88 protein-coding genes (2 of these 88 cut by a window edge) are annotated in these 115,343 nt (G+C 72.2%); 46 read left to right on the plus strand and 42 right to left on the minus strand.

The annotated features are described in order from the left end of the window. The 5 genes from CP973_RS25195 to CP973_RS25220 all read right to left on the minus strand — a co-directional run. Positions 1-818 carry the 5' portion of a hypothetical protein gene (locus CP973_RS25195; protein ID WP_244409997.1) on the minus strand. 295 nt of this gene lie to the left of the window's left edge, so the window shows 818 of its 1,113 coding nt (coding positions 1-818); it begins with the start codon at positions 816-818; its stop codon lies beyond the left edge, outside the window. Between the two features lie 162 nt (positions 819-980). Continuing rightward, positions 981-1,520 (minus strand): RICIN domain-containing protein, encoded by a 540-nt coding sequence (locus tag CP973_RS25200; protein WP_150245521.1) that lies wholly within the window; start codon positions 1,518-1,520, stop codon positions 981-983. A gap of 64 nt (positions 1,521-1,584) precedes the next feature. Further along, positions 1,585-2,133, minus strand: a complete 549-nt coding sequence (locus CP973_RS25205) for an RICIN domain-containing protein (RefSeq protein ID WP_150245524.1) — start codon at positions 2,131-2,133, stop codon at positions 1,585-1,587. Between the two features lie 65 nt (positions 2,134-2,198). Continuing rightward, positions 2,199-3,764, minus strand: coding sequence for an AbfB domain-containing protein (locus CP973_RS25210; protein WP_167538509.1), 1,566 nt, complete (start codon positions 3,762-3,764; stop codon positions 2,199-2,201). An 839-nt stretch (positions 3,765-4,603) separates the two neighbouring features. Beyond that, on the minus strand, positions 4,604-5,884 hold the full coding sequence (locus CP973_RS25220) for a cytochrome P450 (protein ID WP_167538510.1): 1,281 nt from the start codon (positions 5,882-5,884) through the stop codon (positions 4,604-4,606). 822 nt (positions 5,885-6,706) lie between these two features. Between CP973_RS25220 and CP973_RS25230 the strand changes: the two genes are divergently transcribed. The 5 genes from CP973_RS25230 to CP973_RS25250 all read left to right on the plus strand — a co-directional run bounded on the left by CP973_RS25230 (position 6,707) and on the right by CP973_RS25250 (position 12,071). Then, positions 6,707-7,465, plus strand: coding sequence for a bestrophin-like domain (locus CP973_RS25230; RefSeq protein WP_150245534.1), 759 nt, complete (start codon positions 6,707-6,709; stop codon positions 7,463-7,465). A 60-nt stretch (positions 7,466-7,525) separates the two neighbouring features. Next, on the plus strand, positions 7,526-8,602 hold the full coding sequence (locus CP973_RS25235) for a phosphotransferase family protein (RefSeq protein ID WP_150245537.1): 1,077 nt from the start codon (positions 7,526-7,528) through the stop codon (positions 8,600-8,602). Between the two features lie 176 nt (positions 8,603-8,778). Continuing rightward, entirely contained in the window at positions 8,779-9,705 is a 927-nt protein-coding gene (locus CP973_RS25240) for a phosphatidylinositol-specific phospholipase C (RefSeq protein ID WP_150250229.1), read from the plus strand. Between the two features lie 2 nt (positions 9,706-9,707). Next, positions 9,708-10,889, plus strand: coding sequence for an alpha/beta hydrolase (locus CP973_RS25245; RefSeq protein WP_208853296.1), 1,182 nt, complete (start codon positions 9,708-9,710; stop codon positions 10,887-10,889). A gap of 153 nt (positions 10,890-11,042) precedes the next feature. Then, positions 11,043-12,071: a trypsin-like serine peptidase gene (locus tag CP973_RS25250; protein WP_244409998.1), complete on the plus strand. Its 1,029-nt coding sequence runs from the start codon at positions 11,043-11,045 to the stop codon at positions 12,069-12,071. A 58-nt stretch (positions 12,072-12,129) separates the two neighbouring features. Here CP973_RS25250 and CP973_RS25255 read toward each other — a convergent pair whose 3' ends face one another. Continuing rightward, positions 12,130-13,116, minus strand: coding sequence for a phosphatidylinositol-specific phospholipase C domain-containing protein (locus tag CP973_RS25255; RefSeq protein WP_150245543.1), 987 nt, complete (start codon positions 13,114-13,116; stop codon positions 12,130-12,132). Positions 13,117-13,348: 232 nt separating this feature from the next. Here CP973_RS25255 and CP973_RS25260 point away from each other — a divergent pair, with 232 nt between their 5' ends. Continuing rightward, positions 13,349-13,996: an endonuclease gene (locus CP973_RS25260; RefSeq protein ID WP_150245546.1), complete on the plus strand. Its 648-nt coding sequence runs from the start codon at positions 13,349-13,351 to the stop codon at positions 13,994-13,996. A gap of 65 nt (positions 13,997-14,061) precedes the next feature. On the opposite strand, the gene CP973_RS25265 is transcribed toward CP973_RS25260, so the two are convergent. The 3 genes from CP973_RS25265 to CP973_RS25275 form a co-directional block, all read right to left on the minus strand. Beyond that, positions 14,062-15,933 carry a transketolase gene (locus CP973_RS25265; RefSeq protein WP_150245549.1) on the minus strand — a complete coding sequence of 624 codons (1,872 nt, stop codon included), beginning with the start codon at positions 15,931-15,933 and terminating at the stop codon, positions 14,062-14,064. A gap of 14 nt (positions 15,934-15,947) precedes the next feature. Then, positions 15,948-17,330 carry an NAD(P)/FAD-dependent oxidoreductase gene (locus tag CP973_RS25270; protein WP_150245552.1) on the minus strand — a complete coding sequence of 461 codons (1,383 nt, stop codon included), beginning with the start codon at positions 17,328-17,330 and terminating at the stop codon, positions 15,948-15,950. 129 nt (positions 17,331-17,459) lie between these two features. After that, the gene (locus tag CP973_RS25275) at positions 17,460-18,446 is read right to left on the minus strand and encodes an NADPH:quinone reductase (protein WP_150245554.1); all 987 of its coding nucleotides are present in this window, start codon (positions 18,444-18,446) and stop codon (positions 17,460-17,462) included. Between the two features lie 99 nt (positions 18,447-18,545). On the opposite strand from CP973_RS25275, the gene CP973_RS25280 reads away from it, so the two are divergent. From CP973_RS25280 to glgX, 5 genes are read left to right on the plus strand one after another with little or no spacing between them, the layout of a single operon-like run. Next, entirely contained in the window at positions 18,546-19,616 is a 1,071-nt protein-coding gene (locus CP973_RS25280) for a gluconate 2-dehydrogenase subunit 3 family protein (protein WP_150245558.1), read from the plus strand. A 12-nt stretch (positions 19,617-19,628) separates the two neighbouring features. Further along, positions 19,629-21,437 (plus strand): GMC oxidoreductase, encoded by a 1,809-nt coding sequence (locus CP973_RS25285; RefSeq protein ID WP_150245561.1) that lies wholly within the window; start codon positions 19,629-19,631, stop codon positions 21,435-21,437. Between the two features lies 1 nt (position 21,438). Then, positions 21,439-22,569, plus strand: coding sequence for a cupin domain-containing protein (locus CP973_RS25290; protein WP_150245564.1), 1,131 nt, complete (start codon positions 21,439-21,441; stop codon positions 22,567-22,569). Positions 22,570-22,581: 12 nt separating this feature from the next. Then, complete coding sequence (locus CP973_RS25295) at positions 22,582-23,835, plus strand: cupin domain-containing protein (RefSeq protein ID WP_150245567.1); 1,254 nt, start codon at positions 22,582-22,584, stop codon at positions 23,833-23,835. Further along, complete coding sequence (gene glgX, locus CP973_RS25300) at positions 23,835-25,856, plus strand: glycogen debranching protein GlgX (RefSeq protein ID WP_150245570.1); 2,022 nt, start codon at positions 23,835-23,837, stop codon at positions 25,854-25,856. Before CP973_RS25295 ends, glgX begins: the two co-directional genes overlap by 1 nt. An 88-nt stretch (positions 25,857-25,944) precedes the next feature. Here the strand turns inward: glgX and sigJ are convergent, their stop codons facing one another. Further along, positions 25,945-26,862 (minus strand): RNA polymerase sigma factor SigJ, encoded by a 918-nt coding sequence (sigJ, locus tag CP973_RS25305; RefSeq protein ID WP_150245573.1) that lies wholly within the window; start codon positions 26,860-26,862, stop codon positions 25,945-25,947. Between the two features lie 98 nt (positions 26,863-26,960). On the opposite strand from sigJ, the gene CP973_RS25310 reads away from it, so the two are divergent. Together CP973_RS25310 and CP973_RS25315 are read left to right on the plus strand one after the other, a co-directional pair. Then, on the plus strand, positions 26,961-27,335 hold the full coding sequence (locus tag CP973_RS25310) for a hypothetical protein (protein ID WP_150245576.1): 375 nt from the start codon (positions 26,961-26,963) through the stop codon (positions 27,333-27,335). An 88-nt stretch (positions 27,336-27,423) separates the two neighbouring features. Beyond that, a complete protein-coding gene (locus CP973_RS25315) occupies positions 27,424-27,936 on the plus strand; it encodes a DUF2165 domain-containing protein (protein WP_150245579.1) in 513 nt (170 codons plus the stop codon). A gap of 137 nt (positions 27,937-28,073) precedes the next feature. On the opposite strand, the gene CP973_RS25320 is transcribed toward CP973_RS25315, so the two are convergent. Further along, the gene (locus CP973_RS25320) at positions 28,074-28,304 is read right to left on the minus strand and encodes a DUF7683 domain-containing protein (RefSeq protein WP_125531395.1); all 231 of its coding nucleotides are present in this window, start codon (positions 28,302-28,304) and stop codon (positions 28,074-28,076) included. After that, the gene (locus CP973_RS25325) at positions 28,301-31,843 is read right to left on the minus strand and encodes a colicin E3/pyocin S6 family cytotoxin (RefSeq protein WP_244410000.1); all 3,543 of its coding nucleotides are present in this window, start codon (positions 31,841-31,843) and stop codon (positions 28,301-28,303) included. Before CP973_RS25325 ends, CP973_RS25320 begins: the two co-directional genes overlap by 4 nt. Positions 31,844-32,546: 703 nt before the next feature. On the opposite strand from CP973_RS25325, the gene CP973_RS25330 reads away from it, so the two are divergent. Further along, positions 32,547-33,077: a hypothetical protein gene (locus CP973_RS25330; RefSeq protein WP_150245582.1), complete on the plus strand. Its 531-nt coding sequence runs from the start codon at positions 32,547-32,549 to the stop codon at positions 33,075-33,077. A 148-nt stretch (positions 33,078-33,225) separates the two neighbouring features. Continuing rightward, positions 33,226-34,800, plus strand: a complete 1,575-nt coding sequence (locus CP973_RS25335) for a trypsin-like serine protease (protein WP_150245585.1) — start codon at positions 33,226-33,228, stop codon at positions 34,798-34,800. 112 nt (positions 34,801-34,912) lie between these two features. On the opposite strand, the gene CP973_RS25340 is transcribed toward CP973_RS25335, so the two are convergent. Beyond that, positions 34,913-36,088 carry an FAD-dependent monooxygenase gene (locus CP973_RS25340; RefSeq protein WP_150245588.1) on the minus strand — a complete coding sequence of 392 codons (1,176 nt, stop codon included), beginning with the start codon at positions 36,086-36,088 and terminating at the stop codon, positions 34,913-34,915. Between the two features lie 210 nt (positions 36,089-36,298). Next, the gene (locus tag CP973_RS25345; RefSeq protein ID WP_150245590.1) at positions 36,299-39,502 is read right to left on the minus strand and encodes a cytochrome P450; all 3,204 of its coding nucleotides are present in this window, start codon (positions 39,500-39,502) and stop codon (positions 36,299-36,301) included. 105 nt (positions 39,503-39,607) lie between these two features. Here CP973_RS25345 and CP973_RS25350 point away from each other — a divergent pair, with 105 nt between their 5' ends. Beyond that, a complete protein-coding gene (locus CP973_RS25350; protein ID WP_150245593.1) occupies positions 39,608-40,261 on the plus strand; it encodes a PAS domain-containing protein in 654 nt (217 codons plus the stop codon). A gap of 57 nt (positions 40,262-40,318) precedes the next feature. Here CP973_RS25350 and CP973_RS40180 read toward each other — a convergent pair whose 3' ends face one another. The 5 genes from CP973_RS40180 to CP973_RS25370 form a co-directional block, all read right to left on the minus strand. Continuing rightward, the gene (locus tag CP973_RS40180) at positions 40,319-40,492 is read right to left on the minus strand and encodes a hypothetical protein (protein WP_167538511.1); all 174 of its coding nucleotides are present in this window, start codon (positions 40,490-40,492) and stop codon (positions 40,319-40,321) included. Positions 40,493-40,578: 86 nt separating this feature from the next. Continuing rightward, positions 40,579-40,773 (minus strand): SH3 domain-containing protein, encoded by a 195-nt coding sequence (locus CP973_RS25355; protein WP_150245596.1) that lies wholly within the window; start codon positions 40,771-40,773, stop codon positions 40,579-40,581. A 71-nt stretch (positions 40,774-40,844) separates the two neighbouring features. Then, complete coding sequence (locus tag CP973_RS25360; RefSeq protein WP_150245599.1) at positions 40,845-42,215, minus strand: maltokinase N-terminal cap-like domain-containing protein; 1,371 nt, start codon at positions 42,213-42,215, stop codon at positions 40,845-40,847. Then, on the minus strand, positions 42,212-43,921 hold the full coding sequence (gene treS, locus CP973_RS25365) for a maltose alpha-D-glucosyltransferase (RefSeq protein ID WP_208853401.1): 1,710 nt from the start codon (positions 43,919-43,921) through the stop codon (positions 42,212-42,214). Before treS ends, CP973_RS25360 begins: the two co-directional genes overlap by 4 nt. Before the next feature lie 16 nt (positions 43,922-43,937). Then, a complete protein-coding gene (locus CP973_RS25370; protein ID WP_150245605.1) occupies positions 43,938-45,914 on the minus strand; it encodes a maltotransferase domain-containing protein in 1,977 nt (658 codons plus the stop codon). A gap of 353 nt (positions 45,915-46,267) precedes the next feature. Here CP973_RS25370 and CP973_RS25375 point away from each other — a divergent pair, with 353 nt between their 5' ends. Genes CP973_RS25375 through CP973_RS25405 form a run of 7 tightly spaced genes read left to right on the plus strand, consistent with a single transcriptional unit; the run spans position 46,268 to position 54,157 of the window. After that, the gene (locus CP973_RS25375) at positions 46,268-47,095 is read left to right on the plus strand and encodes a type 1 glutamine amidotransferase domain-containing protein (RefSeq protein WP_150245608.1); all 828 of its coding nucleotides are present in this window, start codon (positions 46,268-46,270) and stop codon (positions 47,093-47,095) included. Positions 47,096-47,118: 23 nt separating this feature from the next. Continuing rightward, positions 47,119-48,738: a thiamine pyrophosphate-binding protein gene (locus tag CP973_RS25380; protein WP_150245611.1), complete on the plus strand. Its 1,620-nt coding sequence runs from the start codon at positions 47,119-47,121 to the stop codon at positions 48,736-48,738. Positions 48,739-48,768: 30 nt separating this feature from the next. Further along, the gene (locus CP973_RS25385; RefSeq protein WP_150245614.1) at positions 48,769-49,224 is read left to right on the plus strand and encodes a hypothetical protein; all 456 of its coding nucleotides are present in this window, start codon (positions 48,769-48,771) and stop codon (positions 49,222-49,224) included. A 55-nt stretch (positions 49,225-49,279) separates the two neighbouring features. After that, positions 49,280-49,888: a DJ-1/PfpI family protein gene (locus CP973_RS25390; protein WP_150245617.1), complete on the plus strand. Its 609-nt coding sequence runs from the start codon at positions 49,280-49,282 to the stop codon at positions 49,886-49,888. Continuing rightward, positions 49,885-51,753 (plus strand): AGE family epimerase/isomerase, encoded by a 1,869-nt coding sequence (locus CP973_RS25395; protein ID WP_244410001.1) that lies wholly within the window; start codon positions 49,885-49,887, stop codon positions 51,751-51,753. The genes CP973_RS25390 and CP973_RS25395 overlap by 4 nt, the downstream gene beginning before the upstream one ends. Further along, positions 51,750-53,813, plus strand: coding sequence for a glycogen debranching protein (locus CP973_RS25400; protein ID WP_150245620.1), 2,064 nt, complete (start codon positions 51,750-51,752; stop codon positions 53,811-53,813). The genes CP973_RS25395 and CP973_RS25400 overlap by 4 nt, the downstream gene beginning before the upstream one ends. Continuing rightward, complete coding sequence (locus tag CP973_RS25405; RefSeq protein WP_150245623.1) at positions 53,813-54,157, plus strand: STAS domain-containing protein; 345 nt, start codon at positions 53,813-53,815, stop codon at positions 54,155-54,157. The genes CP973_RS25400 and CP973_RS25405 overlap by 1 nt, the downstream gene beginning before the upstream one ends. Positions 54,158-54,211: 54 nt before the next feature. Here the strand turns inward: CP973_RS25405 and CP973_RS25410 are convergent, their stop codons facing one another. Beyond that, entirely contained in the window at positions 54,212-55,030 is an 819-nt protein-coding gene (locus CP973_RS25410; RefSeq protein ID WP_150245626.1) for an LLM class F420-dependent oxidoreductase, read from the minus strand. Positions 55,031-55,250: 220 nt separating this feature from the next. Here CP973_RS25410 and CP973_RS25415 point away from each other — a divergent pair, with 220 nt between their 5' ends. Then, complete coding sequence (locus CP973_RS25415; protein WP_167538512.1) at positions 55,251-56,198, plus strand: LysR family transcriptional regulator; 948 nt, start codon at positions 55,251-55,253, stop codon at positions 56,196-56,198. Between the two features lie 90 nt (positions 56,199-56,288). Here the strand turns inward: CP973_RS25415 and CP973_RS25420 are convergent, their stop codons facing one another. Next, positions 56,289-57,635 carry an FAD-dependent oxidoreductase gene (locus tag CP973_RS25420; RefSeq protein ID WP_244410002.1) on the minus strand — a complete coding sequence of 449 codons (1,347 nt, stop codon included), beginning with the start codon at positions 57,633-57,635 and terminating at the stop codon, positions 56,289-56,291. 404 nt (positions 57,636-58,039) lie between these two features. Between CP973_RS25420 and CP973_RS25425 the strand changes: the two genes are divergently transcribed. The 7 genes from CP973_RS25425 (at position 58,040) to CP973_RS25455 (ending at position 67,326) form a co-directional block, all read left to right on the plus strand. Further along, the gene (locus tag CP973_RS25425; protein WP_244410004.1) at positions 58,040-59,089 is read left to right on the plus strand and encodes an ankyrin repeat domain-containing protein; all 1,050 of its coding nucleotides are present in this window, start codon (positions 58,040-58,042) and stop codon (positions 59,087-59,089) included. 59 nt (positions 59,090-59,148) lie between these two features. Beyond that, positions 59,149-59,478: a 2Fe-2S iron-sulfur cluster-binding protein gene (locus tag CP973_RS25430; protein WP_150245638.1), complete on the plus strand. Its 330-nt coding sequence runs from the start codon at positions 59,149-59,151 to the stop codon at positions 59,476-59,478. A gap of 1 nt (position 59,479) precedes the next feature. Further along, complete coding sequence (locus tag CP973_RS25435; protein WP_208853297.1) at positions 59,480-60,706, plus strand: NAD(P)/FAD-dependent oxidoreductase; 1,227 nt, start codon at positions 59,480-59,482, stop codon at positions 60,704-60,706. A gap of 216 nt (positions 60,707-60,922) precedes the next feature. Next, a complete protein-coding gene (locus tag CP973_RS25440; RefSeq protein ID WP_150245641.1) occupies positions 60,923-62,380 on the plus strand; it encodes an MFS transporter in 1,458 nt (485 codons plus the stop codon). A 1,310-nt stretch (positions 62,381-63,690) separates the two neighbouring features. Further along, complete coding sequence (locus tag CP973_RS25445) at positions 63,691-64,839, plus strand: IS701 family transposase (protein WP_280119059.1); 1,149 nt, start codon at positions 63,691-63,693, stop codon at positions 64,837-64,839. A gap of 212 nt (positions 64,840-65,051) precedes the next feature. Continuing rightward, positions 65,052-65,747, plus strand: a complete 696-nt coding sequence (locus CP973_RS25450; protein WP_150245647.1) for an EthD domain-containing protein — start codon at positions 65,052-65,054, stop codon at positions 65,745-65,747. Between the two features lie 355 nt (positions 65,748-66,102). Further along, the gene (locus CP973_RS25455; protein ID WP_150245650.1) at positions 66,103-67,326 is read left to right on the plus strand and encodes an MFS transporter; all 1,224 of its coding nucleotides are present in this window, start codon (positions 66,103-66,105) and stop codon (positions 67,324-67,326) included. 111 nt (positions 67,327-67,437) lie between these two features. On the opposite strand, the gene CP973_RS25460 is transcribed toward CP973_RS25455, so the two are convergent. From CP973_RS25460 to CP973_RS25480, 5 genes are all read right to left on the minus strand, one after another. Then, positions 67,438-68,199, minus strand: a complete 762-nt coding sequence (locus CP973_RS25460; protein ID WP_150245653.1) for an SDR family NAD(P)-dependent oxidoreductase — start codon at positions 68,197-68,199, stop codon at positions 67,438-67,440. Between the two features lie 57 nt (positions 68,200-68,256). Then, a complete protein-coding gene (locus tag CP973_RS25465) occupies positions 68,257-69,804 on the minus strand; it encodes a GMC family oxidoreductase (protein WP_150245656.1) in 1,548 nt (515 codons plus the stop codon). Positions 69,805-69,919: 115 nt separating this feature from the next. Beyond that, positions 69,920-71,809, minus strand: coding sequence for an alpha/beta fold hydrolase (locus CP973_RS25470; protein WP_150245659.1), 1,890 nt, complete (start codon positions 71,807-71,809; stop codon positions 69,920-69,922). A 657-nt stretch (positions 71,810-72,466) separates the two neighbouring features. Next, positions 72,467-73,246, minus strand: a complete 780-nt coding sequence (locus CP973_RS25475) for a hypothetical protein (RefSeq protein ID WP_208853298.1) — start codon at positions 73,244-73,246, stop codon at positions 72,467-72,469. Positions 73,247-74,706: 1,460 nt separating this feature from the next. After that, positions 74,707-76,326, minus strand: coding sequence for an MFS transporter (locus CP973_RS25480; RefSeq protein WP_150245662.1), 1,620 nt, complete (start codon positions 76,324-76,326; stop codon positions 74,707-74,709). A gap of 851 nt (positions 76,327-77,177) precedes the next feature. Between CP973_RS25480 and CP973_RS25485 the strand changes: the two genes are divergently transcribed. After that, a complete protein-coding gene (locus CP973_RS25485; RefSeq protein WP_150245665.1) occupies positions 77,178-77,648 on the plus strand; it encodes a MarR family winged helix-turn-helix transcriptional regulator in 471 nt (156 codons plus the stop codon). A gap of 33 nt (positions 77,649-77,681) precedes the next feature. On the opposite strand, the gene CP973_RS25490 is transcribed toward CP973_RS25485, so the two are convergent. Together CP973_RS25490 and CP973_RS25495 are read right to left on the minus strand one after the other, a co-directional pair. Further along, positions 77,682-78,821, minus strand: a complete 1,140-nt coding sequence (locus CP973_RS25490) for an acyltransferase family protein (protein WP_244410005.1) — start codon at positions 78,819-78,821, stop codon at positions 77,682-77,684. Positions 78,822-79,455: 634 nt separating this feature from the next. Continuing rightward, positions 79,456-80,577: an IS701 family transposase gene (locus tag CP973_RS25495; RefSeq protein ID WP_150245671.1), complete on the minus strand. Its 1,122-nt coding sequence runs from the start codon at positions 80,575-80,577 to the stop codon at positions 79,456-79,458. 492 nt (positions 80,578-81,069) lie between these two features. Between CP973_RS25495 and CP973_RS25500 the strand changes: the two genes are divergently transcribed. From CP973_RS25500 to CP973_RS25535, 8 genes are all read left to right on the plus strand, one after another. Beyond that, positions 81,070-83,928 (plus strand): peroxidase family protein, encoded by a 2,859-nt coding sequence (locus CP973_RS25500; RefSeq protein ID WP_150245675.1) that lies wholly within the window; start codon positions 81,070-81,072, stop codon positions 83,926-83,928. An 86-nt stretch (positions 83,929-84,014) separates the two neighbouring features. After that, on the plus strand, positions 84,015-84,476 hold the full coding sequence (locus CP973_RS25505) for a universal stress protein (protein ID WP_150245678.1): 462 nt from the start codon (positions 84,015-84,017) through the stop codon (positions 84,474-84,476). Positions 84,477-84,759: 283 nt separating this feature from the next. Then, on the plus strand, positions 84,760-85,959 hold the full coding sequence (locus tag CP973_RS25510) for a hypothetical protein (RefSeq protein ID WP_150245681.1): 1,200 nt from the start codon (positions 84,760-84,762) through the stop codon (positions 85,957-85,959). A gap of 75 nt (positions 85,960-86,034) precedes the next feature. Beyond that, a complete protein-coding gene (locus tag CP973_RS25515) occupies positions 86,035-87,546 on the plus strand; it encodes a glycoside hydrolase family 3 protein (RefSeq protein WP_150245684.1) in 1,512 nt (503 codons plus the stop codon). Continuing rightward, the gene (locus CP973_RS25520) at positions 87,543-88,265 is read left to right on the plus strand and encodes a DUF1796 family putative cysteine peptidase (protein ID WP_244410007.1); all 723 of its coding nucleotides are present in this window, start codon (positions 87,543-87,545) and stop codon (positions 88,263-88,265) included. The genes CP973_RS25515 and CP973_RS25520 overlap by 4 nt, the downstream gene beginning before the upstream one ends. 9 nt (positions 88,266-88,274) lie before the next feature. Continuing rightward, positions 88,275-89,033 carry a PIG-L deacetylase family protein gene (locus CP973_RS25525; protein ID WP_150245686.1) on the plus strand — a complete coding sequence of 253 codons (759 nt, stop codon included), beginning with the start codon at positions 88,275-88,277 and terminating at the stop codon, positions 89,031-89,033. Continuing rightward, entirely contained in the window at positions 89,030-89,809 is a 780-nt protein-coding gene (locus CP973_RS25530) for an ABC transporter ATP-binding protein (RefSeq protein WP_150245689.1), read from the plus strand. The genes CP973_RS25525 and CP973_RS25530 overlap by 4 nt, the downstream gene beginning before the upstream one ends. After that, positions 89,806-90,675: an ABC transporter permease gene (locus CP973_RS25535; protein ID WP_150245692.1), complete on the plus strand. Its 870-nt coding sequence runs from the start codon at positions 89,806-89,808 to the stop codon at positions 90,673-90,675. Before CP973_RS25530 ends, CP973_RS25535 begins: the two co-directional genes overlap by 4 nt. 68 nt (positions 90,676-90,743) lie before the next feature. Here CP973_RS25535 and CP973_RS25540 read toward each other — a convergent pair whose 3' ends face one another. After that, positions 90,744-90,965 (minus strand): dodecin, encoded by a 222-nt coding sequence (locus CP973_RS25540; protein ID WP_150245695.1) that lies wholly within the window; start codon positions 90,963-90,965, stop codon positions 90,744-90,746. A gap of 169 nt (positions 90,966-91,134) precedes the next feature. Between CP973_RS25540 and CP973_RS25545 the strand changes: the two genes are divergently transcribed. Further along, the gene (locus CP973_RS25545; protein WP_150245698.1) at positions 91,135-92,580 is read left to right on the plus strand and encodes an amino acid permease; all 1,446 of its coding nucleotides are present in this window, start codon (positions 91,135-91,137) and stop codon (positions 92,578-92,580) included. Positions 92,581-92,737: 157 nt separating this feature from the next. Here the strand turns inward: CP973_RS25545 and CP973_RS25550 are convergent, their stop codons facing one another. The 10 genes from CP973_RS25550 to CP973_RS25595 form a co-directional block, all read right to left on the minus strand. Next, positions 92,738-93,406 carry a transglycosylase SLT domain-containing protein gene (locus CP973_RS25550; RefSeq protein ID WP_150245701.1) on the minus strand — a complete coding sequence of 223 codons (669 nt, stop codon included), beginning with the start codon at positions 93,404-93,406 and terminating at the stop codon, positions 92,738-92,740. Positions 93,407-94,024: 618 nt separating this feature from the next. Beyond that, positions 94,025-94,237 (minus strand): EF-hand domain-containing protein, encoded by a 213-nt coding sequence (locus CP973_RS25555; RefSeq protein ID WP_150245704.1) that lies wholly within the window; start codon positions 94,235-94,237, stop codon positions 94,025-94,027. A gap of 101 nt (positions 94,238-94,338) precedes the next feature. After that, the gene (gene uvrA / locus CP973_RS25560) at positions 94,339-96,762 is read right to left on the minus strand and encodes an excinuclease ABC subunit UvrA (RefSeq protein ID WP_150245707.1); all 2,424 of its coding nucleotides are present in this window, start codon (positions 96,760-96,762) and stop codon (positions 94,339-94,341) included. Between the two features lie 89 nt (positions 96,763-96,851). Next, positions 96,852-98,129 (minus strand): NAD(P)/FAD-dependent oxidoreductase, encoded by a 1,278-nt coding sequence (locus CP973_RS25565; RefSeq protein WP_150245710.1) that lies wholly within the window; start codon positions 98,127-98,129, stop codon positions 96,852-96,854. After that, on the minus strand, positions 98,126-98,320 hold the full coding sequence (locus CP973_RS25570; RefSeq protein WP_150245713.1) for a ferredoxin: 195 nt from the start codon (positions 98,318-98,320) through the stop codon (positions 98,126-98,128). Before CP973_RS25570 ends, CP973_RS25565 begins: the two co-directional genes overlap by 4 nt. Before the next feature lie 49 nt (positions 98,321-98,369). Then, a complete protein-coding gene (locus CP973_RS25575) occupies positions 98,370-99,599 on the minus strand; it encodes a cytochrome P450 (protein WP_150245716.1) in 1,230 nt (409 codons plus the stop codon). A 137-nt stretch (positions 99,600-99,736) separates the two neighbouring features. Then, positions 99,737-103,423, minus strand: coding sequence for an nSTAND1 domain-containing NTPase (locus tag CP973_RS25580; protein WP_150245719.1), 3,687 nt, complete (start codon positions 103,421-103,423; stop codon positions 99,737-99,739). Positions 103,424-103,548: 125 nt separating this feature from the next. After that, positions 103,549-104,661 carry a tryptophan--tRNA ligase gene (trpS, locus tag CP973_RS25585; protein ID WP_150245722.1) on the minus strand — a complete coding sequence of 371 codons (1,113 nt, stop codon included), beginning with the start codon at positions 104,659-104,661 and terminating at the stop codon, positions 103,549-103,551. Positions 104,662-104,965: 304 nt separating this feature from the next. Next, entirely contained in the window at positions 104,966-105,592 is a 627-nt protein-coding gene (locus CP973_RS25590) for a TetR/AcrR family transcriptional regulator (RefSeq protein ID WP_150245725.1), read from the minus strand. Between the two features lie 173 nt (positions 105,593-105,765). Further along, on the minus strand, positions 105,766-106,926 hold the full coding sequence (locus CP973_RS25595) for a CapA family protein (RefSeq protein WP_150245727.1): 1,161 nt from the start codon (positions 106,924-106,926) through the stop codon (positions 105,766-105,768). A gap of 200 nt (positions 106,927-107,126) precedes the next feature. Between CP973_RS25595 and CP973_RS25600 the strand changes: the two genes are divergently transcribed. Beyond that, positions 107,127-108,077 (plus strand): aminoglycoside phosphotransferase family protein, encoded by a 951-nt coding sequence (locus CP973_RS25600; protein ID WP_244410010.1) that lies wholly within the window; start codon positions 107,127-107,129, stop codon positions 108,075-108,077. A gap of 42 nt (positions 108,078-108,119) precedes the next feature. Here CP973_RS25600 and CP973_RS25605 read toward each other — a convergent pair whose 3' ends face one another. Both CP973_RS25605 and CP973_RS25610 read right to left on the minus strand, forming a co-directional pair. Then, a complete protein-coding gene (locus tag CP973_RS25605) occupies positions 108,120-110,234 on the minus strand; it encodes a restriction endonuclease (protein ID WP_150245730.1) in 2,115 nt (704 codons plus the stop codon). Between the two features lie 242 nt (positions 110,235-110,476). Further along, positions 110,477-110,905 (minus strand): MarR family winged helix-turn-helix transcriptional regulator, encoded by a 429-nt coding sequence (locus CP973_RS25610; RefSeq protein ID WP_150245733.1) that lies wholly within the window; start codon positions 110,903-110,905, stop codon positions 110,477-110,479. 143 nt (positions 110,906-111,048) lie between these two features. Between CP973_RS25610 and CP973_RS25615 the strand changes: the two genes are divergently transcribed. From CP973_RS25615 to CP973_RS25630, 4 genes are all read left to right on the plus strand, one after another. Continuing rightward, a complete protein-coding gene (locus tag CP973_RS25615) occupies positions 111,049-112,368 on the plus strand; it encodes an aldehyde dehydrogenase family protein (RefSeq protein ID WP_150245736.1) in 1,320 nt (439 codons plus the stop codon). A gap of 111 nt (positions 112,369-112,479) precedes the next feature. Next, the gene (locus CP973_RS25620) at positions 112,480-113,319 is read left to right on the plus strand and encodes a triose-phosphate isomerase family protein (RefSeq protein WP_244410011.1); all 840 of its coding nucleotides are present in this window, start codon (positions 112,480-112,482) and stop codon (positions 113,317-113,319) included. Between the two features lie 10 nt (positions 113,320-113,329). Further along, entirely contained in the window at positions 113,330-113,806 is a 477-nt protein-coding gene (locus CP973_RS25625) for an RpiB/LacA/LacB family sugar-phosphate isomerase (RefSeq protein WP_150245742.1), read from the plus strand. A 44-nt stretch (positions 113,807-113,850) separates the two neighbouring features. After that, positions 113,851-114,864, plus strand: coding sequence for a zinc-dependent alcohol dehydrogenase family protein (locus CP973_RS25630; RefSeq protein WP_150245745.1), 1,014 nt, complete (start codon positions 113,851-113,853; stop codon positions 114,862-114,864). A 91-nt stretch (positions 114,865-114,955) separates the two neighbouring features. On the opposite strand, the gene CP973_RS25635 is transcribed toward CP973_RS25630, so the two are convergent. Further along, positions 114,956-115,343, minus strand: partial view of an SDR family oxidoreductase gene (locus CP973_RS25635; protein ID WP_150245750.1) — the 3' end only. It continues 542 nt past the right edge of the window; 388 of the gene's 930 nt are visible here — the last part of the coding sequence; its start codon lies off the right edge, out of view; it ends in the stop codon at positions 114,956-114,958.

Consider the following 115,343-nt stretch of genomic DNA (forward strand, 5'->3'; position numbering starts at 1 on the left):
GCCGCGTCGGCGGCACCCTTGACCGCCTCCTCGGCCGCCGCGGCCTCCTGGATCAGACGGGTCAGGGTGTGGTGCCGGACCGTTTCCGCGTCCGCGATCCGCGACCGGCGGCTCTCCAGGTCCAGCGTGGCACCGGAAACCCAGCCGTAGCCGAAGAACTCCGCGATGTCCTCGTCCGTGGCGCCGGGCCGCAAGGCCCACTGCGCCGCCGTCCGTACCTGCTCGCCCGGGTCGTCCTGGGCGAGACGGCGCACGACCTCGCGCTCGGCCTCGGCGACTTCCTGCTTGTGCTGGGTATCGGCCTCGCGCTGGGCACGGTCGCGCTTCTGGGCCTCGGCGTATCCCGTGCGGACGAATGCCGCCTGGTCGGCGGGGGTGCCCTTCAGCGCCCGCTCCGCAGTGGACCGCACCTCGGGCGAGTAACTCTTGGTGTGGGTACGGATGACCCGCTCGATGAACGCCTTGTTGCGGGCCCTGGTGGTCCGCGCCCGGCCACGGGCGTAGTCGTAACCGCCGTCGGGGGCGAACCACTTCGCGATCGCCTCCGGGTCCTCGCTCCGCAGTGCGTTCCAGGCTGATACGCGGACCTCCGCGAGCGGATGCGACGTCGCGAGGCGACGCACTTCCCTGCGGGCGTTCTCAGCCGCCTCGGCGGTCATGAGCGCGGTCGCGTCGGAGGCCTGGGCGAAGGTTCCGCTCCGGGCTGCCGGAACGCCCCCCGGAGCGTCGGCCCACGCCGGTGCCGTTCCCGCGACGGCGCTCGCCCCGGCCAGCACGCTGCACGTCAACGCCTGGGCGATCCACCACTGACGTTTCACTCAAGTCCCCTCGGAGAAGAAGTTCGGCAGGCAGCACTGCACGGCTGCAGCCGGTTACGTGAAAAGTGCGGACGTGAGGACGGTGCCGCCCCGCCAGATCGGCGCGGCACCATCTCTTCACGGCCTGCGTCCGCCGTGCCCCGAAGGGCACGGCTCAGCCGGTCACTTGACCGGCTGGATGCGCCACTGCTGGGCGATGCCCTGGTTGCACTTCCACTGCCAGATCGCGGCACCTTCGGTGTCCTGGGCGTGGCCGATGTCCAGGCACTGGTCGCCGGTGTGGGTGGGGCGGATCTCGTAGAGCTTGTTGACCGGGTCCAGGAGACCGAACTGCCAGTGCTGCTGCTTGCCGCCGTTGCAGGGCCACTGCCAGACCTCGGCACCGGACTGGGGCTGCGACCGGCGCACCTCCAGGCAGCGTCCGCTGACCACGTTACGCAGTTCGAAGGTGGAGTTCGCGGCGGGTACGACGCGCCACTTCTGGGCGTCGTTGCCGTTGCAGGTGAGCTGCTGCACCTTCATCTTGTCCTCCGCCGTGTAGGGGGAGGCGTCCAGGCACTTGCCGGTGTGGGCGAACTGGAACCGGACGGTCTCCGCGACCGGGGCCGGAGTGGCGCCTGCCGCGTGGGCGGTGGTCGTGCCGCCGGCCAGCGCGGCGACCATGCCGACCGTGGCGAGCGCGGCTCGGGTGATCCGTGCCATCGTGTGGATCTCTTTCTTCACAGTGTTGTCGTCACTCAGGTGAATGCGGTCGGCAGGCGACGCGTCAGGCGTTCACCGGCAGGATGCGCCAGCGCTGGTTGTCGCCGCCGTGGCAGTTCCACTGCTCGACGTTGGCACCGTCGGCCGCCTCGCTGTGCTTGACCTCCAGGCAGAGGTTCGGCGCGTGCTCGGGGCGCAGCTCGAACTGTTCCTCGGCGACCTCGACCAGGCGGAACCGCCAACGCTGATGGTCGCCCTGGCCGCACCACCACTGCCAGACGTTGTCGCCCGCCTTGGTTCCGGCGCCGCGCACTTCGAGGCACTTGCCGCTGTGCTTGGCCCGTACCTCGAAGGTTCCGTCACCGGCGGGTGCGAGCTCGAAGACCTGGTTGTCGAGACCGTCGACGCAGGTCGACTGCTCGGCGTTGGCTCCGTTGCGGAAGCTGCCGCCGGCGATGGTGAGGCACTTGCCGCTGTGCGCGACCTGGAGCTTCACCACGGCCGGGGTGGAGGCGGCGGACGTGGCCGGGGCGGCGTGGGCGGTGGTCGCACCACCGACGAGTGCGGTGAGACCGGCGGCCGCGGCCAGCGCGGCTCGGATGGGCCGGGACATCGTGAGTTCCGTTCTTCTGTTCAAGCTGATGGCGTCGGTGACGCCGGGTGGTTCCGGTGAGTCGGTCAGCCCGCGAGCGGCGTGGAGATCTTCCAGGTGGCTTCCTGCTCGAAGTCCTTGGCCGTGTCGTAGCCGTGCTTGCCGTTCTTGACGGCCGCGTAGAGGTCTCCCTTGTACAGCCGCAGCATGTGGCCCTTGTTGGACACGGACTCGAAGGACGTGCCGGAGCCGGCGAGGGCCTTGCGCGCACACCAGCTGGCGTCCTTGGCGAACTGCGGGGTGCGGTCGTTCGGAGCGATCCGCGCCCGGAGGTCCTTCAGCGACAGGTAGAAGCCGGGCTTGCGCACGGACTCGAAGGAGTAGCAGCCGGGCCCGCCGGCCAGCGCGTCCTTGACGACCCAGGTGGCGTCCTCGCGGTCGGCTTCCTTGCTCTTGGCGTTCACCGGAGTCACAAAGGTTTCGCCGCCGTCGACGCTGGACTGACGGATGTACCAGCCGCTCAGCTTGGGTGCCTGGAGAGACTGCCGCAGGGCACGGTGCTGACCTTCGAGAAGGAAACGGGAGACGGCCTCGGGCCCGCCCTTCAGCGCCTTCTCCGCCGCGGCGACGAGGTTGGGGCGCACGCCGGTCTTCGCGGCCTGGGCCTGGATCGCAAGGGCGTCCTCGCGCTGCTTGTCGGCGATCTTCTTGGCGTAGATCTCGGCGTCACGCTTGTAGGCCTGGGCGGCACCGGAGTGGATGAACATCTTCCAGTTTGCCGCGTCGGAGCTGTTCAACGCCTTCTGGGCCGCAACGAAAAGCTCGGAGCGCTGCGCCTCGACCGGCGTCAGGCGGATCAGCTCGCGAATGAAGTCGTCGTCACCGAGGCTCAGCATCGCCTCGGAGGGCACGACGCGGAACAGGGAAGCGGCGCTGTTGCGGGCGTTCAGCTCCTTGCGGCGCTCGGCCTCCTCCCGGTTCTTCTGCTCCAGCTCCTTGCGCTCGTTCTCCATGTCGCGGTCGTGGGCCTCACGGGCACCGTTGGAGATGAACTCGCGCCAGACGGCCGTGTCCTTCTCGCCCAGGGCGTCGGAGGCGGCCTTCTTGACCTCCGGTCCGGCGGCGTCATGCTTCATGATCGCGCGGATGAAGTTGTCGTCGCTGAGCGCCAGCAGGTCCGGGCTGTTCGGAATGCCGACCGCGATCAGGGCCTGGGACTTGAGCGTCCGCGCCATGCGGTCGGCGGCCGCCTGCTCCTCCTCCCGCTTCCGGTCGACCTCGCGCGCCTCGCCGACGCCGGTGGTGATGAAGCGGACGTGGTCATCGGCGGAGGTGCTGGCGATGGCCTCCTCGGCGGCCTGGCGCACCGCGCTCAGCTTGTCACCGGCGTCCTTGGCGTGCTCCCACAGCACGATGATGAAGTCGCGGTCGCTCATCCCGAGCTGTTCCGAGGTCACCTCGAAACCGAGCTTGTACGCCGCGTCGACCCGGTCCTTCTCGCTGGTGCGGATGACGTCCGCCGCACTCACCGCGCTTGCGGGAGCGGCGAAGGCGCCGGCCGGAGCGGCGATGCCGGTGACGGCAGCCAGGGCCGTGGCGGTGACGATTCCGTGCGTGACGAGACGCCGGGCGCGGGCGGAACCGGTACGCACAGGGCTAATGTCGTTCTTATGCATTTTTGTTATCAGGAACCCCTCTAGCCCCCCGTACGGGCGACCTGGACGTGTACACGACGAACGCCAGGGAAGTCTTAATGTTCTCTTAAAAAGAGTCAAATCAGACTTTCCAAAGTTGTCCGCTTTCACCGCCTACAAACAGCCTGGTGCGTTTTCAGCCCGACCACTTGCGGAACGCGAGGCCCCTCGCGCTCCGGAGGTGTCCGTCAACGACGGAGCCAACGACCAGCCACCAGCGACATGGTCGAGTTCGAAGGAGACCGCTGCCCGGACCGCAGGCGCCGCAGACCATGGACGGCGCGTACCTGGACGGCTACATCGCCGGCCATGGAATGGCGCTTCGAGCCCGGCAAGGACTTCGACACCCCCGGCCCGGGAACGACCTGGGCACGCCAGCGCATCCCCTGGTGTCCGGCGAACCGGACACTCCGCTGACCCGCGCACTCACCCTGGCCGACAGCACCTGGGCGGCGGCGATTCGCCGAGCCCGGGCCAGCATCACCGTGTCGCCGCCCGAGGTCAGTTCGCCTTCGACCAGCTCCGTACGTCCACCGGAGCGGGGGGGTGCGCACCTGGACGTGCAGGGCGTGTCGCGTCTCGGGGCTTCACGGCCCCGCGGTGGCGGTGCTGCTCTCGTGGCGGCCGTCGCCGAGGCGCCTGTAGAAGGCACGGCCTCCCGCTTCCGGCTGCTCAGCCGGCAAAAGATCAGTCATGGGGGCTGCCTACTGCACGCCTGCCGTTCCGGGCAATGGACGTTCGGGAGTCACGAACGCGCGCTGCTTGCGCGGGCGGTGAAATGAGAGCGGCAGGTGGCTTCAACTCGTCCTGACCGGCAGACTCCGCAGCCCGTTCTGGAAGTTGGAGACCAGCCGGACCGGTTCCCCCGCCAGTTCCAGGCCGGGCAGCTGTGCCACCACATGCCGCAGCACCGCCCGCATCTGTACGCGCGCCAGGTGGCTGCCCAGGCAGAAGTGCGGGCCGAAGCCGAAGCTGAGGTGGTCGTTGGGGGTGCGGGTGATGTCGAAGTGGTCGGGGGCGGGGAAGACCGTCTCGTCGCGGTTGGCGGAGGCGTGGTAGACGACGACCTTGTCGCCGCGGCGGATGCGCTGTCCGCCGAGTTCGGTGTCGCGGGTGGCGGTACGGCGGAAGTCGATGACCGGCGGCCAGTAGCGCAGCATTTCCTCGACCGCGCTGTCGGTCAGTGCCGGATTCCGGCGAAGGAGCGCGAACTGGTCCGGGTGCTGGAGGAGGGTGAGCAGGCCGCCCGGAATGCCGTTGCGCAGCGTTTCGTTCCCGGCCACGGCGAAGAGGAAGAACATGTTCTCGAACTCGGCACTGGTCAGGCCGCCTTCCCGTAGGTGGGCCATCACCGTTCCGGGGCGCGGGTTCTCGGCCAGCGCGTGGGCGTACGCGAACATGTCGGCCAGCGCGCGGCGCGAGCGCGGGTTGACCGGGCGTCCGTCCGGGCGGAGCGCCGGTGCGGGCCGGTGGCGCAGGGCGGCCCGGCCCATCGGGCTGAGACCGGCCGGGTCGGCGGTGCTGGAGTCGGCGTACGCGTCGTCCTGGTAGCCGATGACGCGGTTCGACCAGTCGAAGAGCAGTTGCCGGTCCTCCTCCGGGACGCCCATGACGTGGGCCAGCGTCCACACCGGGAGGTCGCCGGCCACGGTCACGAAGTCCGCTTCCCCCGCCCGCGCCACCGCCTCCACCAGCGCCCGCGCCCGCGCGTCGATGACCTCGGCCAACTCCCGTACCGCGCGGGGCGTGAAGGCCGCGGCGACGACGCGGCGGATGCGCGCGTGGTCCGGCGGGTCCTGGTTGAGCATCATGGCCCGGACGAAGGCGAGGTCCTCCTCCGTGTCCGGGTCGCGGATCTGGGTCGCGCCCAGGTACGAGGAGTAGATCCCGGGCGTACGCAGGACGTGTTTGACGTCGGCGTGCCGCAGCACCGCCCAGTAGCCGGTCCCGGCGGGCCAGCCGTCGACGGCCGGCTCCTCGATCCAGCACACCGGCCGGGTCGCGCGCAGTTCGCGGAAGAGCTCGTACGGAATCCCGGTGGCGTACGTCCGTGGTGTGAACACGTCGGCTGCTCTCACGCAGGCGACCGTACGGTATTACATCCGTTCGGGGGAATCGGGCCCGCTGGACGGCTGACGGCGGTCCGCTCTGCGCAGCATGACGGCGTGAAGGGATCGCAACGTTTCCGCAGCGTCCAACCTGCGCTTTTACTACCCCTGTTGGCTGCTTTCGTGATGATGTCGGCGCCCGCGGGAGCCCACGCACGATCGCCTGCCGCTCCGGCCCGGCCCGCCGACGCCTGCGCGAGCGCCGGGGTGGACGGGCCGGGTCGCCCGCCGACCGGCCGGCCGATGCCGCCGGGCTGGGGTGGGAATTGCGGCTGGCATTGCGGTTGGGACTGGGACTGGGACGCGAACTGGGGTTGGCATTGGAACTGCCCCACGCCGACCCCTACTCCTACTCCGACCCCGACACCGTCCCCGACCAGGCCGCCCAAGCCCACCCCCACGCCGACCCCCACCCCCACGCTCACCACCCCACCCACCCCGCGGCCCACGCCCACCCCCACCCCGTCGCGCCCGCGTCCCCGGCCGACCGCCCCCGCCGCTCCCGGGCCGACGCACACACCGCCCCGGCCCGCGCCCAGTGCATCCACGGCGCCCCCGCCGCCACCGGCCGCCCGGCCCACATCGCCGCGCCCCACACCGTCCACGACGCCCTCGGTCGCGCTGCCCCGCAAGTACGTCCCGTCCGCCCGCAAGCAGCAGCACGGCCATTCGGTCGTGACGACCATGCTGCTGCTCACCGCGCCCGCCGTGCTGGCGGCCGCCGCGCTGCGCCCCCGTTCGTCCAGGTCGTCCGGTTCCGCCGGGCACCGTTCCTCGTAGGAGGCCACCCCCATGTCGGAATGGCTGGTACTGACCATCGCGATGGCCGCGGTCTGCGCCGTCGTGCTGACCATCACGGTCCTCAGGCAGCGCCGCATCGGCGAGGACGACGACCCGTCCGAGACGCCCGACGTCATCGAGTACATGGTGATGATGGTGGGGGTGGTGTACGCGATCGTCCTGGGCCTGGCCATCGCCGGGGTGTGGGAGGCCCGGGGCGCGGCCGAGGACTCCGTACGGGCCGAGGCGCAGGCCCTGCACGAGGTCAGCGAGCGGGTACGGGCCTACCCGGCGGACGCGCGGGAGCGCATCCGCGCGGACGTGGACGCCTATGTCTCGTACGTCGTCCACAAGGAGTGGCCGGCCATGTCCGAGCAGGGCCAGGTCACCGACCGGGGCGGCGAGCTGCTGGACAAGGTGCGCGCCTCGGTGACCGACTACCGGCCGCGCGACGACTACGAGAGCCAGTCCTACCAGCCGCTGCTCGACCAGGTCGCGGCGGCCGACAGCGCCCGCAACACGCGGGCGGACAGCGTCGATCCGACGCTGCCGCCGGTGGTCTGGTTCGGGCTGATCACCGGTGCCGCGATCACCATCGGGCTGATCTTCACGCTTCAGATCCGCCGGTCGGGCCGCGAGTTGCTGATGGCCGCCCTCTTCAGCGCGCTGATCGCCTTCCTGCTGTTCCTGGTGTGGGACTTCGACGCGCCGTTCAGCCGCGGCATTTCGGCCTCCGCCGATCCGTTCACGGACCTCTTCCCGCGGTTGTGACGGACGCTGCGGCACGGCAAAAAGCGGCGGCGTCCCGGAAGCCCGTGCGATCATGCGCCCATGTCGTCGGAGCTGCCGGACCGCTCGGGCAGGTCGCCGGACCTGCCCTTCACGGATGCTCTGCGGGACCGCCTCGGCCCGGCCCGCAACGCGGTGCGGCTGAGCAGCAGTCCGCGCTCCCGTGTGTGGCGGGTCGAGCTGCGGGGCGCGCCCGCGGTGGTCAAGCAGGCGGTCGACGGCGCGGACGCGGACGAGCGGTACGCCCGTGAGGTGGCCGCGCTGCGGCTGGCCTCGCGGGTGACGCCACCCGTCGTACCGCGTCTGCTCGGCACGGACCCGCTCGCGCGCGTCCTGGTGCTGGAGCGGGTGGACCACCGGCGGCCCGCGCCGGACTGGGTGGTCGGGTACGCGGCGGCGCTGGCGCGGCTGCACGCGGCCACCGTGTCCGCACCGGCCGGCGGAACACCGCCGCTGCCCGCCTGGCCAGGGCCGGTCCCCACGGACATCGACTCCTTCCTCTCCCTCGCCGACCGCCTCGCGGCCCCGGTCCCGGACGGGACGGCCGCCGAGCTGGCGGCCCTGCTGCACCGGCTCGGCTCCGCTCCCGGACACGCCCTGCTGCACGGCGACCCGTGCCCCGGAAACGACCTCCACGCGCCGGACGGCATCCGCTTCATCGACTTCGAGCAGTCCTGTCTGGGCAACGGCCTCACCGAACTCGCGTACCTGCGCGTCGGCTTCCCGACCTGTTGGTGCGTCACGGCCACGCCCGAACCGCTGCTGCGCGAGGCGGAAGCGGCGTACGGAAGGGAGTGGGAGGCGGCGACCGGCAGCGCGCCGCCCGGCGACCTGGTCGACGCGTGCGCGGGCTGGCTCGTGCGGGGTGACGCGCTGGTGCAGCGCGCCCACCGCGGGGCCACCGACCACCTGGCCCGGCTGCCCGACGAGGACTGGGGGTGGGGCACGGTCACGGCGCGGCAGCGGCTCGCGTACCGGCTCGGCGTCGTCGCCCGGCTCACCGCGGACCGCGATGATCTGCGCGGCCTGAGCCGTCTCGCCGACGCGATGCGCGCCCGGATGCTCGGCCGTTGGCCCGGCCTCACGCCACCGCCCCACGAGCGCCCGCCGGACGACTGAACCATGTAAATCCCGCGCACGGCACGGGCGTTGGCACCGCACAACCCTTCGCCACCCTGTTCACCGTGCCCGACCTGTGCTTCGATGCTGCGATCATCTGTTCGCGCGAGCGCGGCAGAGCAGCGGAGCGCCAGAGCAGCGGAGCGGCGAAGCAGCGGAGAGAACGGGGTGGGCGCATGGACCGGCGGGGGTTTCTGAAGGGCGCGGCAGCGGTGTCGGCCGCGGGGGCGCTGGTGGGAGCCGGGAACGGGCAGGCCGCCGCGACAGCCGCCCCGCCCACCGGACGTACCGCCGCGCGCCCCCGGCCCGCCGCCACTTCCGTCTCCGTACAGGACTGGATGGAGGCCCTCCCGGACAGCACGCCGATGCGGCGGCTCTCCATCCCGGGCACCCATGATTCCGGGGCACGCCACGGCGGCCCCTGGGTCGCCTGCCAGAACACCACCATCGCCCAGCAGCTGGACAGCGGTATCCGCTTCCTGGACGTACGCTGCCGGGCCGTCGACTCGGTCTTCGCCATCCACCACGGCGCGTTCTACCAGAACCTGATGTTCGGCGATGTGCTGGTGGCGTGCCGGGCGTTCCTCCAGGCGCATCCTTCGGAGACCGTGCTGATGCGGGTCAAGCAGGAGTACTCCGAGGAGAGCGCGGCGGAGTTCCGGCGGATCTTCGACATCTATCTGGACGGCAAGGGCTGGCGCCCGCTGTTCCGGCTCGACGGCACGCTGCCCTCGCTCGGGCAGGCCCGCGGCAAGGTCGTGCTGCTCGCCGACTCGGACGGACTGCCCGGCGTGCGCTACGCCGACCCGCGCGTCTTCGACGTCCAGGACGACTACATGGCCGAACCGCTGCGCAAGTACCCGCTGGTGGAGGCGCAGTTCCGCAAGGCCGTCAGGGAGCCCGGCAAGCTGTTCGTGAACTACGTGAGCACCGCCGCCCTGCTGCCGCCGCGCTCCAACGCGGACCGGCTCAACCCGAAGGTGAAGGGTTTCCTGGACGGTGGCGAGGCGCGCGGCTGGACGGGGCTGGGCATCGTCCCGATGGACTTCCCCGACGAACACGGCCTGGCCGAGACGCTGATCCGGCACAACACGGGAGCGTGATCATGCAGCTGCGGCATTTCCCACGCATTCGCCGGCCGCGCCGCGCGGGCTGGACGGACCTGGTCCTCGCCCTGCTGCTGCCGCTGCTCACCGTCCCGGCGACGGGCGTGCCCGCGCACGCGGCAGGCGGTCCGGCCCACGATGCGACTCACGAACCCGCCCACGCAACGGCCCACGCGTCCGCCCACGCGTCGGCCCGCAATCCCGCCCGCGTCGTCGCGGAAGTGCCGGTCGGTGACCGCATGCTCGATCTCGGGATCTCCTCCCCCGAGACCGGCGCGCCGGTCAAGTGGGTGCGGCTGCTGCTCCCGAAGGGCTGGTCGAAGAACGCTTCCCGCACGTGGCCGGTGCTGTGGCTGCTGCACGGCGGTGGCGGCAATCACCGGGACTGGACCGACAACACCCACGTCGAGCAGTTGGCCGCCGGCCGCGACGTGCTCGTGGTCATGCCGGAGACCAGCGGGTGCAGCAGTTACAGCGACTGGTACAACTACGGCGCCTGGGGCTCCCCGGCGTGGGAGACGTACCTGCTGGACGAGGTGCGGCCGCTGCTGGAGCGCGACTACCGCGCGGGCACGACGCGCGCCGTCGCGGGACTGTCGATGGGCGGGCTGGGCGCGCTGAAGTTCACCGCGGCACGCCCCGGGATGTTCCGGGCGGCTGCCTCGTACAGCGGCGCCGTCAGCCCCCTGTACCGGTCCACCGACGGCGGCCTGTCCGGCCCGGACGGCGTCAAGCTGGGCGCGCTGACCTGCCTCGCCGACTGGAAGCGCGTCTGGGGCGAGCCCGGCTACCCGTTCGACACCGACGACCCGACCGACCTGCGGCAGCAGTGGCTGTGGAAGCGCAACAGCCCGGTGGAGCAGGCGGCGTCGCTGCGCGGGACCCCGCTGTACCTGTCGTACGGCGACGGGACCACCGACGGCGGCCCCGGCTGGTCCTGGGGCAACGGCGACACCCCGCCGGCCCCGTCGCCCGCGCGCTGCACCGACCCGCCCGTACACGGCACGCAGGACCCCGTCGAACGTGCCGTGTACGGCATGAACCAGCAGTTGCGCGCCAAGCTGGCGCGGCTGGGCATCCCGGCGACCGTGTGCGCCTCGAAGGGCGGGCACAGCTGGCCCTACTGGGAACGCGAGCTGGTCGCGTCGTGGCCGATGCTGATGCGCGCGCTGGGTGCCTGAGCCACACGGGCGTGGAAGAGCGGTCCCAGGACAAGGGTCGGCCGGCCCCCGGCCCAAGGCCCACGACCGCAGGCCCACGCCCCGGCCAACAGCCCCGGCCCCGGCTCCCGGCCCCCGAAAGAAGCCCCCGTCCCGGAACCGTATGATCTGCTGGTGAGCACGACCGAGCGTGACGGCGCCGCAGAACCACCGGATCCGGCCCCGGCCCCGGCCGCACCGCGCACCCGCCGCCGCGCCGCCGCCCTCGGCCTCTGTGCCGTGCTCGGTCTGACCTGCGCCGGCGCGGTTCTGGCCGTACGGGCCTTCGCGCACGGCGGGTATCTGGCGACCGGCGACCCGGCCACGGGCTCGTATGCCGAGGGGGCCGCCGACGGGGACGCGGCGGCCGACGCGCTGCTCTCCGGCCCGTACACCGAGCGCCCCGCACCGCCGCGCGCCACCGTCCGTACGACAGCGGGCCAGGACACGGCCGTACGCGGGGAGTCGGCCGAACCGTCGGTCTCCCGGCCCCTTGAGGCCGCCCCGACGGGGGTGTCCGCCCCGGTCGGCCCGCTCTTCTCGCCCGGCCACGACGGCGACGCCGACCACCACTGCACCGCCAGCGTGGTGCACTCCGCGACCCGCGACCTGGTCGTCACGGCGGCACACTGCGTCTACGACGGCGGCTTCCGGACGAATCTGGTCTTCGCGCCGGGCTACCACGACGGGGTCGTGCCGTACGGCGTGTGGGTGCCGTCCCGTATCGTCGTCGACCCGCGCTGGGCCGACGGGCGCGACGAGGACCACGATGTGGCGTTCCTGCGGGTGCGCCGCGCGCGCGGCGGCGGCCCCACCGGGCAGCGCGTCGAGGATCTGACCGGCGCCGAGCGGATCCGCTTCTCGCCGCCCGGCGGCCTGCCGACGCGGACCGTCGGCTATCCCGACGACCGCGAGACCCCCGTCGGCTGCCGCAACACCACCACCGCCCTGCCCGGCCAGCTGCGCTTCGACTGCGCCGGTTTCCCCAACGGCACCAGCGGCGGCCCGATGCTCACCGCCGTCGACCCGGACACCGGCCTGGGCACGGTGACCGGGGTGATCGGCGGCCTGGACGAGGGCGGCGACGACGAGACCTCCTACAGCAGCTGGTTCGGTCCGGACATCGCCGCCCTGTACCGCCGGGCCACGGCGGACGGCGCCTGAGGCGCACGGCTCACGCGCCGCGCGGCACCACCGTCTTGAGGACCTTCGGCAGCGGGTATCAGTCGGCGGTGACGATGCTGCCGTGGGCGGCGGCCAGCTGGTCGACGCGGGCCAGCGCCTCGGCCTCGGTGGGCCTGGTGCCGTCGATGACCGGGGGCACGTTGTGCGCGTCGGTCATGATCAGCAGGTAGTGGCGGTCGTCGTACCAGCCGGTGTCGATGCCGTTCTTCAGGTACGTGGCGGCGTCGCCGTCGAAGACCACGAACCAGGGGCGCAGCGCGGTCTCGGTGTAGCGGGTGCGCGGGTCGCCCGCCGCCGCGCCGTGCACCGCGGGGAAGGCGGTGGCCTGGTTCAGCTTGCCCTGGGCGGCGAGGTTCTTCAGGTGGGTGGCGTACTCGCGGTCGGTCCACAGCTTGTCGAGCGGATTGCTCTCCTCGACCGTGCCGGGTATCAGCTCGAAGAGGAACTTGCCGTTCAGCGCGGAGCGGGTGGGCCAGCCGTTCGCCCGTACGGCCTCGTCGAGGTCGTGGTGGCCGGTGGCCAGGTCGCCGGGCCCGTACACCGCGTCGCCCAGCCGGGAGCGGACCAGCGTGTCGAAGGCCGCCGGGCCCCGGCCGCCCTTGTCGTTGAAGCCGTCCTTCATCTCGACCTTGACCGTGATCGGGCGGTGGCCGGGGTGGGCGTCGTGCCACGCCTTCATGTCGGCGAGGCAGCCGCCGAGGTCCTGGTCGCGCTTCTTCGTGCGCAGCTCGCCCGCGGTGGCGGCGTTCACGCAGTTGCTGTTGTTGCCGAGCGGGTTGCTGTGCGAGACCCGCCAGGACTTGCCGAGCGCGTTGGTCCACACGTCCAGTTCGAGGAGGCTCGCTCCGGAGTCCAACGCGTCGGCGAAGTACGGGTACTTGGCCTTCTCGTAGGCGTTGTGGACGCCGACGGACGTGGTGGCGCCGTACGATCCGGCGGGCTGCGCCGCGCCGGCCGGGCCCGCCAGCGCCACGACCATCGCCGCCGCGACCGCCGCCGTTCCCGCGCACCGTGTTCTGCTCATGTGCCCCCGCTTTCGTTCCCTGGTCCCCCGGCCGCCCCTGGTGGCTCCGGAATCACCGGCCCCTCCGGTCGAGGCAGCAGCGTACGGGAGTTGACGGATGGTCCGCCCACCGGGTGGGTACGCGGGCCGGGATTCGCCGCGCCGGGCCAGCAAACCGGGATGTGGAGGACATGTACGGCATCGTGGACACCGTGGATACACCGCTCGACGACATGACACCCGGGGGCCGGCCATGAGCAGCAGCGACCGCGCCCGGGTCAGGGCCCTCCTGGACACCTACGGCCGGACCTACGCCGACGAGGCCGGCATCCGGATCAAGGACACGCCGCAGCCGCTGTACCAGCTGCTGGTGCTCGCGTGCCTGCTCAGCGCCCGCATCCAGGCCGGCATCGCGGTGGCGGCGAGCCGCGCGCTGTCCCGGGCCGGGATGCGGACCGCGCGGCGCATGAAGGACGCGACCTGGCAGCAGCGGGTGGACGCCCTCGGCGAGGGCGGCTACCGCCGCTACGACGAACGCACCGCGACCCAACTGGGCGACGGCGCCGAGCTGTTGCTCGACAAGTACGGCGGCGACCTGCGCCGGATGCGCGAGGCGGCGGACGGCGACACCGGCCGGCTGCGCTCGCTGCTGCGCGAGGTCCCCGGGCTCGGGCCCGCCGGTACGGACATCTTCCTGCGGGAGGCCCAGGCCGTCTGGACGGACCTCGCGCCGTACCTGGACGCCAAGGCCATGCAGGGCGCGGAACGGGTCGGCCTGCCGTCCTCCCCCGACGCGCTGCTCAAGGCCGCCGGGAAGACCGACCCCGCCGTGCTGGCGGCGGCCCTGGTGCGCGCGGCGCTCGACAAGAAGGGCGCGGAGGAGATCCGCGAGGCCGGGTGAACGGCCGGTGGCCCCGGGCCCGTCGCGGGGTCCGGGGCCACCGGCGCATACGTGTGCCCGCGTGCTTACGGCGTTTCCGTGAGCATCCCCCGGGCCGTCGCCGCGATCGCCTGCGCGTCGATCCCGGCCGCCCGCAGCTGCTCCTCCGGCGACGCGGAGCCGGGCATGGTGCGTACCGCGAGCCGGGCCAGGCGCGGCACGGGCCGGCCGTCGGTGAAGGCGTCCAGTACCGCGTCGCCGAGGCCGCCCTCGGGGTGGTGGTCCTCGACGGTGATGATCCGCCCGGTGACCTCGGCGGCCTCCCGCAGCGTGGGCAGGTCCACCGGCTTGAGGGAGTACAGGTCGATGACGCGGGCGGACACGCCCTCGCCGGCCAGGGTGTCGGCGGCGGCCAGCGCCTCGTGGACGGTGATGCCCGCGGCCACGATGGTGACCCGGTCGTCGGGCGTCGCGCGCAGCGTCTTGCTGCCGCCGATCGGGAAGTCCTCCCCCGGGCCGTAGATGACCGGGCTCTCGCCCCGGGACGTGCGCAGGTAGCGGATGCCGCGCGCGCCGGCCATGGCGGCGGTCAGGCGGGCCGCCTGGTTGGCGTCGCACGGGTACAGCACGGTGCTGCCGTGCACCGCGCGGAACGCGGCCAGGTCCTCCAGGCCCATCTGCGACGGCCCGTCCTCGCCGATGGCGACACCCGCGTGCGACCCGACGAGGTTGAGGTCGGCCCGGCTGACGGCGGCCATCCGGACGAAGTCGTAGGCGCGGCTGAGGAAGGCGGCGAAGGTGGTGGCGTACGGCACCCAGCCGCGTACCTGCATGCCGACCGCGGCGGCCACCATCTGCTGCTCGGCGATGTAGCACTCGAAGTACCGGTCGCCGTGCGCGTCGGCGAAGAAGGCGGCGCGGGTGGAGTCGCCGACCTCGCCGTCCAGCGCGACCACGTCGCCGCGGACGGCGCCGAGCGCGGCGAGCGCCTCGCCGAAGGCGTTGCGGGTGGCGACCGCGTCGCCGACCTTGTAGTCGGGCAGCTCGGGCTCGCCGCCGCCGGACCGCAGCCGCGACTCGGCGTCCCGCGGCCCGTGCACCTGGACGCTCAGGTCGCGGACGCCGCCCAGCTCCTCGATCGCCTCCGCCGCGTCCTTCAGCGGCTTGCCGTGCTTGCCCTCCAGGTCGGCCACCTCGCGCACGCCCTGGCCCTTGCGCGTCCTGGCGATGATCGCGGTGGGCCTGTCGGTGGTGGCCACCGCCTCGGCGTACGCGCGGTCCACGGCCGCCACGTCGTGGCCGTCCACCTCGATCGTGTGCCAGTCGAAGGCGCGGATACGGCGCGCGTAGGCGTCCAGGTCCCAGCCGTGCCGGGTGGGCCCGCGCTGGCCGAGCCGGTTCACGTCGATGATCGCGGTGAGGTTGGCCAGCTTCTCGTACCCGGCGTGTTCGAACGCCTCCCACATCGAGCCCTCGGCCATCTCGCTGTCACCGCACAGCACCCACACCCGGTACGGAACGCGGTCCAGGTCGCGGCCGGCCAGCGCGAGGCCGACGCCGATGGGCAGCCCCTGGCCGAGCGAGCCGGTGGCCACGTCCACCCACGGGATGCGCGGGGTGGGGTGCCCTTCCAGCAGGCTGCCGTTCTTGCGGAAGGTCAGCAGTTGCTCGTCGGTGAGCGCCCCGGCCGCCTTCCCCATCGCGTACACCAGGGGCGAGGCGTGGCCCTTGGAGAAGATGAGGTGGTCGTTGCCGGGGTTCTCCGGGTCGGTGAAGTCGTAGCGCAGGTGCTCGCTCAGCAGCACCGCGACCAGGTCGGCCGCGGACATCGAGGAGGTCGGGTGGCCGGAGCCGGCCGCGTCGGCGGCGCGTACGGAGTCGACGCGCAGCTGTTGTCCCAGCTCGCGCAGCCGCTCGTACCGGGCGGTGTCCGCGCCCGGGTCGTTCTGCTTGGTCATCGGCTTCCTTCCGCTCATCGGGGTTCTTCAGGCGTGTCGTGCGCCGTCGTGCGCTCCCCCGCGCGTCCGTCCGCCGGTATCCGGGCCAGTTCGGGCGCCGCCGTGTCCAGCGGCACGGACCAGGAGCGCACCAGGCCGAGCTGGACGCCCTGGCGCGGCAGCGCCGCGTCCAGCAGCCAGTCGGCGGCGACCCGGACGCGGTTGCCGGGCATCGCCATCAGGTGGTAGCCGCGGGTCACCGCGTTGGCGACCGGGCCGGACAGCGGGACGTGCAGCGGGTTGGCGGCGGCCTGCACCCCGCCGAGGTCGACCATGAAGCCCAGGTCGTGGTGCTTGTAGGCGCGGGGCTCGCCCTGCCCGTAGGAGGCGGCGACGTTGTGGGCCGCGACCTTGCCCTGGCGCTGGGCGTGCTGGGCGGTCATCGGCGTCGTCCGGCCCGGTCGGGTCAGATCGGGAACGGCGGCCGCGTCGCCGCAGGCCAGCACCTCGGGATGGCCGGGCACGGCGAGGAACTCGTCCACGCACAGCCGGCCGCGTTCGGTGGGCAGCCCCAGCGACTCCACCAGCGGGTCGGGCCGTACGCCGACGCACCAGATCAGCGAGCGGGTGTCGACCGAGGTGCCGTCGTCCAGCAGCACCCCCTCGGAGGTGGCCTCCTTCACGGAGGTCTTGGTACGGATCTCGACGCCGCGTTTGCTCAGCACCCGGTGCGCGGTGCGCGACAGCCGTTCGTCCAGCTCCGGCAGCACCCGGTCGGCGAGGTCCAGCAGGATCCAGCGGGGCTGCGGCGCGCCGCGCAGCCCGGCGTTGCGGCGCGCCAGCGAACGGGTGAAGGTCACGCCGTGCGCGGCGACCTCGGTGCCGGTGTAGCCCGCGCCGACCACGACGAAGGTCATGCGGGCGGCCCGTTCGGCGGGGTCCTCCGCGGCGCCCGCCAGCTCGATCTGCCGGGTCATGTGGTCGCGCAGGTACAGCGCCTCCGGCATGCCGCGGAAGCCGTGCGCGTGCTCGGCGACGCCCGGGATGGGCAGCAGCTTGTTGACGCTGCCGACGGTCAGGACCAGGCGGTCGTAGCCGAGCGAGCCGGTACGGCCCTCGGGGTCGGTGTACTCGACGCGGCGGCCCTTGAGGTCCACGCCGCCGACCTGGCCGAGGACCAGCCGCACGCCGGGCAGCGTGCCGGTCAGCGACACCGACACCCGGCGCGGCTCCAGGATCCCGGCCGAGACCTCGGGCAGCAGCGGCAGGTAGAGGAAGTAGTCGTTGGGGTTGACCAGCACGATCTCAGCGGCGCCGCGGGCCTTCTTTGCAAGCGTGCGGGCGCACTCGTACCCGGCGAAGCCCGCCCCCACGATCACCACGCGCGGCCGTCGCCCGTTACGGCTCTCCGCCACCATCTGCGTCTCCTCTCACCTCGGGGTCCTGCCCTGATCGGCCCGGGTGCCCGCATTCCGCGCGGGTATGTACGCCGTTCGGCGCAGCCGCGCGATACCGGACGGGTCCGGCCGGAGGACGCCCCCGGCCCCTCAGCCCGGCAGGGCGAGCAGCACCCGGCCCGGCCTGGTCGGGTGCTCGACGGCTTCGTGCGCCTCGGCGACGGCGTCGAGGGGGAGGACGGCCGCTACGGGGTAGCGCAGCGCGGCCGCGGCGGCCGCCGCCGTGATGTCGGGGAGGGCCAGGCGTACCGCTTCCCGGGGGAAGTCGTCGTAGCCCAGCAGCCGCACGGTCGCGTTCTTGAAGGCCAGCGGCCAGAAGGGCAGCGCGGGGGCGGGGTCGCCGGTCGCGTAGGCGGCGATGGTGCCGCCGGGGGCGAGCAGGCGCGCGTCGAGGTCCGCGTCGGTGTCGAAGGCGACCTCGACGATCCGGTCGGCGCCGCGTCCGCCGGTCAGCGCGAGCACGGCGTCCACCACGTCCTTCCCCGTGCTCACCGCCCGGTCCACCCCCAGCTCCCGCAGCTCGCCGAGCCGGTCCGGGCGCGTGACCGTGCCGACCACCAGGGCACCGGCCCGGCGCGCCAGGACGGCCGCCGCGCGGCCGACGCTGCCGAGCGCGCCCGCCACCACCACCGTCCGGCCGGTCACCGGGCCGTCCGCGAACAGCGCCCGGTGCGCGGTGATGCCGGGGATGCCCAGGCAGGCGCCCTGCTCGGTGGGCACGCCGTCGGGCAGGGCGCCGACGCAGCCCTCGGGGACGACCGTGTACTGGGCGGCGGTCCCCTGCGGCCGGTAGCTCTGGGCGTACGAGCACCAGGCGCGGCGGCCCACCCAGGCGGCGGGCACCCCGTCGCCGACCGCGTCCACCACCCCCGCGCCGTCGCTGTGCGGCACGACCAGCGGGAAATCGGGGGTGGCGGCGCCCGGCCGGATCTGCCGTTTCTTCACGTCCCCGGGGTTGATTCCGGAGAACGCCAGCCGGATGCGCAGTTCACCGGGGCCCGGCTCGGGAGTGGGCAGTTCCCCCACCCGGAACACCTTTCGCGCCGGGCCCCTTTTCTCGTACCAAGCGGCGCGCATACGGGGCACGATACGGCGTCCGCCGTCGGCGTGGACAACCCCCGTCGCGCGCAATACGTTCAATGGCACTGCACCGCACGACGTTCCCGGGGGTGCGCGGTGAAGATCGAAGTCATCGAGAAGGACGATCAGTACATACTGAATCACTGCACCAAATACCTCGCCAGGGAGAGCCGGGACGCGCGCCATGATTTCGGGCAGTACGCGCCCGGCGACGACCGTGCGGCGATCTGCGAGGCGTGGCGCTTCCCGGTCGTGGACGCGCACTGGGACGGGGCGTCGGCGGTCTCCTCGTATCCGTACAACGACGTCACCTTCGTCTACGACGGCCGCCGTGCCGCCCCCGCCTCGGTGGCCGTACTGGGCACGTTCGGGCCGCTGCACTCGCCCGTCCCCTTGCGTCCGCTGGTCTTCGCGGGCGAGGCGACCGGCTTCTGGGCCGTCACCGTGCGGGTGCCGAAGGGGCAGGTGCACACGTACAAGTTCGCGGTGGACGGGGCGTATGTGCTCGACCCGGTCAACCCGCAGCGCGCCGTCCTGGACAACGGCGAGCCGTGGTCCCGCTTCTTCACCGACGCCTGCACCGTGCCGCTGTCGCTCAGCCGCACCGAACGCGATCTGCTGGGCCGGCTGGTGCGCCACCTGCTGCCCTTCCGGCTCGACGAGAACCGGCGGCTGATCCGCGGGGTGTACGAGTCGCTGGACCGCGCGGGCCGGGGCGAGGAATTCCCGCTGGCCTATCAGCTGGACGACGAGGTGGGCACGGTCAACTACATCGACAAGCTGATCGCCCGCCAGGAACAGCACAACGCCGATGATTACCACACCTGCCTCAAAATCATCGGGGAAATCCTGCGGTCCCGTTTCGGCGGACTCGATCCGGCGGCCGCGCCCCCGGACATGTACGCGGATCTCTACCGGCAGATGGAAACCGAGAAGGTGGACGGCTGGGACTACTCCCGCTACGGAAGCCCCCGGTACTTCCTGCTGCTTCTGCGCCGGCACGCCATGACCGGTGCGTTCGTCCACCCGAAACACGGCGGGAATTCCGGCGCGGCGGGCTGGATGTATCTGGAGAGCCGGTTCCGGGACGCGCGGGACACCACGCTCTTCGACTGGCGGCGGGCGCTGGAGTCGCCGCTGGGCCACAACACCGACTATCGCGGCTGAGTGGGGGACGGCATGGACGGGGAGAGTGCCACGGTCGTCGTCATCGGCAGTGGCGCGGGCGGCGCACCGCTCACCCACACACTGGTACGGGCCGGCCACCGGGTCGTCGTCCTGGAGAAGGGGCCGCTGCTGCGCACCCAGGCGCAGAGCCCCGGCGGCCTGTCGGACTTCAAGCGGGACGAGTGCTTCGCCACCGGGTCGGAGAAGCGCATCACCGTCCAGGGCGTGGCCAACACCGGCGAGTCGTTCTTCTCCAGCCACGTGGAGCCGGACCTGAACGACGAGCCGCACGTCTACCGCGACAGCGACGGCCGGGACCGGGTCACCATCGAGGGCTACACGGCCCAGGTGGTCGGCGGCGGAACGCAGTTGTACGGCGGGGTGTCGCCCCGCTTCACCCCCGAGGACCTGCGGCTGGCCACGCTCAACGCGTCGCGGGGCGATCTGCGCGACGACCCCGGCGGCGACGTACGCCGGGAGGCCCGCGACTGGCCGCTGGACTACGCCGCGCTGGAGCCGTACTACACCAGGGCCGAGGAACTGGTCGGCATCAACGGAACCTGGGACGGCCAGGCCAAGGTTCCGTCCCAGGACCACTACCAGCCGCCGCTCGACCCGAACCCGATCAGCGCGTACGCCGCCGCCGGGATGGACGCGCTCGGCATGCGCCGCTACCGCACCCCGCTCGCGGTCATCACCCGCGACCACGCGCCCAGCGGCCGTACGGTGCCCGCCGACGCCGACAGCATCAAGACGGCGTTCGTCAACCGCTACGGCGACCCGCTGGGCCTGAAGTCCAACGTCTGGGTGTCGCTGCTGGCGCCGCTGCGCGAGGTGAACGGCAGCGGCGGCCTGGACCTGCGGGCCAACTGCACCGTCACCCACCTGGAGGCGGACGGGCCGCGCGTGACGAAGGTGCACTACCGCGACCCCGGCGGCCGGCCCCGCACGATCAGCGCCGGGACCGTCGTCGTGGCCTGCTCGGCGATCGAGTCCGTACGGCTGCTCCAGCTCTCCGGCCTGCTCGACCCGGCCTTCGACAAGCGCGTCGACGCCAACGGCCTGCTGGGCCGCTACTTCCTGACGCACTGCTTCGGCGGCGCCCAGTGCATCGTGCCGGAGCGCGCCGACAAGTCCAGGACGCTGGACTCGGACTGGGCCACCGACCACTGCGCGCGCCCCGAGTGGTTCCGCGCCCAGGGCCTGTGGGCGGGCGGCGTGATCTACAACAACACCTCCGACGGCGCCCTGCCCCTCTCGCTCGCCCGCACCTGGCACGCGATGGACATGGACAACATGTGGAAGGGCTACCTCTACGACACCGGCATCGTCGGCAACGGCTTCGAGGACTACCTGGAGGACAGCTTCGGGCGGCGCCTGTCCGTGGCGTTCATGGCCAACCAGGTGCCGCAGCGGGAGAACCGCATCGAGCTGCACCCGAGCGTGACCGACAAGTGGGGCCGCCCGGTCGCGTACATCATCAAGACCTGGCACCCGCACGACCGGGCGCTGATGGACACCCTCGCCGAGCAGTGCCGGCAGATCCTGGTGCGCGGCGGTGACGTCCGCGACGTCAGCTCGGGGTCGGTGGGCGGCTCGGTGGTACGGATCGCCAACCATGTACTGGGCGGCGCCCGGTTCGGCACCGAGCCCGCCGACTCAGTCCTCGATCCCGACTGCCGGGCCTGGAACTTCGACAACCTCTACGTCACCGACGGGGCGTTCATGCCGACCTCGGGCAGCGCCAACCCGACGCTGACCATCGAGGCGAACTCCTTCCGCGTCGGCGACGTACTGCTCGACCGGGTCGGGAGGACGTGACATGGACAGCCGCTTCGACGACGTCTTCACCCACCCCGAGAACGAGATCTTCCGCGTCGTCTTCTACCCCGACCGCATCTACCACGCCCGCTACCTCAACGCCACCCGCTCCTCCCGCTACCGCTACTACGTCGCCGAGGTGCGCGGTTCCGCCGACGGCACCGCCATCAAGGGCGATGTCTTCCTCGGCGGCACCAAGCTGTGCCCCATGCTGCGCATCGAGTACTCCGGCATCCGCCTCGTGGAGCAGGCCAGGGAGTTCGGCCGGCGCCTCGGGCCCCGTACGAAGGCCTGGCTGAAGGTCACCGGCGAGGACCCGGCGGACTCCGCCGAGGCGCTCGTCACGCTGCACTGGGATCCGGTGATCGGCGCGTACGCGGCGGAGATCTGGGAGACGCTGGAGCCGCCGGACGGCACCGCGCACGACCACCGGGTGCTGCCGCTGATGGGCCGCGACGCGCCCATCACCCGGGTGCCGCAGCTGTCCCCGCTGCTCGGCTCGGTGACCGAGGTGGCGATGGCGTTCCGCGAGGACGGCGTGCTGTACCCGACGGGCCAGCGGCTGGGCAACCCGCAGTGGGACAACGCCTACCTCCGCTCCCACCAGGAGCCGCGTACGCAGGAGCCCAGCGACCCCCGCAACACCGTCGCCGACAGCAACTACCTCCTCGACTTCCAGCGCGGCTTCTTCATCCCCGACGCGTCGCAGATCCAGCCGGTCAACTACCGCAACGCCATGACCGACGAGGGCAACCCGGACCGCCGGGACGACAACATCGTGCAGATGCGCTGGCTCTTCCAGCGGGAACTCGGCAGCGACCTGGTGTTCTTCCACGAGGTGACGATTCCGCCCGGCGCGGTGGAGGGCACCCACCGGCACATCGGCTCGGAGGAGCTGTACTACGTCGTCTCCGGCACCGGCACCGCGTACATGAGCGACGGCGACGACCCGACGACCGCCGCCTACCCGCTGGTCGAGCGGCCGGTCTTCGGCGTCGGTCCGGTCAAGTGCCGGGAGCTGCCGGTCAAGCCGGGCAGCGTGCTCTACACCAAGAGCGGCGGTGTGCACGGCATCCGCAACCCCGGCACTGAGCCGCTGAAGTTCGTCGCGTTCCTCTACCACACCACCTGAGGCGGCCCCGCGATGCCCACGATCGTGCACACCGACTCGGTCTTCCGCGTCGACCCGGTCAAGCCCCCGGACTACGCGGAGGCCAACCCGCTGCTGAAGCTGCTGGGCCTGGTCGAGCGCACCCGGTTCGCCGCCGAGCGCGAGCAGTACGAACCCGCCTCGCTCCAGCACCTGTTCCCGCTGCGCACCCTCCAGCTGTACGGGCCCACCTCGCCCCACCAGGACCAGCTCGACCCGGAACAGCAGGACGACAAGAACGACTTCCAGAAGCAGAACGTCCGCGACTTCACCCTCGCCGACACCCGGGCGGTGCGCGGCTGGGCCGAGATCGGCGACTGGCGCGGCCCGTTCCTCCAGCTGTCCTACCGGGGCGGCCCGGACTCCGCGCTGTGGCGCGAGGCGGGCCGGCTCGGCGACACCATCGGCTGTGTGCTCTCCGTCCAGGGCAGCCGGCCGGTGCCCGTCCGGGTGCCGTACGACGAGGAAACCGACTTCTACACCGTCGAACTGTGGGGCCGGGTCGGCGACGGCCTGCACGACCTGCTGGGCCCGCGTGGCCGGTCGGCCCTGGACTCCGGCCTGTTGCAGCCCCGCCCGGACCTCGTCACCGGCCTGGGCCAGGACTTCCTCCGCGACCAGATGACCAACCAGGACCTGCGCCTGGTCGCCCCGCGGCACGCCATGCACCCCGTACTCCCCTGCTACATCGACCTGCGCTGGACCGCGAGCCCCGACGGCGCGGGCTCGGCCGACCCGCCCTCCGGGTCGATGCGCCTGGGCTTCGAGATGAAGATCCGCGGCTGGGACCACTACCTGGGCGTCGGCACCAGCCCCAACCCGCACGGCGGCGTCGGCTTCCTCGAATACCGCACGCTCTTCAGCGAGTACGGCCGCTGGGCGGGCACCGACGACCTGCGGCGGAGCCTGGAGCCGTACAACCTGGACGCGTTCGGCCGCAAGGGCCACGCCAGCGGCGACGTGGAACCCTTCCTCGCCGTCACCTACATGGACCTGCACGTCCTGGACCCGGCCTGCGGCATCGGCCTGCACCGGCACCGGGACAACCAGGAGGTCTTCCTGATGCTGGAGGGCGACGGGCTGATGGTGGTCGGCGACTGGGCCGACTCCGGCAGCCGGGTGCGCTCCTTCGAGATACGGCGCCTGCCCGCCGGCCACCTGGCCCTCCTCAAGGGCGGCAATCTGCACGGGCTGATGAACCCGGCGGACCAGCGGGCGTCCCTCTTCATGTTCGGCGGTTACGACTGATGGCCACTCCCCGCGTGAACCCTTCGCCCGGTGATCCCCACCGCCTCGGCGCCCACTGGGACGGCTCCGGCACCGCCTTCGCGGTCCACTCCTCGGCAGGCGCGTACGGCGGCGCGGTCGAACTGTGCCTGCTCGACGAGGGCGGCGAGCGACGGGTCCCGATGGCGGTGGACTGCGACATCTGGCACACGTATGTGCCGGGCGCGCGGCCGGGCCAGGGTTACGGCTACCGCGCGCACGGCCCGTTCGCACCCGGCCGCGGCCTGCGCTTCGACCCGTCCCGGCTGCTGCTCGACCCGTACGCGAAGGTGCTCAAGCCGACGGGTACCCGCACGCTGCTGCCCCTGGTCGCCGACACGGCGTACGACTGGGGCGACGACCGGCCACCGCGCCACCCCTGGTCGCGAACCATCCTGTACGAGACGCACGTCAAGGGCATGACGGCACAGCACCCCGAGGTCCCACCGCCCCTGCGGGGCACCTACGCGGGCCTGGCCCACCCCGCCGTGACCGAGCACCTGACCCGCCTGGGCGTTACCGCGGTCGAACTGATGCCGGTGCACCAATTCCTCTCCGAGCCGTTCCTCCTCGACCGCGACCTGACCAACTACTGGGGCTACGCCACCATCGGCTTCTTCGCGCCGCACGCCGCGTACAGCTCGGCGGGGCACGAGGGCGGCCAGATCACCGACTTCAAGACCATGGTGAAGGCCCTCCACGCCGCCGGCATCGAAGTCGTCCTCGACGTCGTCTACAACCACACCGCCGAGGGCCCGCCGGACGATCCGGCGCTGTGCTTCCGGGGCCTGGCCAACGAGATCTACTACCGGCTCGACCCCGCCGACCCGTCCCGCTACCTCGACACCACCGGCACCCGCAACACCCTCAACGCCGGCCGCCCCGAGGTACTGCGCCTGATCATGGACTCGCTGCGCTACTGGGTCACCGAGATGCACGTGGACGGCTTCCGCTTCGACCTGGCCGCGACGCTGGCCCGCCAGTACGGCTACGTCGACCGCCTCGCCGCCTTCTTCGACCTGCTCTACCAGGACCCGGTCGTGGGCCGCGTCAAACTCATCGCCGAGCCCTGGGACGTGGGCGCGCCCGACAGCTACCAGGTGGGCCGCTTCCCGCCCGGCTGGAACGAGTGGAACGACCGCTACCGCGACACCGTGCGCGACTTCTGGCGGGGCCGCCCCGCCGTCGGCGACCTGGCGAGCCGGATCGCCGGCTCCTCCGACCTGTACGCCCCCGAGCGGCGCGGCCCCGACGCCTCCATCAACTTCGTCACCTGCCACGACGGCATGACCCTGACGGACCTGGTGACATACGCGCGCAAGCACAACGAGGCCAACGGCGAACAGAACCGGGACGGCACGGACGACAACCGCTCCGCCAACTACGGCGTGGAGGGCCCCACATCCGACCCCGCCATCGTCGCCCTCCGCGAACGCCAGCGCCGCAACCTCCTCGCGACGCTCCTCCTCTCCCAGGGCTGCACGATGCTGTACGGCGGCGACGAACTGGCCCGTACGCAGAAGGGCAACAACAACGCCTACTGCCAGGACAACGACACGAGCTGGTACGACTGGTCGTCCCCCACCCCGCTCACCGACTTCGTGAGCCGGGCCGTGGCCCTCCAGCGCGCGCACCCCGTGCTCCAGCGCACCACCTTCCTGACCGGCTCCGGCGACCCTCCCGACATCACCTGGTACGACCGCGACGGCCGCCCGATGAGCGAGGCGCGCTGGCAGGACCCGGCCACCCGCTTCCTGGCCTTCCTCCTCGCCGGGGACCGCGCCGCGGAACCGGACACCGACGTCCTGGCGCTGCTCAACTCGGGCGCGGACGCGGTGGACTTCCCGGTACCCGGGCGGCCCGGGGCCGTATACGAGGTGGTACTGGACACCACCGCACCGGACGGCGCCCCCGCGGCGTCGGCCTCGCTGAAGTCGGGGGACGTGTGCACGGTGCCGGCGCGTACGGTGCTGGTGGCCACGGCGGAGTTGCCGGGCGGCTGACACTCCGCTGCCTGGCGGCTGACGCTCCGCTGCCGGACAGCCGAAGCCCTGCCGCCGGGCCGGTGCCGTACCGCCGAGCGGCGGTCGGCTATCCCTCCCCGGCCCACGGCCGCAGCTTCTCCGGGTTGCGGACCGCCCAGATCCGGGTGACGCGCCCGCCGGAGACATGGAACGAGGCCACCGTCATGACGACACCGGCACGCTGGGCCACCAGGCCCGGCACACCGTTGACCGACCGCTCCCGCAGTTCGAGTCCGGGGGCCTTTTCCGCCATGGCGACCATGTACCGAGCGATGCGCGCGCCTCCCTCGACCGGGCGCAGGGCGGCACCGGCCACACCGCCGCCATCGGCGGCCATCACGGCGGCGGGGTCGAGGAGACCGACGAGGGCCGCGATGTCCCTGGCCTCCCACGCCTCTTTGACGCGCCGGACCACGTCGGCCTGGCCGGTCGCCGCCACCGGGGTACGCGCGGCGCCGACCCGCCGCCGGGCGGAGGCCGCCAGTTGCTTGCAGGCCGCGGGGGTCCGGCCGAGTACGCCGGCGACCTCGGCGAACCGGTACCGGAAGACATCGTGCAGGACGAACGCCACCCTCTCGGCGGGCGTCATCGAGTCCAGCACGACGAGGAAGGCCATGGCCACCGACTCGTCCAGAACGATCTGGTCGGCGGGGTCGGCCGGGCCGGTGGGACCGGCGCCGCCCGCGTGGCCGCGCCCGGCGCGGTCGGGCACCGGCTCGGGCAGCCACGCGCCGACATAGCGCTCGCGGCGGACCCGCGCCGAGCCGAGCAGGTCCAGGCAGATGCGGCTGGTCACCGTCGTCAGCCAGGCGCCGGGGGACGAGATGTCCGCCTGCCTGTCCCCGGGCAGCCCGTACCAGCGCGCATAGGCCTCCTGCACGGCGTCCTCGGCCTCGGTCAGCGAACCGAGCAACCGGTAGGCGACATTGATCAGTTGGCGACGTACAGCGGCTGCCTCTGCTGTGCCGGACCCGGCAGTCCCCACTCTTCCGGCCCCCTCGCCTTACCTTTCGCAGGCCCGCGTCGTCGGGCTGGTGAGACCTTACCGATCCACTGCCCTAGGGCGGAAAAGGGGACCGTGACATGGCCACTGCGGTGAGAACGACGACGAAAGCACAGCGCGGATCCGCGTTCCTGCGGACAGCGATCTGTTTGCAGACCTTGGCCCTCTTCCTCCAGGCGGTCTCCGCCGGACTGCTGCTGACCTCCCCCTACGGAGAGACGCTGCACGGCGTCGGCGCCCGCGTGATGTACGGAACGTCGATGCTGTACGTGCTCGCGGCGGTACTGGCGTGGAAACCGGGCGGTGGCTCGCCCCGGCCCGTCTGGCACGCGACAGGCTTCCTCGCGCTCGCCTCGGTCCAGGTCGTGCTCGGCATCGCGCACGTCCCCTCGGTGCATCTCCCCCTGGGAGTCCTGATGTTCGGCCTGAGTGTGCTGGCGCTGACCCGGCGCTGAGCACCGCCCGGACGGACGGCACACGGCGGTTGACACCCCCCGTAAAGTGCCGAAGACACCACTCCACCGCAGGCCAGGGAGACCGTGAATGCCCGCCGCCAGACCGCTCCAGCCCCTCCCGCTCGCGGCCACCGCGCTCACCGGCACGGTCGCGCTCTACATGGCGCTCGTCGCGTTCGGCAACATCACCGACTTCGGCACCAACCAGGCGTTCGTCCAGCACGTCCTGGCCATGGACACCACCTTCAAGGACCCCGACCTGATGTGGCGGTCCATAGAATCGCCCACCCTCCAGAACATCGCCTACGTCCTGATCATCACCTGGGAGACCGTGACGGCGCTGGTACTGATCGCGGCAACGGCGCTGTGGGCGAGACAGGTGCGCGGGGGCGCCGGATACGCGGGAGCACGCCGCTTGAGCACCGTCGGACTGCTCATGGTGCTGCTGCTCTTCGGCGCCGGGTTCATGGCGATAGGCGGGGAATGGTTCGCGATGTGGCAGTCGAAGAGTTGGAACGGGCTGGACGCGGCGGCACGGAATGTGGTGCTGGCGGGAGTGGCGTTGGTGGTGGTGCAGTTGCGGGAGGCGAACGAGCGGTAGCCCTGAACTCGGGAATCAACAAGACCAGTGCGTCCGGGCCTCGGGCTGACCGCCCTGCCTCTCATCCGAGAAACAATGAAGCGCCGAGGTGGGCTCCGGCTGAACGCCGGAGCCCACCTCGGACGGACCGGACGGAACTAACCTTCTACGGCCTCGATGAAATACTCGTGGCCATCCGGATCGAACGTCTCTCTTGTGAGCTTCCGCAAAGCTTCCAACTGTTTCTCGCTCAAGGGGTACACGTCGGCAAACCTGTCAACCGGGATGTCCACCAGTTCGGCGGCGGCCTGCAGGCCGATGTGCGTAACGTCCGTCTCCCGTTCCGGGAAATCAGAGTCCCTGCGGTACTCAGTGACGAGAATTCTCACTTCTCCACCTTGCGTGTACGGTCCCTCGGCTTAGTCTGCTCCCCCGTATTGGGATCGAATTCTCCCATATGTTTCCCATCCTTGTTGTACTTTTCCACCGTTCCGTGCTGGGAGTCCCATTCGTAGATGGTGCCCTTCGGGTCCTTCCAACGCTTGCGAAGGCCTCCGCCACCCTGGACGGGCGTCTTCGGCTTAGCCCTCTGCGCCTTGGGAAAGGCGGGAAGAGTCTGTGGAGCTTCCTTGGGGCCGGGGTCGGTCTTGCGGGTGACGCCGGCCTTGCTGCGGGCGTCTCGCAACGCCACACCGAGTCCGTCGTTGAAGCGGCCGACGCCGTCACCGATGGCGGCGGCTCCGCCGACCAGCAGCGTCGTGCTCGCGGCAATCGCCGGGGCACCGACCAGACAGCCGACTCCGGACAAGCACACCGCGCCACCGGCGATATCACCCGAGCCGCCCACGCCCATGGCGAAAACACCGAGGAACGTCTCGCCGAGTCCGGCCCAGATGTCACCATTGCCCAGGATCGCCGAGCCGTAGGTCGCGACCGTATCCCCGATGTCACCGGCCTTTTGCACGCCGTCCTTGACGAAGCCCGGTACCCACCCCGGCCAGCCGTCGTCCGGCTCACCGTCGTCGGGCTCGTCCTCCGCGGCCTTTCTCCGCGCCTCCTCCGCCTGTCGCCAGGCGGCTTCTTCCGCCCGCTGCTTCTCGACGGCGGTGGTGTAGGCCTCGGTGGCTGCCTGGTTGGCCGCTACCGCATCCTTGCCCGCAGCCGTCGCCGACGCCCGCGCTTGCTTGGCCGCGCTCCATGCCTCGTCGGCGGAGCCACGCGCCCAGTTGGCCGAGCTTTGCGCACTGGTGGCCGACCTGACGGCCCGGGCGGCTGCCCGGTTGGCGTCGGCCTCGGCGGCCCGAGCCTGCTTGGCCGACTGGGCGGCCTGGGCGGCGGATGCCTCGGCGTCCTTGGCGGACTTGCGCGCCTGCTCGGCGTAGGTGCTGGCCTCGTTGGCCGACTTCTGGGCCGCGTTGGCGGCATCTCGCGCCTCGGCAGCGGCCTTCTTGGCGCGCAGCGACCATTCCTTGGCCAGATGCGCGTTCTGCTGCGCGGTGGCCGCCACCCCTGAAGCATCGGCGATCAGACGCTTGATGTCCGCATCATGAGTGGCTGCCAACTGATCCTTGCGGGCTGCCTTGTACTGCCCGACCTGGACGAAGTCATGCAGCGCCTGGGGCGGCCCCACCAGGGCGATCTTTGCCGCGGCCCGGAGCTCCGGACCGCCCGTGCTGGCCAGTTGCGTGGCGCGGATACGGTCATCGGCCAAACGGGCGTCGAACTGACCGGAGGACAGGAACTTCAGCAGTTCGTCGGCCGTGCCGGCCTTGAGCGCGGCCTTGGCGGCCTCGCGCACGTTCGAACCGCCCACGCTGGACAGTTGTACGGCGCTGGTGCGGTAGACCGCGGCAGCCGCCTCGTGCTGGCCGGTGCTCAGGAAGTCGTCGACCTGCTGGGCGTCGCCCTGAAGCGCCTTCTCTGCGGCCGACCTGAGCGCTTCGGAGAATCCCTCTTCGGCCAGGAACTCGACACGCGCCCGATTGTCCTGGTCGGATGCTTTCTTCCAGCCGCTGCGCACGTACTCGCGCATGGCATCGTCGGAGCCGGCAAGCGCCACCTCCGCGGCGGCCTTGCTCCACGGTCCCCGGACCTTCAGTGCCAGCAGCGCTGCCTTGCGCCCCTGCACTGCCATCTCCTTCGCGTCGGTGCCCGGCTCGGCCGCCTTGTCCGCCAGGCGGGTGGCCTCCGCGTCCAGTTCCTTGGCCTTTTGGACCGCTCGCTCCTGCTGCTCCTTGAGCTCGTCGTCCGCGGTCTTCAGGTCACGGGCCTGCTCCATCGCGGCCGAGGTACGGTTCTTGAGCTCTTCCTCCTCGGCCTGGCGGGCCAGAGCGTGGACCTCTCCGGCCTCCTTGACCGCTGCGGTCGCATCGTCGGCCGCGGCCTGGGCGTCAGTGGCGTGCCGGTCCGACTCGGCCGCGGCCTTTTCCGACTCGCCGGCGTGCTCGGCAGCCTTCTCGGCCTCTTCCGCTGCCTTCTTCGCGTGGCCGGCCGCCCTGTTGGCCGCGTCCCGCGACCGGTACGCCGCCGCCGCGGAGCGGTTGGCCAGCGTCACGGCGGACTGCGCCGCGCTGGAAGCCTCGCGGGCATGCCGCTTGGCCTGGGCTGCCGCGGCCTTCGCCTCAGCAGCGTGGGAGTCGGCGGCATCGGCGAATCCGCTTGCCCGCACTGCCTGACTGGCCGCCGCATCGGCATTCGCGCTGGCGCTCAGAGCGTGCTGCGCGGCCTGGCCCGCCGCAGCCGATGCCTTGCCCGCCTGGTCTGCGGCCTGCGCCGCCTTCTCCGCGCCCTTGGCGGCATCCCGGGCGACCTCCGCCGCCTTTCGGGCGTCGGCGGCCTTGCCCGCGTCCGAGGCCGCTGCCGCGGCCGCGTTACGCGCACCGGAAGCGGCGCTGGCCGCACCGGCAGCTGCTGCCGCCGCCTGCGCAGCGGCGTTGGCGGCAACCCTGGCCGACGCATTGGCGGCACGGGCCGCGCCGATCGCCCGCTGAGCGGCGCGCGCGGCCCCTCGCGCCGCCTCGGCAGCTACCGCGGCAGCACCGGCTGCGTCCTGGGACCCCTGTCTTGCTTTCTCGGCCTCATTCGCGGCATTCGCCGCAGCTTCCTTGGCCAAGTCCGAGGCCTCGACCGCGCGATCGGAGGCCTCCTTGGCGGCATCGGTCTCCTGCTTGGCCTTCTTGCCCGCCTCCTCGGCTTCCTGCGCCAATTCCTCGATGGAGGCACGCTCCTGGTCCCGGGCCCGGGCCACCTGCCGGCCGACCTCGAGGAACTCGTGGACGTCCTGCGGCCCTCCGCGCAAGGCGACCTTGCCGGCTGCTTTGGTCGCCGGTCCGCCGACGCTGATCAGCTGAACGACGCGGGTCCTTTCATCCGCCTCACGCGCCTCGTACTGCGTCGTTTCCAGGAACGCGCGGACGTCCTCGGTCGAACCCTTCAAGGCCTGCTTTCCGGCCTCCCGCACGTTCTGGCCGCCGATACTGACGACCTGCACGGCCCGGGTCCGCTGGTCCGCCTCCAGCGGGTCCTTCCAGCCTTCCTTCAGAAAGGCGTGCAGGTCTTCCCGCGACCCACGCAGCGCCTTCTTGGCTGCTGCTTGCAGATTACGGCCGGCAACAGAGTGAATCTGTACGGCCGCGATGTACTCATCGCGGTACCGGCCGCTGTCCTTGCCGCTCTCCAGGAAGTGCTGTACGTCCTCTTCGGACCCCAGCAGCGCGGTTTCGGCCGAAGCCCTCAGCCCTGGTCCGCCGTCCTTCCACAACTGGACAACCCGGCCGCGAGCGGTGTCGGGTATCGGGTCAACGCCCCCGCCCTTTTCTTCCGCCGCATGAGCCGGGTTCGTCCCGACCATCTGCGCAACGAGTGCCAGTGGCAGCACGCCTGTGCTCACAGCACGCATACCGCGCTGCCACTTCTTTCTGGATTTCACAGCCTTAACCCTTCTTACCTGCCGGGCGTTGCTGAAACGCCGGCCCGGCGAGCATAACTGGCATGGCCAATGAGCTCGTTCGGGTCTTAGGAAGTGCAGCTACGCGCGCGGTGTCCTGGCGTGCAGGGCTTTCCTCTTGCCGGCCCGCTCAAGGCGGCCGATCCGGCAATCAAGCCGTTGACCAGCCGGCGCCTTTCGCCATTCAACCGATGTCGTGAACCGGCAGAAGAAGCACCGATGACACCTCAAGTTATCATCCATTGACGGGCGACCGGCAAAGCGGACTTACGAAAACATGTCCGCCGGCAGCGACTCACGTTATACAGCCGTGCCCAAATCCTGCCCTAACTCGCAGCGGCACCAGCAGCACGATCCCCCTGGTGGGAGGCGCGCGCGCCCTGCATCACCCTGCCGAACACCGCGGAACGACTTTCGTCGGCGGACGGCGGCTTCGCCGCGAAGGCAGCCGGTCCCACCATCGACGGTTACGGCGTTGAGCGCCCGTCGAACCAGCATATCGGTCAGGCAAGTGCGTACTCAGCAGGCCCAGGGTTGTACGCCACACCACCGTCGTGCCCGATTTGTTATACAGTCACCCCGATTGCCTCGATGAAGCGCATGGGTGATACATTCATCACTTCCTGTCGATTACATTCTTTCGCGGCCCGGCTTGTTGCCGCGGATTTCCCGTAAGGACTTTCCTGTGGTATTTCGCCCACGCAAGACAACATTCATCGGCCTCCTTGGCGCCACCACAGCCCTCACAGGCGTCTGCGGCTTTGCTGTAGCCCAGGCCGCCCCGCAGCCGGCGGGCGAATCCGCGCAGCACATCGAAGACACCGCTCTTCCGCCGTTCGCCGTGGAGGACTTCGGCTACCCCGGCGCCGACAAGATTCTCCAGGAAAAGGGCCTCAAGCTCGTCAAGGGAGACGGTCACATAATCCTGGCGGACTGCAAGGACTCCCCCGACCTTGAAGTGATGGCGGACAAGAAGCAGAAGTGGCGCAACTACTGCTTCAAGGTGACCGGAAAGAACGGCTACCTGACTCTTGAGGTACCCGAACTGATCGGAATCTGGGAGAACGAAGGGCACACCGCCAGCGCGAAGGTCACCTCTGAAGGCAAGACCCAGACCGTCGATCTGAAGAAGAACGACCTGACCGAACTCGGCAAGGGCAACCTGGGCACCGGCGCCAAAGCCGCAACCTTGATCGAGCTCCGCGTCAAGGGCTGATCGTTCCTTCTCCCCGCGCTGCCCCCGAACGGCGCACCGCTGATCCTTCCCCAGGCACGAAGTGCGTACAGGCACTGATGCCGCACTGCGAGCGCCCAAGGGGCCTCCGCCCCACTGTAATTACGTTTTTTCTGGAAGTAGCACTCACATGTTGCACAGACGCCCGCGATCAGCGCGGACAAGCGGGCTTCTCACCGCCGTCGTCGTCACCGGCGCACTGACCGCCGCCACCCCCGCCCAAGCCGTCACCGGCGGCGCCGCCGCGGACGAGGCGTACGCCTTCACCGCCAAGCTGGACATCGGCAACGGCACGCGCAGCTGCTCCGCGACGCTGGTCGACGCGCAGTGGCTGGCCACCGCCGCCAGTTGCTTCGCGGACAATCCGGCGCAGGGGCCGAAGGTTTCCGCGGGCGCGCCGAAGCTGAAGACCACCGCCACCATCGGCCGCACAGACCTGACGAAGGCCGGCGGCAGCGTCGCGGACGTCGTCGAGCTGGTTCCGCACGGTGACCGGGACCTGGTCATGGCCAAGCTGGCCAAGCCCGTGACCGGGATCGCCCCCGCCGCTGTCGGCACCACCGCCCCGCGTCAGGGTGAGGAGCTCACGGTCAGCGGTTACGGCCGTACCAAGGACCAGTGGGTTCCCGACCGCCTGCACAGCGCGAAGTTTTCGCTGCAGGCCGTGCAGGACGGCTCGGCGAGCATCGCCGGTGCCTCGGACGGCGCCGCCGTCTGCGCCGGTGACACCGGCGGCCCGGTCCTCCGTGAGCACGAAGGCCGTTACGAGCTCGCCGGGGTCAGCAGCCGTTCGTGGCAGGGCGGTTGCTTCGGCCACGAGGACGAGAAGCGCAACGGCGCGGTCATCGCCCGTACCGACGACGTCGCCGGCTGGATTCAGCGGATCCGCCTGTCGACCCTGGTCCCGGACGTCACCTCGGTCCTGACCACGGCCGACTTCAACGGCGACGGCCGCACCGACGTCGCCGCCGTGACCAAGGACGGCAACCTCCACACCTTCTACGGCCGCACCGACGGCACCTTCGAGTACGGCCGCCCACTGTGGGCGCAGGACGGCGGCTGGAAGGGCATCACCAAGATCATCGGTGGTGACTTCAACGGCGACGGTCACGCCGACATCGCCGCCGTGTGGGGCAACGGCTCCCTGCGCTTCTACGCGGGCGACTCCAAGGGCACGCTGGCCCCGAACAAGCCGATGTGGGTGGACGAGAAGACCAACTGGAACGACATGCTCCAGCTCGTCCGCTTCAGGTCCGGCACCTCCGACCGCGACGGCCTGCTCGCCGTGTGGGGCGGTGGTCCCAAGGGTGCCCTGTACGCCTACGACGCCGGCCCCAGCGGCGCGCTGAACGGCACGAAGCGCAACATGTGGCGGGACGCCAGCTGGCAGCACATGAAGAAGATCGCCACCGGTGACTTCAACGGCGACGGCCGCGACGACATCGTCTCCGTCACCAGCGTCGGCGGTCTGACCCGCTACACCCGCTACGACAGCGCTGCCGGCGGCGGCCTGAGCGAGGGCGTGTCGATGTGGCACGACAACGGCTGGAGCGGCACCCAGATCCTGCTGGCCGGCGACTTCGACGGCGACGGCAACACCGACGTCGGCTCGCTGTGGAGCAACCAGCAGCGCTTCAACTTCTACAAGGGCGACGGCAAGGGGAACATCGCGACCGGCACCCACGCCTGGCCGCGGGTTTCCTGACCTCCGACCGGTGATCACTGGTGGCGTACGGTGGCGAGCCGTACGCCACCAGCGGTACCCATGTGACTTCCGCATCGCTCCACCCGGCCCATTGCCGTGACGGCGAACGCCCTCACCACTCGACGCGATAACCGGTCAGCCATTCATCCGCGCCGTCTCCCCCGCGTCCGACGCTGCGCGGCAGCATCACGTCGCGGACCAGTCGGCGTACCGCCCCGGGCGCCGAGCGGCGGGCCATCCGTGCGCTGTGTGCCACCACGCGCTCCACGCGGGCGCGGCGGAGTTCCTCGTACGCGGCGAAGGCGCGCCGGGGTTCGTGCTGGTCGCGCAGGCACTTGGCCAGGACGATGCCGTCCTCGATGGCCATCGAGGCGCCCTGCGCGGCGTTGGGCGCGGCCGCGTGTGCCGCGTCGCCGATGATCACCATGGTGCCCGAGTACCACCTCGGGGTGACGGCCAGGTCGTAGGCGTGCGAGGCGATGAGGTGCTCGCCGGTGGCGCGGACGACGGCGGCGGCCGGGGTGCGGTCGTCGTCGAGGAGCGCGAGGAGCCGCTGTCGCCACTGGTCGGCGGTGACGGCGGCCAGGTCGCGGCGGGAGCGTTCGGGGCCCGGAACGTTGGCGAACCACCACACCTCGCCGTCCGGCGCCGCCGTGCAGCCGAAGAAGGCCCGCCGGCCGTAGATCATGGTGTAGGTGTCGGGCGCGGACGGCGGTTTGATGTCGCGGGTGTAGCCGCAGACGGTGTTCTGGCCGGTGTAGCGGGGGCGGGGCGCCGCCGGGTCGATCAGTTTGCGGACGACCGAGTGGATGCCGTCCGCGCCTATCAGGAGGTCGCCCTCGGCGCGGCTGCCGTCGGCGAAGGAGGCCACCACCCGGCGGTCGCTGACGGTCTCGGCGGCCACGAGCCGTTTCCCGTGCCGTACGGGAATGCCGCGCCGGCGCGCCTCCTCGTGCAGCACCCGGTAGAGGGTGGCGCGGGTGAGCGTACGCGGACCCAGGGCGGTCTCGTCGGCGGTGCCCGCCAGGGGCCGCTCGCCGAGCCGTTTGCCCGTACCGCTCAGGAACTCCACCCGCTCGGCGGGGAAGGAGTTGGCCAGGACCGGTCCGTGCGCGCCGATGACGCGCAGGGCTTCCAGCCCGTTGGCGAACACGACGAGAAACGCGCCCACATCGTCGGCACCGCTCTCGTACGCCTCGAAGACCTCCGCCTCGATCCCCGCCTGCTGCAGAGCCATCGCGGTCACCGCGCCCGCGATCCCGCCGCCGATGATCAGCGCATTGGTCATGGCGCCCCCAGGTGAATCGCCGTCCGGCGGTACGCGGAACCGCGCCGCCACCGTCCACGATGCCGCCGGGGCGGGGCGGAGAGCCAGACCCCGGGCGGGGGCCGGTGTGGGTGAGGACCGGTATGGGCCGGGGGCCGGTACGGGTGGGGCGCGGCTGCCCGGCAGGATCGCCTGCCGGGCAGCCGCTCGGGGCGCCGAGGCGCTGGCACCTCATCCCGTCACATAGACGTCCTCCACGTACCGCCCATCCGCGGTGAGTTCCTGCAGCCAGGCCTCGGCCTCCTCCTCCGTGGCACCTGTACGGGCCGCGTACAGCTCGCGGAAGGCGGCCCGTACACCGGGGGCCATGCGGTTGCCGTCACCGCAGACGTAGACCCGCGCGCCCGCGTCCAGCAGGGCGCCCACCTCGTCGGCCTCAGCGGCGATGCGGTGCTGGACGTAGCGGCAGCCGTCCACCGGGCGGGCGCTGAACGCGGGGCGCAGGGACACGGCCCCGGCCGCTTCGGCCGCCCGGAGCTCGTCGGCGTGGAGGTAGTCGGCGTCCGGCGCGTCGCAGCCGAAGTAGAGGAGGGCGGGCGCCGGTTCGCCGTCCGGTACGGCGGCCAGGCGGTCGGCGATCGCGCCCCGGAAGGGGGCCAGGCCGGTGCCGGCCGCGACCAGGATCACCGGGGCCGGGTCGGCCGGGTCGAGGCGGAAGGCCTCCCGGCAGGGCTGGACCCGGGCCGGCACCGTGTCGCCGGGCCGCAGTGCGTGCAGATGGCCGGAGCCGGTGCCGCCGGGGAGCAGCGAGACCATCAGGTCGGCGTGCCGGGGGTCGACGGCGGGCGAGGAGGAGAGGGAGTAGTGGCGGACGCGCAGGGCGGGGAACAGGTCGAGGAGGACCGGCCAGGGCAGTGCGCCGCGCAGGGCCTGGTGCTCCTCGATGAGGTCGAGGGTGGTGCGCGGATCGTCGTCGGGGACGGCCTGGAGGGCGCTGCGCTCGGGCGGGCAGGGGTTGTGGTCGGCGAGCACCGCCCGCTGCGCGGCAGTGGGGCGGGCGGTCAGCTCCAGGTGGTGGGTGAGGAGCTGACGTACCGTGAGCGGACGGTCCACGGGGAGCGTGTCCCGGCCACCGCGCCCCGCGCCCGCGCGGATGTCGAGGACCGCTTCCAGCGATACGCCCAGCGCCTGCGCGGCGCGCTCGACGGCCGCCGCGCTGTTGGCGGGGAGTACGGCCAGGTGGTCGGCCGTACGGTACGTGACGCCCTCGGGGAGGGCGAGGCGCAGGAAGCGCTTGACGCGCGGGTGACCGGGGGCGGTGAGGTCGTACGCCTCGGTGACGGTCATCGGCTGGAGGCCGTGGCGGGCGGCGAGTGCGTCCAGGGGGCCGCCGGTGACCTCGCGGACGGTGTAGGACGTGTCCGTGGCGTCGGCCGCCGCGCTCGCGCCGATGGTCGCGGGGTCGCCGTAGCGTACGAGCAGTTCGGTGCGCAGCGCGGCCGTGAACGCCTGGACCGCGCCGTTCAGGTCGCCGGACGCGTCGGCCTCGCCGCGCGGGAGGAGCCGCTCGGCGCCGAGGGCGGCCAGGCGTTCGTCGAGCAGGGTCGGTACGCGCTGGTAGGTGGCGGCCCAGTTGCGGTCGCCGACGCCGAGGACGGCGTAGGGGACGCCCTCGGCCCGGGCTCCGTCGCCGGACAGCCATGCGACGAAGCGCGCCGCGTCGTCGGTCGGCCGGCCGTTGTAGGAGGCGGTGACGATGACGACCGGGCGGTCCGTGGGGAGGGCGCCGGCCGCGGCGTCCAGCGGGGCGACCTCGGTGGTGAAGCCGAGGCCGGTGGCCTCGTCGGCGATGCGCTCGGCGAAGTCGCGGCAGGTGCCGTAGTTGGTGCCGTGGAGGAGCAGGAGGCCGGTGTCCTGGCGGGCGCGGGTGGGCAGGCCGTCGCCGGTGCCGGGCCGGGTGTCGTCCGGTTCCGGCGTCCCGCCGGGCAGTACGGCCAGGGCCGCGCGCAGGCCCGCGCGGTCGGCGGGGGTGCGCCGGGCGAGGGTGAGGGTGAAGCCGTCCGGCTTGAGGGTGAGGGTTTCCTTGACGGTCAGGCGGTAGTCGGAGTGGTCGATGAGGCGGTAGCGGTGCACCAGCATGGCGAGGAGCATGGTCGCCTCGTGCAGCGCGAACTGGCGGCCGATACAGGCCCGTTCTCCTGTGCCGAACGGCTTGTACGCGTGCGGGGAGCGGGCCGCCTCGGCCTCCGGCGCGAACCGCGTGGGGTCGAACAGCTCCGGGTTGTCGCCCCAGACCGGGTCGCGGTGCAGCATCGGCGTGAGGACGGTGACCAGCTGGCCCGCCTTCAGCGGGACGCGGCCGCCGAGCAGGGTGTCCGTACGGGCCTGGCGGGTGAAGGCGGCGGCGGTGGGCCACAGGCGCAGCGCCTCGTTGAGGACCTGGCGGGTGAACGGCAGCCGGCCGATGTCCTCGAAGGACGGGTCCGGGTCGGTCGCGTCGCCCCACAGCTCGTCCGCCTCGCGCTGTGCCATGCGCAGCGCAACCGGGTCCTTGAGCAGGTGGTACAGGGCGAAGGACAGCGCGCCGGAGGTCGTCTCGTGGCCCGCGATGAGGAAGGTGATGACCTGGTTGCGGATGTTGGCGAGGTCGAGCGTGGTGCCGTCGGCGGGGTGGGTGGCGCCGAGCATCAGGCCGAGGAGGTCGTCGCCCGCCGCCGCGTCCGGGGTGCCGCCCTCCCCCGTACGGGAGGCGATGACCTCGTCCACGACCGAGGCGAGGTAGTCCGCGTCGGCCCGGAAGGCGGCGTCCTGCTCGCGGTGGTCGCCGTCCGGCTTCCGGCCGAGGCGCTTCATGCTCCACTCCAGGCAGCGCACCATCGCCTCGACGAAGGGGTGCATGGTCGCGCGGGAGAAGGACTCGAAGTCGAAGCCGAAGCCCGCCAGGCCGATGGTGTCGAGCGTCATGCGGGTCATGTCGTCGGGGACGTCGACGGGTGTGCCGTCGGCCGCGCGCCGGTCCCAGCTGCCGATCACCCGGCGGGCGACCTTCAGCATCGCGGGGTGATACGTGCGCATCGAGCCGAGCGCGAAGGCCGGCATGAGGATGTCGTGTGCCTTGGCCCAGTTCGGTTCGTCGTTGTACGCGGTGAACAGGCCGTCGCCGGCGAACTCGCGGACGTTCTCCAGGGCGATCGAGACGCCCTTCGCGAAACGGTCCTCGTCGGCCAGTTCGGTGACCAGGTCGAGGGAGGAGACGAACAGCGCCTCGTGGCCGTGCAGCCGCCGCCGGTACACCGGGCCGTGCTCGCGGGCCAGGTCCATGGCCTGCTGGAGCGGGGTGCCGGTGAGACCGGTGGCCGACAGGTCGACGACCGGCACCTCCTCGGACGGGCGCACCGCGGCGCCGGCTGCTGCGAACGGGATCGTGTCGGTCATGACTCAAGCGTGACCCGCTCCGGGTACCCTGCGACGCCGGGTAACTGCATGATTGTGCAGTGGTTTTTCGCTGTCCGCTCTTGCGGCCGGACCGGAGAAGGGGCAATGGACGACGCGACGGCGGACGGCTCGGCGGGCCCGTGGCGCAACTACTTCCTGATCCTGCTGGACCGCATCCCCGTGCCGATCGCGGTGTGCACGGCGCACGGCGAGGTGCTGATCGCCAATCCGGCGATGGCCGTCGAGTGGGGCGCGGCCCCGGGGCAGCTACGCGGCCGCAATCTGCTGGACCTCTTCCGGCCCCGCTCCCAGGCGCAGATAGACCGGGTGATCGACGCGGTGCGCCTGGGCCGCAGGTCCCGTTACCCGGTCGAGGTGCGGTGGCGGGCCGGTACGGACGGCGTGGCGCGGGAGGGCGAGCTGACGGTCGATCCGGTCGGCGACCCGTCGGAGTCCCCGCCCGCCCTGCTGGCCCTGCTCCGTGTGCACGACGGCACGCCGCCCGCACCGGCCCCGGCGCGGGACGCGGCCAGCCCCGTGGAGACCCGTATCCTCGCGCTGGCCGCCTCCGGCGCCACCACCGCCGCCATCGGCAGCCACCTCGGCCTCACCGTCGACGGCGTCAACTACCACCTCACCCGTCTGGCCCGCCGCTGGCGCGTCCAGGGCCGTGCCGCGCTGGTGGCGAAGGCGTATGTGCTGGGTGTCCTGGCGGCGGGGGTGTGGCCGCCGGAACCGGCGGACGGCATGTCCGAGTGAGCGGCCCGGCCGTGGACGGCCACGGCCGAGGCGCTACGGGAAGGCGTCGCCCGCCCTTCAGTTCCACCACTGGTCCATGAGGTCGCCCAGCCGTCTGCCGACCCACATGCCGGCGCCCCACAAGAGGCCCAGGCCGAATTTGCCGACTCCTGCCCGGGCGATACGGGAATGTCCGCGCAGCCGGGGCCGTCTCCGGCCGGCGCCGCATGTGCCCGCGAACTGCCGTCCCATGGTTTTTCCTCCGGTTGGCGCGTGGCGTTCGGACCGCAAGGGTGGTGCACCCGGCCCGGCGAGCTGTTCGTCGGCACGGCCGGGCCTCAGGTGCCCGCCGTCGCGGTATGGGCGGCAGGGCGCGTTTGCGGGCCGGTGGAGAGGGCGTTGTCGCACGCCTGGAGGAGCAGGTACATCAGGAGGCAGCCGACCACGAACATGACTTTGTGCCGGTTCGCCTCCCACCAGGTCTTCTGCTCCGGTTCGACTATTTCGTAGATCTTTCGGCGCTTGTCACGCACGGCTGTTCCGCCTTTCCGAGGGTGAGCGTGCGGCCTGGTCATGTCGCCGGCGCGGCCTGCCGCCGGCCGGCTCAGCACGGTGCGGCGGTCAGGCGTTCGATCGCCGCCAGGGGGATGTCCACCAAGGCCGGCCGGTTGCGGGTCTCGTACACCACCTCGTAGACCGCCTTGTCCAGTTCGTAGGCGCGCAGGAGGGGTTGGCAGCGGCCCGGGTCGAGGCCGGTGACGGCGGCGTAGCCCGCCAGGAAGGCTTCGCGGGAGGCCGCCGCCCACGCGTGCACGGCGTCGGCGGGCGGCGCCGACGGGCAGCGGCGGGCGTGCCGGGCCGCGTAATCGAAGGAGCGCAGCATGCCGGCCAGGTCCTTGACGGGGGAGGTGGGGGCGGTGCGCTCCTCCCGGGAGACGGCCGGTTCGCCCTCGAAGTCCAGCACCAGCCATCCGCGCGGACCGCGGAGGACTTGTCCCAGGTGGAGGTCGCCGTGGACACGCTGCACGGGCAGGGGGCCGGGGAGCGCGGCCACCGCCGCGAAGGCCGAGTGGACGGAAGGTGCGTACCGTCGCAGTTGCGGAGCACTGGAGCAGGCCCGGACGTATCGCTTGCTCAGTTGCACGGCCAGGCGCTCCAGGCCCGCCCGGTCCAGGACGGCGACGGGCAGTTGCCCGGCGAGGTCGCGGTGAACGCCGGCCACGGTGGCCCCCAGTTGCGCGGCGGCCCCGGGGAAGCCGCCCGTCCGGCCGCCGGAGGGGGCGTCGCCCAGCAGGATGCTGCGCAAGGCCAGGTCCCAGCCGCTGTCAGCGTCCGGCTCGTAGTGCTGGAGCAGGCCATAGGTCAGTTCGTCGGCGCCCTGCCGTCCGCTCACGCTGCCCAGCAGCCTCGGCACGTCGCGGTTGCCGGCCCGCTGGAGTGCGGCCAGGGCCTCCAGCTCCGGGTTGGGACCGGCGACGATACGGCGGAAGAGCTTCAGCAGATAGCGGTCGTCGATCACGATCGAGGTGTTGCTCTGCTCCACACCCAGCGGACGGGTCCGCTCGGTGCCCGTGGGAGCGACGAGGGAATGCCCGCCCTGTGCCCGGAAGCGGACCCGGGAGGTGTGGTGATTACGGGCGATGAGTTCCACGAGGCGGGAGGCCAGGTCCGGGTCGCCCGTGGCGTCGTAGACCGCGGTGTCCTCCAGCCGGGCGATGAGGTACGGCTCCAGCGCGGCCGGGAGGCGGGCACGCACGCCGAGGGGCACGTGGTAGGTCTCCGCCTGTCCGTCGGCGAAGCACACGTGCACCAGGGCCAGGAACCCGGCGGGACCGGTGCCCCGCGAGCCGGTCAGGGGGACGGCCGAGGCCAGCGTGGTGCCCAGGACGGCACGTCCCTTGCCGGCGAACCAGCGCTGCCAGGGGATCCACGCGCCCAGCGCGGTCTCGATGTGTTGCGGCAGGGTGGTGGTCATGTGTCCTCCGTCCGCGGGCGCAGGGTGAACCAGTAGAAGCCGTAGCCGGGCAGGGTGAGCGGGTACGGCTCGGGGCCGGCGGCCGGGAAGGGCGTCGCGCCGGTCAGTTCGGTGAGCGGGCCGGGCGCGAACTCCCGCAGGTCGAGTTCCGTGTGCCGGGGGGTACGGGCGAAGTTCTGGACGCACAGCACGGTCTCCGCCGCCCCGGGCGCGTCGGCCGGTTCGCGTACGAAGGCCAGCACGGCGGGATCGGTGCTCCCGATCTCGCGGTAGGTGCCCAGGCCGAAGACCGGGTGGTCGCGGCGGACATGGATCAGGGACCGGACCCAGTGCAGCAGGGAGGACGCGTCGGCGAGCTGTGTCTCTGTGTTGCGGGCCTGCGGCCCGTAGATGCCGTCGGCGACGACCGGCAGGTACAGGCACGCGGGAGCGGCACGGGAGAAGCCGCCGTTGCGGCCCGGTGCCCACTGCATGGGGGTGCGTACGGCATCGCGGTCGGCGAGCCAGATGTTGTCGCCCATCCCGATCTCGTCGCCGTAGTAGAGCATCGGGGAGCCGGGCAGCGACAGCAGCAGGGCGGTGAGGAGTTCGAGCTGTCTGCGGTCGTTGCCGAGCAGCGGGGCGAGGCGGCGGCGGATGCCGATGTTGGCCCGCATGCGCGGCTCGGTGGCGTACTGGGCGTAGAGGTAGTCGCGCTCTTCGTCGGTGACCATCTCCAGGGTCAGCTCGTCGTGGTTCCGCAGGAAGATCGCCCATTGGCCGCCCGCGGGGATCGGCGGCGTACGGTCGAGGACCTCGGTGACGGGGGCGCGGTTCTCCTGGCGTACGGCCAGGAACAGGCGGGGCATGAGCGGGAAGTGGAAGGCCATGTGGCTCTCGTCGCCACCGGTGGCGGGGTCGCCGAAGTAGGCCACCGCGTCCTGCGGCCACTGGTTGGCCTCGGCCAGCAGCACCCGCCCGGGGTACTCCTCGTCGACCACCTTCCGTACGCGCTTGAGGAAGTCGTGGGTCTCGGGGAGGTTCTCGCTGGTGGTGCCCTCCCGGGCGAACAGGTAGGGCACGGCGTCCATGCGGAAGCCGTCGACGCCCAGGTCGAGCCAGAAGCGGACGGTGTCGAGCATGATGTCCTGGACCCGGGGGTTGTCGTAGTTCAGGTCCGGCTGGTGGGAGAAGAAGCGGTGCCAGTAATACTGGCCGCGTGTCTCGTCCCACGCCCAGTTGGAGCGTTCGGTGTCGACGAAGATGATCCGCGCGTCGGCGTACTTCCGGTTGTCGTCCTCCCACATGTAGAAGTCCCCGAAGGGGCCGTGCGGGGTCTGCCGGCTGCGCTGGAACCAGGGGTGCCGGTCGGACGTGTGGTTGACGACCAGGTCCGTGATCACGCGCATGCCGCGGGCGTGCGCCGCGTCCAGCACCGCGAGGAAGTCCTCCATGGTGCCGAACTCCCGCCGGATCGCCCGGTAGTCGCTGATGTCGTAGCCGCCGTCCCGCAGCGGGGATTCGTAGAAGGGCGGCAGCCACAGGCAGTCGATCCCCAGCCACTGGAGATAGTCGAGCTTGGCCAGGAGGCCTTTCAGGTCGCCCACTCCGTCGCCGTCGGCGTCGTAGAAGGAGCGGACCAGGACCTCGTAGAAGACGGCGGTCTTGAACCACTCGGGCTGCGCCGGAGCGTTGTCGGGCAGGGGCGCGGGGCGGGGTGCGGTCATCTCCGGGTCCTTGCGGTCACTCATGGCTGTTCCAGGCCAGGACGCGCAGGACGCCGTGGCCGGGGCCGAAGCGGACGTGGTGTTCCTTGCCCAGCCGGACCTGCCGCCCGGTGAGGGCGTCGTGCGCGTGGACGTCCGTTTCGCGCGCCGTCCCCTCGACGTGCGGGGCCAGCGTGATCACGCCTGTCTGGGGCTGGTCCGGTGCGAGGCTGACGGCGCACAGCACCGTGTCCCCGCTGACCGGGTCGTGCTTGGAGTAGGCGATGATCCGGTCGTTGTCGCAGTCGAGGATGCGCAGGTGCCGCAGCTGTTGCAGGGCCGGGTGCTCCCGCCGTACGCGGTTGAGCAGCGCGATCCACGACTCCAGGGACGTGCCCGCGGCGCGGGCCGCGGCCGGGTCGCGGGGCCGTAGCTGGTATTTCTCCGAATCCAGGTATTCCTCGCTGCCGGGGTGCAGCGGGACGTTCTCACACAGTTCGAAGCCCGCGTACACGCCCCAGGCAGGGGCGGCGGTGGCGGCCAGCGCCGCGCGGGCGGCGAAGACCTGGGGACCGGCGTGGTGCAGGTGGACGGGCAGGATGTCGGGGGTGTTGACGAAGAGGTTGGGGCGCAGGAAATGTGCGTCCCCGGCCAGCTCCCGCAGGTAATCGGCGAGTTCTTCCCGGCCGGTGCGCCAGGTGAAATAGGTGTAGGACTGGCTGAACCCCAGGCGGGCCAGCCCCTTGAGCACGGCGGGACGGGTGAACGCCTCGGCGAGGAACAGCACGTCGGGGTCGGTGCCCTTGATGCGCCAGATGAGCCGGTGCCAGAAGTCGGCGGGTTTGGTGTGGGGGTTGTCGACGCGGAAGATGCGCACCCCCTGCTCCATCCAGAACCGGACGACGCGTTCCAGCTCCGCGTAGAGGGTCTCGGGCGCGTCGTCGAAGTTGAGCGGATGGATGTCCTCGTAGCGCTTCGGCGGGTTCTCGGCGTAGGCGACGGAGCCGTCCGGCCGGGTGGTGAACCACTCGGGGTGCTCCGTCACCCAGGGGTGGTCGGGTGCGGCCTGGAACGCCAGGTCGAGGGCGATCTCCAGGCCCTGCGCGCGGGCCTGCCGCACGAAGTCGCGGAAGCCGGCCAGGTCGCCGAGGGCGGGGTGGACCGCGTCGTGACCGCCGTCCCGTGAGCCGATGGCCCAGGGGGAGCCCACGTCGGTGGCGTCCGCGGTGAGGGCGTTGTTGCGGCCCTTGCGGTGCACGGTGCCGATCGGGTGGATGGGCGGCAGGTACAGGACGTCGAAGCCCATCGCCGCGATCCGCGGCAGCTCGGCGGCCGCGGTGGCGAAGGTGCCGTGCACGGGGCGGCCGGTCTCGTCCACGCCGCCGGTACTGCGGGGGAACATCTCGTACCACGCGCCGAAAAGGGCGCGACGGCGGTCCACCCACACGCGGTGTGGCGCGGTGGAGGTCACGTGTTCCCGGAGCGGGCGCTGTCGTGCCGCATGCTGTACGCGCCGGCCGAGGGCGGCCGCGGCGCGCTGCCGCGGTGTCCGCCGGGTGTCCCGCAGGCTGCCCGCCGCCTCCAGGAGGCCGGTGCGGCACCTGTGGTCGTGCGCGTCCCACAGGGCAGCCATCCTCGTCAGCAACCGCGCCCCGGTCTCCAGGTCGTTGGCCAGTTCACCGGCCGTCCGGCCGGACGCCAATTGGGTCCGCACCGCTCGGCACCACGTGGTCCACGGGTCCCGCCACGCCTCGATCCGTACGGTCCACTCCCCTACGGAATGCGCGGTGACGCCGGTCTGCCAGCGGTCGGTCCCCTCGTCCGTCAGCCGCATCGGGACGCGTTTCTCGTCGCCCTCGGGACTGCGCCAAACGGCCACCGCGCCAAGCGCGTCGTGCCCCTCCTTCCAGATGGTCGCGGCAACGGGAAACAGCTCCCCCACCACTGCCTTGGCCGGACCGCTGCTCCGGCCGGCAGCCGGAAATACCTTCTCGATGACGATTCGCCCGGTCATACGGATCCCCTCCGTCGACAATTCTCCGGTCAGCTCCGGGGAGATTCCAATATGCAGGCTCCGGTCAAGGGGGAGCCAGCACTGTTTCTCACTACGTCAGGTCACTTCGTCCGGACGCCTGGAATTCGTCTGCAATCCGGCGGGCGCGGGTTTTTTGGCTTCGCGCACCCGGCGGCACCGGCACCGGCCCGGCCGGGCGCATATCGTCAAGTCGGCGGAGTCCGGCCGCGGACACCGCGACGCATTGCCGCCGGTAATCGGGTCCCGTTCACTCGGAGTTGCTGCCGGTCGATTCGCGCCGTCGGGGCGGACGCCGGCAGCGGTCCACCCGCTGATCCGACCAAGGAGCACTGGTGAGCAAGCGTGTTCTCGTCATCCTTTCCGAGTTCGGCTACTGGGGGGAGGAACTCGTCGGTCCCGTGGAGGCGTTCGACGCCCGCGGTTACCGCACGACCTTCGCCACCCCCACCGGGAAGCGCCCGCAGGCGCTTCCGCCGAGCCTCGACCCGCACTACGTCGACCCGCCCCTGGGCCGCTCGGTGACCACCCGCGACATGGCCCGGCGCGCCCAGGCGCTGGACGCGTCCGACCGGCTGAACCACCCGCTCAGCCTGGCCGACCTCATTCCCGAGCGGCCCTATTTCAGTTCCATCAACCACCTGCGGGACCTGGAGCAGTACCACCGGCACCTGGACACGGCCGTCTCGGACCTGGTGAGCAGCTTCGACGCCCTGGTGATCGTGGGCGGCAGCGGCCCCATCGTAGACCTGGCGAACAACGAACGGCTGCACGAACTGCTGCTGGGATTCGTCTCGGCCGACAAGCCCGTCCTCGCGGAGTGCTACGGCGTGGCCGCGCTGGCTTTCGCCCGCGACTGGGAATCCCGCGCGAGCCTGCTGGCGGGCCGGCACGTCACCGGCCACCCCAAGGAGTACGACTACAAGGACGGCACGGGCTTTGTCGGAGTGGACTTCAACATGGGTCCGCCGCCGTACCCGCTGGAGTACATCCTGCGCGATGCCACCGGGCCGGACGGGGAATTCCACGGGAATGTCGGCAAGGAAACCTCGGTGATCGTCGACTATCCCTTCATCACCGCGCGTTCGACCCCCGACTCGGTCCTTTCCGGCGAACTGCTGGTCCAGGTCCTGGAAAACGGTCTGCGCCGGTACGGCTGGTAACACCGAGGCACTAGGAGTCAGTCATGCGAGCAAGGCCAGGGAAGGCCGCGATGTTCGAGCAGTTCGCGGTCGACGACATCCGCTACATGTTCGGGAATCCCGGCACCGTGGAGCAGGGATTCCTGGACGCCGGGTCGAACGCGGCCACGGACTACATCCTCGCGCTGCACGAAAGCGTCGCGGTCGGAATGGCGGACGGGTACGCCCGCGCCGCCCGGCGGCCGGCCCTGGTCCAGCTCCACAGCGGGGTCGGCCTGGGCAACGGCATCGGGATGCTCTATCAGGCGATGCGCGGACACACGCCGCTGGTCGTCCTCGTCGGGGAGGCCGGGGTGCGGTACGACGCGATGGACGCCCAGATGGCCGCGGATCTGGTGGGGATGGCCGAGCCGGTCACCAAGTACGCGACGCGGGTGATCGACCCCTCGTCGGTCCTTCGCGTGCTGCGGCGCGCCACGAAGATCGCGATGACGCCGCCGTGCGGCCCGGTGGTGGTGGTGCTGCCCGCGGACGTGATGGACCAGGTCACCACGGAGCCCGCCCTGCCGACCCCGCTGCCCGGGACCCGTACCGCACCCGAGCCGGAGCTGACGGCACAGGCCGCCCGGCTGCTGCTCGGCGGCAGCGCGCCGCTGATCCTGATGGGCGACGGGGTGGCGGCCGCGGGCGCGCAGGAGCAGTTGCGCGCGGTGGCCGAGGTGTTGGGGGCCCAGGTGTGGGGGGTGAATTCCTCGGAGGTCAACTTCGACACCACCCACCCGTTGTACGGCGGGCAGTTGGGCCACATGTTCGGCGAGGACAGCCAGCGGGTGGTGGCGGAGGCCGACCGCGTACTGATCGTGGGGACGTACGTCTTCCCGGAGGTGTTCCCCTCCCTGCACAGCCCCTTCCGCGACGACGCCCGCATCGTCCACATCGACCTGGACGCCTACGAGATCGCCAAGAACTTCCCCGTGGACCTGGGGATCGTCGCCGACCCGCGGCCGACCCTGGCGGACCTTCGGGCCGAGCTGGCACGGCAGTCCCCCGACCGGGCGGTCGCCGTGCCGCCCGCTCCCCCCGGCACCGGCCGTCCGGCGGCGCGCGCTTCGCAGGACCCGGTGCTCGACGGCTTCGTACGGCACCTGGCGGAGCGGGCACCCGAGGACCTGGTGGTCTTCGACGAGGCGCTCACCGCCGGCGCGCCCCTGGCCCGGTACCTCCCGCCCCGCACGCCCGGCCGGTTCTTCCAGACCCGGGGCGGCTCGCTCGGCGTGGGCATCCCCGGTGCCCTGGGCGTCAAACTGGCCCGCCCGGAGCTGCCCGTGGTCGGGTTCTCCGGCGACGGCGCGAGTATGTACACCTTCCAGGCGCTGTGGACGGCGGCCCGTCACGGCATCGACGCCAAGCTCGTGGTCTGCAACAACGGCCGCTACCGGCTGCTGGACCACAACATCGAACAGTACTGGCGGCAGGTGGGGCTGCCCTCCCACGCGGCACCGCAGGCCTTCGACCTCTCCCGCCCCGCCATCCGCTTCACGGACCTGGCCGCGGCGCTGGGCGTGGCAGGGCGCCGCGTGGAGCGCACCGACCAGATCGAGGAAGCGGTGGCCGCCATGTGGGCCCACCCCGGCCCCTTCCTCGTCGACCTGGTCATCGACTGACCACGCGCACACCAAGGAGACAGCTGAACCATGGCAACGCTCCCGACGAGCACCCTGTCCGAGGCGTCGGTGCGCCAGGTCATCACCCTGTGGCACACGGCGCCGGCCGATGGCCGCGACAGCGAGCACCTCGTGCCGTATCTGGCCGACCGTGGCCTGGCGGTGCACCTGCCCGGGCACACCCTGCGCACCGCCGCCGACTTCCGTTCCTGGTACGCGGCGCGCCGCGGCCCGCAGCCGGGCGAAAGCCTCGTGATCAAGAACATGTCCGTCCGCCTGCGCTCACCGCTGCACGCGGAGGCGGAGGTCGACGCGGTCTGGGAAGGACGGTCCGGCGGCACGCACGGCACCTCGTGCGCGCGGCGCCGCGAGTTCACCGAATTCTGGTCCCTGGTGCAGCAGGAGGGCGGGCCGCGGGTGCGGCTGCTGACCGTGCACGAGTGGCCGCCCCCGCCCGCGGAAGCCGCTGCCGGCCTGGCCGCGTGAACGGTCCCGGCCCACGGCGCCGCCGCCTCGTACCCACCGACAAGGAGCGACAGAAATGACCGGAACCGCGCCGACGCCCCGGCTGCCCGGCAAACGCATCGGCATTCTCATGGAGAGCGACTTCGTCGAGGACGAAATCACCTACTACCGCAGGCGCTTCGCCGAGGAGGGCGCCGAGGTCACACTGTTCACCCGGTTGTGGGGCAACCCCGCGCTCACCTTCACCGGGCACGAGCAGCGGGCGCCCCTGGAGGTCGACGGCGACCTGGAAAGCCTGGACATCGCCGAACTGGCCCGCCTGGACGCGCTGATCGTGCCCTCCGGGATGGTCGCGGACCGGCTGCGGTACAGCGAGCACGCCAGGGAGGAAGCGCCCGCGGTCTCCGTACTGCGCCGTGCCTTCCGCCTCCCCGGCCTGGTCAAGGCGTTCTCCTGCCACGGGCTGCTGCTGGCCACGCCCGCCCCCGAGCTGCTGGCCGGCCGCACCGTCACCTGCCACAACAACCTCATCGGCGATGTGCGGAACATGGGCGCCGCATACCTGGACCAGGACCTGGTCGTCGACCGCGACCTGGTCACCGGCCGCACCGTCGAGGAGTGCCACCTGCTGGCCCGCGCGGTCATCGGGCTGCTCTCCGCGCCCGGGAAGGCGGCGGTCCGGTGACCAGGGCCCCGGACGTGCGGGACACCGGTGCGGAGGCCGGTTCCCCGGGCACGGACTTCTCCTTCTCGGACACGGTCGCCGGAACCGTGGTGGACCTCGGCAGCGACTGGATCCGCCTGCGGTGCGTCGACGGCCGCCCGCTGACCCTGCGCCTGACCGGTGCCACCTCCGCGCAGCTGCTGCGCAACCTCGGCGCGCCGTACGAGGACGTCTCGGGCCGGCTGCACGAGGTGCTGCGCCCGGGTCGGTTCCTGTTCAGTCACGGCCCGGTCCACGCCGAGCGCGAAGGGGGCTTCTCCTACCAGGCCGGGCACCTGACGGTGGCGGGTGAGGGCGGCCGGGCGTTCGCCTTCGAGACCCCCGGCTGGTGGGTGGAGCAGCTGCGGCAGCTGGCGCGCTTCTACCGGCGTGCCCAGTTCGGCACCGGACCGGCCGACTTCGACCACTACCGTACGGAGATCCGTGCCGGCGGCGGCCGGAGCGGTCACCACGTCCAGGAGACGGACACCATCTCGCGACTGGTCTACGGTATGGCGACCGCCTTCATGATGACCGGCGACGAGGACTTCCTGGAGGTCGCCGAGCGGGGATCGCGGTACCTGCACGACCATCTGCGCTTCCACGACCCGGAATCCGGGGTGCTGTACTGGTACCACGGCGTGGACCGGTCCGGGAGCCGCGAACGCAAGCTGTTCGCCTCCGAGTTCGGCGACGACCACCAGGCCGTCCCCGCCTATGAGCAGATCTACGCCCTGGTCGGGCTGACCCAGACCTACCGGGTCACCGGCGACCCGCGGCTGCTGCACGACATCGAAGGCACCGTGCGGCTCTTCGAGCGGCACTTCGCCGACCGTCTCCTGGGCGGCCACTACTCCCACATCGATCCGGTGAGCCTGAGCCCGCACGACCCCGCGCTGGGGGGCAACCGCTCCCGCAAGAACTGGAACTCCATCGGCGACCACGCCCCCGCCTACCTGATCAACCTGTATCTGGCGACGGGCGAGGAACGCCATGCCCGCATGCTGGAGCACACCTTCGACATGATCACCGCCCATATGCCGGACCCGGACAGCCCGTTCGTCCAGGAGCGCTTCCACGGCGACTGGAGCCCGGACCGCACGTGGGGCTGGCAGCGGGACCGTGCGGTCGTCGGGCACAACCTGAAGATCGCCTGGAACCTGACCCGCATGCACGGTCTGCTGCCCAAGCCCCAGTACCGGGACCTGGCGCACCGGCTGGCCCGGCGGCTGCCCGCCGTCGGGCGCGACCGGCGGCGCGGCGGCTGGTACGACCTGCTGGAACGCCGGCCCGACGCACACGGGCGGCACGCCTTCGTCTGGCACGACCGCAAGGCGTGGTGGCAGCAGGAGCAGGCGGTCCTGGCCTATCTGATCCTGGCGGGGCACACCGGCGACGCCCGGTTCCTGGAGCAGGCGCGCGAGGCGGCCGCGTTCTACAACGCCTTCTTCCTCGACCACGACGAGGGAGGTGTCCACGCCACCGTCACCGCCCAGGGCATCCCGTATCTCGTCGGCAACGAGCGCCTCAAGGGAAGCCACGCCATGAGCATGTACCACACGGCCGAGCTGTGTTACCTCGCGGAGGTGTACACGCGGCTGCTCAACGAGCACGAGCCCCTGGAGCTGTGGTTCCGTCCCCACCAGGGGGCGCGGTACCCGCAGAACGTGCTGCGCGTCGCACCCGACCTGCTGCCCCCCGACCGGGTCCGGCTGGACCGGGTCTCCGTCAACGGCATGCCGTACCACGATTTCGACCCCGAGGCCCTCGCCGTCGCCCTGCCGGCCGGTGAGGAGCGGCTGACCGTGCGGGTGCGCCTCGTTCCGGTACGGGAGGACCGGCGATGAGGGCTGCCGTGCCCGTGCGGGGAGCGCTGCGTGTGGGCCCGGGCGCCGCGACGCCGCTCGGCGCGCACCCGGTTCCCGGCGGCATCCGCTTCGCGGTCTCCGCCCCGCGGGCCGAGGCCGTCCATCTGCTGCTCACGGTGGGGGACGCGGAGTGGGAGATCCCCTTCCCGCGGGCTCACCGCACCGGGGCGGTCTTCACGATGACGGTCCACGGCCTGGAGCCGGGGCCGGTGCGGTACGCCTACCGGGTCTTCGGCGCCGGCGAGGAGGAGGGGAAGACGGTGCCGGTCGACCCGTACGCCCGGCGTCTGGTGGGCGCGGAACACTGGGGCCGGCGTCCGGAGTACCGTTCCGCGCTGCCGTCCGCCGCCTCCGGGGACTTCGCCTGGGGCGAGGACCGGCGGCCCGGCATCGCGCCGCAGGACCTGGTCGTCTACGAGGTTCACGTCCGCGGCTTCACCCGGCACCCCAGCGCGCGCGTGCCCGCACCCGGCACCTACGCGGCACTGCGGGAGAAGATCCCCTACCTGCGGGAGCTGGGGATCAACTGCGTGGAGCTGCTGCCGGTCTTCGAGTTCGACGAGACGGACAACACCTTCCACGCACCGGACACCGGGGCGCCGCTGCGGAACTACTGGGGCTACAACCCCGTGAGCTTCTTCGCGCCCAAGGCCGGTTACGCCGCCGAACCGGCGGAAGCCGCCCGGGAACTGAAGGAACTCGTGCGGGAACTGCACCGGGCCGGCATCGAAATCATCCTGGACGTGGTCTTCAACCACACCGGTGAGGGCGGGCCCGCCGGCCCGGCACTGGGCTTCCGCGGCCTGGACGAGGACGCCTTCTACCTGCGGGCGGCCGACGGGAGCTATCTGAACCTGACGGCGACCGGGAACACCGTCAACGGCGCCCACCCGCGCACCGGTTCGCTGATCCTGGAGAGCCTGCGGTACTGGGCCCACGAGTTCCACGTCGACGGCTTCCGCTTCGACATGGCCCCGATTCTGGCGCGCGGCCGGGAGGGCGCCTTGCAGGACCGCCCGTACCTCCTCGAAGCGATCGCGGAGGACCCGGTGCTCGCCGACTGCAAGCTGATCGCCGAGGCGACCGACGCCACCGGCGCCGACCTGGTCGGCGCCTTCCCCGCCTTCGGCCGCTGGATGGAGTGGAACGGGCGGTTCCGGGACACCGTACGGCGGTTCCTCACCGGCCGCCCGGGCACCGCCGCCGATCTGGCCCTGCGCCTGACGGGCTCCCCCGACCTGTTCCCCGACCGCGGCCCGGCCGCCTCGGTGAACTATGTGACCTGCCACGACGGCTTCACCCTCGCCGACTGGTCCGCCTACGACCGCCCGCACAACGAGGCGAACGGCGAGGGCGGGGCGGACGGCATCGCCGACAACGACAGCTGGAACTGCGGGGCCGAGGGGCCCAGTGCCGATCCGGTCGTACGGCGGCTCCGGCGACGCCAGGCGCGGAACGCCTTCCTGCTGCTGCTCCTGAGCCAAGGGGTGCCGATGTTCCCCGCGGGGGACGAATTCGGCCGGACCCAGCGGGGAAACAACAACGCCTACAGCCAGGACACCGCGTGGAACTGGGTGGACTGGGGGCTGCGCGAGCGCGAGGCGGACCTGTTCACCTTCGTCCGCCGGTGCCTGGCCTTCCGCCGCGCGCACCCGCTGCTGCGGCGCGCCCGGTTCCCGGCGGACGGGACGCCCGCCGGCTGGGTCCACCCCCCGGTCAGCTGGCACGGCCGGCGCCCGTGGGAACCGGACTGGTCCGCCCACTCGCTGCTCCTGTGCGCCTTGCTGTACGAGCGGACCGCGCGGGGCGAGGACGACGCCGTCTTCCTGGCCGCCAACTCCCACGACCACCCGATGACGGTCGAGCCGCCCCCCGCGCCCGCGGGGACGCGCTGGCACGTCTTCGCCGACAGTGCCGCCGACGGCGTGGGCGCGCACCCGCCGGGCGAGGAGGAACCGCTGGAGCCCGCCGGCCCCCTGTCCGTGGCCGAGCACTCCCTCGTGGTGCTCACCGCCCTGCCGACCGGAAGGAACAACTGATGGCATGTGAGGCCTACCTGGGCTTTTCAGACGGCACCGTCCTGCTGACCGTGGTGGGCGCGGTGACCGACGAGAACGTTCCCGTGCTCCGCTCGCTCGTCGACCGGGCGGTGGCCCGTGGCCCCCGGCGGCTGGTCGTCCGCGCGCAGGAACTCACCTCGATCACGCCGGGCGGTGTGCGCTGTCTCGCCCTGGCGCAGCAGCGCCTGTCCGCACGGGCCGATGTGCTCGTGGACGGGGCGCGGCCCGCGATCCGCGAAGCACTGCGCCAGGGCGGACTGGAGCCGACCGTGGCCTACGTCGACCGGCTTCCGCCGTTCTCAGGGGAGGGCGGTGCCGGGTAGGTGCGCCTGCCCGGCACCGCCCCTCCGGGCGGCGGCCGGCGCCGCCGCCCGGGGTCACCGCCGATAGCGTTCGACCACTTCGGCCAGTTCATCGAGACGGCGCAGGGTGTCGCTCTCGGGCATGCTCTCCAGGGCGAGCAGGGCCCGGTCCGCCCCGGCCTCGGCGAAGGCGGGCAAGGTCTCGACGTCGTTGCCGGGGACGGTGATGTTCGCCTTGTCCCGCCCCCGCCGGGCGAGTTCGGCCCGCACCTCGCGGATGTCGTCAGGGGTCACGTCGAGCGGCATCCAGCCGTCGCCGCGGGCGAGGAACCTGGCGCGGGCCGCCGGGCTGTGGCCGCCGATGTAGACCGGCGGGTGCGGCCGCTGCACGGGTTTCGGCCACATGTACACGGGGGCGAAGTCGACGTGCTTGCCGTGGTATTCGGCCTCCTCCTGGGTCCACAGCGCGCGTAACGCGTCGATCTGTTCGTCGAGCAGGGCGCCGCGGGTGGTGGGGTCGGTGCCGTGGTTGGACATCTCCTGCCGGTTCCAGCCCGTACCGACCCCCAGGAGCGCCCGCCCGCCGGAGAGCAGGTCGAGGGTGGCGACCTCCTTGGCGGTGTGGAGGGTGTCCCGCTGGATCAGCAGCGCGATGCCCGTACCCAGCAGCAGGCGCGTCGTCGCGGACGCCATCGCGGTCAGGGCGAGGAACGGGTCCAGGGTGCGGTGGAATTTGCGCTCCAGCGCGGCGCCGTCCAGGGTTCGGCTCCCCACCGGGATGTGGGAGTGCTCGGCGAGGAAGACCGCGTCGAAGCCGCGTTCTTCCAGGGCCCGGCCCAGCGCGTCGGGGCGGATTCCCTCATCGGTCACGAAAGTCGAGATGGCGAACTCCATGCGCCCAGTGAACCACCCGGCCCGGTGGCCGAACGGGGCTTCCCTGGCCGCCGCGGCGCGCGTACCGCCGCTTCAGGTGTGCGAGGAGGTGTGCCGCGGTTGCACGTCAGGACACCGCTGCGGGACGGTGGAGCCGGTACGAGTGTCCTGGAGCGTGACGTGCCGCCGCGCCGGCGGTCCGTGGCGGTTCCGGTGGGGAATCCGTGGGGTGGGAGGAGCGATGGACTTCCGGGAGATCGAATGCTTCCTCAACCTGGCGGAGGAGCTGCACTTCGGCCGGACGGCACAGCGGATGATGGTCTCGCAGGCACGGGTGAGCCAGCTGACCCGTTCTCTCGAACGGCGGGTGGGAGGCCCGCTGTTCGAGCGCACGACGCGGGCCGTACGGCTCACCGCGCTGGGCGCGTCCCTGCGGGAGCGGATCGCCCCCGCCTTCCAGGAGATGCACGACGCGATCGGTGAGGCGCGTGCGCGCGCCCGCCGTGTCGACGGCGGTCTCCGGGTCGGTTTCCTGTGCGCGACGATGGTGGTGCCCGAAGTGGTCCGGCAGTTCCGCGCGCGGTACCCCGACTGCGCGGCCGAACTGCGGGAGGTGCACATCGCCGACCCGCTCGGTCCGCTGCGGCGCGAAGAGGTCGACGTGCTCAGCCACTGGCTTCCGGTGCGGGAGGACGACCTCCAGGTCGGGCCGACGATGTCCACGGAGCCGCGCACGCTCGCGGTGCCGCTCGGGCACCCGCTGGCCGCCCGGGAGTCCATCTCGGTGGAGCAGTTGGCGGGCGAGCAGGTCTTCTCCGCCGCCGGCAACGCGCCGCGCTACTGGTGGGACGCGCAGTCCCCGCCGCGCACCCCGTCGGGCAAGCCGATCCACCGTGGCCACCCGGTGGCCACGGTGCACGAAGTGCTGTCGCTGGTCGCCGCGGGGCAGGGCCTCGCGCCGATGGTCCAGTCCACCGCGGACTTCTACGCCCGCCCGGACGTGGCGTTCGTCCCGATCCACGACCTGCCGCCCGCCGATGTCGCCCTGGTACGGCGGAAGTCGGACCGCAGGCCCGCCGTGGAGGCCTTCCTCGCGATGGCCGCGCAGTACGTACGGGAGCGACGCCGGCAGCCCGCCGCCCCGCGCCCGGAGGCGGCAGCGGTGCGGGACACCGTCGGCTCCGGCTGAGCCCGGCCGCCGGGGCCGGTACGGCACGCGTATCGGCTGCCGTCCGCCCCGGCGGGCCGTTGCCCCGCTACGGCGCTTTCGCGCGAGACCTCAGGCGGACGCCCGCAGTCCCAGTGCGTGTCGCAGCACGCGCAGGACGATGCGCGGCCGCCGCAGGGCGTCGGGGCGCTCCAGCAGGCCCACGACGCGCATATAGGCGCCGGCCACCTCGCCGTCCCTGGTGGCCGCGGCCTGGACGCGCCGCGTGTACGCCTGGAGCAGCCGGGTCCGCAGCGTGCGCGGCCCTTCCACTCCCGGGAAGCGGAGGTCGGAGACGGTCATCAGGCCCCAGGTGCCGTCGGTCACCTCCCGCGCGATGTCCCGGAAGTACGCCGACGGCCGCAGCGGCCCGTGCGCGCGCAGGTGCCGGCGCAGCACCAGCGCGCTCAGCGCGGCGACCGTCATGCCCTGGGCGTAGACCGGGTTGAAGCTGCACACGGCGTCCCCGAGGACCACCAGCCCGTCGGGGAACCGGTCCATGCGCTCGTAGTAGCGCCGCAGGCTGGTCGGGAACCGGTAGCGCACCGGCTCGTCCAACGGCTCGGCGTCCTTGATCACCTGGTGGATGTCCGGCTTCGACAGCGAGCGGATGAAGCGCAGGAACCCCGCGGACTCGGTGGGCGGGTGGTCGCCCAGGATGCCGTAGCCGGTGACGATGATCCGGTCCCCGTCGATACGGCCGAGCGCCGCACCGCGCGGCAGTTCCCGGGAGGCCACGTCGTTGATGGCGATGTCGCCGTCCGGGAGTTCGCCGGGGATCCGGAAGTGCTGGCTGGTGTAGCCGAGCCCGATGTTCAGGCGCTCCTCGGCCACCTGCGGGTAGCCCAGCTCCCGGAGCCAGGCGGGTGTGCGCGAGGCCCGCCCGGTGGCGTCGACGACCACCGCGGCCGTCAGGGTCTCCTCCTCGCCCTGGCCGTCCCCGGGCAGGACCCGCACTCCGGTGACCCGGGTGCGGTCCGGGGTGGTGTCGAGGCCGAGGACGTTGTGCCCTTCCCGGAAGGTGACGTTGGGCAGGTCCGCCACCCTCTCGCGGAGGTGGCGCTCCAGGAACGGCCGGCTCGCGGTCACCGCGGTCAGCCGCGACGCGGGGCGGCTCAGCTGCCTGCCGTTGACGATCCACGAGACGTTCTCCAGTACGTCCCCGATGCCCGCGCCGTCGGCGGCCATCGCGTCGACGAGGCCGGGGAACAGGTCCTCCGCGATGCGCAGGCCACGGGCCTGCAAGGCGTGCGAGTGCTGCCCCTGGGGCACGCCACGCCGCGGCGTGCGGACTCCCGTCACCCGGTCGCGGTCGACCAGCACGACTTCCGCGAACTCGTCCGCGAGCACCCGCGCCGCGAAGAGGCCTCCGATACCCGCGCCGAGCACGACGGCGCGCTGTCCCACATCAGTCTGCACAAGGCTCACCCATTTCGTCGGTCGGTCGTCGTCCCGCTCTTGCTTTCGCGTGTCGCTTTCCGGGACTTGTGGCGGATTCAGTGGAACAGCCGCGCCTTTCAGCGGCCAGGAAATGTGGCGCCGCATTGCCCACTCCGGCAACTCGACCGGGAATGCGCGGCCGGAGCGCCGCTCCGGTTTCCCGTCGCCGCCCGATGGCCGGACCCGGGTATTTCGTCAAGTTCGCCGAGTCGGCGTCCCCCGGGCGGCGATGCTTGCCGCCCGCGGCGCGGCGCCGGTTGACTGAACACCGGAGCGGCCCAGGACATATCGCGCCTTGCGGTATTCCGTATCCCTGGAGGCCGCCGAGCGTTTCGCCCGACGTTTCGCCCGGCGGTTCTCCGATTCCGCGAAAGGAACTCGTCATGCACAGCTCTCTCATCGACGCGGTACGCCGCCGTGACGCGGACCACGTGAGCGCGATCCTGCGCTCGGGCGCCGATCCCAACGTCCGGGAACAGGCGACCGGCCTGCCGGTGCTGGCGATAGCCGCAGGTCAGGGAAGCTCGGCTGTGGTACGTCACCTGCTGGGCGCCGGTGCCGACGTCCACGCCGTGGACAGCCGCGGTGGTACCACCGCCCTCCACAAGGCCGTACAGGGCGGCGACCTGGAAACCGTGCGCCTGCTGGTGGAGGCCGGTTCTTTCATCGACGCGGCGGGTCCCACCACGGGGCACACGCCTTTGATGGACGCCCTCTGGTACAAGTGGCCCGACATCGTGGAATATCTGCTGGAGCAGAACGCGATGGTGAATCTGGAAACCCACTACGGTTTTTCGCTGCGGGAGCGCGTCGAATACGAGCTGGGGGCCAACAGCGAGGGCACGGAACGGCAGAAGCTGCTCGCCATCGCCGACGCGATGCGCCGGCGCATCGAGAAGGACGAGCGGGCAGCGGCGGGGCAGGCGCTGATGCGTGCGGTCACCGAAGGAAATCTCGCCGAGGTGGAGCGACTGCTGAAGCGGAATGCCGATGTCGACGAGGTGTCACCCGTCGTCAATGGATTCAACGACGGGCACACACCGCTGCTCGTCGCGGCGCGGGACGGACATGCCGACATCGCCCGGGCGCTGATCGCCGCGGGCGCCGACGTCAATGCCGTCGAGCCGACCTTCGGCGCGGTGCCGCTGCACAAGGCGGTGTACATGGGCCACGCCGACATCACCGGGCTCCTGGTCCGCGCCCCGGGGACCGACATCGACCATCAGGGCGCGACCAACGGCTACACCCCGCTCCACGACGCCCTGTGGCACGGCCACGAGGAGTGCGCGCGGGTGCTCCTCGACGCCGGCGCCCGCACCGACCTCCTCGGGCACGACAGCAGGACGGCTCGGGACATCGCCGTCGGTGTCTTCGGCCCCGGTCACCGCATCGTGCGGGAGATCGAGGCCGCGGCCGTCCGCGCCCGGGCGTGACGGCGCCGCCGCCCCGACCGGGCGCGCCATCCGACCCTCCCTCCCCCAAGGACCTGATCATGCCGAAGATCATCTATCGCTTTCCCGACGACTCCACGCGCACGGTGCAGGCCGCGCCGGGAACCAGCGTCATGGAGGCCGCCCTCGCCAACGGCGTCGAGGGCATCGTGGCCGAATGCGGAGGCGCCGCCATGTGCGCCACCTGCCACGTCTACGTGGAATCGGCACACCTCGCCGCCGCCCCGGCGATGAGCGAGGACGAGGACGTCATGCTCGACATGGCGTACGCGCCGCGCGCCGCCAACAGCCGGCTGAGCTGCCGGCTGTTCATGTCGCCCGCACTGGACGGCATGGAGGTCAGGCTGCCCGAACGGCAGCGGGAGGACTGACGTGACGGCACCTCACCTGCCGGACTCCGGCGCGACCGTGGCCATCGTCGGCGGCGGCCAGGCGGGAGCCCAGCTCGCCTCCTCGCTGCGCGGCAACGGCTTCACCGGCCGTATCGTCATGGTCGGTGACGACACGGCGCTGCCCTACCAGCGCCCTCCCCTGTCGAAGGGCTACCTCACCGGCCACAGCGGACCGGAGGCGGTCCGGCTGCACGGGCCGGAGTACTACGCGGAGAAGTCCGTACAGGTGCTCACCGGCGACCCGGCGGTGCGTGTCCTGCCCTCCGACCGCAGGGTCCTGCTGCGCAGCGGCACGGAGCTGCGCTATGACCACCTGGTGCTCGCCACGGGCGCACGCAACCGCTCCCTGCCGGTCCCCGGCGCGGACCTTCCCGGGGTGGTGGGCCTGCGCACCCTGGCCGAAGCCGACGTGTTGCGGGAGCGGTTGGCGTCCGCGGGCCGGCTCGTGGTGGTCGGCGGGGGCTTCGTCGGCATGGAGGTGAGCAGTTCGGCGACCGCGCTGGGCGTGCGGGTCTCGGTGATCGAAGCGCACGAGCGGGTGATGGCGCGTGCCGTCACCCCCGTCACCTCCGCGTTCTTCGCGGAGGCTCACCGGGCCCGTGGCGTACGGCTGGAACTGGGTGAGCAGGTCGCCCGTTTCCTCGGCACCGACGCGGTCTCGGGTGTGGAGACCGCCTCGGGCCGGCGCCTGCCGGCCGACCTGGTGCTCGTGGGGATAGGAGTGGAGCCGAACACGGACCTTGCCGAGGACGCCGGGCTCGACGTCCACGACGGCATCGTCGTGGACGCCCTGCTGCGCACGTCCGCGCCGGACATCTCGGCCATCGGCGACTGCGCACGCTTCCCCACCCCCTTCGCCACGGCGCCGGTCCGGCTGGAGTCCGTCCAGAACGCCGTCGACCAGGCGCGCTGCGTGGCCGCACGGCTGACCGGCACGGCCCGCCCCTACCGGCCGGTGCCCTGGTTCTGGAGCCGGCAGGCGGGCGTCCGGCTCCAGATCGCCGGGCTGACGGGAGGTCACGACCGCACGGTGGTCCGGGGGGACCCGGCCCGTGGGGAATTCTCCGTCCTCTGTTTCCGCGGCGACCGTCTTCTGGGCGCGGAATCGGTGGGGCAGCCGGCCACGCACCTGGCCGTGCGCCGTGCGCTGGAGACGGGTGACCGGACCGTGGCCCAGGAGCTCTTGGACGGTTCGTTCACCCCGTAGGGCACCGGGGCCGGCGCGGCGGCCGCCGTCGGGGGCATCGTCGGCGGCCGTACCGGCACCAGCGGCACCGTCGGCGGCCGTGCCGGCACCACTGGCACCACCGGCGGCCGCGCCGACAACGTCGTACGCGCCGGACCCGTTTCATCAATCCCGCTTATCGATTCATTCGCAGTTCGCTGTTGATGGCCCGGACCGGGTTCAGGAGACTTGATCGACATGGTTGACCGCACAGCACCCCCGCAGGGGGAACCCCGTCCCGCCCTGCGCCAGTGGCTACAGCTCATCGTGGTCCTGGCGGGCACGTTCCTCGTCGAACTCGACCTGTTCATCGTGAACGTGGCGCTCCAGCCGATCCGCGCCGACCTGGGTGCCACCGTCACCGAGATGGAACTGGTCGTCTCGGGCTACACCCTCGCCTTCGGCCTGGTGCTGGTGACCGGGGGCAGGCTCGGCGACCTCTTCAGCTACCGTCGGCTCTTCGTCATCGGGGTGACGGCCTTCAGTGCCGCCTCCCTGGCCTGCGCGCTGGCGTGGGCTCCGGGCGCCCTGATCACGTTCCGCGTGCTCCAGGGCGTCGCGGCGGGGCTGATGCTGCCGCAGACCCTGTCGATCATTCAGATCGAGTTCTCCGGCCGCTACCGGGCCATGGCCTTCGGCGTCTTCGGCGCGGTCACCGGGATCGCCACCATCATCGGCCAGACCTTCGGCGGCCTGCTCATCACGCTGGACATCGCCGGCCTGTCCTGGCGGACGGTCTTCCTGATCAACCTTCCGTTCGGGCTGGCCGCGGTGCTCGGCTCGCTGATGCTGCTGCCCAGGGACCGCAAGGACGAGCGGCCGAGCCTGGACCTCATCGGTGTGCTGCTGCTCACCGTGACCCTGCTGTTCGTCATCGCGCCGCTGATCTTCGGCGGTGGCGAGCACGGCCGTCCGGCGCTGCTGGCGCTGATGGTCCTCGCCGTCTTCGGGGGCTGGGCCTTCACGTACTGGGAGAACCGCACCAAACGGCGGAACGGGCTGCCGCTGGCCGATCCCGAACTGGTGCGGCACCGCAAGTTCCGGGCGGGTGCGGGGCTCTCCCTCACCTTCGTCGCGGGGAACACCGGACTGTTCTTCCTCGTCTCGCTCCACTTCCAAGGCCCGCTGGGCTTCTCCCCGCTGAAAGCGGGTCTGGTCTTCACCCCGCTGGCCCTCTTCTTCGGCATCGCCTCCTTGGTGGCCCCGAGGATCCAGCCGAGGGTCGGACACCACGTCCTGACCATCGGGTACGTGGTCAACGTGCTCGGCACCGTGGCGCTCCTGGCGGCGGCGCTGCACTACGGCGAGGACCTGCCGGAAGCGGCCGTCATCGCGTCGTTCGCGGCCATCGGCTTCGGTGAAGGGCTCGGTCTGACCCCGCTCATCAACATCGTGCTGACCGGGGTGCCCAAACGGGACGCCGGTTCCGCCTCCGGGGTGCTGGAAACCGGTATCCAGATCGGATCGGCCCTGGGGCCGGCGCTGCTCGGCACCGTATACGCCGCCGCGCACTCGTTCGTCTGGGGCCTGGGCGTCAACCTCGCGCTGGCCGTGCTGGCGCTCGCCTTCGTCCCGATGCTGTCGCCCTCGCGCGGCGGCGAGGTGCCGGAGCGGAGCGAGGAAGCGCGCACGCCGACGGCCGCTTCGGCGGGATGAGGACCGCCGCGCTCCTTCCGGCAGGCGCGGTGCCCGGCCCGCGAGGAGCCGGGAAAGCTCCCGGACTTGGGGTAATCCCCCGGTCCTGAGTCCGGGAACGGGACTGGCCCACACCTTTTGTGGGCCAGTCCCCCATGTCGTTCGCCCCCGCCCGAACGGTGTGCGTGTGCGCTGAGTGACGTCCTCAGGGCGAGCCGGTATCGCCCGGGACGCGTCACCGGAGTAGCCGTGCCGAAGTGGGCACCGCTCCGGCACACGCGGCATCACGGACGGCGGCGAGGGCCCTGTCAACAGCCCTGGACGTACGGGCCCGAGGTGCTTCACGCCCCGCCATGCGATGTGTGACAAACTCCGGCGTATCACTTCGGTCTCTCAATGCGAGCGGGCAGGGGCGGGTATTGCCGTTGTCCCTCCGCGCTAGCGAAGTGCCCCTATGTACGGGCCGGTTCGGGCCGACGGCCGGAGGGCACGGCAGGGCGGAAGGCACGGTTCACACGCCGGTTCCCCCTCGCTCCGCGAGCCTGTCCGCACACATGTTCTCCCGGAAAATTCCAAGGGAATCCCTTGAACAGGCCGGATGAACGGTCCGGGCACTCCGCCGCCTGTCCGACGCCGGAGAACTCCCTGGCCCGGGGCATGACGGGAGCCCCAGCCCCCTCGGCCGCGCCTCACGCACCCGCGCCCGGGGGCCGGCGGTTCACCGGTCACCGAGGTAGCGCGGCGGCTTCAGCCGCGAAGAACGACCTCGGTATCCGCGGCCGATCGCACCGGCCGTTTCCTTTTGTTCCCCGAAATGAATCAACCGGCGACCACGGCTGCACAGAAGAACGCTCCCGGACGGCGCCGGAAAGAATTAAGAATTCAGGAACGCCTTTCCTTTCCGGTCGTCGAGACGCCGACTTCATGCCACTCTCTTTTACCTCGGTCATCGTCTTCCCGACCCTCCCCCACCGGGACAGACCAGCACAGACCGCACGACCGGAACCTCTCGGCCACCCCGCCCCGCAACAAAAACAATCAATCGTATCCGGCGCCCGCCATACCTAAACTCGGAGCGCCGGGGAGGCTTGCAGATTTTACCCGCCAATTACTCCGCCCTCGGCTCGCCCAAGACCCTCGGCCGGGAATGCAGGACCGCCGAAAAGTGACGCAGAGTAGCAATCTTCGACTTCGTTATGTGCGCGTTGCACGGGTCAAAGAGTGATGCATGATAGGCGAGTTGCCGCATCTCCTCGCCAGCAGGGAAGGAATGAGAGATGAGTGCTGCCCACTCGTCGTACAGCTTTGCTTCGCGTCGCACCGACGACCCCATGGGGAGTTTCATCCGGAGTGTCTTCGAATCCCTTCCACGGGCGGATCAGCGCCGATGGGCAAAGGTGTATTTACAGGGGCTCATCGAGGTCACGGGGAAAAAGAGCATCCGCCGCATCGCAAGCCGGCTGCTGGACGAAGGCACCGAGACCGCCACCCAGTCGCTACAGCAATTCGTCAATCAAAGCCCCTGGGACTGGACTCCGGTGCGGACCCGGCTGGCCGAAGTCGCACAGCACATGATGACTCCTCACTACACCGCCGTACGAGAGGCGGTCATACCGAAGAACGGACGTCACTCGGTGGGGGTCTCCCGCCAGTACATCCCCGCCGAAGAGCGCACCGTCAACTGCCAGGTGGGGATCGGCCTGATCCGGACCGGGGAGTGGGCAGCGGTTCCGATCGACTGGCGGCTGCACCTCCAGGACGAGTGGATCAAGGATGCCCGCCGCCGGGAGCGCGCCCGGATCCCGGACACGGTCCGGGCGAAGAGCAGGGCCCAGCTGGTACTGGACATGGTCGACGACGCCACCGCCCACGGGATCACGCTGGGCCCCGTCGTGGCGGACCTGAAGCAGCTGGACGACATGGCCGCCCTGATCGTCGGCCTGGACGACCGCGGACAGGACTACCTGGTGGAGGTCGGTCCCGATTTCAGCGTCATCCCCGGCATCCACGGCTCGCCCTCCCCCGCCCTCGCCGGAGCACCGGGACAGCGCCCGGCCGCCCGGACGACCACCGTCCGGCAGCACATGCTGCCCAGAGGGCCGCACGCCCCGATACGGACGGCCGACCGCCGCAGGAACTATGTGCTCTCCTCGCTCATCCGCCTGCCCACTTCCTCCTCGGCCGGCGCCATGCCGCACCGGATCCTGGCCGAATGGTCGGCCGCGCATCACCGGGCCCGGCGCATGTGGCTGACCAACCTCGCCCAGCGGGACGTGCGGAAACTCATGGAGTTGGCCGGCGCCTATACGCACGGTGCCAAGGCATTCCGCTACCTGCGGGAAAACTACGGGATGCAGGATTTCGAAGGCCGGTCGTTCGTGGGCTGGCACCATCACATGACCCTGGTCTCGGCAGCTTATGCGTACGACTCCCTGGGAGTGGCCTACCCCGACTCCGCCACCGAAGCCCTCTCCGCATGACCTACTTCGTCGAGTCGCTGAAGTCACCGACGATCCGCTTCCGAACATTGTTCCCCGATTCCCCGGCCGCTTCCATTGACAGAGCAGGCCGCACCGCCGGGCAGCGCCGCGCGCGGAGGAAATAGCCGTCCGCCGTCCCCATGGGAACTCCGGCGCACCGCGGCACGAAGACCTGCCGTACGGAACAGTTCACTTCGGCAACCGGAGACATCATGATCCACCAGCTGATCTTCGCTTATCCCAAGCCGGGCCTCTCCGAGCAGGATTTCCACCGCTACTGGATCGACGTACACGCGACCCGCTACGCCAGCAGGATTCCGCACATCCAGCAGTACAGCGTGGGCACCCGCATTCCGCTGCCGGGAGAATCCGGCGACCCGCGGTGGTGCGGCGTCGCCGAGATCTGGCTGCCGGACGAGGAACGGCAGCTCGCTTCCCTGCAGACCCCGGAATTCCTCGACGGCGCGCGGGCCGACGAGCCCCGGTGGGCGGCCTTTTGGCGCACCCTCGGCCTCGACACCGACCCGCACATCGTGCTTCCCGGCCCGCCCCGTACCGACCGGACGTCGGAAGCCAAGCTCTTCCTCCTGACCAAGCGCCGGGAGGGCATGCCGCTGGCGGAGTTCCGTGAGCGGAGCAGGCGCCGGCACGCGGGCGTCGCCCTCCAGGTCCCGGGCCTGATCCGGTACCGGCAGGGCTTCACCCGCGACCCCCTGTACGCCGTCGGGGAAGCCCCCCTGGACTGCGTGTACCAGTTCAGCTTCGCCGACGTTCCCACCCTCCACGCCGCGCTGCGCTCCCCCGGGTTCCAGCGCGTACAAGAAGATCTGGGCACGTTCACCAACCCGCGCTACGTCCACACCTTCGCCGCGCGGGAAAACTGGATCACCGGCCCCTCCTTCGTCTGACCTCCGTGCGGAGCGGGCCGGTTCCGCTCCGCGCCCCGCCGGCGGATGCGCCGTGCCGGCGCGTCCGCCACGGCCGGGAGTACGCGCCGTGGACGCCCTGCCCGCACCCGCGTACGGGCGTTGCCCCCGGTCGGAGCGCAACTGTCGGGCCGTCTTCTGCTTGACACGCGATATCGGCTGCTGGGGACAATCGATGGTCCGGTCACCGTGTTCGTCCGCACGAGCCCGTCGAAGCCGCCGCGGGACATCGGCACGGACGTGGGCGAACTCCTCCGTACGGCCCGGCGCCTGTGCCCTGTCGAAGGCGGCGGGCCGGCAGTCCTTGACCATCTCCGTCGGGAAGGTTTCCTGCGCCATGCCTTTGGCCCTGCTCGCCCTGGCGATCTCGACCTTCGGGTTCGGCACCACCGAATGTGTCGTGATGGGGCTGATGCCCGACATCGCCGGTGACCTGGGCACGTCGGTACCCACCGCCGGAAACCTGGTCTCCGCGTACGCCATCGGCGTCGTCATCGGCGCGCCGCTGCTCACCGCGCTGGGCGCCCGCGTCCCGCGGAAGAAGATGATGCTCGCCCTCATGGCGCTGCTCATCCTCGGCAATCTGGCCTCCACCCTCGCGCCCGGCTTCGGCACCCTCCTCGTCGGGCGGGTGCTGGCCGGACTGCCGCACGGCACGTTCTTCGGCCTGGGCGCGGTCGTCGCCGCCCGGCTGGTGCCCGAGCACCGCCGCGGCCGTGCCGTCGCCGTGATGTTCCTCGGCCTGACGGTGTCCAACATCCTCGGCGTTCCCGCGGGCACCGCGATCGGCCAGCACCTCGGCTGGCGCACCACCTTCCTCATCGTCACCGCCATCGGTCTGCTGGCCATGGCCGCGATCGCGATGCTCGTCCCCGAACTTCCGGAGGAAGGACGGTCCGGCCTCGGCGACGAGCTGCGCGCCCTGTGGAACCGCCAGGTGCTGCTCGGCCTGCTCACCGCCGTCTGCGGATTCGGCGGCGTGTTCACCGTCTTCAGCTACCTCGCCTCGCTGACCACCCGGGTGACCGGGCTGCCGGAGTCCTCGACGACCTGGGTAATGGCCCTCTTCGGCATCGGCATGACCCTCGGCGCCCTGGCCGCGGGCCCGCTCACCGACCGGGCGCTGCGGCCCACCCTCTACGGAGCACTCGCCGCCCTGGCGGTCGCGCTGCTGGTCTTCACCTTCGCGCTGCATCACACCTGGCCGACGCTGATCATGGTGGTCGTTCTGGGTGCCGTCGGCTTCGGGTCGGTCACGCCGATCCAGATGCTGGTGATGACCCAGGCTCACAACGCTCCGACGCTGGCCTCCGCCTCCAACCAGTCCGCCTTCAACCTGGCCAACGCCGGAGGCGCCTGGCTCGGCGGCGCGGTGGTCTCGGCAGGGTTCGGCTGGCCCTCGACGGCCGTGGCCGGGGCGGTCCTCACGATGCTCGGTCTCTTCGTCGCGCTGCTGGCCGGCTTTCTGGACCGGGGCCGCACCGGCTCCATCTCCCGGACGGCCGCGCGCGCCGAGGAGCCCGCGCGCCGCGCCGCGGCCGCGCCCTCGCGCGCGGAATGACGCCGGCGGCGCCCCGCCGGTCCGGCTCCGGGTACGTCATGGCGGTACCCGGAGCCGGCCGGCGGCCGGGCGGCAACGGCCCGGACGGCCGTGCGCCGACAGTCCGGCCGGTCACTGGGCGAGATAGCCGCCGTCCACCGGCAGCACGACGCCCGTGATGAAGGAGGCCGCGTCGGAGGCGAGGAACGCGATGGCCTCGGCCACTTCCCGCGGCTCGCCCAGCCGCCGCATCGGATGGATCCGTTCGATCTCGGCGAGACGGTCCGCGCCGCCCGGCTCCTCGGCCAGCCGGCGGACCCATTCGGTGCGCGTGGTGCTCGGCGCCACCGCGTTGACCCGGATACCGTGCGCCGCCCACTCGACGGCCAGGTGCATGGTCAGCCCGGACGCCACGAACTTGGCCGGTCCGTAGGTGGCTTGCCCCGCCTGGCCGGCCAGTCCCGAGACGGAGGACAGGCAGACGATCGAACCGCCACCCGCCCGGCTCATCTCCTCGATCGCGTACTTGCAGGTCAAGAACATGCCTCGGCCGTCGATCCGCATGACCTCGTCCCAGTCGTCAGCGGTCGCGTCGAGGACGTTCACCATGGGTATCACCCCGGCGTTGGCGACCAGTACGTCGAGGCGTCCGAACCGTTCGACGGCGGAGCGCATCATGCGGCGCGCGTCGTCCGGGTCGGCCACGTCACCGGCCACGGTCTCGACCTGATGGCCCTCCTTCGCCAGCGCTTCGCCCAGTTCGCGCAGCGCCGCCTCGTCCCGGTCGGTCGCCGTCACCAGAGCGCCGGATTCGGCGAACAAGGCCGCGGTGGCCCGCCCCAGCCCCTTTGCCGCACCGGTCACCACACAGGACTTTCCCTTGAGATCGGCCACTGCTGTCTCCTCCTTCGTCCACAACTTCCGCGTCCGTCTTCGTCGGTGCTCGCCCGCCTAGCCGAGCGGTGCCATATCGCGGATCAGGTCCGCCGCTCGCTCCGCGATGGCGATCGTGGGCGCGGTCGGATTGCAAAAAATGGTCGGCATGACCGAGGTGTCGACGACGCGCAGGCGTTCCGTTCCGCGCACCCGCAGTTCTTCGTCGACCACCGCGCCGATGGCGCAGGTACCGGCCGGGTGGAAGGCCGTTGACGCGTGACGGCGGACGTAGGAGCGGAGGTCCTTCTCGGACTCCGAAGCCGGGGCCTCCACCGGCGTCCGCACATACGGCGCCAGCGCCTTCTGCCGCCCGATGTGGAGCGACAGCCGCAGGCTCGTCACCGCGAGTTCCATGTCCTCCGGTTCCGAGAAGTAGTGGTGCTGGATCCTCGGTTTCATCATGGGGTCGGCCGAGAACAGGCTCACTCGTCCCCTGCTCTGCACGTCGAGGATGTCCGCGCCGAAGGAGACCGCGTGATGGCTGGTGGTGAGCCCGTCCTTGGTGAACATGGTCGGCGCCACGTGGAACTGCAGGTCGGGTGCCGCCACACCGGAACGCGACCGGACGAACCCGCCGGCTTCCGAGATGTTCGACGTCAGCGGCCCCGTGCCTTCCTGGAAGAACTGTTCGGTGGCCCGGGGATCGGCGGCATTGAGCAGACTCACCGGCTCCGGGTGGGTGAACACCAGCAGGGCGTGCGGATGGTCGCTGAGGTTCTGGCCGACCTCGGGCTGGTCGACCACCACGGGAATTCCGTGTTCCCGCAGGTGCTCCGCCGGGCCTATTCCCGACAGCATCAGGAGGTGCGGCGAGTTGTACGCGCCCGCGGAGACGATCACCTCGCGCGCCGCGCGGATCTCGACGACCTCGTCACGGCGCAGGCCCTGGATCCCCGTCGCCCTGTTCCCCTCGAACAGCACCCGGTGAGCCTGGAATCCCGTCTCCACCGTGAGGTTGCGGCGGTCCTTCGCCGGGTGCAGATAGGCCGTCGCGGCGCTACAGCGCCGTCCCTTCTTCTGGGTGAGCTGGTAGAAGCCGAAACCGTCCTGGACCGGGCCGTTGAAGTCGTTGTTGGAGGGGTATCCGGCCGCGACCGCGGCTGTGACGAACGCTTCCGAGATCACATTGCCGGAGCGGGGGTCGCATACCGTCACAGGGCCGTCCGCGCCGTGGTAGTGCGAGGGGCCCCGCTCGTTGTTCTCCGCCCGTTTGAAGTACGGCAGGAGCTTGTCGAACGTCCAGTCCGGCCGCTTCCACGCGTCGTAGTACGCGCGGTGGCCACGGCTGTAGATCATGGCGTTCATGGACGTGGAGCCGCCGACGACCCGCCCCCGCGGCAGATTGATCCGGCGCCCGTCGCAGAACTCCTCCGCCTCCGACTGGTGATTCCAGTCGCAGGAGCCGCCGAACAGCCGCGGGAAGTAGAGGGGCACGTGAATGTTGCAGCCCTCGTCCCCGAGCCCCGCCTCGATCAGACAGACGGTGACATCGCGGTCTTCGCTCAGCCGTGCGGCCAGCACGCAGCCGGCCGCGCCGGCACCAACGATGACGTAGTCGTACACAGTGACTCCTCCTGTAGCCGGCGGGCCGCGGAGCTGCGGCGGTTCCCGCGTGAAGAAACCTGCCCGGGGCGCTCGTCCGCGTCGCAGGGCAGGTGCGCACGGACCGTGTCGGTGATCAGGACGTGTGCTGAAGCATCGCGGTGATCACGTTTTCCCAGTCGGCGCGGGCCAGTTCGTGGCCGGCGTCGTCCAGCGGGAACAGCTTGGCGTGCGGAATCTCCGCGGCCAGTGCTTCGGCGTGCGCCATCCGGTACATCTCGTCCTGGACTCCGTGGATCACCAGAGTCGGTGCCTTGATCCCGCCCAGCCGCGGGCGCCAGGGTTCGCCCCGGTCCATGACGAGGTGATTCCTCGTGGCGGGAAGGACGTCGGGAGCGCGGTCGAAGATCTCGCCGGCGAGTTGCCGCGCGGCGGCCTCGTCGAACGCGCGCGTACTGCTCGCCAGACATCGCCGGGTCGCCACGAGGTGGTCGGTCACCGCCGCCCGGTCGCTCCAGTCGGGCTCCGGGATGTCGTCGAGTGCGATGCTGAGCCGCAGCGTCGGCGACGGCAGATCCGGCTGGTACGGGTCGGTGACGCCAGGGCTCGACGACAGCAGGGTCAGTGAGGTCACGCGGTCGGGATGGTTGATCGCGGCGAGCTGGGCCAGCATGCCGCCCAGCGACATGCCGACGAAGTGCGCGGTGTTGATGTCCAGACGGTCCAGCAGGGCCGTGGTGTCCGCGGCCAGGTCCTGGAGCGTGTACGGCGGCCGCCCGGCGGGGTAGCTGGTCGAACGGCCGGTGTCACGGTGGTCGTAACGCACGACGTACCTTCCGCCGTCGGCCAGCCTCCGGCAGAAGTCCCGGTGCCAGACGAGCATCGAATCCGACGCGCCGGCCATGAGGAGTACCGCCGGGTCCTGAGGTGCGCCGAACGTCTCCACACAGATGTCGACGCCGTCCGCCTGGACGATGTGCTCGCGCATGGGGCTCCTGTTTTCGAGGGGAACGGAGGGGGGAGCGGAAATGCCGAGGGAGTCGATGAGCGCGGAGTACGCCGCGCGCTCCTCTCCGACACCGTGGAACTTGCGGGCGAAGTCCTGTCCGCGTTGCCCCAGACGCTCGGCCCGGGCCGGGTCGGAGACGAGCCGCTGCGCCTGTTCGCGGAACTCGCCCGGAGTGGCGAAGACCAGCCCGGTGTCGTCGTGTTCGACCAGGCATGCGTTGCCCGGGATGTCACGGACGAGGACCGGGCATTTCAGCTCCATGGCTTCGAGGACGGCGTTCGGGCTGCACTCGCTCAGCGATGAGTTGACCAGCGCTGTCGCCTCGCGCATGGACGCGTGCAGGTCCTCGGGAGGCAGGACGCCCGCATAGGTGATGCCCCGGCTGCTCGCGATACGCCGCAGCACGATGCCCTCGAAGTCGGGGTCATAGCTCGTTCCGGTGATGACGAGGTGGACGCGCGGGTTCTCCTCGTGCCAGGAGCTGACCGCCCTGAAGAGGAACAGCGGGTCTTTCACCGGCCGCAAGCCGGACGGCAGCAGGAACATCTCGGCCTCGGGGGCGAGCCCCAGCTTCTCCCGCAGGGAGAAGGCGGAGGGCTTCGTCCAGACCGCTTGCGGGATGTGGTGCACCTTGCCCTGCGTCTGCGGCCAGAGGGACAAACATCGGTACAGGAAGTTCTCGTTGAGAGCGATGAGGCCGGACGCGCGCTCCACCGCCTCCGTCATGACCGTGAGGTACTCCTCTTCCAGGGAGAACTCGTTGAGGTCGGTTCCGGCGAAGATCAGTAAGTACGGAAGGTCGAGTTTCAGGAACGCTTCCCCGCTGAAGAGCGCATGGGTGCCGATGAGCAGATCGGTCTCGTTCTCCTTGGCCACCCGGGCCAGTCGGTGCGTGTCGTCGGGCGCGGGCACGAGGGTGACACGGTGGCCGCCGGCCGACAGATGCGCGGCGATCCGGCGGATCGTCGTGTCGTTTCCTGACGGCCGGGGGCTGTGGAGCAGGGCGAGAATATTCATGGGAACCCTCATCCGGTACATCGAGATTCGGCAGGCTTGTGATGTCGTGGATGGTTATTCCGTGGGAAAGGACGGCCGGCCCCGGTCCGGAAAAGGCAGGGGCGGCGTCAGCCGCATCGATGAATCGATGATGAGAAATCCTGGTGCGGCGGGCATCAATAAGCGTGCCGGCGCGCTACCTCCTCGCGCGGTACGGGCGCTTCCCAACGGACCGACTGCTGCGGTAATTCTGCGACGCGCTGGACTTCAGATTATCTTGCGGCGCAATTGTTCGGCCACGTGGCCGGCGGAAGTTGAACAGTGCGCCGCCGAGCGGATTCCGCCCCGCAGGAGGCAATGTTCGTCTCCCGTCAGGCGTTTGTGTACGGCGCGGCCCGGAATCCTGGAAACACCATTCCCGTCCGCATGCCCCAAGGCGGGCAGACCGGTCATCGGGCGCCGTTCGACCATGCACCGTGGCAGGTTGCACAAAGGCAGAGAACGCGCAGCCCGGCGTGGACCTGCGGGCGTCCGACCGCACTGACCGCACTGGCCTTTCGCGGGGTCCCGGGAATCGGCCCACGGCTCGGCTCGAACAGGCCAGGGTTGCGCGTAGAGTGACACGCCATACGGTGCGGACCGTACGGCGCCAGAAATCACATGGCGGGGGGAGCTTTGCTACTGATCAGCCCTGGAACGGCATTCCAGCGCCTCGGCGAAGCTGGACCACTGCCGAGCGAGGCCATGCGCCATTTCGATCACCAGGGCGGCGCAATGGGCCGGCACCCATTCCACAACGTTGTTGCATTTGTCGGCGCCGTTGACCTGTGCGCCCAGCCATTTGATCAGGTTGCGGCCGATGCCCCGCGAGCGCAGCGACGGGTCCCTGCGCAGCCGTTCGAGAATGACCGCCGGCGGCCTCTCGCTGCTCCGGTCCGCTCGTCCGGCCCCGGCGGACCCGGTCACCGTGGTGTGCTGCCCGCTTTCCTTCCTCAGCTGCTTGTCGGGGACCGGACTGCGCCCCTGGGACAACCGCTGGCGCACATCTCGCACCGTGGCCACGGAGATCCCCGATTCCCGGGCGACCTCACGCAGTGAGGCCTGCGGATTGTCGTTGATCAGCTCGGCCGCACGTCGCCGCCCGCCCGCGGTGCTGAGCGGACGCACTTTCCCGTCGCGGCCGAGCCGGGTGTTCAACCGTTCGGATTCATCAGTCGTACGCCGGCGGATCGCGCCCACGGTGGCGGCGGAGATTCCGGTGGCCCGGGCGACGGCCCGGTCCGACCAGGCCGGAAAGAGGCTCAGGATCCTCTGGGCGGCAGCGCTCCGGTCCGCCGGGGTGAGCGGGAGGCCGTGTGTGATGTTCGCTCGCACGCCCAGCAGGAACGCGTCGCTCTCGTTCCCGTCGAAGAAGTGCACGAGGATCTTCTCGTCGCCCCGTTGGCGGGCGGCCAGCACGCGGTGCTCACCGTCTATCACGTGACCGGTACCGCGGTGAACGAGGATCGGCGGGAGCGGCTCGTCGCAGTCCGCGAGGAAGCTGACGTGCCGCGGGTCCGGCCCGCCCAGCCTCGGGGAGCTCCCGCACACCAGGGAGCGGAGCTCGACGTACTGCGTCGGAAGGCGGCCGGCACCGGCACCGCGCGAGGCCGGCGTCCCGTCCTTCGTACCCTCGGCCGATTCCACAGGGCTCGGTGAATGCAGTTCACCGCTGTAAGGCATTCTCTTCCCCCGACAGTCGATCAGAGATCTGCTGTTGCTGCCTTCGTCGCACCGTTTTCCGGAACCTGTCCTGAAAGTGCCCCCTTCGTTCGCCGCTCCGCGATCCGGAAGAGTTCAGCGTCGGGAGAGCAAGCGCACTCCCCCGTACGGGCAAGCGGCCCGGAGGCAGGCCCGTACGGAACTCCTGGAGGGAAATGACTCCGGCCCACGCACGGGGCGCCGGACTCGACGGGAAATTTCCGGCCGGGCGGCAAGGAACCGCGACGGCCAGGACCGCGACGGCGGCGCTCAGGGCGCCGGGCGGCTCTTCGGCCGGCTGATTCCTTCGCGTACCGCCCGCGCACGCAGAAGGCATCGAGGCGGCATCTTCGCCGGCCCCGGACGGAGCCGTCCGTGAAAGGCGGACGTTCGCCTCAGGGTCTTGCCTGTGAGCGCGCCAGCTCGGCAAGCCCAGGCGTGGTCGTGCCCGGGTGACGGGTGAATTCGTGCGAAGGACGCACGCACTTGGTCACATCACGGAAGAAGGCGACGCATTCGCCGACCGTGTCGGAGCGGGTTGCGCAGATACCTGCCCGCTCGTCCCGCCTCTCGGGGTTCGTCCGGTCTGTGGCATCCGGCCGGGGTGCCACAAGCGGGAACTGCCCTGCACGACGGGGAGGGACAGGTCGCGGACAGCGGCCGTTTCGCCGCTCCTCCTGTCTCGGGCGGGCGCGACAACATATGCCGATGCGCCCCGCACCCACTAATTGCTTACACATACCTGCCCCCTTGCCCAGAGCCGTGTGAGCCCTGGCTCGGCCCCTACGCGCCTGCCGTCCGGTCGGCAGTTACATTCGCGCGCCAACCAACTCCGAAGACTATATTGGTGCGTGGTCAACTACAACCGCCACCATGTAAAATCGCCTCAAAGTCGCCGCCGCGCATGACTTTGTCAAAACTGCCGCCGGCCCGATAAGCCGAGAGGCCGGCGACCGGCGAGCCCGTAACAGGTGACCATTCAATGACAGTGTCGGACGGATGGGCCGGGACGTAAGAAGTGCCGGGCAATGGCCTGGCGGCCGCTTTCGCTCGGCACCCCTCACCTTTTGCCGGAATTGGTGCCGTCCGGGGGGACGGTCCCGATCGGCGCGAACCAGCGGCGCACTCGGCGCACGGCGGTTCGTGCCACGGGATTGCCGGCGGGGGCGTGGAAGAACTCAGCCGACGCCGCTGGATTCCTGCGTCTGTTCCGTCCGGGGACCGGCCGTCGCCGGGACGACGTCGGCACTGCTCCCCGTAGCGGGCTTGCGCCGTTCGCGCAGCAGCAGCGCCACAACCGGTACGGCGACGAGGAACATGGCGAAGAGCACCCACAGCACGGTGTGCAGAGCCCCGGTGTAGGCGGCGCCGGCCATGTCCGTGAAGGCCTGCCGGGCCGTTTCGGGCCGCACGCTCTGGGTGAGCGTGCCCATGTCCCCCTGGTTCAGGAGGTTCGCGGCCCTGGCCGGGTCGTCCGCGTACGGGGTGTCGAACGAACCGAGTGCGCCGTCCAGGCGGCCGCGGGTGAAGCTGACCAGCAACGAGCTGATCACCGCGATGGAAGCGGCCTCGCCCGCCAGGCGCATGGTGTTGAACATGCCCGCCGCCATCCCCGCACGCCCTGCCGGGACGCTGCTGACCGCGGCACCGTCGAGCAGCCCGAAGGAGATGCCGGTGGCGATGCCCAGGAGCAGCAGCGGTCCGAAGATGGCCCCGTGGGACGAGCCGGGCTCGATCACCGTCAGCCAGCCCGCGCCGGCCGCCATCAGCACGATGGTGACGACGAGCTGCACCTTCGCCGGGATCCAGCGGGTCAGGAAGCCGGCGATCGCCGGGAAGACCAGGGTCGCCCCGGTGAGCATGATCAGTGTCAGACCCGCTTGCTGCGCGGTGAGCCCGTCCACCGCCGAGAAGTAGGTCGGGAGCGCGACGAGCAGCGGGGTGAAGCCGAAGACCACCACGACCGCGGTCAGGCACAGCGCCAGGAACTGCGGCTGGGCCAGCAGGCTCAGGTCGAACATCGGGTGCTCCTGGCGGCGTTCGATGACGACGAACGCGAGGAGCAGCGCCACGGCGGCCAGGAACGCCCCGAGTACCAGCGGGCTGCCCCAGCCCGCCTGCGGCCCCTCGACCAGGCCGTAGATGAGCAGCAGCAGGGCACCGGTGAAGGTGAGGGTGCCGCTCTTGTCCACCCGGCCGCCGGCGGGGTTGCGCGACTCGGGGATCAGCGGGGTCAGCGCGACGACCATGAAGGCGATCACCGCGGGGACCAGGAAGACGGCCCGCCAGCTGAAGCCGCCGACGAGCAGGCCCGCGACGGTCGGGCCCAGCGCCAGGCCGATGCCGGTGGTGGTGCCGAACACCCCGAAGGCACGGGCGCGGGAGCGGCCTTCGAAGGTCTGGGCGAGCAGCGCGCTGCCGCTGGGCAGGGCGGCGGCGGCCCCCAGGCCGGAGGCGGTCCGCGCGATGTCCAGCAGGAGGATGTCACCGGCCAGGGCGGAGACCAGTGCGCCCACCGCGTACAGGCCGGTGCCGATGGCGAACATGCGGCGCCGGCCCACCAGGTCGGCCAGCGAGCCCGCGGCCAGGACGAAGCAGCCGAAGGCGAGGTTGTAGCCGTTGATCGCCCACTGCAGGGAGGCCAGGGAGGCGTGCAGTTCCGCGCCCATGCTGGGCAGGGCCACCGAGGCACCGGTCATGGACAACGGCAGGAGCAACGCGGACAGGCAGGCGGCCAGCAGGACGACCGGTGCCCGCCGGCGGGTGGTGGGGGGCGAGGCGCTGAGGGCTGAGGACATGGGATACGCCGCCTCCGGAACGGCGTGGGGCGTGCTCGTGGCACTGCACCGCCGGCGCCGTGTGATCACGGGGGAACGGCGCCGGCGGTGAGTGCGGCTGGGGATGTGCGATCGGTCCGGTCACGGACGGCGGCGGGCGGGCACCCCGGGCGGCCGAGCCGGGCCCGGAGAGGGAGGCACGGCCTTCGGCGTACCACTGCGCGGTCTTCCACTCGGACGGCAACCGGCATACGGAACCAGTGCGTTGGGCGTCGCGCGGCCGGGCGCGGGCACCCGCGGCGCCCCAACGCCCCGTACGCGGGCCGGAGGTGAGCAGGGGCGGCGTGCGCACCCTCTCGCCCGCCGGCCGGGCCGGGAAGCCCCCGCCCGTCCGAACGGTCCGGTCTCGCCCGACGCCATGTGCGGCTCACCCTCTCTCTGATCGCGCGTCAGCAACGGGCTGGTCAGGGCCCGTCCGCCCCGGGAACCGACGGGGCGGAGGGAACCAGTGCACGAGAGACTATCAGGATCCTTATACAGACGGCACCCCTGTCACGCACGGCCATGGCCCGGCCCGCCCCCGGGCCGCCCTCCGGTACGCGTCTCGCGGAGCCCCCGCCACCCCGCCCCCGGCGGCGAGTCGCCTGGTGACAGCACACAGATGGCCGGCGGTAAGCTGATTCAGGAACGAACCCTGATACAAGACCTGATACAGGCACGGCATGCCGGAGGCCGCCACGACCGGCGCTCTCCCCCGGCTCCCGCCCCGGTCCCGGAGGCAGACGTACGGCACCGCGGGCCGGGTCCCGGGCCGGGCACAAGCGGCTCTGCCGCGATATAGAGTCCCACCGGACCTTCACGGAGAGCAGGACATGACACAGACACCAGCGGCGGATGCCCGGCGCGCGAGCCCCGAGGACTCCTTCAACGACCGGACCGGGCATCTCATCAAGCGCGCCGAACAGCACTTGATCAGCGAGAAGAGCCACGTCCTGCGCGCCGTGGACCTGACGGTGCCGCAGTACGTGGCCCTCCTGGTGCTGCACCGCCGGCCCGGCTTGTCAGGAGCCCAGTTGGCGCGGGAGTGCATGGTCACGGCGCAGACGATGACCACGGTCCTGAACAACCTGGAGAGCAAGGGGCTGATCACCCGCACCACTTCGCAGGTGCATCAGAAGGTGCTGGTCTCCAGCCTGACGCGCTCGGGCCGGTCCTTGTTCAAGAAGGCCGACAAACTGATCTGTTCGGTGGAGGGCCGGCTGGACGACGCGTTCAGCGAAGAGGAGCGGCAGCAGCTGCACAGCCTCCTGGAACGTGCCATCGCCGCGCTCCGGAGCGACTGAAGAACCCCTCCGTCGCAGTGCCTCCTCTCTTCGTCAGAAGGGCGGCACACGCGCTCCGCCGGCGTGCACGGCAGGCTCCGCGGGCGCGGACGGAGCGGGGGCGGGGGCACGGCGGGGACGCGCCCAGCGGCGCATGACGGGCCGCTCCACACACACCAGCAGCAGCCACCCGAGCAGCAGCGTCGCCAGGAAGGTGCCGGCGATCTCGGCCACGGCGGCGGCGGCCCCGTACACCCGCCGGTCCATCAGGGCGGTGCGGGAGAAGTACAGCACCACGTAATGGGCGAGGTAGAAGGCGAAGGAGACCTCGCCGAGCCACTGCATGGTGCGGCTGCGCAGCACCGTGGGGGTGCCGCTGGTGTCGGCCATGGCCACGGCGCAGATGAGGACCGAGACGGGCACGATGGTGGCGACGTTCAGGCCGTAGAGGAAGGGCACGGCCAGGGCGAGGGCGTAGCCGGCCAGGACGAGAACGGTGGCCGGCAGGATACGGACCGCGGGGAACCGGCCTTCCCGTACGAGGCGTGCCAGCAGCATGCCGAGGACGAACTCGAACAGCCGCAGCGGCGGGAAGTTGTAGCCGATCCACCACTGCCAGACCGTCACCGGGGTGCCGGGCGCCGGCGGGCTCGCCGGCGCCAGGAAGTCGGTCACCAGCTGTACGGCCACCATGCCCACGACCATGGCCGCGGCCCACCCCCACAGCCGGTTCGCCCGGATCTTCAGCAGGGGCCGGACGATGAAGGGGAAGAGCAGGTAGAACAGCAGCTCGCTGCAGAGTGACCAGGCCGGCTGGTTGGCGCTCAGGTGAACGGCGGGGTCGGGGAACCAGGAATGGACCAGGAACAGACTCGGCAGCCAGGCCGCGGCCGGGGTCATGACGCCCGCGAAGAGGACCATGGCCAGCGCCCAGGTGGCGAGGTGATTGGGGAAGATCTTCAGCAGGCGGCGCCGCCAGAAGGCGGTGACGGTGTCCTGCGGTCTGGCCGACCAGGTCAGCACGAAACCGCTGAGCACGAAGAAGAAGCTCACCCCCATCCAGCCCGCCTTGCTGAAGAGCCAGTGGAACCCCTCCGCGATCCCCTCGTCCGCGAACGGATTCATCGGCATGTACGTCAACGAGGCGTGGAAGAGGAAGACGAGCGCCGCGGCGATGAACCGCAGCCCGGTCAACGAGGGCAGTCTGGCCTGTAACGGGGTCGGTGTGGCGGAAGGCGCGGTCGGTGGTACGAGGGACATGGCTGTGTGGTGCCTCTCTGGGTCGGGGCCGCGCGAGGGCGGTGCGTCCGTCCTCTTGCGCGGGACCGTCGTCCGCCGCCACGGCGCCGGTGGCGGGGTGCGCCTGCCACGGACGCGGGCGGACCGGGGGGGGAGGAGACCGGGGGCGGTGCGGAGGGCGGAGTCCGAGGTCGCCGGCGCGCCCGGCGGTCCGGCGTGAGCGTTCCCTCGTGAGCCCGCTGCCTCCGCGGGTACCGCGTCGGCCGGCCCTCCGGTCGAGAAGAACGAGAAAAACGCGGGGATGGAAAAGGAAATGCCGGGGAAGCCCCATGGGCGAACCGTCGAAGTCGCCGGCGGCCCGGCCGAATATAGAGGTGCCGCGGACGGCCGACAACATGCTCTCGGTCACAACGGATCTGTCAACTTCCGTTGTCCGGCACGGCTACGGTTGCACATGTCGCACACGATTACCCGCACAACCTCGATACCGTCCCTTTCCTCCGGAACCGGTCAGGGACAATTGCGGTACCGCTGGTCCAGAATTCGGGCGGACGGCCGGGAAACGGCGTCACGGCTGCCTGCATTCGGATCATTGCGGAATCCGGCCGGACATACCGCCGAGTTTCACGGCCGCGTAAGCGGCCGACGCCATCGTCATATGGCGGTGCCAGCCGTCGAAGGACCTGCCTTTGAAATCCCGCAGTCCGGTTCCGGCTCCTGTGCGGGTGCTGTCCCGGGCCACCTGGGCGGCGAGCCGGGTGAGCTGGTACAGCTCGCTCACGGGCGTACGTGACAGTGTGGTGGCCCAGTATTCCCCGGGCTCGTACGTTCCCGGGCGCCACTGGGCGTACAGGGCGATCTCCGGCCCGGCGGCCTCTCCGGGCGGCCGCGGGAGCAGGGCCCGTACGGTCAGGGCCCGCACCCCGGGAGCGACCGGAGCCGTGGTGAGCCGCGCGGCCTGCGGAGCTGCCAGGATCTCTGCGACGGGCACCGCCGCGTCCGGGACGGAACGTCCGGAAGGGGCCACCAGCCGCAGGGCGCACTCCCCGGACAAGCTCACCATGACAGGCCGCTGCGGCCCTTCGAGGGCACGGCGCAGGCCGGCCGCCTCATGCGCACGGATGTCCCACAGCACCGGGACGGCGGAGAACCCGCGCGGCGCTTCGAACGTCGCCACGGGCCCGGAAGCGTCCGGCGAGGCCGGTGTTCCGCGGGGCCCGGGGGGTAATCGCCCCTCGGCGGGCACCTGGAGGTGCCAGTCGACGGGTGCGTTCAGGGCGCCCGCGGCATACCAGAGTCCGTGGGCCTGCTGGCCGTTCACCAGCTGACCGGAGGCGGGCAGGAACCTGCGGTGCACGCCGGCCGCGTGCCGTCCCCTCCTGGGGATGAGCAGGGGAAGCACCACCCAGGCCCGTGGGGCCGCGATGTCCGACAGACACCTCGCCAGCGCCGCGCGCACCGGCCACCAGTCCCACGGGGCGTCATGGATGAAATGGTGAAGGCGCTGGGCCGACGCGGGGTCGCCGAGGGAGCGGGCGATATTGGCGATCGACTTGCGCCCCGGGGCGGTGAGCAGGCCCCGCAGGTACTGGACGCCCTTCGCACGGTGATCGGCGCGGGTGAACGAGGCGAAGAGCCGGGGCGCCAGGTCGGCCAGCACCCCTTCCCACGGACACGGCGGGGCGCAGGAGCCATGAGACAACGCGTACATGACGTACCCTCCACGGATTTCCGGCGCCGGCCGGAGGACAGGCCGCCCTCCGCGGGCCGGACACAGGCTCGGCGGAGCCGCACGGCGAGGGCCCTATTCCGGGCGGGCCCATCCGGCGGCGGCAGGCCAGGGGAGCGCGTACGCGCAGCGCCGATCACGTGGAACCGTTCCCGCGGACATCACCGCACCCCCCGTCGTCACTGCGGGCGTCGCCAACAACAGCGAACGCCCATCGCAATCGAATTCACGATAGCTGACGCACTGAAGGCGCGTCACCGCTTTCGCTCCGCTCGCCCGCCAGAAGTTCGGGACGGCACATCGCGTCCCACGCTCCGAGACACGGGGGCTTCCGCGCGCCCCCCGATTCCGGAAACCCCCACGGAAAGGGACGTCCCCGCCGAGATCCCGCACTCCGCCCGAAACACCCCCTGTCCGCCCGCCCGGGAGGCGAGTAGCGTCTTGCGCCCTTCTTCCGTACGGAGGGTGCCCGCCATGGCCGACACCGTGAGCCACACGCAGTACGAGACGTACGAGGGCGGCAGTCCGGAGGCCGAGCGGGTGGTCTTCGACGAGCTGGCGCGGCAGTTGATGGCGGTGCAGCTCAAGAACCGGGGGCGTGGGGCGCGCAGGGTCGAGCGGGCCTTCCACGCGAAGGCGGCGCTGGGGGTGGAGAACGCCCGGCTGCGGTTCGACGAGTCGCTGCCCGCGTCGCTGGCCTCGGGCTGGGTGCAGCCGGGCGCGCAGTACCCGGCGGTGGTCCGGCTGTCGAACGCGAGCGGCACGGCGCAGCCGGACATCGCGCCCGATCTCCGGGGCATCGCCGTACGGGTCGAGGTGTCGGCGGAGGAGACCCACGATCTGCTCGCCACCAACTTCCCGGTGTCGCACGCGCGCGACGCGCGGGAGTTCGTGGCGTTCGCCAAGGCGATGGCGGGGGCCCGCAACCCGGTGCAGAAGGCGTTCGGGCTGCTGGTGAAGCTGCCGCTGGCGGTGGGCTGGGGTACGGCCGCGCGGATGCGCCGCAACGTGCAGGCGGCCACCCGGCACGTGGTCGGGTCGCTGGCGCGGGAGACGTACTGGAGCCGTGGCGCGATCATGTGGGGCGAGGCCGGGCCGGTGCGCTACCAGCTGCGGCCAGCGCCGGGCGGCGCCCCCGCGCCGCGCCCGGACCGGCACGACCCCGACCTGCTGCGGCACGAGCTGGCGGGGCGGCTGGCGCTGGCCGATGTCGAGTTCGAGCTGTGTGTGCAGCGGTTCGTGAACGAGAAGCACACGCCCGTCGAGGACGGCGCGGCGCCCTGGCGGGAGGCGGACGCGCCGGTGGTACCGGTGGGGCGGCTGGCCATTCCGCGGCAGGACGTGACGACCGCCGAGGCCCGTGCCGCGGCCCGCCGGGTGGAGGAGACGGCGTTCAACCCGTGGCACACGACGGACGGGTTCCGCCCGCTGGGGAACCTCAACCGGGCGCGCAAGGCCGCCTACCGGGCGAGCGCCGGGCACCGGCTAGGCACCCGGTTCCGTACGGAGGAGCCGCTGCGCAACACCGTCCTGGGCGTGCCGGTGCGGGCCGCCTTCCGGGCCGTCAACCAGTACGTGCCGTGGCACAAGCTGCCGCTCGACCTGAGCCTGCTGAACCTGGTGGCGCTGCGGCAGGCGCTGCGCCGGTACAACCTCATCGACACGGAGGTCCCCGAGGCGCCGCCGCGGGCCGTGCCGGTGCCGGAGAGGGTGGACGAGGGCGCGCGGACGGCCCGTACGTACGACGGCTCCTCCACCGATCTTTCGGAGCCGGGGATGGGCGCGATCGGGTCCGCCTTCGGCCGCAACATCGCGCCGGTGCACCGGCCCGACCTGTACGACGTGCCGAACCCGGTCACCGTCGCCCGCGAGCTGTTGCACCGTACGGCGTTCCGGCCGGCGTCCTCGCTGAACATCCTGGCCGCGGCGTGGATCCAGTTCCAGGTGCACGACTGGGTCAACCACCGGCGGTACAAGACGGGCGAGCGGTCGGTGGAGATCCCGATGCCGCCCGGCAGCGCCTGGACCAACACGCCGGGCGGCCCGCCCGAGGACGTGATGCGGTTCGCCGACAACATCGGTGTGGAGCGGCCCGGCGAGCCGCCGCTGCTGTTCACCAACACCGCCTCGCCGTGGTGGGACGGCTCGGAGGTGTACGGCGGCGACGAGGCCACCGCGCGGGCGCTGCGCGAGCCGGACGGCCCGAAGCTGCGCCTGGAGGACGGGCACCTGCCGGTCGGCGCCAACGGCATCCCGCTCACCGGCTTCAACGAGAACTGGTGGCTGGGCCTGAGCGTCATGCACACGCTCTTCGCCCGGGAGCACAACGCGCTGTGCGACGCGCTGCACGCCGAGTACCCGAGGATGAGCCAGGACCGCGTCCACCACACCGCCCGGCTGATCGTCTCGGCACTCATCGCGAAGATCCACACCGTCGAGTGGACGCCGGCGATCCTGGCCACCGAGGCCATCGACATCGGGCTGCGGACCAACTGGCAGGGCCCGCCGGACAACTGGCTCAGCAAGCTGGGGCTGTGGCTGGTCGAGGCGCACGCGCTGCGCGGCATCCCGCAGACGCTGCCGGACCACCACAAGGTGCCGTACTCCCTGACCGAGGACTTCGTCACCGTCTACCGGATGCACCCGCTGATCCCCGACGACTACGAACTGCGCGAGCACCGCTTCGGGCAGCGCCTGGAGACCGTCGCCTTCGACGACATCCAGGGCACGGCGGCGGAGGCGGTGGCCCGCAAGACCGGCCTGACCGACACGCTGTACTCCCTCGGCATCGCCCACCCGGGCGCGATCACGCTGCACAACTACCCGAAGGCGCTGACGCACTTCGAGCGGGACGGGGAGATCATCGACCTGTCGGTGGTGGACCTCGTCCGGACCCGGCGGCGCGGCGTGCCGCGCTACAACGACTTCCGCGCCGGGCTGCACAAGGGGCGGGTGCGCCGCTTCGAGGACATCAGCTCCGACCCGGAGACGGTGGCGCGACTCCGGGAGGTCTACCGCGACGTGGACGAGGTCGACACGATGGTGGGGCTGTTCGCGGAGAACCCGCCGGAGGGCTTCGGCTTCAGCGACACCGCCTTCCGGATCTTCATCCTGATGGCGACCCGCCGCATCCAGTCGGACCGGTTCCTGACCGTCGACTTCCGGCCGGAGCTCTACACCCCGCTCGGCATGGACTGGATCGCGCGCGGCGGGATGAACTCCGTCATCCTGCGGCACTGCCCCGAGCTGGCGGCGATGCTGCCGCGCGACGCGAGCGCCTTCGCGCCCTGGCGGCCGGTGCTGCCGGAGCGCGGTGGCGGCGCGGGCTCCTGATCCGGGCGGCGCGCACCCCGGCCGGAGTGGCCGGGGTGCGCGGGCCCGGCGGGAAAGCGGAGGGCGGTGCCCGATAACCTCCTGGTGTGGAGGAGAACACGCCCGCGCAGTTCGAGCGCGGTACGGACGGTCCCAAGGTCATCGTCGTCGGCGTCGACGGGTCGGACTCGTCGTGGCGCGCCGCCGCCTACGCGGCGGGGCTGGCCCGCCGGCAGGGCTCCAAGCTGGCCCTGGTGTACGTACAGCCGGTGCTGCCGGCCGGGGCCGCCATGGGGGCGCCGGTCGTGGACACCACCAACGAGGTCGCCGAGGAGCTGATGGCGGAGATCCGCGCGGCGACGGAGCGGGCGCAGGGGACGTACGACCTGCGCTGGGAGTTCCACACGCTGCGCGGCGACCCGTACTCGGGCATGGTGCAGATGGCCGACGAGCTGACGGCGGACGCCGTGGTGGTGGGCGCCTCGGAGTCCGCCGGGCACCGGATCATGGGGTCGGTGGCGGTACGGCTGGTCAAGGCGGGACGGTGGCCGGTGACGGTCGTCCCGTGACGGGCGACGCGTATCGGCCGGTCCGTGATGGCCGGTCCATGACGGTCTGCCCATGACGCCCGGTCCGTGACGGACGGTCCGTGACGGACGGTCCGCGGCCGGGGCCGCGGAGCATCCGGGCCCCGAGGGCGATTACCGGCCACCGCACCGGCCGAAATGCAAACGTCAACCACATTGGTCTGGACCACAAGGGTGGGGACGGTTAGGGTCCCTTCCGTACGGCGCACCTGGCCGTACGGTTCCCGCTTCGCTCCCCCGCCAGCTCCGCACCTGGGACCGGTCCATGATCGAAATCGTGGTCGTACTCCGGGTCGAGGACGCCGTCCTCGACTTCCTCTCCGTCCTGACCGACCCCGACCCCGGCGGCGGTCCGGCCGCCGTGGTCCTCGCCGACCGCGGCGACATCCTCCCGCTGCCCGTCGGCCTGCCGCCCGCCGAACGCCTCGCGCTGCTCGCGCCGTACGTACGGCCCGCCGAGGACGACGCCGTCTCGCCCGGCCCCGACGCCCTCGCCCATCTCGTGCGCCGGGCCGCCGGCGGCCGCCCGGCCCGCGTGTGGACCCACTCGCCCGCCGACAACCGGCGCAGCCGGGGCCGCGTCGGCCGGGACACCGCCGTCGCCTGCGCCGGCCTGGCGGACGCCGCCGGGCAGTCCGGCGGCACGCCGGTGCCGACCGTGTGGCACGCCGTCGGCTACTCCCCGTACCTCCAGTTCGTCAGCGACCTCGACCGCCCGCTCGGGCGTGCGCAGATCGCCGCCAAACTCGACTTCGTCAACGGCGCGGCCGCCGCGCTGCTCGACACGACATCGCCCCAGTTCATGGTGCGGACGCCCCGCATCCCGGCCACCGAGCGGTTCTTCACCGCCGGCCCCGACGAGCGCGAACGGCTCTTCGCGCTGCTGGCCAGCCTGGACGACGAGGCCGCCGCCGTGGTGGACCCGTGGGAGTTCGCCACCTCGCCGTACGAGGCCCGGCGGCTGGACGCGACCGCCGCGTGGGTACGGCGGCACTGTGCGCCCGGCGGGCCGCCGCTGGTGGAAGTCGGCGCCTGCGAGGGCGCGTTGACGTCCCGGCTCGCGGCGGACGGCTTCTCCGTGTACGCCACCGAGCCCAACCCGCACTTCCGGGCCCGGCTCGCCGCCGCGCAGGACGGCACCGCGGCCGTCCGCGTCGGCTCCGAGGGCCTGGCAGAGCTGGCCAAGGACGGCCCGGCCGGGGCCGCGTACCTGCTGATCGAGATGCTCTACTACGGCCAGGACCCGGCGCTCCTCGACGACCTGCCCGCCGATCTGCTGTTCCTCGCCCTGGAGCCGGAGGCGCTGGAGGCCCGGCTGCGGCCGTGGCTCGCCGCCTCCGCGGTGTGGCGGACGGTCGAGGAGACCCGCCTCGTCACGCCCCGGGTGGAGCCGGTCTGCGGCGGCCGGGCGTACCTGAGCAAGCGCGGCAGCGTCGGGCTCGTGCTGCGCCGCACCGACGGCTGATCCTCACCGGGTCGCATCCGACCGCCGTCCCGTTCCGCACGGCTGCCGCCGTTCCCCCGTACCGGAAGGCCCCCCATGCGCGCCGACACAGCCCTGGTCAACGCCTGCCTGCTCCCCGCCTACGCGGGCCGATCGCCCGCCGGGTGGATCCTGCGCGCTGCGGACGAGGGGCTGGCGGGCGTCGGCCTGTTCGGCACCAACTTCCCGCCGGGCGCCGGGTCGTTGCGCGAGGAGATCACCGCTCCGCTCCGCGCGGCCCGCCCGGACCTGCTGATCGCGCTGGACGAGGAGGGCGGTGACGTGACCCGGCTCGACTACCGCCGGGGCAGCGTCCACCCGGGCAACCACGCCCTCGGCGCCGTGGACGACGTGGCGCTCACCCGGCAGGTGGGCGCGGCGATCGCCCGCGATCTGCGGGCCGAGGGCGTCAACCTCTGCCTGGCGCCCTGCGCGGACGTCAACTCCCGCCCGGACAACCCGATCATCGGCGTCCGCTCCTTCGGCGACCGGCCGGACCTGGTGGCACGGCACACCGCGGCGTGCGTCCAAGGCATCCAGGAGCTGGGCGTGGCCGCCACCGTCAAGCACTTCCCGGGCCACGGCGACACCCGTACCGACTCGCACTCCGAACTGCCCGACATCGACCGGGACGCCGCGTCCCTGGAGGCGGTGGACCTGCCGCCGTTCCGCGCCGGGATCGCGGCCGGCGCCAAGGCGGTGATGACCGGTCACATCCGGCTCTCGCACCTGGACGGCCTGCCCGCGACGCTGAGCCGGCGGATCGTCACCGGCCTGCTGCGCGAACGGCTCGGCTACCGGGGCGTGGTACTGACCGACGCGCTGGAGATGGCGCCGATCGTGCGGCGCTGGGGGTACGGAGGCGCCGCGGTCGCCGCGCTGGCCGCGGGCGCCGACCTCGTGGTGCTCGGCGCGACCGACGGCGAGAAGCTGCTGCCCGAGGTGCACGACGCCGTCCAGGAGGCGCTGGACCGGGGCACGCTGACCCTGGAGCGGGTGGCGGAGGCCGCCTGCCGGGTGGCGTCGCTGCGGGCCTGGGCCGACCCGGCCCGGCGCGCCGGAGCGCCCACCGGCCCGCCGCTGTCCGGCGGTGAGCCCGTCGGCCTGGTCGCGGCCCGCCGGGCCCTGCTCGTCCACGGCGTCCCCCGGGCGGCCGACGGGCGCCGCCTGCACACCGTACGGCTGGCGACCGTGGCCAACATGGCGGTGGGCGAGGCGCCGTGGGGGCTGGACGCCCCGCTCCGCGGCCTCGGGGCGCTCGCCTCGGCCACCGACGTGGCGCCGGGCACCGAGCCGTCCGCGATCGGCCTGCCGCCGGACGACGGCGGCGGCGCGCTCGCGGTGGTGGTCCGGGACGCGGAGCGCGACCCCTGGCAGCGCGCCGTCCTGCGGGCGCTGCGGTCCCGGCGCCCGGACCTGATCACCGTGGACATGGGGCTGGCCCCGGCCCGGCCGCTGCCCGACGACGCCCCGGCGACGCTGTTCACCCGGGGTGCCGGGCTGGCCAACGCCACCGCGGCGGCGGAGTACCTGTCGGGCCGCGCCTGGCGCGGCCCGCTGCGGACATGACCGGCGCCCGCCCCCTGGCCGGGGGCGCGGACCGCGCGGGCGGGTACGGACGAGGAGCGGGCGGCGGGTACGACCACTGCGTGGGCCTCGGCTACCACTGCGAGTCCACCTACCAGATCCGCCGTATCACCGGCGTCACCCGCGCCCACTTCTTCGACTGGCTGGACCTCGACTTCGAGTCGGTGGTGGAGGCCGTCGCGGACGGCTTCCGGAACGTGCTGCGTCCCGGGCTGGTCGAGCCGTTCGACGACGGCCGGTGCGCTCTGGACCGCGGCAGCGACATCCGCTTCTACCACGAGTTCCATCCCGCGGCCGGCGCCGGTACGCCCCTCACCCAGCGGGACATCGATGAACAACTGCCGCGCGTACGGGCGAAGTTCACCGCACTGGCCGGGCGCTGGCGGGAGCTGGCCGGCTCCGGCGCGCGGGTGCTGTACGTCCACCACGACGCCTGGGACGAGCTGACCGCCGCCGATCTGCGCCGGCTCCGCGCCGTGATCGCGGCCGAGCACCCGGGCCACCGCTTCGCCCTGCACTGGCTGCGCCGCACCGCGCCGCCGGACGCCGGCCGGCTCGGCCCCGGCATCACCTGGGGCACCGTCGCCGCCGCACCCGGCCGCTGGCAGGGCGACGACGCCGCGTGGGACGCGGCCCTCACCCCCGTACTCACCACCGCACAGCCCCCGCACCGAGGAACCGCACCAAAGAACCCGCACTAAGGAACCCGCATGACGCCTCCCCCGCCGCGCACCGTCATCCTCTCCCCGCACTTCGACGACGCCGTCCTCTCCCTGGCCGGACTGATACCCCGGCTCCCCGCCCCGGTCACGGTGGTGACCGTCTACGGCGGCGCGCCCGCCGCCCACCACCCCGTCTCGTGGTGGGACAGCACCTGCGGCTTCTCCACCGCCGCCGAGGCGCACCGCGCCCGGCTCGCCGAGGACGCGCGGGCCGCGGACCTGCTCGGCGTGGACCAGGCCGTCCTGGACCACCCCGACGGGCCGTACGGCGAGAGCGACGAACTGACGGGCGTGGACGCCTACTTGGGCGCCCTGCCGACGCCGTTCCCGCTCGTCCTGCTGCCCATCGGCACCAACCAGGCCGACCACCGGCGGGTGCGCGACCGCGCCCTGCGCGCCCTGGACCGGCTGGGCGCTCCGCTGCCGCTGCTGTACGCCGACCTCCCGTACACCGGCCACCTGCCCGAGTGGGGCACCCCGGACACCGACCGCGCCCTCAGCGGCGACCGGACGTACGGGCTCTCCTACCAGGACCTGCTGACCCGCTACGAGCTCGATGTCGCGCACGACCTGGTGCTGGACGACGACGCGTGGGCCCGCAAGCGGGAAGCGGTGCTCTGCTACGGCTCGCAGCTCGCGCCGCTGGCCGCCGACCACGGGAGCCTGCTGGCCCGGCGCGGACCGCTGCGCGCCGAGCGCGTCTGGTCGCCGGTGCGCCGTCCGGAGTCCGCCGGGGCGGTCGCATGACCGCGCCGCCGCCCGTCCTGGAAGCGCACGGCCTGGTCAAGGAGTACCGCCGGGGCCGGGTCGTGGACGGCGTGCGGCTGGTCGTGCGCGAGGGCGAGCGGGTCGGCCTGCTCGGCCCGAACGGCGCGGGCAAGACCACCACGCTGCTGATGTGCCTGGGCGCGGTCGAGGCGGACGCCGGCAGCGTGCACGTGCTGGGCCACCGGCTGCCCGCCGGGCGGTCGTCCGCCATGCGCGGCGTCGGCTTCGCGGCCGGCTATCTGCCGCTTCCCGACCGGCTGCGGGTGCGCGAGTACCTGCGGCTGTACGCGGACCTGTACGGGCTGCGCGCCCCGCGCACGGCGGTGGAGAACGCCCTGGAGCACTTCGGCATCGGCCACCTGGCCACCGCCATCGGCACCGAGCTGTCCAGCGGCCAGCGCACCCTGGTCGGCATCGCCAAGGCGTCCCTGCACACGCCCCGGCTGCTGATCCTGGACGAACCCACCGCGGCCCTGGACCCGGACATCGCCCTGCGGGTGCGCACCGGCCTGCTGGACCTGTGCGCCCGGCACGGCACCGCGCTGCTGGTCACCAGCCACGACATGGTCGAGGTGGAGCGGCTGTGTGAACGGGTGGTCTTCCTGGCGGCCGGGCGGGTGACCGCGGACGGCACACCGGAGGAGGTGGCGCGGCAGTTCGCGCAGCAGGACCTGGAGGGGGTCTTCCTGCACCTGGCGGAGGAACGGGACCGCGAGCGCGCCGGGCGGAACCGGGCGGAGGCCGGTGCCGCATGAGTGCCACGGACGCACCTGAACTGCGGGGTCCCGCCGCGGCCGGCGCGCACCGGGTCCGCGCCGTCGCCCGCCGCCACTGGCTGGTGCTGCGCCGCAGCCCGCACCGGATCTTCGACGTGCTGGTGTGGCCGGTCGTCGACACGCTGCTGTACGGCTCGATCGGCCTGTTCGCCGCGAAGGCGGCGGGTGGCGGTACGGAGACGGGCGGGGGCGCCGCGGAGCTGGGCACCGGTCCCACGCTCGCGGTGTTCCTGCTCAGCGGGACCGTGCTGTGGCACCTGGTCCACCAGACGCAGATCTCCCTGGCCACCGGCTTTCTGGAGGAGACCTGGTCACGCAATGTGATCGGGCTGCTCAGCACTCCGCTGCGCGGCTGGGAGTACCTGGCAGGGGTGGGGCTGTTCGCCCTGGTCCGTACGGCGCTGAGCACCCTCGCCGTGGCCTCGCTGGCCTTCGCCGCGTACGCCTTCGACGTGACGACGCTGGGCCTGGGGCTGATTCCCGTCGCGGCGCTGCTGCTGCTCTGCGGCTGGGCGGTGGCCCTCGCGGTGGTGGGGCTGGTGCTGCGGTACGGAAGCGGCGCCGAGGCCCTGGTCTGGGGCGGGCTGTCGGTGGTGATGCCCCTGTCCGGGGTGTTCTACCCGGTCTCGACTCTCCCGGCGCCGCTGCGCCCGGTCGCCGAGGCCCTGCCGACCACCCATGTCTTCGCCGCTGGGCGCGCGCTGGCCGGGGACGGGCCCACGCCGTGGCACGAACTGGCCGTGGCCACGCTGGGCACGGCGGCGCTGCTGGTCCTGGCCCTGTTCTTCCTGGGCCGGATGCTGGCGTCCTTCCGCCGCCGGGGGCTGGTCACGCGGTACTCGTGAACCGTACGGACCGGTGTCGGCACGGCGCCCGCCCGGCCCCAGGTCCGGGCGGGTGCCGCGGGCCCGGGTCAGTCCTGCCCGGCGTCCTCCAGCCGGAAACCGACCTTCAGCCCGACCTGGAAGTGCTCGATCGCCCCGTCGACGATGTGGCCGCGCACCTCTTTCACCTCAAACCAGTCAAGGCCCCTGAGCGTCTGGGCCGCCCGCTGGACGCCGTTGCGGATCGCGGCGTCCACGCCCTCCGGGGACGTGCCCACGATCTCCGTCACCCGGTACGTGTGATTCGTCATGACCGCTCCTTCAGCCTTCCGGTGTACGAGCCGCCTGTCCGTGCTCACGCCCTGGGTGCCCGGATTTCCCGGTTCCACTCCGCCGCACCGGTGGATCTCCTTCCCCTGCCGCCCCCGAAGGGCCATGATGATCGGCCGTCGGCCGACGACGGAGAGGAAGTGGTGCGGTATGCGCGCGGGGCAGGGAGTGTGGCGGCGTAAACCGATCGAACTCATCCAGGAGACGGAAGGCGGCTCGGGCGAACAGCTCAACCGGGTGCTCGGGCTGTGGCAGCTCACGGCCATCGGCGTCGGCGGCATCATCGGCGCGGGCATCTTCACGCTCGCCGGGACCGTCGCCAACGGCAAGGCGGGCCCGGCCGTCCTGCTGTCGTTCCTGGTGGCGGGCGTGGCCAGCGCCGCGGCGGCCTTCTCGTACGCGGAGTTCGCCGGGCTCATCCCGAAGGCGGGCTCGGCGTACACGTACGGTTACGCGGTGCTCGGCGAGCTGGCGGGCTGGTTCATCGGCTGGGACCTGCTGCTGGAGTACACGGCGATCGTGGCGGTGGTCGCGATCGGCATCTCCGGCTATTTCAGTTTCCTGCTCGGGGAGATGGGGGTGGAGCTGCCCGCCTGGATGCTGGGGGCGCCGGGGACCGGCGAGGGGCACCGGGTGGACCTGTTCGCCGCGGTGCTGTGCCTGCTCATCGCGTATCTGCTGACCCTGGGCATCAAGAACGCGGCGCGCTTCGAGACGATCGTCGTGGGCCTGAAGGTCCTGGTCGTGCTGCTGGTGATCGGGGTGGGCCTCTTCCACATCAGGACGGGGAACTACACGCCGTTCTTCCCCTTCGGCGTCAGCGGTGCCTTCACGGGCGCGGCCACGGTGTTCTTCGCCGTGTTCGGCTACGACGCCATGAGCACGGCCGCGGAGGAGTCGAAGGACGCCCAGCGGCACATGCCGAAGGCGATCCTGTACTCGCTGCTGATCTCGATGGTGCTGTACGTGCTGGCGTGCCTGGTGCTGACCGGCATGCAGAACTACAAGGACATCGACCCGGAGAGCGGCTTCTCCACGGCGTTCAAGTCGGTGGGGCTGAGCAGTCTGGCCGATGTGATCGCGATCGGCGCGATCATCGGCATTCTCACGGTGATGTTCACGTTCATGCTGGGCGTGACCCGGGTGTGGTTCTCGATGAGCCGGGACGGGCTGCTGCCGAAGTGGTTCGCCAAGACCCACCCGCGGCGGCACGTGCCCACCCGGGTGACCTGGATCGTGGGCGTGGCCTCGGCCGCCATCGCGGGGTTCCTGCCGATCGGCGAGGCCGCCGAGCTGACCAACATCGGCATCCTGCTGGCGTTCGTGGTGGTGTGCGTCTCGGTGATCGTGCTGCGCTACAAGCGGCCCGACCTGCCGCGCACGTTCCGCACGCCCGGCATGCCGGTGGTGCCCGCGATCGGCGTGGTCTTCTCGCTCTGGCTGATCACGTTCCTGGAGTGGCAGACCTGGGCGCGCTTCGCGGTGTGGTTCCTGATCGGCCTGGTCGTCTACTTCGCGTACTCCCGCCGGCGCTCCGAGCTGGCGAAGGCGGAGCGGGAGATCGACGACCTGGAGGACCGCGAAGGGCGGCTCTGACCGCCGGCCCGCGCACGGCTTCCCCGCACACGACGGAGCGCCCCGGGACCGTGGTCCTGGGGCGCTCTCGTGTGCGGTCGCGGCCGTGGCCGGCCCGGCCCGGGCGGGTGGTCCCGGGCGGTGCGGCACGGGGGTCGCGCGAGCCTGCTCACCGGGCTCAGTACGCCGAGTTGACGTTGTCCATGGAGCCGTAGCGGTGGGCGGCGTAGTTGGCGGCGGCCGTGATGTTGGCGACCGGGTCGAACAGGTCGTTGGCGGTGCCCTCGACGTGGTAGCGCTCGAAGGTCGGCTGGATCACCTGGAGCAGGCCCTTGGACGGGATGCCGTTCTTGGCGTTGATGTCCCAGTCGTTCACGCTCTTCGGGTTGCCGCTGGACTCGCGCATGATGTTGCGGTGCAGGCCCTCGTAGCTGCCGGGGATGCCCTTCTCCTTCATGATGGCCAGGGATTCCTTGATCCAGCCGTCCAGGTTGTTCGCGTACTTCGGCTTGGCCGGCTCGACCGGCTTGCGGTCGGCGGCCCGGCTGGCGGCCTCCCGGGCCGTGTGGCCCTGGGCGGCCACGGCCGTGACCTTGACCGAGTCGGCGAGGGTCGCGGTCTCCTCGGCGTCGCCGGCCTTGGACTCGGCGGGCTGGGCCTTCGCACCCGCGGGCTGACCGTTCGCGGAGACCTTCTTGACGGCGGCCGGCGCGGCGGCGGCGTGCGCGTCACCGGTCGCGGCGGGGACCGCCAGGGCCGCGGTCGCGCCGGCGGCGGCCAGCACGGCGACGGAGAGCTTGTGGGTCTTGGTCACGCGGACGGAGCGGAGCAGGGTGGGAGTGGGCATGCGGGGATTCCTCTTCCAATCACTGAAATGGGTGGGCGGCAGCCATTGGCAGGAGGTACGAGCAGGAAGCCACTGGCGGCACATGAACCGAGTGGCCTGACCGCGTATCCCCGAGGGATTTACGCGAGCTCCAACCCGGCGCCTCAGCAATGATTAGCGACGCCGAAATTGGAAAGCAATAGCGTTGCGACGGGGCCTCACTACGGCCCGGGTACGTAGAAAGGCCCGTCCGGCACCGTCTCAGTCCATGATGCCGGGCCACGGCCGTGCGGTGCTCTTTTACTAAGCGGGGCCGTACGGGACTGAAGTCCCGTGCTGCGCGTCACTTTCCGGGCCCTGCGCGGCAGTCGCCGAAAACCGCTTGAAATGGCCCCTGGAAGCCTTTTCCAGCCAGTTCACGGAAACCCTTGTGGCCCGCGTCACCCAATAACCCGGGGGCTGCCCGAAAAGGTGGCGCCGGTCACTTGGAAAGGGCCATGAGTGGCGCCGGTCACCCATGGAAAAGGCATTGATCGGGGAAATCTATGAACGCAATAGGCGGCGCAAACGAAAACGCGGCCGGCCTGGTGGCCGGCCGCGTGTGCGGCCCGTGCGGGCGCGGGGGCGTCCCGGGGGTCGTCAGCCCTGGAGGGACTTCCAGAACTCCTCGAAGGAGAGCTTGCCGTCGGCGTTGGCGTCCTTGGCCGCGATGACGGCCTCGGCGACCGGGCCGGTGACGTAGGGGTCGCCCATCTCCGCCATGGCCCGCTTGTACTCGTCCGCGGTGATCAGCCCGTCGCCGTCCGCGTCGAACCGGCTGAACGCGGCCTTCGCCGCCTCGATGTCTGCCACGGGGTGCCCCCTTGATGTCGGTGTCGCTGCATTGACCTGGGTACATTAACCGACGGTCACCGGACCGCCGACCACACCCCGGCCCACCCCGTCGTCGCAGGTCAGCCCGCGAGGCGCCGCGCCAGGTAGGCCGCCGTACGGCTGCCGGGCGAGGCCGCCACCCGGGCCGGGGGGCCGGCGGCCACGATGCGCCCGCCCGCCGTGCCGCCGCCGGGTCCCAGGTCGATGACGTGGTCGGCGCCCGCGACCACGCCCATGTCGTGCTCGACGACCACCACCGTGTTGCCCGCGTCCACCAGCCCGTGCAGCTGCCGCAGCAGCACCTCGGTGTCGGCCGGGTGGAGGCCGGTGGTGGGCTCGTCCAGCAGGTAGAGGGTGTGGCCGCGGTGGGCGCGCTGGAGCTCGGTGGCGAGCTTGATGCGCTGGGCCTCGCCGCCGGACAGCTCGGTGGCGGGCTGGCCCAGCCGCAGGTAGCCCAGGCCCACGTCCTGGAGGGTGCGCAGGCTGCGGGCCGCGGCCGGTACGTCGGCGAGGAAGTCCGCCGCGGTGTCGACCGTCATGCCGAGCACGTCGGCGACGGTGCGGCCGCGGTAGGTGATCTCCAGGGTCTCCGGGTTGTAGCGGGCGCCGTGGCAGGCGGTGCAGGGCGCGTACGTACCGGGCAGGAAGAGCAGCTCGACGGCGACGAAGCCCTCGCCCTGGCAGGTCTCGCAGCGCCCGCTCGCGACGTTGAAGGAGAAGCGGCCCGCCGTGTAACCGCGGGCGCGGGCCTCGTCGGTGGCGGCGAAGACCTTGCGTACGGCGTCGAAGAGGCCGGTGTAGGTGGCGAGGTTGGAGCGCGGGGTGCGGCCGATGGGCTTCTGGTCGACGCGTACGAGGCGGTCGACCGCCTCCAGGCCCTTGGCCCCGGCGAGCTGCGCCCGTGCGGCGCTCTCCTCGTCCTCCTCCGGCCCGGCGCCCAGGTGGTCCGCGACGGCGTCCGCGAGGACCCGGGTGACCAGGGTGGACTTGCCGGATCCGGAGACGCCGGTGACGGCCGTGAAGACGCCGAGCGGGAAGGCGGCGTCCACCGCGCGCAGGTTGTGCAGGGTGACGCCGTGCAGGGACAGCTCCCCGCTGGGCTCGCGGGGCGGGCGCGGGGCCGGCGGCGTGCCGTCGAAGAGGAAGCGCCGGGTCGCGGACTCGGCGACCCGCGCGAGGTCCGCGACGGGCCCGCTGTGCAGAACCCGCCCGCCGTGCTCGCCCGCCCGGGGACCGACGTCCACGATCCAGTCCGCCTGCCGCACGACGTCCATGTCGTGCTCAACGACGAACAGCGTGTTGCCCGCTTCCTTGAGGCGCCCCAGCACGGTGAGCAGCGCCTCGGTGTCCGCCGGGTGGAGGCCCGCCGAGGGCTCGTCCAGGACGTAGACGACACCGAAGAGGCCCGAGCGGAGCTGGGTGGCCAGCCGCAGCCGCTGGAGTTCCCCGGCGGAGAGGGTGGGGGCCGCGCGGTCCATGCTCAGGTAGCCCAGGCCCAGCTCGGTGAGCACGTCGATACGGGCGACCAGGTCCCGGGCCAGGGCGGGCGCCACCCCGTCCCCCGCCGTCTCCGCGGTGGGCCGCAGCAGCTGGGCCAGGCCGCTCAGCGGCAGCCCGGACAGCTCCGCGATGTCGTGTCCGGCGAACGTGACGGCCAGCGCCTCCGGCCGCAGCCGCCGCCCTCCGCAGGCGGGGCAGGCCGCGGAGACCAGGTACCGCTGGACGCGTTTGCGCAGGGTCTCGCTCTTGGAGTCGGCGAAGGTGTGCAGGACGTAGCGCTTGGCGCTCTGGTACTGGCCCTGGTACGGCCGGTGGATGCGGCCGGCTTCCCGTACGGGGTGCACGGTGACGACGGGCTGCTCGTCGGTGAACAGGATCCAGTCCCGGTCGGCGGCCGGGAGGTCCCGCCACGGTTTGTCGATGTCGTGACCGAGCGCGGCCAGCACGTCCCGCAGGTTCTTGCCCTGCCAGGCGCCGGGCCAGGCGGCGATCGCACCGTCCCGGATGGACAGCGAGGGGTCCGGTACGAGCGACTCCTCGGTGACCCGGTGGACGCGGCCGAGCCCGTGGCACTCCGGGCAGGCGCCCGCGGCGGTGTTCGGGGAGAAGGCGTCGGAGTCCAGCCGCTCCGGCGCGTCCTGCGGATACGTTCCGGCGCGCGAGAAGAGCATGCGCAGGGTGTTCGAGAGGGTGGTGACGGTGCCGACGGAGGACCGGGACGTGGGGGCGGAGCGCCGCTGTTCCAGGGCGACGGCGGGCGGCAGCCCGGTGATGTCCTCGACCTTCGGGGCGCCGACCTGGTGGATCAGGCGGCGCGCGTAGGGGGCCACCGACTCGAAGTAGCGGCGCTGGGCCTCGGCGTAGACGGTGCCGAAGGCGAGCGAGGACTTGCCGCTGCCGGACACGCCGGTGAACACCGTGACGGTGTCCCGCGGGATGTCCACGTCGACGTTGCGGAGGTTGTGCTCACGGGCGCCGCGCACCCGGACGTACGAGTCGGTCATGCCTTCCATGATCGGTCACCGTGCGATGGCGGCGCGCGGGCCCGTCCCCACGGTCGGGGTCGGGATCGGGGACGGGCCCGCGGCAGCCGTCACGCGAGGGCGTTGCGCAGTCCCTCGCGAGCCTCTTCCCAGGGGACGGGCGTGGCGATCAGTGCCCGCAGGCCCCTGACCTGGCGGGGCGGCAGGCCGATCGCCAGCACCCCGGTGGCCCGGCCGTCGCGCCCGTAGAGGGCGACGGCCTTCCTGGAATCCGGGTCCACGACCGTGGCCTCGGACCGGTCCGCGCCGCCGAGCACGCCGTACGCCTGGATCTTCAGCCCGTACTGGTCGGACCAGAAGTACGGCACGGGCGTGAAGGGGCGGCGCTCGCGGCCCGCGGCGGGGGCCAGTGCCTCGTCCCCCTCCAGGGACTCCGCCAGTTCGGCGAGGAGGTTGCGGGCGGCGGCCATGCCCTGCTCGGTGGCGTTCATCCGGTGCTCGACGCGCAGGTCGCGGCCGTGCACCGGGTGCTGCCAGCGGGCCACGTCGCCGGCGGCGTAGACGCCGGGCGCGGCGGCGCAGTACGCGTCGCAGCGCAGCCCGTCGGTGGTGTCCAGGGCCGGGTCGCCGTGCAGCCAGCCGACGGCCGGTTCCGAGCCGATGGCGACGAGCACGGTGTCGGCGGGCAGCCGGGTGCCGTCGGCCGTCCGTACGGCGGTCACCCGCCGCGCGGGCCCGTCCCCGTCCGCCTCGAAGCCGTCGACGGCCGCGGTGTGCAGCCGGACGCCGCGCTCGTGGTGCTCGGCCGCCAGCAGCTCGCCGATCTGCGTACCGACCGTACGGGCCATCGGCAGCGCCTCGCGCCCGACGAGCGCGACCTCGTGGCCCAGCTCGCGGGCCACCGCCGCGGCCTCGCAGCCCAGTACGCCGTTGCCGATGACGACCAGGCGGTGTCCGGTGCCGGACAGCCGTTCCTTGAGGGCGAGCGCGTCCTCCAGGGTGCGCAGCGTGTGCACACCGTCGAGCCCGGCCGCCTCCGGGAGGGTGCGGGCCGCGACACCGGTCGCGACGATCACGCCGTCGCAGGCCAGCCGCTCACCGCTGTCCAGGGTGAGGGTGCGGGTCGCGGTGTCCAGGCCGGTCGCCCGGGTGCCCAGCCGCAGGTCGAGACCGAGCGCGTCGAGCTGGTCGGCGGCGCGCAGGTGCAGCTTGTCGGGCTGCCAGGCGCCCTGGAGGAGCTGCTTGGACAGCGGCGGGCGGTCGTACGGCGGGTGGGGTTCGTCGCCGACGAGGGTCAGGGTGCCGGTCCAGCCGAAGCGGCGCAGGGCCTCGGCGGCGGCGAGACCCGCCGCCGAGGCGCCCACGACGGCGATGCGGCGGGGGCTCACTCGTCCACCTTGATGACCGCGGCCGGGCAGATCGCGGCGGCTTCGCGGACGGCGTCGTGCTGGTCGGCGGGCGGCGCGGCGTCCAGGAGGACGACGATGCCGTCCTCGTCGCGCTGGTCGAAGACCTCGGGGGCGACCAGGACGCACTGTCCGGCGGCGCAGCACTTGTCGGCGTCGAGGGTGATGTTCATGGCAGGAGACTCCTGAGGAGGAAGGGGAAGGGGAACGGTCGGCGGGGTGTCACCAGGTGACGGGCAGGGTGTGGCAGCCGTAGATCGCCATGTCGCTGCGGAACGGGATCTCGTCCACCGGGACCGCGGGCCGCATCTCCGGGAAGCGGCGCAGCAGGGTGCCGATGACGACCTGGAGCTCGACGCGGGCCAGGGCCTGGCCGAGGCACTGGTGGATGCCGTAGCCGAAGGCGACGTGGTGCTGGGCGTTGGGGCGGCACACGTCGAGCGCGTCGGGGTCCGCGAAGACCTCCGGGTCGCGGTTGGCGGACGGCACGGCCACCACGACGCCCTCCCCGGCCCGGATGAGCTGCCCGCCGATCTCGATGTCCTCGGTGGCGGCGCGGCGCGGCCCGTTGCGGATGATGCTGTGGAAGCGCAGCAGTTCCTCGACGGCGCCGCGGATCAGGGCGGGTTCGGCGCGCAGCCGGTCCGCGGTCTCCCGGTCGCGCATCAGGGTGAGCGCGCTCAGGCCGATCATGTTGGCGGTGGTCTCGTGGCCCGCGATGAGCAGCAGGGCGGCGAAGGCCACCACGTCGTCGTGGGTGATCTCGCCCGGGACCTGCTGCTCGGTGATCAGGCGGCCGAGGATGTCGTCGCCGGGCGCGGCCTCCTTGGCGCTCACCAACCGGTGCAGGTAGGAGCGGAGTTCCTCCCGCGCGCCCTCGCGCTCCTCGTGGGTGACCGTGCGGGACAGCAGGGTGCCGGTGAGCCGCTGGAACAGCTCGTGGTCGTCGTACGGGACGCCGAGCAGCAGGCTGATGACGAGCGAGGGCACCGGCAGGGCCAGCGCCTCGACGAGGTCCACGTCCTGGCCCGCGCGCTTCTCCATGGCGTCGCACAGCTCGTCGGTCAGGCGCTGGATCTCCGGGCGCATGGCCTCGACGCGCTTGACCATGAACTCCCGGGTGACCATGCGGCGCAGCCGGGTGTGCTCGGGCGGGTCCATGCGGATGAAGCCGCGGTGCTCGGTGGTGGCGCCGCCGGTCATGCCGCTGAGCGGGTAGCCGGGGCGGGTGGTGTCGGAGCTGAACCGGGTGTCGCCGAGGATGGCGCGGATGTCGGCGTAGCGGGTGGCCAGCCAGGCTTCGGTGCCGTCCGGCAGCGAGATCTTGGACAGCGGCGCCTCGGTGCGCAGCCGCGCGAACTCGGCCGGCGGGTCGAACGGGCAGCCCTGCGGCGGCTGCACGGGGAGCGCCGGTGCGGCGGCGGGGGCGGGGGAAGCGGGAGAGGGGGTCATGTCGCTCCTTGGGAGCACGCGGGCAGGGGCGTGCGCCCGGTGTCGGACGTTCACCTAACGCCCGTAAACTTACATGCGTAACGCACGGGTGCGACGGCCGGGGGTGGGCGGGGCGCGCGAGCGCCGGGAGGCCCGGCTCAGCACACCTTCCGGTACGGCACCTCGGGGATGTACGTCTCCCAGTCCGCGCGGGACAGCGAGCCGCCGGCACGGTGGCACACGTCGGCGACGAGCGCGTCCGGCGCGATGCGGTGGGTCGTCAGCGTGACGTGCTGGCCCGCGGCGTACAGCGCCGTGCCGTCCCGGTTGAAGGTGAGGGCCAGGATCTTGTCGCCCGGCGTCGGCAGGGCGGAGCCGAGCGGCTGCTGGGAGGGCACGTCCCACAACTGGAGGCTGCCGTAGGCCCCGGCCACGGCGAGCGTCCTCCCGTCCGGGGAGAAGGCCAGCGCCGAGACGGCCTCGTGCCACTGCTGCTGACGGCCGCCGGTGAAAGCGGGCAACTGGCCGAACCGCCGCCGGATGTCGCCGTCCCACACGGTGACGTTGCCCGTCTCCTCCCCCACCGCGAAGGAGTTCCCGGTCGGGCTGAACGCGTACGCCGTGTCCTGCCGGGTGAGCCGGCGCGGCATCGGTGTCCCCGCGGGCAGCTTGACGATCTCCCCCCTGGTGACGAGCAGCCGTCCGTCGGGACGCAGGGTCATGGGGGAGCCGCCGGAGACGGACAGGGACTTCTCGCGCCGCCGGCTGCCGATGTCCCACACCTGTACCGAACGGACCGAGGACGTGATCAGCCGGGAGCCGTCCGGGCTGAGGACGGCGCCCTCGGTGGGGCTGTTGTCCTGCCCGCCGGCGAAGGCGGCGAGGGTGCGGTGTCCGGGCACGTCCCGCACCGCGACCAGGCCGGGGGACAGGTCCCAGTTCCCGGCGTAGTCGCCGGTCACGCCGTAGGCCACCCGCGTGCCGTCGGCGCTGAAGGACAGCACCTCGTCCGGCTCGATCCGCAACTGGCCCTTGCGCCGGGGGGTCTGGGGCGGCAGCCGCATGTCGGTGGGGCTGTCCACGACCGCGCCGGACCGGGTGTCGCGCGTCTCGAACCGCGCCGTCGGGCCCCGGGTCCACACCAGGCCCAGGTGACGGGCGTCCGGGCTGAACGCCGCGCTCTGCGCTGCCGCCGGAGCCCACCGCGAGGTGGCGGCCGCCGTGAGGTCGAGGCTGCGCACCTGATTCGCGGCCAGGTAGCGCAGGGTGCCGCCGTCGAGGACGATGTCGGCCGGCCCGTCGGCGGACATGGCGCCCCGGAAGACCGGATGGTCCACCTGGCTGGTGCGCCACACCAGCACCTCACCGGGACTCCTGCCGATCAGGAACCTCCCGTCCCTGCTGAACGTGACGGTGCCCAAGGGGGACTGCGCGACCCTCGGCAGCTCCCGCCCCGTCGCCAGTTCCCATCTGCGGAGCCCGTCCCGGGTGACCAGCGCGAAGGTCCGGCTGTCGGGGCTGAAGCGGCCGTTCAGCGGGGTGCACGACTCCCCGGCACGCGCCCGGGACCACGGCGCGGGCAGCGGCTTCTTGTGCGGTACGTCCCACAGCTCGACCGTGCCGCCCGGCGAGCACACGGCCAGCAGCCGGTCGTCGGGGCTGATGGCCGCCACGTTCTCCCATTCACGGCCGCGCCGCGGGAACGCCGGGCGCTCGACGAGGAGATGCTGGTCCCGGGTGTCCCACACCTGGATCGTGCGCGCGGTCTGGATCAGCAGCCGGGCACCGCCGGGGCTGAACTGGACGCCCCACTGGTCCGAGGCGTCCAGGGTCCGGCCGGTCCAGCGCCGCGCGGCGACGTCCCACAGCGCCAGACGGCGGCCGGTGAGCTGGAAGACCACCAGCCGGGCGTCCGGGCTCATCGCGACCGCCGTCATGGCCCGCGTACCGGGCCCCGGGGTCGTCCTGACCTTCCGCCGGGTGCGCACGTCCCAGACGGTGAGGTGGCCGGGCGCCGCGGTGACCACGGTGCGCCCGTCCGCGCTCAGGAACGCCAGGGCGTCGCGGTCGGCCACGTCGAGGCTGTCCGCGAGGGGCTGGGTCCAGGCGCCGGTGAGCGCCGAACGGGTCTCGGCGGTCTCGGCGATCCGCCACGCGGCGACGGACAGCTGCCGCGCCTTGGCCGGCTCGGAGGCGCGCAGGCTCTCCGCGACCGCGGCCACCCGGCGCGCCGCGGCCTGCTCCTGCCGCGCCCGCCCGGCCCGGCTCTGCTGCCAGGCCAGCACGCCGGCCACCAGCGTCAGCGTCACCAGGACGGCCACCGCGCCGACGACGCCCTTGCGCCGCCGGGCCTCCCGGCGCCGGGCGGCGGCACCGGCGGCGAGGAAGTCCCGCTCCGAGGCGGTCAGGTCGGCCGGGTCGGCGAAGGCCTCTTGCGCCGCGGTCAGCTGCGTACCCCGGTACAGCGCGCCCGCGTCCCGGCCCAGCCGCTCCCAGGTACGGGCCGCCTCCGTCAGCCGGCGGTGCAGCCGCAGCCGGTCGCGGTCGGCGTCCACCCAGGACCGCAGGCGCGGCCAGGCGGTGATCAGCGCCTCGTGCGCCAGGTCGACGGTGTCCTCGTCCAGGGTGATCAGGCGGGCCCTGGCCAGGCGTTCGAGGACGACGGTGATGCCCGGCGAGGTCGCCGCGTCCAGTTCGGCGCGGTCCGCGGGCCGCCGGGTGTCGTGCGCGCCCTCGCCGGGCGTGACCAGCCGCAGCAGCGCCCAGCGGGCGAGCCGGGCCTGCTCCGGGGAGAGCTGGGTGTACAGGGTCTCGGCGGTCCGGGCGATGGCGCCCTGCACGCCGCCGACGGCCTCGTACACCTCCAGGGCCAGCGTCCGGCCGCGGCGGTGGCGCCAGGTCTCCAGCAGCGCGTGCGACAGCAGCGGCAGGCCGCCGGGCTGGTCGGCGGTCTCCTCGATGAGCCGGTCGGTCAGCGCGCGCTCGACGATCAGGCCGTGCGCCGCGGCGGGTTTGACGATGGCCTCGCGCAGTTCGGCGGGGCTCATGGGGGTGACCGGCACGGTGGTGTGGCGCAGTGCCTCGGCCAGGGTGCGGTGCTGGAGGCAGTGGCCGTAGAAGTCGGCCCGCAGGCCCAGGACCACGCACAGCCGGCGCGCGGGGTCCTGGGCGTCGAGCAGCAGGTCGAGGAACCGGGCGCGCTCAGCCGGGTCGCGGCAGAGGGTGAACACCTCCTCGAACTGGTCGATGACCAGCCAGGTGTCGCCCGGCCCGGCGGCCGCGGCGAACAGCTGCCGGTGCGTGCCGAACGGCCGGGCCCCGGGGGTGAACGTCCGGATGGCGGCCGGGCACGGGCCGTCGGCGGGAGGGCTCTGGAGACGCGGGATGAGCCCGGCGCGCAGCAGGGAGGACTTGCCGCTGCCGGACGGGCCCAGGACGGCCACCAGCCGGTGCCCGCCCGTCAGGCGCAGCAGCTCCTCGGTGAGCCGCTCGCGCCCGAAGAACTTCTCCCGGTCGCCGGGCTCGTAGCGGGCCAGCCCCTGGTACGGGCGGTCCGTGTCGCCCGGCGCCGCACGGACGAAGGTCTCCTCGGCGAGGCGGTGCCAGCGCGCCGTCCACTCCTCCACGTCGCCGCCGCACGCCTCCACGTACGCGCGGGTCACCGCGAGCGAGGGCAGCTGCTCGCCGGAGGCCGCCCGGGACAGGGTCGCCACCGAGTAGGGCACGCGTCCGGCCATGTCCCGGTAGGTGAGCGGACCGGCCTTGCGCCGCAGCTCCCGCAGGTCGACGGCGAACCGCTCCACGGGCCCCGCGTCCGGGTCCAGCGGCCTCTCCTTGCGCCCCATCCGGCCCTCCCGCCCGCACGCCCGCACCCCCCGGCAGCCGTCACGTTAGGCAGCCCCCGGAGCGCCCGGCAAGGAGCTTGTCCGCCGAACCCGCGGCACCGGCCGGGAGGTCCGGCGCGGCGCCGTCAGCGGCGGCCGTTCATGGCGCGGCGCACCTCGTCGAGGGTGGCGTCGGCGATCGCGTTGGCGCGGGCCTCGCCCTCCCGCAGCACCTGCCGGACGTACCCGAGGTCCCGCTCGTAGGCGGCCCGGCGGGCGCGGATCGGCGCGAGGTGCTCGTTGACCGCCTCGGTGACGCGCTTCTTCAGCGCCCCGGCGCCCGCCGGGCCGATCTCGTCGGCGACCTGCCGGGGGTCGCGGTCCTCGCAGAGGGCCGCCAGCAGGACGAGGGAGGACACCTCGGGGCGGCCGGCCGGGTCGTAGGTGATGTGCCGCTCGGAGTCGGTCTTGGCGCCCTTGACCAGCCGGGCCGTCTCGTCGGCGCCGGCGGCCAGCGCGATGGCGTTGCCGCGGCTCTTGCTCATCTTCGTGCCGTCGGTGCCGAGCAGCAGCGGCGCGGCCGACAGCAGGGCCTCCGGCTCGGGGAAGACGGCGGTGCCCCTGCCGTAGCGGTCGTTGAAGCGGCGGGCGACGGTCCGGGTGACCTCCAGATGGGGCAGCTGGTCCTGGCCGACCGGGACGAGGTTCGCCTTGCAGAAGAGGATGTCGGCGGCCTGGTGGACGGGGTAGGTGAACATCAGGCCGCTGACGGCGGACTGCCGCGAGTGGGCGATCTCGTCCTTGACGGTGGGGTTGCGGTTCAGCTCGGCGACCGAGACCAGGCTGAGGAACGGCAGCAGCAGCTGGTTCAGCGCGGGCACCGCGCTGTGCGTGAAGACGGTGGCCCGGGCCGGATCGACGCCGGCGGCGAGATAGTCCAGGGCCAGGTCCTCGACGTGCCGGGGCAGCTGGTCGGCCACGTCCCGGTCGGTCAGCACCTGGTAGTCGGCGATCAGCACCATCATCTCGACCCCGAGGTCCTGGAGGCGGACCCGGTTGTGCAGGGTGCCGAAGTAGTGGCCGAGGTGCAGCCGGCCGGTCGGGCGGTCCCCGGTCAGCACCCGGAAGCGCCCCGGGTCCGCGCGGATCAGCCGCTCCAGCTCCGCGCTGCGGGCCTGCGCGACGGATGTGCCGAGCGTGTCGGCGGGAGCGGCTTCGGTGGCGAGGGTGCTCGCGGTGGCGTGCGGCGTAGGGCTCATGGTTTCTCCTGGTGGGTGAGTGCCGCCGGCAGGACGGCGGGTGCACCCCGGACCAGGGAACGCGAAAGGGCCGTCCATTCGAACGGCCCGGTCATGCTGAGCAGTGGCCGCTCCTACGGGGAGCGCCACCAGGTCAGACACGACGAACGATGCATGGGGCAACTGTAGCGGGTCGGGCTCCGGGCCGTCGCGGCCGGCCGGATTCCGGCCGGTCCGGGCCCGTACGGGGGCGCGGCTCGTACGACGGACCCCGTGCCGTACGACTGCCGTAAGGCGGGCCCCATGCCGTACGGCGGCTCCCGTCTCAGCCGTCCCGCTCCATCAGCAGGTGCAGGATCTCGTCCACATAGCGGTACAGCCGCCCGGTGTCCTTGGTGCTGGGCATGACCTGCCACAGCATGACCCGGCCGTGCACCGCGGCCCACAGCACGTACGGCGCCTCCTCGCGGGTGCCGCGCACCCGCCACCCGGCGGCCTCGCAGGCGGTGAGGGCGTCGTGCAGGCCCCGCACGAGGCGCCCCGCCGGGTGCCCGGCCAGGCGCTCCGGCTCGACGGGTGTCTGCCGGGTCTCGTACAGGAGGCGGTACTTGGCGGGGTGGTCGACGGCGTAGCGGCAGTACGCGCGCAGCTGGGCGCGGAGCAGGTCCACCGGGTCGTCGGTGCCCGCAGCGGCCGAGGCCTCCGCCATCGCCGCCCGCAGGCGCTCGTAGCTGACCTCCAGCGCGGCCCACACCAGCTCGGTCTTGTCGGCGAAGTGCCGGTAGATGCTGGGCGCGGCGACGCCCGCCTCGCGGGCCACCGCGCGCAGCGACAGCGCGTCCTCGCTGCCGACCTCTTCGAGGAGGCGCTCGGTGGCGCGCAGCAGCTCCTCCCGCAGGCGCTCGCCCTGCCCGCGCGGATTGCGGGGCCGTACGGCCGCACTCTCACCCACCGCCGTTACGCCCCTTCCGCGTCCCGCACCGTCGTCACGTCGTCACCGTGCGCCGGGCGGAGCGGCCGCCCGGCGCGCCCGCCTCCGTCGTGCGCACGTCCGGTGCGGGCCGTACTCAGGGTTTCACATCGCGGAACCGTCCCGGGGCCGGCCGGGGTCCGGGCACCGGCTCCTCAGCCGCCCTCCGTCAGTCCGGCGGCGGCCGCGCCCCGGCTGAGGACCGCCTCGCGGATGCCCGCGCGTACGTCCTCGTGGCCTCCGGTGGCGGCGAGGTTGAGCATGCGCAGCGGCGGCCCGTGGGCGGAGAGCTGGGGGATGAACTCGGCCTTGGTGACCCGCCAGCGCTGCCCCTCCCCCGCGGGCGGCTCGAACCGGAAGCGGGCGATGGTGCCCCAGTTGCCGCGCGGCTTCTCCATGATCCCGGCGATCTGGTCGCCCATGCCGTAGACGACCCAGGTGCCGGCCAGCTTCTCGTACGGCTGCGGGGTGTGCGCGTGGGTGCCGATGACCAGGTCGATGTCCGGTCGGCCGCCGGTGCGCGACGCGGTGAGCGCCTTGGCCACCTTCAGCTGCTGCGCGTCCGGCTCGGTCTGGTACTCGGTGCCCCAGTGCGGGCTGACCACGACGACGTCGGCCCCGGCCCGGCGGGCGGCCCGCGCGTCCGCGATGATCTTGTCGGCGTCGATGACGTCGACCGACCAGGGCTTGCCCTCCGGGAGCGGGACGCCGTTGGTGCCGTACGTGTACGAGAGCTGCGCCACGCGCGCCCCGCCGGGCGCCTTCAGCAGCGCGGGCCGGGCGGCCTCGGCGGCGTCCCGGGCGGAGCCGGCGTGCTTGATCCCGGCCCGGTCCAGCGTGTCGAGGGTGCGCCGGACGCCGTCGGCGCCGTCGTCGAGGGTGTGGTTGGAGGCCGTGGAGCAGGAGTCGTAGCCGGTGGCCTTGAGCGCGTCGGCCACCTGGGGCGGCGCCTTGAAGGCGGGGTAGCCGGTGAAGGGTCCGCCGTCCGGCCCGAAGGGCGTCTCCAGGTGGCAGATCGCCAGGTCGGCGCCCTCGATGACGGGTTTCACGCCGTCCAGGAGGGGCCGGTAGTCGTAGCCGTCGCCTCCGGCGTCCCGGCGCGCCGTGTCCAGTACGGAAGGGTACGAGGCGATCACGTCCCCGGAGGCGGCGAGGGTGAAGCCCGCGGAGGCCCGGTGGCCGGAGTGCTGGGGCGCGGCGGGGCCGGGGCTTCCGGGCGTCCGGGCGGCGGGCCGTCCGGCGCCCTGTTGGGCGGCGCAGCCCACGGCCAGCGATATCAGGAGGAGGACGGCGCCGTACGGTCGGTGCAGGCTCATGCCCTGACGCATAACAGCACAAATGCCGTAATAAACGGATTAACCGACTGGGAGACTCCGCTGGCCCCGCACCGTCCCCCGGCCGGAGGCGCACCGGCTCGCACGCCCGCCCGGAGCCGGGCCCGGCACCCGCCACCGGGCCCCGCCGCCCGCGGACAATCCGTTCGATCCGGGCCCCGTCGCGCCGTTACGCTGCCGGGATGGCCCGACAAGCCCCGCTGAGCGCGGACCTCTTCCCCGCCGACCTCCCCATGTACGCCACCGTCGGACGCACCGCCTCCGGGCGCGCGTGGCTCGACGCCCTGCCCGCCACCGTCCGCGCCCTCCAGGAGGAGTGGGACCTACGGCTCGGCGCGCCGCTGCACGGCGGCAGCTGCTCGTGGGTCGCCCCGGTGGAGCTGCCGGACGGCGGCGCGGCGGTGCTCAAGGTGACCTGGCCGCACCGCGAGGCCGCCGGGGAGGCCGCGGCCCTGCGCGCGTGGGACGGCGACGGCGCCGTACGGCTGCTGCGGCACGACCGGGAGCGGTACGCGCTGCTGATCGAGCGGTGCGCACCGGGCGAGGAACTGGACGACAGCGACCTCCCTCCGGACGAACGGCTGCTCCTGGCCGCCGGCCTGCTGCGCGGCCTGTGGTCCGCGCCCGCGCCGCCCGACGGCGAGCTGGAGCGGGTCGCCGACGTGTGCGGCGAGTGGGCCGACACGGTCGAGGAGCGCATGGCGCGGCTGCGGCCCGGCTACGACCCCGGGCTGGTCCGGCTCGGCGTCCGCCTGCTGCGCGAACTCCCCGCCACCGCCACCCGCGAGGTCGTGGTGCACGGCGACTTCAACCCCGGCAACGTCCTGTCCGCCCGGCGCCGCCCGTGGCTGGCCATCGACCCCAAGCCGATGGTGGGCGACCCCGGATACGACCCGTGGCCGCTCCTGGAACAGATCGACGACCCCTTCGAGCACCCCGAGCCGCGCCCGGTCCTGCGCGACCGCTTCGCCCTGGTGGCCGACGCCCTCGGCGAGGACCCGGCCCGCCTGTCGGCCTGGGCGGCGGCGCGCACCGTGGAGAACGCCCTGTGGTGCGCCGACCACGGCGACGTGCCGGACGGGGCGGAGGAACTGGAGGTGGCGGCGGTGCTGGCGTCGTTGGCGGGGGTGTGAGGGGCGCCGCCCGAACCGCGGGCGCCCCGGCCGACGCCCCTTTCAGGCCACCTCGATCCCGTACTCCCGCACCAGCGCCTCCAGGCCGCCCTCGTACCCCTTGCCGCCGATGACGAAGTCCCAGTCGCCGTTCGCGCGGCGGCGGAACGAGCCGAGGACCAGCGCGGTCTCGCCGGGGCGGCCGTCCGACACCTCCAGCCGGCCCTGTTCCGCGCCGGATTCGTCCACGAGGCGGATCCGCGCGTCGGTGAAGCCGGACAGGTCGGCGTGCGGGTCGGCCTCCGGGTCGACGGCCGCGACGAGGACGAGCCGGTCGGCGGTGGCGGGCAGCGCCTCGAAGACCACCTGCATCGCGGCGCGGTCGGGGGCGAAGCCGGAGAGCATCCGGACGGTGCCGTCCGGGGTGCGCGGGTTGTTGTAGAAGACGAAGTGGTCGTCGCTCAGGACGCGGTTGCCCTGGCAGACCAGCGCGCAGACGTCCAGGGCGACGCCGCCGGACCAGTTCATGCCGAGGATGTTGCCCGCCGCGCCGTCCTCCTCCGGGGCCTCGGGCGTCCGCCCGGCGCCCTCCTCGGCGGGCGCGGGGCGCTGGGCCGGGACCGCGGCGTCCCCGAGGCGTCCGCGCAGTCCGTGGCGGGCCAGCAGGTCGACCAGTTCGGGGCCGCTGACGAGGGTGAGCGGTTTGCCGTTGGCGAAGGCGTGCGCGCCGGGGCCGAAGCGGGACGTGGTGACGAGCACGCCCTTGTTGGCGCCCTCGGACTGCACGGTGCCGAACAGGTCGCGTACGGCGGTCGGCGGCACCGTGTTGCGGTAGCGCTTCACCTGCACGATGATCTTGCCGCCGCGGATCGGATCGGGGTCGAGCGCGTCCACGTCCACGCCGCCGTCCCCGGACCGCTGCGTCGTCAGCGCCTGCATGCCCATCGCCCGGAACAGCTCGGCGACCAGCCCCTCGAAGGCGATCGGGTCCATCGCGAACAGGTCGGGCTCGTCCTCGCCGCCGTGGGTGACCACACCGCCGCCCACCTCGCCCGGCTGCCGCGCCGGGCGGACCGGGGTCCGCTGGTCGGGGCGCGCGGACAACTGCCCGCGCAGCCCGTCGGTGAGGCACTCCACCGCGCTGACCTGCGCGAGGTGCAGGTGCTCGAAGGCGGCGCGGGACGCGGTGACGGTGGCCAGGAAGATCTGCGCGGGGCGGCCGGTGGCCGGGTCCACGTCGTCCACGAAGCCGTTGACCGTGACCGAGTCGAGCGCGCCCGTGGTGTCCGCCGCGAACAGATCGTGCAGCACGAGCAGCACGGACTGGGCGAGCACGTCGCGGTAGGCCGAGCGCCGCTGGGTGACCGGCCGGGCGACGTCCTTGTCCTGGTCGGCCGCGTACATGTACCGCACCGCCTTGGCCTCGGGCACGATGTCGAAGCCGGGCAGCTCCCAGTCCAGTACGAGCTGGCGCGCGGCCGGGTCGTAGGCGGCGCGCACGCGGCGCGGGAAGCCCTGCGGGCGGCCGGTGGCGTACAGCGCGGCGGAGAAGTACTCCACCACCGCGTCGGGATCGCCGTCGCGCAGCCCCCTCAGCAGGTCCTCGACGGCGGTGTTGTGGTTCCGGACCTCCGCCAGCTGCCCGGCGGCCCACTGGTCGTACTGCCGCCGGTAGTCCTCCAGTTGACGCAGCCGCTGCGCTTCGGCGGCCTGCGCGGCGTGCCAGTCGCGCTCGTAGCGCGCGCGGGCCTCCTCCTGCGCGCGGCGGCCGCCGCCGAGACCCCAGCCGCCGGCCTGCGGCTGGTAGGCGGCCGGGTCGGGCATCGGTACGGGTACGGCCAGCCGGCCGGGCGCGAACGGCTCGACGTGCTCGGGGCGGCGCAGCGCGGCGGGTGTGAAGGCGGGGGCCCGGCAGCCGTCGGCGAGCAGGCCGGACAGCTCCGCCATGCGGGCGTCCAGTTCCTCGGTGCGGCGGCGGGCGTCGGCCTCGCGCTGTCGGCGGTACGCGGCCTGCCGTTCGCGCTGCATCCTGGCCATGGCGCGCTCGGTGTCGCGCTGCTGCCGCTCCTGGTCGCGCCGGGCCTGTTCACCGGCCCGCCACTGGGCCTCCTGCCGGCGCTGCTGCTGACGCTGCGCCTCGGCCCAGACGGCCACTAATCCGTTGGAGCGGCGACTCATGTGGATCTACGTCCTCCCCTGGGGCTCCCCGGCCCCGACCCTTGGGGCGCCCGGCCCCGAACCTTCCTTGGGGCAGCACCCCGAACCCGGGGGCGACCAGCCCGAAACAGCCCGCACCGGCCCATCCACCAGCGGGTATTCATCCGACTTTAGCGGGATCCTGACGGGTCGTAACCCTCCGGGGCCGCCCCTGGGCCTGCCGGGGCCGCCCCGGCGCCCACCGCCGGGTTCCCGCCGCGGCCTCAGCGGTCCAGCAGTGCGCCGAGGCGTTCCAGCAGCGGGAGCAGGGCGGCGCGCTCCTCGGGGCCGAGGGCCCTCAGAGCGTCGTGCACGGCGTGCATGTCGGCGCGTACGCGGCGGGCGAGCGCCCGGCCTTCCTCGGTGGCGGTGACCACCTTGCTCCGCCGGTCCCGCGGCGCGGCCTCGCACCGTACGAGTCCGCGCTCCCGCATGCGGGCGATGAGCCGGGTCGCGTTCGAGGCGTCGCAGACCAGGTGCCCGGCGAGCGCGCTCATCGACAGCGGCTCGTCCAGGGCGATGAGCGCGCGGGCCTGCGCGGTGCTCAGGCCGTGCCGCAGCGCGGCGGCGGCGAGGTCGTCGTAGTAGCCGCGGACCGTGCGGGCGACCGGCTCCACGAGGTCGTCGGGGGTGGGCGCGGTGGTCTCGGACACGGGACCAGGGTAGAGCGGATTACTTGACTTCAGCAATCGTTGGTATTTACATGGAACGGGTACTTGACCTTGTCAAGCGATCACCTCCGGCGGGCCCCGCCACCCCGCCCCGCCCGCTCCACCCCGTACGCATCGGAGTCACCATGACCAGCAGCACCCCCGAGCAGCCGGCCGCCGTGGTCGCACGGCTGCGCGCCACCTTCCGCACCGGCCGCAGCAAGCCCCTGGAGTGGCGCACCGGCCAGTTGCGGCAGCTCCGCGCGATGCTCACCGAGCACGGCCCGGACTTCGCCGCCGCGCTGCGCGCGGACCTGGGCAAGGGCGAGGCCGAGGCGTACCGCACCGAGATCGACTTCACGCTGCGGGAGATCGACCACACGCTGGACCACCTGGAGGAGTGGCTGCGCCCCGAGCCCGCGCCGGTGCCGCCACACCTGGACGGCGCGGAAGCCTGGACGGTCTACGACCCGCTGGGCGTCGTCCTGGTCATCGCGCCCTGGAACTACCCCCTGCAACTGCTGCTCGCGCCCATGGTCGGCGCCCTGGCGTCCGGCGACTGCGTGGTCGCCAAGCCCAGCGAGCTGGCGCCCGCGACCTCCGCGGCGGTGGCCCGCCTCCTGCCCCGCTTCCTGGACACGGACGCGGTCGCCGTGGTCGAAGGCGCCGTACCGGAGACGACGGCCCTGCTGGAGCAGCGCTTCGACCACATCTTCTACACGGGCAACGGCACCGTCGGCCGGATCGTGATGACCGCGGCGGCCAAGCACCTGACCCCGGTCACCCTGGAACTGGGCGGCAAGTCGCCCGCCTTCGTGGACCGCGGCACGGACCCGGACGCGGTCGCCGCCCGGCTGGTGGCCGGCAAGTTCCTCAACGCGGGCCAGACCTGCGTGGCGCCGGACTACGTCCTGACCGACCCGGAGACGGCCGCCCGCCTGGAGCCCGCCCTCGCGCGCGCCGTCACCGCGCTCTACGGCGACGACCCGGCCGCCGCGCCGAACTACGGCCGGATCGTCAACGAGCGGCACTTCGACCGGCTGACCGGGCTGCTCGGCTCGGGCCGCACCGTCGTGGGCGGCACGCACGACCGGGACCGCAAGTACATCGCGCCGACCGTGCTCGGCGGGGTGGCGCCCGACGCGCCGGTGATGGGCGAGGAGATCTTCGGCCCGATCCTGCCCATCGTCGAGGTGGCGAACCTGGACGCGGCGATCGGCTTCATCAACGACCGCGACAAGCCGCTGGCGCTGTACGCCTTCACGGAATCCGCGGAGACCCGGCGGCGGCTGACCGGGGAGACCTCCTCGGGCGGCCTCGGCTTCGGCCTGCCGGTGGCCCATCTGACCGTCTCCGACCTGCCGTTCGGCGGCGTCGGCGAGAGCGGGATGGGCCGCTACCACGGCCGGTACTCGATCGAGACGTTCAGCCACCGCAAGGCCGTCCTGTCCAAGCCGCTGGCCTGACGACTCCCCTCACCCCCTCCCACACATCACAGAAATCTCGCGAACCTGAAGAACATAACGTCTTGATCTGAGAACTTCACATGTGCTTTTGTTTCAAGCATCATGAACGACGTGATCCCTGAGCACGCGACGTCGGCGGCGGCCCGGTCCTCCGGGGCCTTCGGGCCCCCGGGAACGGGCCGCCGCCCGGTCGTCGGTGTGTCCCTGAAGCTCTACTTCGGGCTGGCCGCGACCCGGAAGTGGCTCACGGACGTGGCCGCGCTCCAGGGCGCACTCGCGGCACTCCCCCGCCCCGTCGACCTGTTCGTCCTGCCGGCCTTCCCCGCCCTGGCCGACGCCCGGGAACTGCTGTCCGGTACGGACATCGCGTACGGCGCCCAGAACGTGCACTGGGCCGAGACCGGCGCCTGGACCGGCGAGGTCTCCGCGGGCATGCTCGCCGAGGCGGGCGCGCGCTACGCCGAGGTCGGCCACGCCGAGCGGCGCCGGCACTTCGGCGAGACGGACGCGACCGTGGCCGCCAAGGCCGGCGCCGCCACCCGGGCCGGGCTGGTGCCCGTCATCTGCGCGGGCGAGCGGCACGACGCCGGAACCGAACAGGCCGTCGAGGAGACGCTGGTCCAGGTGCGGGCGGCCCTCGGCGGCACCGGGCCCGGCAGCGAGGTGATCGTCGCCTACGAGCCGGTCTGGGCCATCGGCGCCCGCGAACCGGCCCCCGCGCAGCACGTACGGACGGTGGCCACCGCCGTCGGCGGGTGCCTGCGCGACCACGGCGTACCCGGCCGGGTCATCTACGGCGGCACCGCCGGACCCGGCACCTTCGGCCGGCTGGCCGGCAGCGTGGACGGCCTGTTCCTCGGCCGCCTCGCGCACGACACCGCCAGCCTGCGCCGGGTCCTCGAAGAAGTCGCCGCGGCCACCGCCCCCGCCCCGCTTCCCCTCCGCCCCTAGGGAGTTCACCGTGCAGGACACGTACCGCATCGCCCTCGGCGCCGACGACGCCGCGATCGCCATGAAGGACGCGATGGCCGCCTACCTCGCCGCACGCGGCCACCGGGTCACCGACCTGAGCGCCACGGACGGCGAGGACTACCCGGACGTCGCGGAGCGGGTGGCGCGCAGCGTCGCGCGCGGCGAACACGAACGCGCCGTCCTGGTCTGCGGCACCGGCATCGGCATGGCCATCGCCGCCAACAAGGTGCCCGGCATCCGGGCCGCCCAGATCCCGGACAGCTACAGCGCGGAACGCGCCCGTAAGTCCAACGACGCCCAGGTGGCCTGCTTCGGCAGCCGCACCATGGGGGTCGAGGCCGCGCTGGTGTGCCTGGAGCACTGGCTGGTCTCCGACTTCGCCGGGGGCGGCTCCGCGCCCAAGGTGGAGAAGATCAAGCAGGTCGAGGCGCGCAACCTGACGTCCCCGGACGTGCCCGCGGCCTGATTCCCGCCCCGCCCACCCCCTCCCTCCGAAAGGCGGTCACCCCCATGCGCGCGGTTGTCATCGAGGAGCCGAACAAACTGTCCGTCAGCCGGGTCCCCGACCCGGTGCCCGGCCCGGACGACGTGGTGCTCAAGGTCACCGCCGCCGGGCTGTGCGGCACCGATGTACACATGCTGGCGGGCGAGTTCGGGCCGACGCGGTATCCGGTCGTCCCCGGGCACGAGTTCTCCGGCGAGGTGGTGGCGGTGGGCTCCGCGGTGACCGGCTTCGCCGAGGGCGACGCGGTCGCCGCCGACCCGGCCGTCTACTGCGGCACCTGTCACTTCTGCGCCATCGGCCACGGCAACCTCTGTGAGAAGTGGGGCACCATCGGCATCACGATGGACGGCGCCGCCGCCGAGTACGTCCGGGTCCCGGCGGGCAACTGCTACCGCCTCCCGGACACCGTCGCCCTCCGCCACGCCCCGCTGATCGAACCGCTGTCCACCATCCTGCGCGGCTTCGACCTCGTCGGCCCCAAGCTGGGCGATCACTTCCTGATCTACGGCGCGGGCACCATGGGCCTGCTCTACCTCCAGGTCGCGCAGCGCGCCGGCGCCGCCTCCGTCTCGGTCGTGGACATCAACGAGGAGCGGCTGACGGTCGCCCGCGAACTCGGCGCCGACGCGGTCGCCACCAGCGCGGACGCGCTGACCGCCGACCATCCGCTGGGCTGGCAGGTGGTCACCGACTGCACCGGAAACGTACGCGCCATCGAGGACGGCCTGACCCGCCCCATCCGCGGCGGCACGTTCCAGCAGTTCGGCTGCGCGCCCGACCAGGAGACGGCCCGGTTCTCACCGTTCCGGATCTACAACGACGAGATCCGCATCGTCGGCAGCATGGCGATCCTGCACACCTACGGCCGGGCGGTCGAGATGCTGGGCAAGGGCGTCATCGACTGCGAGAAGATGATCACCCACCGCTTCGGGCTCGACCAGTACGCCGAGGCTCTCAAGACGTTCGAACTGGGCACCGGCCGCAAGCTCCAGATCGTCCCGAACGGGGAGGCGGGCTGAGCGGAACGGCTCCCGGGGGGCCGGACCACCGGCCCCCCCCGACGGACACCCCCGCGCTACTCCCCCGGCACCTTCCACACGAGAGGCGACCTCAGCCCGTCAGCCCCACACCCTCCCGGAAGTAGTCTCCCGCCTCCAAGTCCTCCAGAAGCCCCGGGTGGACGGGCTCCCAGTCCAGTTGTTTCCGGGTCAAGGCGCTCGATGTGGGGTTGTCGAGCGGGACGAGGGAGCCGAGGAAGCCGAAGTAGGCGGTTGCCTCGGCGGGGGTGAGCGTGGTGGTGGGCAGGCCGAGGCCGTGGGCGATGGACTCGGCTACGGCGCGGAACGGGAGGCCCTCTTCGGCCGTTCCGTGGAGGGTCGTGCCGGGCGGGGCGGACTCCAGGGCCAGGCGGAACAGGCGGGCGGCGTCGCGCCGGTGGACGGCGGGCCAGCGGTTGGAGCCGTCGCCGACGTACGCCGAGACGCCCTTCTCGCGGGCG

The organism is Streptomyces albofaciens JCM 4342, from assembly GCF_008634025.1.
GTDB lineage: Bacteria > Actinomycetota > Actinomycetes > Streptomycetales > Streptomycetaceae > Streptomyces > Streptomyces albofaciens.

Excerpts from the sequence above, each read along its gene's own strand:
- CP973_RS25200 (WP_150245521.1), bottom strand. The coding sequence starts at position 1,520 with ATGGCACGGATCACCCGAGCCGCGCTCGCCACGGTCGGCATGGTCGCC.
- CP973_RS25205 (WP_150245524.1), bottom strand. The coding sequence starts at position 2,133 with ATGTCCCGGCCCATCCGAGCCGCGCTGGCCGCGGCCGCCGGTCTCACC.
- CP973_RS25230 (WP_150245534.1), top strand. The coding sequence starts at position 6,707 with ATGTCGGAATGGCTGGTACTGACCATCGCGATGGCCGCGGTCTGCGCC.
- CP973_RS25235 (WP_150245537.1), top strand. The coding sequence starts at position 7,526 with ATGTCGTCGGAGCTGCCGGACCGCTCGGGCAGGTCGCCGGACCTGCCC.
- CP973_RS25240 (WP_150250229.1), top strand. The coding sequence starts at position 8,779 with ATGGACCGGCGGGGGTTTCTGAAGGGCGCGGCAGCGGTGTCGGCCGCG.
- CP973_RS25245 (WP_208853296.1), top strand. The coding sequence starts at position 9,708 with ATGCAGCTGCGGCATTTCCCACGCATTCGCCGGCCGCGCCGCGCGGGC.
- CP973_RS25255 (WP_150245543.1), bottom strand. The coding sequence starts at position 13,116 with ATGAGCAGAACACGGTGCGCGGGAACGGCGGCGGTCGCGGCGGCGATG.
- CP973_RS25260 (WP_150245546.1), top strand. The coding sequence starts at position 13,349 with ATGAGCAGCAGCGACCGCGCCCGGGTCAGGGCCCTCCTGGACACCTAC.
- CP973_RS25265 (WP_150245549.1), bottom strand. The coding sequence starts at position 15,933 with ATGACCAAGCAGAACGACCCGGGCGCGGACACCGCCCGGTACGAGCGG.
- CP973_RS25270 (WP_150245552.1), bottom strand. The coding sequence starts at position 17,330 with ATGGTGGCGGAGAGCCGTAACGGGCGACGGCCGCGCGTGGTGATCGTG.
- CP973_RS25275 (WP_150245554.1), bottom strand. The coding sequence starts at position 18,446 with ATGCGCGCCGCTTGGTACGAGAAAAGGGGCCCGGCGCGAAAGGTGTTC.
- CP973_RS25285 (WP_150245561.1), top strand. The coding sequence starts at position 19,629 with ATGGACGGGGAGAGTGCCACGGTCGTCGTCATCGGCAGTGGCGCGGGC.
- CP973_RS25290 (WP_150245564.1), top strand. The coding sequence starts at position 21,439 with ATGGACAGCCGCTTCGACGACGTCTTCACCCACCCCGAGAACGAGATC.
- CP973_RS25295 (WP_150245567.1), top strand. The coding sequence starts at position 22,582 with ATGCCCACGATCGTGCACACCGACTCGGTCTTCCGCGTCGACCCGGTC.
- glgX (WP_150245570.1), top strand. The coding sequence starts at position 23,835 with ATGGCCACTCCCCGCGTGAACCCTTCGCCCGGTGATCCCCACCGCCTC.
- CP973_RS25310 (WP_150245576.1), top strand. The coding sequence starts at position 26,961 with ATGGCCACTGCGGTGAGAACGACGACGAAAGCACAGCGCGGATCCGCG.
- CP973_RS25315 (WP_150245579.1), top strand. The coding sequence starts at position 27,424 with ATGCCCGCCGCCAGACCGCTCCAGCCCCTCCCGCTCGCGGCCACCGCG.
- CP973_RS25335 (WP_150245585.1), top strand. The coding sequence starts at position 33,226 with ATGTTGCACAGACGCCCGCGATCAGCGCGGACAAGCGGGCTTCTCACC.
- CP973_RS25340 (WP_150245588.1), bottom strand. The coding sequence starts at position 36,088 with ATGACCAATGCGCTGATCATCGGCGGCGGGATCGCGGGCGCGGTGACC.
- CP973_RS25345 (WP_150245590.1), bottom strand. The coding sequence starts at position 39,502 with ATGACCGACACGATCCCGTTCGCAGCAGCCGGCGCCGCGGTGCGCCCG.
- CP973_RS25350 (WP_150245593.1), top strand. The coding sequence starts at position 39,608 with ATGGACGACGCGACGGCGGACGGCTCGGCGGGCCCGTGGCGCAACTAC.
- CP973_RS40180 (WP_167538511.1), bottom strand. The coding sequence starts at position 40,492 with ATGGGACGGCAGTTCGCGGGCACATGCGGCGCCGGCCGGAGACGGCCC.
- CP973_RS25360 (WP_150245599.1), bottom strand. The coding sequence starts at position 42,215 with ATGACCACCACCCTGCCGCAACACATCGAGACCGCGCTGGGCGCGTGG.
- treS (WP_208853401.1), bottom strand. The coding sequence starts at position 43,921 with ATGACCGCACCCCGCCCCGCGCCCCTGCCCGACAACGCTCCGGCGCAG.
- CP973_RS25370 (WP_150245605.1), bottom strand. The coding sequence starts at position 45,914 with ATGACCGGGCGAATCGTCATCGAGAAGGTATTTCCGGCTGCCGGCCGG.
- CP973_RS25380 (WP_150245611.1), top strand. The coding sequence starts at position 47,119 with ATGCGAGCAAGGCCAGGGAAGGCCGCGATGTTCGAGCAGTTCGCGGTC.
- CP973_RS25385 (WP_150245614.1), top strand. The coding sequence starts at position 48,769 with ATGGCAACGCTCCCGACGAGCACCCTGTCCGAGGCGTCGGTGCGCCAG.
- CP973_RS25390 (WP_150245617.1), top strand. The coding sequence starts at position 49,280 with ATGACCGGAACCGCGCCGACGCCCCGGCTGCCCGGCAAACGCATCGGC.
- CP973_RS25400 (WP_150245620.1), top strand. The coding sequence starts at position 51,750 with ATGAGGGCTGCCGTGCCCGTGCGGGGAGCGCTGCGTGTGGGCCCGGGC.
- CP973_RS25405 (WP_150245623.1), top strand. The coding sequence starts at position 53,813 with ATGGCATGTGAGGCCTACCTGGGCTTTTCAGACGGCACCGTCCTGCTG.
- CP973_RS25410 (WP_150245626.1), bottom strand. The coding sequence starts at position 55,030 with ATGGAGTTCGCCATCTCGACTTTCGTGACCGATGAGGGAATCCGCCCC.
- CP973_RS25415 (WP_167538512.1), top strand. The coding sequence starts at position 55,251 with ATGGACTTCCGGGAGATCGAATGCTTCCTCAACCTGGCGGAGGAGCTG.
- CP973_RS25425 (WP_244410004.1), top strand. The coding sequence starts at position 58,040 with ATGCACAGCTCTCTCATCGACGCGGTACGCCGCCGTGACGCGGACCAC.
- CP973_RS25430 (WP_150245638.1), top strand. The coding sequence starts at position 59,149 with ATGCCGAAGATCATCTATCGCTTTCCCGACGACTCCACGCGCACGGTG.
- CP973_RS25440 (WP_150245641.1), top strand. The coding sequence starts at position 60,923 with ATGGTTGACCGCACAGCACCCCCGCAGGGGGAACCCCGTCCCGCCCTG.
- CP973_RS25445 (WP_280119059.1), top strand. The coding sequence starts at position 63,691 with ATGGGGAGTTTCATCCGGAGTGTCTTCGAATCCCTTCCACGGGCGGAT.
- CP973_RS25450 (WP_150245647.1), top strand. The coding sequence starts at position 65,052 with ATGATCCACCAGCTGATCTTCGCTTATCCCAAGCCGGGCCTCTCCGAG.
- CP973_RS25455 (WP_150245650.1), top strand. The coding sequence starts at position 66,103 with ATGCCTTTGGCCCTGCTCGCCCTGGCGATCTCGACCTTCGGGTTCGGC.
- CP973_RS25470 (WP_150245659.1), bottom strand. The coding sequence starts at position 71,809 with ATGAATATTCTCGCCCTGCTCCACAGCCCCCGGCCGTCAGGAAACGAC.
- CP973_RS25480 (WP_150245662.1), bottom strand. The coding sequence starts at position 76,326 with ATGTCCTCAGCCCTCAGCGCCTCGCCCCCCACCACCCGCCGGCGGGCA.
- CP973_RS25485 (WP_150245665.1), top strand. The coding sequence starts at position 77,178 with ATGACACAGACACCAGCGGCGGATGCCCGGCGCGCGAGCCCCGAGGAC.
- CP973_RS25495 (WP_150245671.1), bottom strand. The coding sequence starts at position 80,577 with ATGTACGCGTTGTCTCATGGCTCCTGCGCCCCGCCGTGTCCGTGGGAA.
- CP973_RS25500 (WP_150245675.1), top strand. The coding sequence starts at position 81,070 with ATGGCCGACACCGTGAGCCACACGCAGTACGAGACGTACGAGGGCGGC.
- CP973_RS25510 (WP_150245681.1), top strand. The coding sequence starts at position 84,760 with ATGATCGAAATCGTGGTCGTACTCCGGGTCGAGGACGCCGTCCTCGAC.
- CP973_RS25515 (WP_150245684.1), top strand. The coding sequence starts at position 86,035 with ATGCGCGCCGACACAGCCCTGGTCAACGCCTGCCTGCTCCCCGCCTAC.
- CP973_RS25520 (WP_244410007.1), top strand. The coding sequence starts at position 87,543 with ATGACCGGCGCCCGCCCCCTGGCCGGGGGCGCGGACCGCGCGGGCGGG.
- CP973_RS25525 (WP_150245686.1), top strand. The coding sequence starts at position 88,275 with ATGACGCCTCCCCCGCCGCGCACCGTCATCCTCTCCCCGCACTTCGAC.
- CP973_RS25530 (WP_150245689.1), top strand. The coding sequence starts at position 89,030 with ATGACCGCGCCGCCGCCCGTCCTGGAAGCGCACGGCCTGGTCAAGGAG.
- CP973_RS25535 (WP_150245692.1), top strand. The coding sequence starts at position 89,806 with ATGAGTGCCACGGACGCACCTGAACTGCGGGGTCCCGCCGCGGCCGGC.
- CP973_RS25540 (WP_150245695.1), bottom strand. The coding sequence starts at position 90,965 with ATGACGAATCACACGTACCGGGTGACGGAGATCGTGGGCACGTCCCCG.
- CP973_RS25545 (WP_150245698.1), top strand. The coding sequence starts at position 91,135 with ATGCGCGCGGGGCAGGGAGTGTGGCGGCGTAAACCGATCGAACTCATC.
- CP973_RS25550 (WP_150245701.1), bottom strand. The coding sequence starts at position 93,406 with ATGCCCACTCCCACCCTGCTCCGCTCCGTCCGCGTGACCAAGACCCAC.
- uvrA (WP_150245707.1), bottom strand. The coding sequence starts at position 96,762 with ATGACCGACTCGTACGTCCGGGTGCGCGGCGCCCGTGAGCACAACCTC.
- CP973_RS25570 (WP_150245713.1), bottom strand. The coding sequence starts at position 98,320 with ATGAACATCACCCTCGACGCCGACAAGTGCTGCGCCGCCGGACAGTGC.
- CP973_RS25575 (WP_150245716.1), bottom strand. The coding sequence starts at position 99,599 with ATGACCCCCTCTCCCGCTTCCCCCGCCCCCGCCGCCGCACCGGCGCTC.
- CP973_RS25580 (WP_150245719.1), bottom strand. The coding sequence starts at position 103,423 with ATGGGGCGCAAGGAGAGGCCGCTGGACCCGGACGCGGGGCCCGTGGAG.
- trpS (WP_150245722.1), bottom strand. The coding sequence starts at position 104,661 with ATGAGCCCTACGCCGCACGCCACCGCGAGCACCCTCGCCACCGAAGCC.
- CP973_RS25595 (WP_150245727.1), bottom strand. The coding sequence starts at position 106,926 with ATGAGCCTGCACCGACCGTACGGCGCCGTCCTCCTCCTGATATCGCTG.
- CP973_RS25600 (WP_244410010.1), top strand. The coding sequence starts at position 107,127 with ATGGCCCGACAAGCCCCGCTGAGCGCGGACCTCTTCCCCGCCGACCTC.
- CP973_RS25605 (WP_150245730.1), bottom strand. The coding sequence starts at position 110,234 with ATGAGTCGCCGCTCCAACGGATTAGTGGCCGTCTGGGCCGAGGCGCAG.
- CP973_RS25615 (WP_150245736.1), top strand. The coding sequence starts at position 111,049 with ATGACCAGCAGCACCCCCGAGCAGCCGGCCGCCGTGGTCGCACGGCTG.
- CP973_RS25630 (WP_150245745.1), top strand. The coding sequence starts at position 113,851 with ATGCGCGCGGTTGTCATCGAGGAGCCGAACAAACTGTCCGTCAGCCGG.